General features: G+C 47.8%; 121 protein-coding genes, 1 riboswitch and 2 other annotated features (3 of these 124 running past the window's edge). Of the genes, 35 read left to right on the top strand and 86 right to left on the bottom strand.

The window, feature by feature from the left end; genetic code table 11:
• From deoB to Q9R23_RS01755, 4 genes are all read right to left on the bottom strand, one after another.
• Positions 1-917: the 5' portion of a phosphopentomutase gene (gene deoB / locus Q9R23_RS01770; RefSeq protein ID WP_311246312.1), read on the bottom strand. Its footprint begins 256 nt before the window's first position; only the first 917 of its 1,173 coding nucleotides appear in the window; it begins with the start codon at positions 915-917; its stop codon lies off the left edge, out of view.
• Positions 918-1,035: 118 nt separating this feature from the next.
• Positions 1,036-1,920 (bottom strand): site-specific tyrosine recombinase XerD, encoded by an 885-nt coding sequence (gene xerD, locus Q9R23_RS01765; protein WP_311246311.1) that lies wholly within the window; start codon positions 1,918-1,920, stop codon positions 1,036-1,038.
• A gap of 125 nt (positions 1,921-2,045) precedes the next feature.
• On the bottom strand, positions 2,046-2,528 hold the full coding sequence (gene fur, locus Q9R23_RS01760; protein WP_023467675.1) for a ferric iron uptake transcriptional regulator: 483 nt from the start codon (positions 2,526-2,528) through the stop codon (positions 2,046-2,048).
• 101 nt (positions 2,529-2,629) lie between these two features.
• Positions 2,630-3,160, bottom strand: a complete 531-nt coding sequence (locus Q9R23_RS01755; RefSeq protein ID WP_035408909.1) for an NUDIX domain-containing protein — start codon at positions 3,158-3,160, stop codon at positions 2,630-2,632.
• 167 nt (positions 3,161-3,327) lie between these two features.
• On the opposite strand from Q9R23_RS01755, the gene Q9R23_RS01750 reads away from it, so the two are divergent.
• Positions 3,328-4,182, top strand: a complete 855-nt coding sequence (locus tag Q9R23_RS01750; protein WP_290783954.1) for an aldo/keto reductase — start codon at positions 3,328-3,330, stop codon at positions 4,180-4,182.
• A 67-nt stretch (positions 4,183-4,249) separates the two neighbouring features.
• On the top strand, positions 4,250-4,909 hold the full coding sequence (locus Q9R23_RS01745) for a type 1 glutamine amidotransferase domain-containing protein (RefSeq protein WP_023467672.1): 660 nt from the start codon (positions 4,250-4,252) through the stop codon (positions 4,907-4,909).
• Positions 4,910-4,975: 66 nt separating this feature from the next.
• On the opposite strand, the gene Q9R23_RS01740 is transcribed toward Q9R23_RS01745, so the two are convergent.
• From Q9R23_RS01740 to Q9R23_RS01690, 11 genes are all read right to left on the bottom strand, one after another.
• A complete protein-coding gene (locus Q9R23_RS01740) occupies positions 4,976-5,593 on the bottom strand; it encodes a hypothetical protein (RefSeq protein WP_311246310.1) in 618 nt (205 codons plus the stop codon).
• Positions 5,594-5,673: 80 nt separating this feature from the next.
• Complete coding sequence (locus Q9R23_RS01735) at positions 5,674-6,210, bottom strand: PadR family transcriptional regulator (protein WP_311246309.1); 537 nt, start codon at positions 6,208-6,210, stop codon at positions 5,674-5,676.
• 162 nt (positions 6,211-6,372) lie between these two features.
• A complete protein-coding gene (locus tag Q9R23_RS01730) occupies positions 6,373-6,957 on the bottom strand; it encodes an NUDIX hydrolase (protein ID WP_311246308.1) in 585 nt (194 codons plus the stop codon).
• Complete coding sequence (locus Q9R23_RS01725; protein ID WP_023467668.1) at positions 6,954-7,535, bottom strand: CDP-alcohol phosphatidyltransferase family protein; 582 nt, start codon at positions 7,533-7,535, stop codon at positions 6,954-6,956. Before Q9R23_RS01725 ends, Q9R23_RS01730 begins: the two co-directional genes overlap by 4 nt.
• A 1-nt stretch (position 7,536) precedes the next feature.
• Positions 7,537-8,424 (bottom strand): ABC transporter ATP-binding protein, encoded by an 888-nt coding sequence (locus Q9R23_RS01720; RefSeq protein WP_064300242.1) that lies wholly within the window; start codon positions 8,422-8,424, stop codon positions 7,537-7,539.
• Positions 8,396-9,145: an ABC transporter permease subunit gene (locus tag Q9R23_RS01715; protein ID WP_311246307.1), complete on the bottom strand. Its 750-nt coding sequence runs from the start codon at positions 9,143-9,145 to the stop codon at positions 8,396-8,398. Before Q9R23_RS01715 ends, Q9R23_RS01720 begins: the two co-directional genes overlap by 29 nt.
• Complete coding sequence (locus Q9R23_RS01710) at positions 9,142-9,900, bottom strand: ABC transporter permease (protein ID WP_311246306.1); 759 nt, start codon at positions 9,898-9,900, stop codon at positions 9,142-9,144. Before Q9R23_RS01710 ends, Q9R23_RS01715 begins: the two co-directional genes overlap by 4 nt.
• Positions 9,887-11,083: an ABC transporter substrate-binding protein gene (locus Q9R23_RS01705; protein WP_214855213.1), complete on the bottom strand. Its 1,197-nt coding sequence runs from the start codon at positions 11,081-11,083 to the stop codon at positions 9,887-9,889. Before Q9R23_RS01705 ends, Q9R23_RS01710 begins: the two co-directional genes overlap by 14 nt.
• 19 nt (positions 11,084-11,102) lie before the next feature.
• Positions 11,103-11,861 (bottom strand): SDR family NAD(P)-dependent oxidoreductase, encoded by a 759-nt coding sequence (locus tag Q9R23_RS01700; RefSeq protein ID WP_214855210.1) that lies wholly within the window; start codon positions 11,859-11,861, stop codon positions 11,103-11,105.
• On the bottom strand, positions 11,861-12,832 hold the full coding sequence (locus Q9R23_RS01695) for an MBL fold metallo-hydrolase (RefSeq protein WP_035408946.1): 972 nt from the start codon (positions 12,830-12,832) through the stop codon (positions 11,861-11,863). The genes Q9R23_RS01700 and Q9R23_RS01695 overlap by 1 nt, the downstream gene beginning before the upstream one ends.
• A 173-nt stretch (positions 12,833-13,005) precedes the next feature.
• Positions 13,006-14,445 carry an NADP-dependent glyceraldehyde-3-phosphate dehydrogenase gene (locus Q9R23_RS01690; protein WP_311246305.1) on the bottom strand — a complete coding sequence of 480 codons (1,440 nt, stop codon included), beginning with the start codon at positions 14,443-14,445 and terminating at the stop codon, positions 13,006-13,008.
• Positions 14,446-14,663: 218 nt separating this feature from the next.
• Between Q9R23_RS01690 and Q9R23_RS01685 the strand changes: the two genes are divergently transcribed.
• On the top strand, positions 14,664-15,542 hold the full coding sequence (locus tag Q9R23_RS01685) for a chemotaxis protein CheV (RefSeq protein ID WP_035408954.1): 879 nt from the start codon (positions 14,664-14,666) through the stop codon (positions 15,540-15,542).
• A gap of 53 nt (positions 15,543-15,595) precedes the next feature.
• Here the strand turns inward: Q9R23_RS01685 and Q9R23_RS01680 are convergent, their stop codons facing one another.
• Positions 15,596-15,964: an Hpt domain-containing protein gene (locus Q9R23_RS01680; RefSeq protein WP_035408957.1), complete on the bottom strand. Its 369-nt coding sequence runs from the start codon at positions 15,962-15,964 to the stop codon at positions 15,596-15,598.
• Positions 15,965-16,086: 122 nt separating this feature from the next.
• Between Q9R23_RS01680 and Q9R23_RS01675 the strand changes: the two genes are divergently transcribed.
• Positions 16,087-17,022 carry a magnesium transporter CorA family protein gene (locus tag Q9R23_RS01675; RefSeq protein ID WP_023467658.1) on the top strand — a complete coding sequence of 312 codons (936 nt, stop codon included), beginning with the start codon at positions 16,087-16,089 and terminating at the stop codon, positions 17,020-17,022.
• A gap of 81 nt (positions 17,023-17,103) precedes the next feature.
• On the opposite strand, the gene Q9R23_RS01670 is transcribed toward Q9R23_RS01675, so the two are convergent.
• Complete coding sequence (locus Q9R23_RS01670) at positions 17,104-18,207, bottom strand: PP2C family protein-serine/threonine phosphatase (RefSeq protein WP_311246304.1); 1,104 nt, start codon at positions 18,205-18,207, stop codon at positions 17,104-17,106.
• 126 nt (positions 18,208-18,333) lie between these two features.
• Here Q9R23_RS01670 and ytzI point away from each other — a divergent pair, with 126 nt between their 5' ends.
• Both ytzI and Q9R23_RS01660 read left to right on the top strand, forming a co-directional pair.
• Positions 18,334-18,507: a YtzI protein gene (gene ytzI, locus Q9R23_RS01665; protein WP_023467656.1), complete on the top strand. Its 174-nt coding sequence runs from the start codon at positions 18,334-18,336 to the stop codon at positions 18,505-18,507.
• A gap of 134 nt (positions 18,508-18,641) precedes the next feature.
• Positions 18,642-19,193, top strand: coding sequence for a hypothetical protein (locus Q9R23_RS01660; RefSeq protein ID WP_214855198.1), 552 nt, complete (start codon positions 18,642-18,644; stop codon positions 19,191-19,193).
• A 49-nt stretch (positions 19,194-19,242) separates the two neighbouring features.
• On the opposite strand, the gene Q9R23_RS01655 is transcribed toward Q9R23_RS01660, so the two are convergent.
• Entirely contained in the window at positions 19,243-19,827 is a 585-nt protein-coding gene (locus Q9R23_RS01655; RefSeq protein ID WP_311246303.1) for a YdcF family protein, read from the bottom strand.
• 360 nt (positions 19,828-20,187) lie between these two features.
• A complete protein-coding gene (locus Q9R23_RS01650; RefSeq protein WP_311246302.1) occupies positions 20,188-21,012 on the bottom strand; it encodes an endonuclease I family protein in 825 nt (274 codons plus the stop codon).
• Positions 21,013-21,349: 337 nt separating this feature from the next.
• Between Q9R23_RS01650 and amyS the strand changes: the two genes are divergently transcribed.
• Positions 21,350-22,891: an alpha-amylase gene (gene amyS / locus Q9R23_RS01645; protein WP_290755385.1), complete on the top strand. Its 1,542-nt coding sequence runs from the start codon at positions 21,350-21,352 to the stop codon at positions 22,889-22,891.
• A gap of 261 nt (positions 22,892-23,152) precedes the next feature.
• Here the strand turns inward: amyS and Q9R23_RS01640 are convergent, their stop codons facing one another.
• Complete coding sequence (locus Q9R23_RS01640; RefSeq protein ID WP_311246301.1) at positions 23,153-23,767, bottom strand: NAD(P)-dependent oxidoreductase; 615 nt, start codon at positions 23,765-23,767, stop codon at positions 23,153-23,155.
• 181 nt (positions 23,768-23,948) lie between these two features.
• Here Q9R23_RS01640 and Q9R23_RS01635 point away from each other — a divergent pair, with 181 nt between their 5' ends.
• The 7 genes from Q9R23_RS01635 to Q9R23_RS01605 all read left to right on the top strand — a co-directional run bounded on the left by Q9R23_RS01635 (position 23,949) and on the right by Q9R23_RS01605 (position 29,857).
• A complete protein-coding gene (locus Q9R23_RS01635) occupies positions 23,949-24,266 on the top strand; it encodes a hypothetical protein (RefSeq protein WP_311246300.1) in 318 nt (105 codons plus the stop codon).
• Positions 24,267-24,270: 4 nt separating this feature from the next.
• Positions 24,271-24,639 (top strand): hypothetical protein, encoded by a 369-nt coding sequence (locus tag Q9R23_RS01630; RefSeq protein WP_311246299.1) that lies wholly within the window; start codon positions 24,271-24,273, stop codon positions 24,637-24,639.
• Positions 24,640-24,656: 17 nt separating this feature from the next.
• Positions 24,657-25,580 carry an AAA family ATPase gene (locus tag Q9R23_RS01625; protein WP_290755715.1) on the top strand — a complete coding sequence of 308 codons (924 nt, stop codon included), beginning with the start codon at positions 24,657-24,659 and terminating at the stop codon, positions 25,578-25,580.
• A 6-nt stretch (positions 25,581-25,586) separates the two neighbouring features.
• The gene (locus Q9R23_RS01620; RefSeq protein WP_214855180.1) at positions 25,587-26,654 is read left to right on the top strand and encodes a DUF58 domain-containing protein; all 1,068 of its coding nucleotides are present in this window, start codon (positions 25,587-25,589) and stop codon (positions 26,652-26,654) included.
• A 28-nt stretch (positions 26,655-26,682) separates the two neighbouring features.
• Positions 26,683-27,543 (top strand): ABC transporter permease subunit, encoded by an 861-nt coding sequence (locus tag Q9R23_RS01615; RefSeq protein ID WP_023467647.1) that lies wholly within the window; start codon positions 26,683-26,685, stop codon positions 27,541-27,543.
• A complete protein-coding gene (locus Q9R23_RS01610; RefSeq protein ID WP_311246298.1) occupies positions 27,540-28,571 on the top strand; it encodes an ABC transporter permease subunit in 1,032 nt (343 codons plus the stop codon). Before Q9R23_RS01615 ends, Q9R23_RS01610 begins: the two co-directional genes overlap by 4 nt.
• 113 nt (positions 28,572-28,684) lie before the next feature.
• Entirely contained in the window at positions 28,685-29,857 is a 1,173-nt protein-coding gene (locus tag Q9R23_RS01605) for an MFS transporter (RefSeq protein WP_311246297.1), read from the top strand.
• A 55-nt stretch (positions 29,858-29,912) separates the two neighbouring features.
• On the opposite strand, the gene Q9R23_RS01600 is transcribed toward Q9R23_RS01605, so the two are convergent.
• The 5 genes from Q9R23_RS01600 to Q9R23_RS01580 all read right to left on the bottom strand — a co-directional run bounded on the left by Q9R23_RS01600 (position 29,913) and on the right by Q9R23_RS01580 (position 36,985).
• Positions 29,913-30,986, bottom strand: coding sequence for an MFS transporter (locus Q9R23_RS01600; RefSeq protein ID WP_311246375.1), 1,074 nt, complete (start codon positions 30,984-30,986; stop codon positions 29,913-29,915).
• Between the two features lie 181 nt (positions 30,987-31,167).
• Complete coding sequence (locus tag Q9R23_RS01595; RefSeq protein WP_311246296.1) at positions 31,168-33,723, bottom strand: ATP-binding protein; 2,556 nt, start codon at positions 33,721-33,723, stop codon at positions 31,168-31,170.
• A gap of 207 nt (positions 33,724-33,930) precedes the next feature.
• Positions 33,931-34,377, bottom strand: coding sequence for a hypothetical protein (locus Q9R23_RS01590; protein WP_311246295.1), 447 nt, complete (start codon positions 34,375-34,377; stop codon positions 33,931-33,933).
• 71 nt (positions 34,378-34,448) lie between these two features.
• Positions 34,449-34,868, bottom strand: coding sequence for a hypothetical protein (locus tag Q9R23_RS01585; RefSeq protein WP_035408994.1), 420 nt, complete (start codon positions 34,866-34,868; stop codon positions 34,449-34,451).
• A complete protein-coding gene (locus Q9R23_RS01580; protein ID WP_311246294.1) occupies positions 34,868-36,985 on the bottom strand; it encodes a DNA topoisomerase III in 2,118 nt (705 codons plus the stop codon). The genes Q9R23_RS01585 and Q9R23_RS01580 overlap by 1 nt, the downstream gene beginning before the upstream one ends.
• 44 nt (positions 36,986-37,029) lie before the next feature.
• Here Q9R23_RS01580 and Q9R23_RS01575 point away from each other — a divergent pair, with 44 nt between their 5' ends.
• Positions 37,030-37,926 carry a DMT family transporter gene (locus Q9R23_RS01575; RefSeq protein ID WP_311246293.1) on the top strand — a complete coding sequence of 299 codons (897 nt, stop codon included), beginning with the start codon at positions 37,030-37,032 and terminating at the stop codon, positions 37,924-37,926.
• A 259-nt stretch (positions 37,927-38,185) separates the two neighbouring features.
• Here the strand turns inward: Q9R23_RS01575 and Q9R23_RS01570 are convergent, their stop codons facing one another.
• Positions 38,186-39,640, bottom strand: coding sequence for an MDR family MFS transporter (locus tag Q9R23_RS01570; RefSeq protein WP_311246292.1), 1,455 nt, complete (start codon positions 39,638-39,640; stop codon positions 38,186-38,188).
• A 145-nt stretch (positions 39,641-39,785) separates the two neighbouring features.
• On the opposite strand from Q9R23_RS01570, the gene Q9R23_RS01565 reads away from it, so the two are divergent.
• Positions 39,786-40,601: an SDR family NAD(P)-dependent oxidoreductase gene (locus Q9R23_RS01565; RefSeq protein WP_023467637.1), complete on the top strand. Its 816-nt coding sequence runs from the start codon at positions 39,786-39,788 to the stop codon at positions 40,599-40,601.
• Positions 40,602-40,854: 253 nt separating this feature from the next.
• On the opposite strand, the gene Q9R23_RS01560 is transcribed toward Q9R23_RS01565, so the two are convergent.
• From Q9R23_RS01560 to rnz, 7 genes are read right to left on the bottom strand one after another with little or no spacing between them, the layout of a single operon-like run.
• Positions 40,855-41,226 carry a hypothetical protein gene (locus tag Q9R23_RS01560; RefSeq protein WP_214855157.1) on the bottom strand — a complete coding sequence of 124 codons (372 nt, stop codon included), beginning with the start codon at positions 41,224-41,226 and terminating at the stop codon, positions 40,855-40,857.
• 27 nt (positions 41,227-41,253) lie between these two features.
• Positions 41,254-41,817 (bottom strand): ECF transporter S component, encoded by a 564-nt coding sequence (locus Q9R23_RS01555; protein ID WP_311246291.1) that lies wholly within the window; start codon positions 41,815-41,817, stop codon positions 41,254-41,256.
• Positions 41,814-42,767 (bottom strand): ATP-binding cassette domain-containing protein, encoded by a 954-nt coding sequence (locus tag Q9R23_RS01550; protein ID WP_311246290.1) that lies wholly within the window; start codon positions 42,765-42,767, stop codon positions 41,814-41,816. Before Q9R23_RS01550 ends, Q9R23_RS01555 begins: the two co-directional genes overlap by 4 nt.
• Positions 42,703-43,422, bottom strand: a complete 720-nt coding sequence (locus Q9R23_RS01545) for a hypothetical protein (protein WP_311246289.1) — start codon at positions 43,420-43,422, stop codon at positions 42,703-42,705. Before Q9R23_RS01545 ends, Q9R23_RS01550 begins: the two co-directional genes overlap by 65 nt.
• Positions 43,400-43,804: a DUF4430 domain-containing protein gene (locus Q9R23_RS01540; protein ID WP_311246288.1), complete on the bottom strand. Its 405-nt coding sequence runs from the start codon at positions 43,802-43,804 to the stop codon at positions 43,400-43,402. Before Q9R23_RS01540 ends, Q9R23_RS01545 begins: the two co-directional genes overlap by 23 nt.
• Positions 43,801-44,697 (bottom strand): hypothetical protein, encoded by an 897-nt coding sequence (locus tag Q9R23_RS01535; RefSeq protein WP_214855152.1) that lies wholly within the window; start codon positions 44,695-44,697, stop codon positions 43,801-43,803. The genes Q9R23_RS01540 and Q9R23_RS01535 overlap by 4 nt, the downstream gene beginning before the upstream one ends.
• Before the next feature lie 3 nt (positions 44,698-44,700).
• Positions 44,701-45,606, bottom strand: coding sequence for a ribonuclease Z (gene rnz, locus Q9R23_RS01530; protein ID WP_311246287.1), 906 nt, complete (start codon positions 45,604-45,606; stop codon positions 44,701-44,703).
• 107 nt (positions 45,607-45,713) lie between these two features.
• On the opposite strand from rnz, the gene Q9R23_RS01525 reads away from it, so the two are divergent.
• On the top strand, positions 45,714-45,893 hold the full coding sequence (locus Q9R23_RS01525) for a hypothetical protein (RefSeq protein WP_023467629.1): 180 nt from the start codon (positions 45,714-45,716) through the stop codon (positions 45,891-45,893).
• Positions 45,894-45,954: 61 nt separating this feature from the next.
• Here Q9R23_RS01525 and Q9R23_RS01520 read toward each other — a convergent pair whose 3' ends face one another.
• Positions 45,955-47,079, bottom strand: coding sequence for a M20/M25/M40 family metallo-hydrolase (locus Q9R23_RS01520; protein WP_050678519.1), 1,125 nt, complete (start codon positions 47,077-47,079; stop codon positions 45,955-45,957).
• Between the two features lie 231 nt (positions 47,080-47,310).
• Positions 47,311-48,264: an aromatic acid exporter family protein gene (locus Q9R23_RS01515; RefSeq protein ID WP_035409021.1), complete on the bottom strand. Its 954-nt coding sequence runs from the start codon at positions 48,262-48,264 to the stop codon at positions 47,311-47,313.
• An 86-nt stretch (positions 48,265-48,350) separates the two neighbouring features.
• Here Q9R23_RS01515 and Q9R23_RS01510 point away from each other — a divergent pair, with 86 nt between their 5' ends.
• From Q9R23_RS01510 to Q9R23_RS01495, 4 genes are all read left to right on the top strand, one after another.
• The gene (locus Q9R23_RS01510; protein ID WP_311246286.1) at positions 48,351-49,427 is read left to right on the top strand and encodes an N-acetylglucosaminidase; all 1,077 of its coding nucleotides are present in this window, start codon (positions 48,351-48,353) and stop codon (positions 49,425-49,427) included.
• 57 nt (positions 49,428-49,484) lie between these two features.
• Complete coding sequence (locus Q9R23_RS01505; protein ID WP_087679899.1) at positions 49,485-50,420, top strand: manganese-dependent inorganic pyrophosphatase; 936 nt, start codon at positions 49,485-49,487, stop codon at positions 50,418-50,420.
• Positions 50,421-50,504: 84 nt separating this feature from the next.
• Positions 50,505-51,269: a 2,4-dienoyl-CoA reductase gene (gene fadH / locus Q9R23_RS01500; protein WP_290782654.1), complete on the top strand. Its 765-nt coding sequence runs from the start codon at positions 50,505-50,507 to the stop codon at positions 51,267-51,269.
• A 298-nt stretch (positions 51,270-51,567) separates the two neighbouring features.
• A complete protein-coding gene (locus Q9R23_RS01495) occupies positions 51,568-52,281 on the top strand; it encodes a ZIP family metal transporter (protein WP_035409029.1) in 714 nt (237 codons plus the stop codon).
• 63 nt (positions 52,282-52,344) lie between these two features.
• Here Q9R23_RS01495 and Q9R23_RS01490 read toward each other — a convergent pair whose 3' ends face one another.
• From Q9R23_RS01490 to Q9R23_RS01460, 7 genes are all read right to left on the bottom strand, one after another.
• Positions 52,345-52,983: an HD domain-containing protein gene (locus Q9R23_RS01490; RefSeq protein ID WP_396136337.1), complete on the bottom strand. Its 639-nt coding sequence runs from the start codon at positions 52,981-52,983 to the stop codon at positions 52,345-52,347.
• On the bottom strand, positions 52,965-53,501 hold the full coding sequence (locus Q9R23_RS01485) for a GNAT family N-acetyltransferase (RefSeq protein WP_311246284.1): 537 nt from the start codon (positions 53,499-53,501) through the stop codon (positions 52,965-52,967). The genes Q9R23_RS01490 and Q9R23_RS01485 overlap by 19 nt, the downstream gene beginning before the upstream one ends.
• A gap of 65 nt (positions 53,502-53,566) precedes the next feature.
• Positions 53,567-54,289, bottom strand: coding sequence for an amino acid ABC transporter ATP-binding protein (locus Q9R23_RS01480; RefSeq protein WP_035409728.1), 723 nt, complete (start codon positions 54,287-54,289; stop codon positions 53,567-53,569).
• A 13-nt stretch (positions 54,290-54,302) separates the two neighbouring features.
• Positions 54,303-54,962, bottom strand: coding sequence for an amino acid ABC transporter permease (locus Q9R23_RS01475; protein WP_035398698.1), 660 nt, complete (start codon positions 54,960-54,962; stop codon positions 54,303-54,305).
• Between the two features lie 57 nt (positions 54,963-55,019).
• On the bottom strand, positions 55,020-55,793 hold the full coding sequence (locus Q9R23_RS01470; protein WP_311246283.1) for a transporter substrate-binding domain-containing protein: 774 nt from the start codon (positions 55,791-55,793) through the stop codon (positions 55,020-55,022).
• A 287-nt stretch (positions 55,794-56,080) separates the two neighbouring features.
• Positions 56,081-56,506 (bottom strand): BrxA/BrxB family bacilliredoxin, encoded by a 426-nt coding sequence (locus Q9R23_RS01465; RefSeq protein ID WP_023467616.1) that lies wholly within the window; start codon positions 56,504-56,506, stop codon positions 56,081-56,083.
• A gap of 30 nt (positions 56,507-56,536) precedes the next feature.
• Positions 56,537-57,721, bottom strand: a complete 1,185-nt coding sequence (locus Q9R23_RS01460; RefSeq protein ID WP_290756905.1) for a class I SAM-dependent methyltransferase — start codon at positions 57,719-57,721, stop codon at positions 56,537-56,539.
• Positions 57,722-57,831: 110 nt separating this feature from the next.
• Here Q9R23_RS01460 and Q9R23_RS01455 point away from each other — a divergent pair, with 110 nt between their 5' ends.
• Both Q9R23_RS01455 and Q9R23_RS01450 read left to right on the top strand, forming a co-directional pair.
• Entirely contained in the window at positions 57,832-58,605 is a 774-nt protein-coding gene (locus Q9R23_RS01455) for a sporulation protein (RefSeq protein WP_035409037.1), read from the top strand.
• 201 nt (positions 58,606-58,806) lie between these two features.
• Complete coding sequence (locus tag Q9R23_RS01450; RefSeq protein WP_214855140.1) at positions 58,807-60,723, top strand: glycoside hydrolase family 3 protein; 1,917 nt, start codon at positions 58,807-58,809, stop codon at positions 60,721-60,723.
• A 30-nt stretch (positions 60,724-60,753) separates the two neighbouring features.
• Here Q9R23_RS01450 and Q9R23_RS01445 read toward each other — a convergent pair whose 3' ends face one another.
• A complete protein-coding gene (locus Q9R23_RS01445) occupies positions 60,754-61,062 on the bottom strand; it encodes a hypothetical protein (protein ID WP_214855138.1) in 309 nt (102 codons plus the stop codon).
• Positions 61,063-61,113: 51 nt separating this feature from the next.
• Positions 61,114-61,809 (bottom strand): thiaminase II, encoded by a 696-nt coding sequence (gene tenA, locus Q9R23_RS01440; protein ID WP_214855136.1) that lies wholly within the window; start codon positions 61,807-61,809, stop codon positions 61,114-61,116.
• A gap of 73 nt (positions 61,810-61,882) precedes the next feature.
• Positions 61,883-61,989: riboswitch (TPP riboswitch) on the bottom strand.
• A 193-nt stretch (positions 61,990-62,182) separates the two neighbouring features.
• Here tenA and Q9R23_RS01435 point away from each other — a divergent pair.
• The 7 genes from Q9R23_RS01435 to Q9R23_RS01405 all read left to right on the top strand — a co-directional run bounded on the left by Q9R23_RS01435 (position 62,183) and on the right by Q9R23_RS01405 (position 71,372).
• The gene (locus Q9R23_RS01435; protein ID WP_311246282.1) at positions 62,183-63,064 is read left to right on the top strand and encodes a DUF1002 domain-containing protein; all 882 of its coding nucleotides are present in this window, start codon (positions 62,183-62,185) and stop codon (positions 63,062-63,064) included.
• 275 nt (positions 63,065-63,339) lie between these two features.
• Complete coding sequence (gene abc-f / locus Q9R23_RS01430) at positions 63,340-65,139, top strand: ribosomal protection-like ABC-F family protein (RefSeq protein WP_214855130.1); 1,800 nt, start codon at positions 63,340-63,342, stop codon at positions 65,137-65,139.
• A gap of 196 nt (positions 65,140-65,335) precedes the next feature.
• Positions 65,336-66,799 carry an alanine/glycine:cation symporter family protein gene (locus Q9R23_RS01425; protein WP_214855128.1) on the top strand — a complete coding sequence of 488 codons (1,464 nt, stop codon included), beginning with the start codon at positions 65,336-65,338 and terminating at the stop codon, positions 66,797-66,799.
• A gap of 137 nt (positions 66,800-66,936) precedes the next feature.
• A complete protein-coding gene (locus tag Q9R23_RS01420; RefSeq protein ID WP_035409044.1) occupies positions 66,937-67,830 on the top strand; it encodes a diacylglycerol/lipid kinase family protein in 894 nt (297 codons plus the stop codon).
• Positions 67,831-68,075: 245 nt separating this feature from the next.
• Positions 68,076-68,792, top strand: coding sequence for a peptidoglycan DD-metalloendopeptidase family protein (locus Q9R23_RS01415; RefSeq protein ID WP_214855126.1), 717 nt, complete (start codon positions 68,076-68,078; stop codon positions 68,790-68,792).
• A gap of 116 nt (positions 68,793-68,908) precedes the next feature.
• Positions 68,909-70,882: a penicillin-binding transpeptidase domain-containing protein gene (locus tag Q9R23_RS01410; protein ID WP_214855124.1), complete on the top strand. Its 1,974-nt coding sequence runs from the start codon at positions 68,909-68,911 to the stop codon at positions 70,880-70,882.
• 19 nt (positions 70,883-70,901) lie between these two features.
• Positions 70,902-71,372, top strand: a complete 471-nt coding sequence (locus tag Q9R23_RS01405; protein ID WP_311246374.1) for a GNAT family N-acetyltransferase — start codon at positions 70,902-70,904, stop codon at positions 71,370-71,372.
• Positions 71,373-71,632: 260 nt separating this feature from the next.
• On the opposite strand, the gene trpA is transcribed toward Q9R23_RS01405, so the two are convergent.
• From trpA to Q9R23_RS01330, 15 genes are all read right to left on the bottom strand, one after another.
• Positions 71,633-72,415 (bottom strand): tryptophan synthase subunit alpha, encoded by a 783-nt coding sequence (gene trpA / locus Q9R23_RS01400; RefSeq protein ID WP_290754847.1) that lies wholly within the window; start codon positions 72,413-72,415, stop codon positions 71,633-71,635.
• Complete coding sequence (gene trpB, locus Q9R23_RS01395) at positions 72,415-73,611, bottom strand: tryptophan synthase subunit beta (RefSeq protein ID WP_290754845.1); 1,197 nt, start codon at positions 73,609-73,611, stop codon at positions 72,415-72,417. The genes trpA and trpB overlap by 1 nt, the downstream gene beginning before the upstream one ends.
• Positions 73,608-74,177, bottom strand: a complete 570-nt coding sequence (locus Q9R23_RS01390) for a phosphoribosylanthranilate isomerase (protein WP_311246281.1) — start codon at positions 74,175-74,177, stop codon at positions 73,608-73,610. Before Q9R23_RS01390 ends, trpB begins: the two co-directional genes overlap by 4 nt.
• On the bottom strand, positions 74,174-74,941 hold the full coding sequence (gene trpC, locus Q9R23_RS01385; protein ID WP_214855113.1) for an indole-3-glycerol phosphate synthase TrpC: 768 nt from the start codon (positions 74,939-74,941) through the stop codon (positions 74,174-74,176). Before trpC ends, Q9R23_RS01390 begins: the two co-directional genes overlap by 4 nt.
• Positions 74,938-75,954, bottom strand: coding sequence for an anthranilate phosphoribosyltransferase (gene trpD / locus Q9R23_RS01380; protein WP_214855111.1), 1,017 nt, complete (start codon positions 75,952-75,954; stop codon positions 74,938-74,940). The genes trpC and trpD overlap by 4 nt, the downstream gene beginning before the upstream one ends.
• 6 nt (positions 75,955-75,960) lie before the next feature.
• A complete protein-coding gene (locus Q9R23_RS01375) occupies positions 75,961-76,527 on the bottom strand; it encodes an anthranilate synthase component II (protein ID WP_214855109.1) in 567 nt (188 codons plus the stop codon).
• The gene (trpE, locus tag Q9R23_RS01370; RefSeq protein WP_311246280.1) at positions 76,524-77,918 is read right to left on the bottom strand and encodes an anthranilate synthase component I; all 1,395 of its coding nucleotides are present in this window, start codon (positions 77,916-77,918) and stop codon (positions 76,524-76,526) included. The genes Q9R23_RS01375 and trpE overlap by 4 nt, the downstream gene beginning before the upstream one ends.
• Positions 77,919-77,968: 50 nt before the next feature.
• Positions 77,969-78,218, bottom strand: a binding site (T-box leader).
• 48 nt (positions 78,219-78,266) lie between these two features.
• Positions 78,267-78,518 (bottom strand) — a binding site (T-box leader).
• 56 nt (positions 78,519-78,574) lie between these two features.
• Positions 78,575-79,843 carry a dihydrolipoamide acetyltransferase family protein gene (locus Q9R23_RS01365; RefSeq protein ID WP_311246279.1) on the bottom strand — a complete coding sequence of 423 codons (1,269 nt, stop codon included), beginning with the start codon at positions 79,841-79,843 and terminating at the stop codon, positions 78,575-78,577.
• A gap of 14 nt (positions 79,844-79,857) precedes the next feature.
• Positions 79,858-80,841, bottom strand: a complete 984-nt coding sequence (locus Q9R23_RS01360) for an alpha-ketoacid dehydrogenase subunit beta (protein WP_035409067.1) — start codon at positions 80,839-80,841, stop codon at positions 79,858-79,860.
• Positions 80,838-81,851: a thiamine pyrophosphate-dependent dehydrogenase E1 component subunit alpha gene (locus Q9R23_RS01355; protein WP_311246278.1), complete on the bottom strand. Its 1,014-nt coding sequence runs from the start codon at positions 81,849-81,851 to the stop codon at positions 80,838-80,840. Before Q9R23_RS01355 ends, Q9R23_RS01360 begins: the two co-directional genes overlap by 4 nt.
• 13 nt (positions 81,852-81,864) lie before the next feature.
• Positions 81,865-83,286, bottom strand: a complete 1,422-nt coding sequence (gene lpdA, locus Q9R23_RS01350; RefSeq protein ID WP_311246277.1) for a dihydrolipoyl dehydrogenase — start codon at positions 83,284-83,286, stop codon at positions 81,865-81,867.
• Positions 83,256-84,359 (bottom strand): butyrate kinase, encoded by a 1,104-nt coding sequence (gene buk, locus Q9R23_RS01345; protein WP_311246276.1) that lies wholly within the window; start codon positions 84,357-84,359, stop codon positions 83,256-83,258. The genes lpdA and buk overlap by 31 nt, the downstream gene beginning before the upstream one ends.
• A 16-nt stretch (positions 84,360-84,375) precedes the next feature.
• On the bottom strand, positions 84,376-85,500 hold the full coding sequence (locus Q9R23_RS01340; RefSeq protein ID WP_023467593.1) for a Leu/Phe/Val dehydrogenase: 1,125 nt from the start codon (positions 85,498-85,500) through the stop codon (positions 84,376-84,378).
• Between the two features lie 13 nt (positions 85,501-85,513).
• Positions 85,514-86,434 (bottom strand): phosphate butyryltransferase, encoded by a 921-nt coding sequence (yqiS, locus tag Q9R23_RS01335; protein ID WP_311246275.1) that lies wholly within the window; start codon positions 86,432-86,434, stop codon positions 85,514-85,516.
• A gap of 145 nt (positions 86,435-86,579) precedes the next feature.
• A complete protein-coding gene (locus Q9R23_RS01330) occupies positions 86,580-88,235 on the bottom strand; it encodes a sigma-54-dependent Fis family transcriptional regulator (protein WP_035409079.1) in 1,656 nt (551 codons plus the stop codon).
• A 122-nt stretch (positions 88,236-88,357) separates the two neighbouring features.
• Between Q9R23_RS01330 and Q9R23_RS01325 the strand changes: the two genes are divergently transcribed.
• Entirely contained in the window at positions 88,358-88,612 is a 255-nt protein-coding gene (locus Q9R23_RS01325) for a DUF2627 family protein (protein ID WP_023467590.1), read from the top strand.
• 675 nt (positions 88,613-89,287) lie between these two features.
• Positions 89,288-89,872 (top strand): dihydrofolate reductase family protein, encoded by a 585-nt coding sequence (locus tag Q9R23_RS01320; protein ID WP_290773347.1) that lies wholly within the window; start codon positions 89,288-89,290, stop codon positions 89,870-89,872.
• A 156-nt stretch (positions 89,873-90,028) separates the two neighbouring features.
• Here Q9R23_RS01320 and spo0A read toward each other — a convergent pair whose 3' ends face one another.
• From spo0A to aroQ, 15 genes are all read right to left on the bottom strand, one after another.
• Positions 90,029-90,751: a sporulation transcription factor Spo0A gene (gene spo0A, locus Q9R23_RS01315; protein ID WP_035409083.1), complete on the bottom strand. Its 723-nt coding sequence runs from the start codon at positions 90,749-90,751 to the stop codon at positions 90,029-90,031.
• A gap of 3 nt (positions 90,752-90,754) precedes the next feature.
• Positions 90,755-92,461: a DNA repair protein RecN gene (gene recN, locus Q9R23_RS01310; protein WP_035409085.1), complete on the bottom strand. Its 1,707-nt coding sequence runs from the start codon at positions 92,459-92,461 to the stop codon at positions 90,755-90,757.
• A 12-nt stretch (positions 92,462-92,473) separates the two neighbouring features.
• Positions 92,474-92,923: a transcriptional regulator AhrC/ArgR gene (gene ahrC, locus Q9R23_RS01305; protein ID WP_214855085.1), complete on the bottom strand. Its 450-nt coding sequence runs from the start codon at positions 92,921-92,923 to the stop codon at positions 92,474-92,476.
• A gap of 154 nt (positions 92,924-93,077) precedes the next feature.
• A complete protein-coding gene (locus Q9R23_RS01300) occupies positions 93,078-93,884 on the bottom strand; it encodes a TlyA family RNA methyltransferase (RefSeq protein WP_311246274.1) in 807 nt (268 codons plus the stop codon).
• A gap of 6 nt (positions 93,885-93,890) precedes the next feature.
• Entirely contained in the window at positions 93,891-95,777 is a 1,887-nt protein-coding gene (gene dxs / locus Q9R23_RS01295; protein WP_056060225.1) for a 1-deoxy-D-xylulose-5-phosphate synthase, read from the bottom strand.
• 118 nt (positions 95,778-95,895) lie between these two features.
• Complete coding sequence (locus Q9R23_RS01290) at positions 95,896-96,765, bottom strand: polyprenyl synthetase family protein (protein ID WP_214855080.1); 870 nt, start codon at positions 96,763-96,765, stop codon at positions 95,896-95,898.
• The gene (gene xseB, locus Q9R23_RS01285; protein ID WP_023467583.1) at positions 96,762-96,983 is read right to left on the bottom strand and encodes an exodeoxyribonuclease VII small subunit; all 222 of its coding nucleotides are present in this window, start codon (positions 96,981-96,983) and stop codon (positions 96,762-96,764) included. Before xseB ends, Q9R23_RS01290 begins: the two co-directional genes overlap by 4 nt.
• A 2-nt stretch (positions 96,984-96,985) precedes the next feature.
• Positions 96,986-98,308, bottom strand: coding sequence for an exodeoxyribonuclease VII large subunit (gene xseA, locus Q9R23_RS01280; protein ID WP_311246273.1), 1,323 nt, complete (start codon positions 98,306-98,308; stop codon positions 96,986-96,988).
• Entirely contained in the window at positions 98,305-99,138 is an 834-nt protein-coding gene (gene folD / locus Q9R23_RS01275) for a bifunctional methylenetetrahydrofolate dehydrogenase/methenyltetrahydrofolate cyclohydrolase FolD (protein ID WP_081780391.1), read from the bottom strand. Before folD ends, xseA begins: the two co-directional genes overlap by 4 nt.
• Positions 99,139-99,209: 71 nt before the next feature.
• Positions 99,210-99,611: a transcription antitermination factor NusB gene (nusB, locus tag Q9R23_RS01270; protein WP_035409747.1), complete on the bottom strand. Its 402-nt coding sequence runs from the start codon at positions 99,609-99,611 to the stop codon at positions 99,210-99,212.
• Between the two features lie 124 nt (positions 99,612-99,735).
• On the bottom strand, positions 99,736-101,088 hold the full coding sequence (gene accC, locus Q9R23_RS01265; RefSeq protein ID WP_311246272.1) for an acetyl-CoA carboxylase biotin carboxylase subunit: 1,353 nt from the start codon (positions 101,086-101,088) through the stop codon (positions 99,736-99,738).
• A 15-nt stretch (positions 101,089-101,103) separates the two neighbouring features.
• Positions 101,104-101,553 carry an acetyl-CoA carboxylase biotin carboxyl carrier protein gene (accB, locus tag Q9R23_RS01260; protein ID WP_311246271.1) on the bottom strand — a complete coding sequence of 150 codons (450 nt, stop codon included), beginning with the start codon at positions 101,551-101,553 and terminating at the stop codon, positions 101,104-101,106.
• A 168-nt stretch (positions 101,554-101,721) separates the two neighbouring features.
• Positions 101,722-102,288, bottom strand: coding sequence for an elongation factor P (gene efp, locus Q9R23_RS01255; RefSeq protein WP_023467577.1), 567 nt, complete (start codon positions 102,286-102,288; stop codon positions 101,722-101,724).
• 35 nt (positions 102,289-102,323) lie between these two features.
• Positions 102,324-103,388, bottom strand: a complete 1,065-nt coding sequence (locus Q9R23_RS01250; RefSeq protein ID WP_023467576.1) for a M24 family metallopeptidase — start codon at positions 103,386-103,388, stop codon at positions 102,324-102,326.
• Positions 103,385-103,831 carry a type II 3-dehydroquinate dehydratase gene (gene aroQ, locus Q9R23_RS01245; RefSeq protein WP_290782290.1) on the bottom strand — a complete coding sequence of 149 codons (447 nt, stop codon included), beginning with the start codon at positions 103,829-103,831 and terminating at the stop codon, positions 103,385-103,387. Before aroQ ends, Q9R23_RS01250 begins: the two co-directional genes overlap by 4 nt.
• Positions 103,832-103,987: 156 nt before the next feature.
• Here aroQ and Q9R23_RS01240 point away from each other — a divergent pair, with 156 nt between their 5' ends.
• Both Q9R23_RS01240 and Q9R23_RS01235 read left to right on the top strand, forming a co-directional pair.
• Positions 103,988-104,920: a DUF1385 domain-containing protein gene (locus tag Q9R23_RS01240; protein ID WP_311246270.1), complete on the top strand. Its 933-nt coding sequence runs from the start codon at positions 103,988-103,990 to the stop codon at positions 104,918-104,920.
• A gap of 20 nt (positions 104,921-104,940) precedes the next feature.
• Positions 104,941-105,342, top strand: coding sequence for an SA1362 family protein (locus tag Q9R23_RS01235; RefSeq protein ID WP_023467573.1), 402 nt, complete (start codon positions 104,941-104,943; stop codon positions 105,340-105,342).
• Positions 105,343-105,399: 57 nt separating this feature from the next.
• Here the strand turns inward: Q9R23_RS01235 and hpt are convergent, their stop codons facing one another.
• The 3 genes from hpt to Q9R23_RS01220 all read right to left on the bottom strand — a co-directional run bounded on the left by hpt (position 105,400) and on the right by Q9R23_RS01220 (position 107,353).
• Entirely contained in the window at positions 105,400-105,927 is a 528-nt protein-coding gene (gene hpt, locus Q9R23_RS01230) for a hypoxanthine phosphoribosyltransferase (protein ID WP_035398306.1), read from the bottom strand.
• 148 nt (positions 105,928-106,075) lie between these two features.
• The gene (gene mntR / locus Q9R23_RS01225) at positions 106,076-106,498 is read right to left on the bottom strand and encodes a transcriptional regulator MntR (protein ID WP_035398709.1); all 423 of its coding nucleotides are present in this window, start codon (positions 106,496-106,498) and stop codon (positions 106,076-106,078) included.
• Between the two features lie 24 nt (positions 106,499-106,522).
• Positions 106,523-107,353 (bottom strand): lipoate--protein ligase family protein, encoded by an 831-nt coding sequence (locus Q9R23_RS01220; protein WP_214855069.1) that lies wholly within the window; start codon positions 107,351-107,353, stop codon positions 106,523-106,525.
• 138 nt (positions 107,354-107,491) lie between these two features.
• Here Q9R23_RS01220 and Q9R23_RS01215 point away from each other — a divergent pair, with 138 nt between their 5' ends.
• A complete protein-coding gene (locus Q9R23_RS01215; RefSeq protein ID WP_023467569.1) occupies positions 107,492-107,872 on the top strand; it encodes a rhodanese-like domain-containing protein in 381 nt (126 codons plus the stop codon).
• A gap of 66 nt (positions 107,873-107,938) precedes the next feature.
• Here Q9R23_RS01215 and gcvPB read toward each other — a convergent pair whose 3' ends face one another.
• Positions 107,939-109,408, bottom strand: coding sequence for an aminomethyl-transferring glycine dehydrogenase subunit GcvPB (gcvPB, locus tag Q9R23_RS01210; protein ID WP_290782294.1), 1,470 nt, complete (start codon positions 109,406-109,408; stop codon positions 107,939-107,941).
• Positions 109,401-110,747, bottom strand: a complete 1,347-nt coding sequence (gcvPA, locus tag Q9R23_RS01205) for an aminomethyl-transferring glycine dehydrogenase subunit GcvPA (protein ID WP_290754808.1) — start codon at positions 110,745-110,747, stop codon at positions 109,401-109,403. The genes gcvPB and gcvPA overlap by 8 nt, the downstream gene beginning before the upstream one ends.
• Positions 110,748-110,760: 13 nt before the next feature.
• Positions 110,761-111,843: a glycine cleavage system aminomethyltransferase GcvT gene (gene gcvT / locus Q9R23_RS01200; protein ID WP_214855059.1), complete on the bottom strand. Its 1,083-nt coding sequence runs from the start codon at positions 111,841-111,843 to the stop codon at positions 110,761-110,763.
• 184 nt (positions 111,844-112,027) lie between these two features.
• Entirely contained in the window at positions 112,028-112,342 is a 315-nt protein-coding gene (locus Q9R23_RS01195) for a hypothetical protein (protein WP_214855057.1), read from the bottom strand.
• Positions 112,339-112,824, bottom strand: a complete 486-nt coding sequence (locus Q9R23_RS01190) for a shikimate kinase (RefSeq protein ID WP_214855055.1) — start codon at positions 112,822-112,824, stop codon at positions 112,339-112,341. The genes Q9R23_RS01195 and Q9R23_RS01190 overlap by 4 nt, the downstream gene beginning before the upstream one ends.
• Positions 112,817-113,089: a hypothetical protein gene (locus Q9R23_RS01185; RefSeq protein ID WP_251137904.1), complete on the bottom strand. Its 273-nt coding sequence runs from the start codon at positions 113,087-113,089 to the stop codon at positions 112,817-112,819. Before Q9R23_RS01185 ends, Q9R23_RS01190 begins: the two co-directional genes overlap by 8 nt.
• A gap of 282 nt (positions 113,090-113,371) precedes the next feature.
• Positions 113,372-113,731, bottom strand: a complete 360-nt coding sequence (locus Q9R23_RS01180) for a type II secretion system protein (protein WP_311246269.1) — start codon at positions 113,729-113,731, stop codon at positions 113,372-113,374.
• A gap of 5 nt (positions 113,732-113,736) precedes the next feature.
• Positions 113,737-114,175, bottom strand: partial view of a prepilin-type N-terminal cleavage/methylation domain-containing protein gene (locus Q9R23_RS01175; RefSeq protein WP_035409128.1) — the 3' portion only. The gene runs 23 nt beyond the window's last position; the window shows 439 of its 462 coding nt (coding positions 24-462); its start codon lies beyond the right edge, outside the window; its stop codon occupies positions 113,737-113,739.
• Positions 114,167-114,175, bottom strand: partial view of a competence type IV pilus major pilin ComGC gene (locus Q9R23_RS01170; RefSeq protein WP_023467559.1) — the 3' portion only. The gene runs 303 nt beyond the window's last position; only the last 9 of its 312 coding nucleotides appear in the window; its start codon lies beyond the right edge, outside the window; its stop codon occupies positions 114,167-114,169. The genes Q9R23_RS01175 and Q9R23_RS01170 overlap by 32 nt, the downstream gene beginning before the upstream one ends.

Here is a 114,175-nt window from a genome sequence, read left to right as displayed (position 1 = left end):
TCGAACTCTTCGAGTGCTTGTCCGTAGCCTTGCGGATCACGACGGTGTCCGAACAACGCATCGAAATCGACAAGGTTTAAGAAGCAAAGTCCGTTGAAATCACGATCAAGTTGATTCACGAGCTGATCCATCCCGTCCATGTTCGACTTCGTCCGGATTGCATCCGTGACGCCTTCTCCATCGTAGATATCAGCAATCTTACCGAGCGAGATGACATCAAGTCCTGCCGTCTCGAGTTCGTTCATGACCGTCCGGTCGAATGGTTTAAGTGCATAGTCGTGACGGTTCGCTGTCCGGACCCACGCTCCTGCTTCACCAAGGAATGGACGTGCGATGATACGACCGAGCATGTACGGGTCATCCCGTGTGATATCGCGTGCATATTCACAAATCCGGTACAATTCTTCTAATGGCACGACTTCTTCGTGTGCTGCGATTTGAAGGACAGAGTCTGCCGACGTATAGACGATCAGGGCGCCTGTCTCGACATGTTCTTGTCCGAGTTCGTCGAGAATTTCCGTACCAGAAGCCGGTTTATTCCCGATGATCTTCCGCCCTGAGAACTCTTCTAAGCGATGAATCAAATCATCCGGGAATTTTTCGAAGACACGGAATGGTGTATCGATCCGGAGTCCCATGATCTCCCAATGCCCTGTCATCGTATCTTTCCCTGCAGATACTTCCTGCATTTTTCCGTATGCCGCAAGCGGTGCTTCTTCAGCTGAGATACCTTCGATCGGTTCGATATGCGAGAGACCGAGTTTTGCCATGTTCGGCATGTTGAGTCCGTTGCGTTCACGCGCGATGTGACCGAGCGTATGCGAACCAAGATCTCCGAACTGTTCAGCGTCCGGTGCTTCTCCGATTCCTACGGAGTCCATGACGATCAAAAATACACGTTTAAATGATTGAGCCATTTGCTGTTCCTCCTATATACGAGCTGTAGTTGTGCGATTCCCGTTACGATTTTTCCCGGAAAGGGACTAGACAAAACGCATCATTTGTCTGAAGTCAGACCTTTAAAAGATAGAATCATCATGCCCGTGGATGATGTTTCTTATACACGTCGTGGAGTCGTGCTTTGTTGACGTGTGTATACATTTGTGTCGTCGACAAATCAGCGTGTCCTAGCATCTCTTGCACGACGCGTAGATCAGCACCATTTTCAAGAAGATGGGTCGCGAACGAATGACGCAAGACATGCGGCGTGATTTCTTTTTCGATACCGGCTTCCTTTGCCCGTCGTTTGATCATCTTCCAAAAACCTTGTCGTGACAAACGATCACCGCGACTGTTCAAGAAGACATCGTCCGTCTGTTGACCTCCGAGACTATTACGCGCGAGGTCAAGATATGTCCTGACGCTTTCAATCGACGTCGAACTCATCGGGATGATACGGGACTTGTTCCCTTTCCCGATACACGACAGATACCCTAGTTCGAGTTGCAAATCGTTCAACTTCAGTTGTAGCAGTTCGCTGACGCGCATCCCTGTTCCATAGAGAAGCTCAAGCATTGCTGCATCTCGTCGTGTAAGCGGATCGACACCGACGACCGAATCAAGCAAACGTTCGACGTCGGTTTGACTCCAGACGACGGGAAGCTTCTTCTCCGGTTTCGGTAAATCAAGATGACGGGACGGATCATGCGTCGTTAGTTCCTCTTCGACCAGATATTGATGGAACGAACGGATTGAGCTCGTCGCCCGGCGGACCGTCGATCGTGACTTGCGTGCTTCAAGCAATCGTTCAATGTGGTCGACGATATGATGTCGGTGAACCTGTTCAAACGAAGAAACTTCCGCTGTTTCGAGCGTCTGTAAGTATTGATTCAAATCATTTCGATACGCAGCTGCCGTATTCGCGGACATTTGCCGTTCAATCACTAAATAGTTGATAAATGCTTCCAGTTGTTCACGCACTGAACTCATCCTCTTCGTTTACGAAATCGCTTACTTCCCCATCATATCAAAGGTGTAAACCGTTGTGAAGAGGTCTGACCTATAAAAATTGAAAAAGAAAAACCATCCGAAATTTCCTCGGACGGTCAGACTGTTTGTGTTTGCGATTGTTCCAACGCTTCCCGAGCGTGACGCTCTTGGCAGACACGGCAGACGCCATGGAATGTCAGGCGGTGATCCTTGATTTTGAAGTGGAATCGGGACACGATTTCTTTCTCTACTTCTTCCAGCATATCGTCTAAAATCTCTTCGACGGATCCGCATTCGATACAGACGAGATGGTGATGCGAATGACTCGCACCTTCTTGTCGTAAATCAAACCGGGATACGCCATCTCCGAAGTTGACCTTATCGACGACTTCGAGCTCCGTCAATAATTCGAGCGTCCGGTAAACCGTCGCAAGTCCGATGTCGGAGTTCTTTTCTTTTACAAGGAGAAAGACATTTTCGGCACTGAGGTGATCCGACTCATGTTCGAGCAGGACACGCACAGTCGCTTCACGTTGGGGAGTCAGCTTATATCCTTTACCGCTTAGCTGTTTTTTGATGCGTTCTACACGACTTTCCATCATAGCGCCCCCTTTGTTCGAACTGATGCTATTATCATAGCTGATAATCAGTCTTTTTTCAAATTAAAATGATTATCAACTGAAAATCATTTAAATGAGAATCATTTTAAAGTACGGATCTGCCAATGCTGGATCGCCATGATCGTCTTCGCGTCGACAATCGTTCCGTTTGCAACAAGTTCGAGCGCTTGTTCAAGCTTCAATGTTTTGTTCTCAAGGAACTCATCTTCATCGAGCTGACGATCACCGGCAGTCAGACCAATCGCTTCATAGATATGTACACGTTCGCTACAGAAACCAGGCGCACCGTAGAAATCAAAGACATGTCGTAACTCTTTCGCGACGTAACCTGTTTCTTCCTTTAATTCACGTCCTGCACAATCGAGTGGATCTTCACCTTTCTCGAGTTTGCCCGCTGGTATCTCGATTGATAGACTCTCGAACGCCTTCCGATATTGTTCAACGACAATCAGATCCCCTTGTTCATCAAAAGCGATGATGGCGACGGCACCATTATGATAGACCAGTTCACGAACCGAGGTATTACCGTTCGGTAACGTGACGACATGTTTCTCGACATCAAAAACTTTTCCTTCATAGATCACTTCACGTTCAATCGTTTTTTCTTCCATCGGTAGTGTTCCCCTCTTCTATCCTAGTTTACGTTCTCTGTCATGATTAGTATGCCGTTTCCGACGTATTGCCGCAAGACTTCAAGCCGTCTTTTTCATAAGATATGATACACTAGAATGCAGAAGTTCCAAACTTACAGTTCATTTAAGAAAAGAGGGAATTGAACATGTCATTAGGATTAGGTACGATGACGATCTTAAAACGCGGACAGGAAGAAGCGGCAGCAATCCTGCGGACGGCACTCGACGCGGGTATCACCCATTTCGACACAGCGGATGTCTATGCAAACGGAGCCGTCGAATCGATTATCGGCCAAACCTTCGCGCAAGAGGATCGTAGTCGATTGTTTCTTGCCTCAAAAGGTGGCAATCGAATGAATGCGACCGGAACCGGTTGGACATGGGATCCGAGTTATGACTATCTAAAGCAAGCTTGTCTTGAAAGTTTGAATCGTCTTGAAACTCCTTATCTCGATCTGTATTACGTCCATGGCGGTACGATTGATGATGATATCGATGCGTCGATCCGCGCAATGGAAGATTTAAAAGTAGAGGGGAAGATCAAGGAATATGGTCTGTCGTCACTGCGCCCGAATGTCATCGAATATTGGCTCGAGCACAGTAATTTCTCTTACTTGATGACGCCTTATTCGTTGCTCGATCGCCGCATCGAAGAGTTGTTGCCACGCTTAAAAGAGAAAAACATCCAAGTCGTTGCCCGTGGTCCACTGGCAAAAGGACTCTTGACACATGAAAGTGCTTCACGCCTGCAGTCGGTTGATCGGTTCGAACAATTCGATAAGGAAACGCTTGAGGCGAGTCTACAAAAACTTCAAGATTTCCCGCTTCCGGCGCTTGCATTGCAAGCCATCGATCAACAGGTCGATATCGTCCTTCCTGGCGCGTCAAGCGTGTCACAGCTTCAGGCAAACGTCCAAGCGATGAAAGAGTCGATCTCGCAAGCTCAAATCGACCAGGCATTTGCTACACTGCCGGTTCATCACTATACGGAACACCGTTGAGGTTTAACTCTTCATATCTCCGGGAAACTCCTTTTTTGTAACGTTCATACAGAGGAGGAGTTTTATTATGGCTCGTATTTTAATCGTATCAACAAGTGCAGATGACATGAATGGTCACAAAACAGGATTATGGTTCGAAGAGTTCGCAGCACCATACAACCTGTTCAAAGACGCAGGACATGACGTGACGGTCACTTCGATCAAAGGTGGCGACGTCCCGATCGATAAAGCATCGATTGTCAAAGAAATCTTGCCGAAATTCCAAGATGCACGTCGTGCGTTGCACGACACGAAAGCACTCTCAGAAGTCGATCCAGCATCATTTGATGCTGTTTACTTCCCAGGTGGTCACGGTGCGGTCGTCGACTTCCCGAATAACCCACAAGTGGCAGGTGCCATTGAAGCTGTCATCAAAAAAGATGGCGTCGTCGCATCGGTCTGTCACGGTCCAGCGGCCTTCGCACACGTCATGATCGATGGCAAACCTTTCGTATCAGGTCGTCAAATCAACGGCTTCACAGACGAAGAAGAAAAATCGACAGGTCTCGAAGATAAAGTACCATTCTTGCTTGAGACGACACTTCGTGGTGAAGGCGCTACTTTCCTGACATCAGATGCTGGTAAGGAATTCGCAGTCATCGACGGCAACGTCGTCACAGGACAAAACCCGGCTTCAAGTGAAGCGGTCGCGAAACTTGTCCTTGCGAAACTTGCGACACAAGCTTAATACGATACCTTTATACAAAATGGAGCAAACGACATAACGTCGTCTGCTCCATTTTTTTGGCGTGAATTACAATCGGTGAAGTGAATCCAATCGTTCGAGATCAGCTTCAGTCTCACGTTTTTTTTGTTCGAGTCGCTTTAACTCGTCCTCGAGTTGTTGCTGTTGTGCCTGTAGCGCAGATCGTTCTTCCTCTGTAAAGGAACGAGCTACTTCTTTTTCTTTGAAATACCACCACTTTTTAATTTTCTCAGGTGGCGGTCCGAGTTCAATCTGTTGCTCGTGTTGTTTGACCTCATCTATTTGTTCAGCATGCGCCAATTGAAGCTGCTTCAATTCCGCCTCATAAGTGGCTTGTCTCGCTTCAAGAATTGGTGTGAGGTACGCGAGGATATGCGCAGTAAAGTCTCGCTTGACGACCCGTCGTAACACATCTCGCCGAAGGGAAGCTTCCGAATGACCTGAGGCATTCTCCCAAACGATTGAATCCGCTCGTTCTAGAATCTCCTCTTCTTCTGCTTCTCCGAGCCAACGTAATTTCAGCAATAATGGTTCAAGGAGTGCCTCTTCTACATACGCCGTAAATTGCGAATACGAGATCGCTTCTCGTATCAGCGGTTCTTCATGTAAGCGAAATAATGCTTCCGCCTCTTCCTCAATCCAGTCTTCATAGTCATTAAAGTACATCGATTCTCTCCTTACTAAATCCTATTACAAAATAAAACTGGCTCGAATCCGCCATCTACATGACAGTCGAGCCAGTTTTGTTAGACGTTCGCTCCGTTTTTTTTGATTTCCGCAATTGCCCAATCACACCAGTCCAAGTAATTCAACATCATACGCAAGCCGTATTCACTCGTCAAGGTCTCCCCTAGTGTCGCACCGTTCTCGAGATGATCGTGACGCCAAGTTTGCATCATCTCGACGGCAAATTGATGGTGTCGCTTCGATTCTTCTAGATAAGCGACAGCTTCCTCTGGTGGGAGAAGATGCAGGAGCGAGACCCGCATCAAGTTCTCATCCTTCATCTTCGGTTTGAATTCATTTGGTGTCCGTAACCATTCAACGAGCTCCGTACGCCCTTTATCGGTAATCGAATAGACTTTCTTGTCCGGCAAGTCTTCTTGGACGATATGAACACTCGTCACGAGCTCTGCCTCTTCCATTTTCAACAACTCTCGGTATATTTGAGTATGGTGTGCGGTCCAGAAGTGGATCATCTGTTTTTTAAAAGTCGCGCTTAAATCGTAACCGGTCGCTTCCCCTTGGGTCAGCAGCCCGAGTAGTGCAAATCGTAATGCCACTGGCTGCACCTTCTTTCCTTCTTTTGTATATATACTTAATTATCTCAAATATATCTTAATTTCGCTACTCTTGCGTCGAACGAATGTACGATTAAAAAAAGACCTACGAGCGAAATCACATTCGATCGTAGGTCTTCATGCGTTATTTCTTTCCCATTCTTTCTATTTACGTAATTGCTCGATTCCCTGTCGTACATGTCTCCAGTAAGAAGAAGGATGCGGAACGAATTGACGACGATCGAACCACTCGCCTGTCGTGTCCTGAATACGCTCGATGGACATGTCAGCGATTCGCTCAAACTGCTCGATCGAAAAAGCAATCAATCGCTTCACTTCTGTTTCCTGGAGGACGTATGCGTCTATCGCTTGATCACTTCGAGCAAGAAAGACATGGCATCGCTCACAGTCCCAGAGCGACGCATCCCGAAACTCCTCTTCCTGGATGCCAAGCGGCATCAATTGATCAAACGTACACGTCAAACCAATCTCTTCCTCGAGTTCCCGGACACCATCCTCGACTGTCTCATTCGCAAGCAAGTGACCCGCTGCCGTGATATCAAGCATTCCTGGAAAGTCCTTCTTTTGTTCAGACCGTTGCTGGAGCAGCACGACGTCCCGCTTTGGATCGTAAACGAAACAATGAAACGTTTCGTGCCACAAGCCGTTTGCGTGGACTTCTGATCGTGGATGAGGTCCGAGCAGGTTGCCCGCTCGATCCACAGTCATGATCATCTCTTGTTCACTCATCGTAACACCTTCGAAGCTTGATGGAATCGCTCCCCGACCGTATAGAGTTCAGCAATCAAAAAGACAATTGCGATCCAAATGATGGCGCTTGGGAACAGGATCATCGCTGTTAGGAATAAGAACCCTTCCGTTCGCTCGACCAGTCCCGGTTGATATTGAAACGACTTGTAGCCGTAATTTTCACTGACCGCTCCGATTGCAAGGAACATCGTCATCCCAATGACGAATGATGCGACGAGCAACAGAATAACGACCTGCGTTTCCGGAAATCGGAGTGCAAGACCAATCAGCACTGACAGCTCGACGATCCGGTCGAGAACAAGGTCGAGAATCGTGCCGATTGGAGTCGTCTTTTCTTTTCGTGCCATCGTTCCATCGATGACATCAAGCATGCCCGAGATCCACAATAAGACAATCGCCGTTCCCATCATATCGTTATAGACGAAAAAGCCCGTCGCACCACCGATGATGCCGGAGATGATCGTCACCTGTGTCGCCGATAATCCAATTTTCTTAAATAAGGTCGCCCCTTGATCAAATAGGGGTTGAACGATTTTACGCGCACGCGTATCTAACATGTCACCCCTCCTTTCTAACGATATAGCCTTCTTTCTCATGAATCGTCTCGTCTGAAGAGAGCACGAGTCGTTCTCCGGATGCTCGTTCGACTTCGTAGAATCGAACACCGTATTGAATGAGTTCTTTCGTAATCGTAACACGTTCATCCGTCTCCTTCGTCGGTCTTGAGACCAAGTTGACTGCCGTCAACGGATGCCATGTTTCTTCAATTTGAATGCCTTCGCCAAAAAACGGGCTGGTCTGGCTCAGCGTAATCGGTGTACCATGATCGACGATTCGCCCCTGTTCTAAGACATAGACGATATCCGCCATCGCCATTGCCTCTTCCCGATCGTGTGTGACAAGGAGTGTCGTGACACCTTGTTCCTCGGTCAACTTCCGAATCAATGTCCGTAGTTCCCGTCGTCTCGGTACATCTAGACTCGAGAACGGTTCATCGAGCAACAAGAAGTCCGGTTGACTCGCCAGCGCACGAGCTAAACTCGCCCGCTGCTGTTCGCCCCCTGACAATTCGTGAACAGCACTTTTTCCTCTTCCCTCGAGTCCGACGCGATGTAACCAGGATTCGAGCTCGATCGGTGTTAATTGTTTGGCACCGAGACGGATGTTCTGTTCGACGTTCAAATGTGGGAACAACAGCGACCGTTGAAACATCATCGTCACACCTCGCTGATTCGGTGAAAGAACAGTCACATCTCGGTCACCGAACTGAATCACTCCACTCGTCACACGTTCGAGACCCGCAATCAGGCGGAGAAGCGTCGTTTTCCCACTACCACTCGGTCCGACTAAAGCCACACATTGTCCAGATGCGATATTTAAATCGATATCAGACAACACATGCTTCGTTCCAAATCGTTTATTGACTTGTTGTATCGTGACTTCCATTTAAACGCCTCCGTACGATTCGTATCCAACTAGAAAAAATAACGGCTTGTCCAGCATAAAAGAGAATGGGCACCCCGATCAACCTGAGTGTCGCTAGACGCGCCGCCCCTTGCGAATTACCAGAATACGCCGGGAATACTTCGAGTGATATCATGCGGACGATCCCACCACCAATCAACGCAACTAGTGCATACTGACTGATCGTGATCACCGTGACGAGTAGCGTCACGGATTGTAACGTCGACCGAAGCATCGGTCCCGTCAAATAGAACCAACGCTTGAACCGGTTCCCCTCAATCAAGACCATCTGTTCAAGCATCCGTTCTCCGAGCGCCTGAAATCCGTTCGTGTACAAGCGAACTGTATACGGCAAGGTCGGCAGAAGCAACACGAGCAGGACACCAAAAAATCGATCTGCCAAACCAAGACGGATCCATGTCAAATAGAGACCGAATGATAGCAATAACACGGGAACGAACAGCGGCAAACTAATCAAGAACTCTGCTATACGAATCCGTTTCCCCGTTTGAAAGGCAATCGCTTTTCCTGCCATGTACCCGAAGAGATGATTCAACAATACGACGGCACAAATCATCGCGACGGTCGTGCCGAGCGTCGCTTCTAGGCGCGGATTCCAATTCCACTCTCCTGGAATCAAACCAATTAAAGGAACGATGAACAGGATTACAACGAATACAGTCACACTGATTTTTTTTATCATTCGCTTCGCCCCCTACTGATCTTCGTTGCCAGTGGGCGTGTCAAACCAGTCATAAGCAATAGCAGGAGGAAGAGTCCTCCCGTCAAGACGACACTCATTGCAAAAGCGAGTGGTTGCTCCGATAAATCGCCTTGTGTATACAAATCGAATGCATAGACGCCAAGTAATTTTGGATAGGTCACGCCGAGCAGTGCTGGAATCTCATATGCGAACAGGATAAAGGCAAGCAAGATAAATGCTGCCTCAAGCATCGGAACGAGTAGGAAAACACCCCGCGCATGCCAGAATCGGCGCACTGGTGATAAACCGAGCATCATACCGAGTTCTTGATAACGCGAATCAAGGCGCCGGACCACCGGTAAGAGATAAAAAAACACGAACGGAATTTCTTTATACAGATACGTCAAGATGACATTAAAATAATTCCCTTCATGCGGTCCGATGACAGGCACATCACTCAAATAGAGAATCGCGAGGTATGCTGCTCCTAGATGAGGGATGAATAAAGGAATCGCAAGTAACGCAGCTAGTCTTGTTCTGCTCAAGAGCCTTGCGAGCACCACACCAATGATCAGCGCGAGCACCGTACTGACGATGGCCACGTAACTACTGACGGTTAGACTCTCTAAAAAGACGTCATCCGTCAGTAGCTCATGATAGTCGGCGGGTGACGTCATTGAAACACTGACCCACAGCCCGTATAAGACCATCCCTGCCATCAGAATTGCAGCAGGATATACGTTACCGCGCCACACGAGACGGCCATTCCTTACGGATCATCTCGAAGACCGATGGATCTAGTTCCGTCCGGACTTTCCCTTCAAAGACACTCGGCTTCGGTGTCGACGGTGCGGCCGGTACATCAGCGAACTGCTTTTGTTCTGCCTGATCAAGTGTCGACAAATCGAGACTCGTTCCGTCTCCCCAATACGTCGCATCGTATTTTTTCAACTGTGCTTCTGGTGATAACAACGTATTGATCGTAACGAGTGCACCTCTCGGGTTCGGTGCATTGAATGGTACGGAAAGGAAATGGGTCGATGCGATTGAGCCATCCTTCAAAACAATCGGACGCGTTTGTTTCGGAAACGTTCCTGACTTCACTTCTTGTTCTGCCCGTCGTTCGTTGAAGCCCATCGTGAAGTCGACGTCTCCCTTCGCGTATAACTGATCGAGTTGCGCAAGCGTCTTCGGATACGTCTTCCCCTTTTTCCAGAGGTACGGTTTGATTTCGTTCAGGTAAGCCCATGTCTTCTTGAAGTCTGCTTTTGGGTCTTTTAGGGTCGCGTTCGATTCGACACCATACATGACGTGACGGACGAAGGCGTTTCCTGTAAAATCCGTCACTTCTGGATACGTGAAGCGTCCTGGATTTTCCTTGACCCAAGACTTCAACGCTTGTAAGTCCTTTGGTGGCGACTTTACATCAGCTGCGTCATAGTGCAACGTATATTGGACTTTTCCCCATGCGGCTTCGAGCCCGTCTGTTTTCGTACCGCTATCTGAACTTTGGGCGGCAGCATCAACGTATTTCATGTTTGGAAGAACTTTTGTAATTTCCCCATAAAGTAACTCATCTTTTTTAGCATTCAAGAAGTTATCGCCATTAATCCAGACGACATCGATGACGCCTTTTTCCTTACCTGCCTTTTTCTCAGCACGTAATTTTTGAATAATGTCTGCCGTCTCGATCGGAACGCGTTCGAGTGTAATATTATGTTCCTTCTTCAGACGGGGCGTCACATATTCATCGATATAGGCGTTGATTCCGTCATCGCCCCCCCACATGTACATCCGAACCGTTGATTTTTCTGCTTCTTTCTCAATCGTCTGATAAGCGGTTCCTAAAACGGTTTTCGGTTCCGGTGTCGCATCCGGCGTCCCGCACCCGGCAAGCAAGGTACCTAAGGCAAGAAAGCTCATTACTTTTGTTTTCATTCGTTGTTCTCCTCCGTCATCACTTTTTGTCAAAACCTGATTTTCCTAACCATTCAATCAGCCGCGGCATGACGCCGTACCCTTTTGCGGAAAGCTCCATCCACCACGGCGCATTGACCTCTCGCTTTCGGCGACGCATCGCCCGAACGACGGTCAGTGCGAGTTGTTCTTTCGATAAGACGATCGAAGCCACGTTTTTTTCATATTTTCGGCTGATGTCAGCTCGAACAAAAAATTCCGTCGCAATCGGTCCTGGGTTGACCGTCATGACGTGGATGCCTTTTGGACGTAACTCCAGACGTAACGCATTCGAAAACTGCAACATAGCAGCTTTTGTCATGCAATAGATCGTCGACTTCGGTGTCGGCAACTTTCCTGCCTGACTCGCGATATTGACGATCATGCCGCCTTCTCGAAGTAACGGAAGGCACGCTTTCGTTAGACGAACAGGACTTAAGACATTGATTCGGTGCATTGATTCAATCGTTTCAATCGAGGTATCGTCTAGGAAGCTGAATTCCCCGAAACCTGCGTTATTAATCAAAATATCAATCCGTCCATAACGATTTGCGAGTGTTTTCGCAAGCATTTCGGGCGCCTCTTCCAAATCGTAGACCAGGTAGTCTGCCTGGAGTTCAGACGCTAACGTTTGTAATCGATCCTCGCGTCGTGCGATTAAAATCAAGTTTGCCCCTTCTTTATGCAGAGTGCGCGCCAGTGCTTCCCCGAGTCCACTTGAAGCACCGGTGATGACGATCGTCCGGTTGATGAGTTGCATTAAACTTCCTCCATTTTCGAATAGTAGAGGATACCAGATCGTTTCTCAACCGTAATCGCACCACGTGCGACAAGCGTATCAAGACGTGCCTTCATTTCACTCATGACGAGCGGGAATGATTTTTTTAATCGATTCCCATACGTCACTTGTGCTAATTCAAATAACGTATGCTCTTCTGAAAAATACTTTAACAGTTGATCGCCGCGTGCCTTGCGTTGCATCAATCGTTCTTCAACGAGTGCCGCGACATCGCGAATTGGATCACCATGACCGGTATACGCAATTCGGATCTGTTCTCCTTGTAGTTTTTCCAAGGAGTCGAGATACGCAAGAACGGGTCGTTTCACGAGCACGTCATCACCCGGTTGCGGTTGTTCAAGCAACGGGTTCGGTTCGACCCGGTCCAGCAAATGGTCCGCCGCGAACAATATACCATCGTCGCTTAAAATTCCGATTTGGTCACTCGCATGACCTGGCAGTTCGATGACACGATATCGCCCAGAAGGTGTAATTGCGTCGCCTTCCTTTAATATGAAATCAAGCTGACCTTTTCCAAGCCATTTTAAGGCAGATTGATAGCTCGGTAACATCTCTTGAATCGCTGACGGAACACCAAATGAAGTCGCCAGTCGACGTAAGAACACGTCCCCATTGTTTAGGAACGTCTCGTCCTGTTCCAAATACGGGCGCAACCGCGCATGTCCATAGACAGGAATGCCTTTCTCTGAAAATCGATGTGCCATCCCAGCATGATCCGCATGGTGATGCGTCACGATGACACGATCTAAATCCTCAACCCGCAAATCGTGTCGCGCAAGCGTCTGTTGCATCATTTGCCACGCCTCGAGTGTATCGGGTCCACAATCAATGAGGATGTTTTCCCCTTCCGTTCGTAACACATAACAGTTCACGTCCCCTACAGGAAATGGTGTGGGAATCGGAATCGGGATGATTTCGTCTGATACAGTCATGCCTACACGCCTCTTTTCTCTCGTCCATTTTCTTTCATTATAGAGAGAATGAAGCTATAGCGCCAAACTTTGTGCGTCAACGGATGATATTTGTTGTCTAGCTTACGCTAGAGTATAAGAAATGGATGCACAAAAAACCGACCTTTCCGCAGATTGAAAGGTCGGTCAAAAACTTATTTTAAGTTGAGGACTGTTAATTTGTCGCGTGTCATCGAAGCTAAGCTACGTCCGACACCTTGAACACCAAGACCCGATGATTTAACACCGATGAATGGGAAGTGGTCAGGACCACGTTCCGTACGTCCATTGATTTGAACAGAACCTGTTTCAAGCGCGTCCGCTACCGCAAACGCAGCATCGATGTTTTCCGTGAAGACACTTGCTTGAAGACCGTATTCTGATTCGTTCGAGTATGCGATCATTTCGTCGACCGAGTTAACACGAATAATTGGAAGAACTGGTCCGAACGGCTCTTCCCAAGCGACGCGCATGTCACGTGTCACGTTGTCAAGAAGTGTTGGTTCGATCAAGTTCGCTGTACGTCCGCCACCTGTGACGAGCGTTGCGCCCTTGTCTGTTGCGTCCGTGATCAAGCCTTCGACGAAGTCCGCTGATTTCGTATCGATGAGTGGTACGACGACACTTTCTTGTTCAGGTGAACCGACTGTCAATTTTGCAATTCGAGTCTTAAGTTCTTCAATGAGCGCATCCGCTTGGTGATCGAGAACGAAGACACGTTTGATTGCTGTACAACGTTGACCTGAGTAAGAGAATGCACCACTGATGATGTGATCTGCTGCAAGTGACAGGTTCGCATCCTCAAGAACGAGTGCTGGGTCTTTTCCACCGAGTTCAAGGACAAGTGGAATCATTGCCGATTGACGTGATAAATGTTGTCCTGTTCCTGTACCACCTGTGAATGTGATCATGTTGATTCCCGGATGAGCTGTCAAGTAATCACCGATGACTGATCCACGACCTGTGACGATGTTGACGAGTCCAGCTGGAAGGCCGGCTGCGACGAGCGCCTCAACCATTAAGATACCGCTGATTGAACCTTGTGTTGCCGGTTTAAAGACGACGGCGTTCCCTGTCATGAGTGCAGGTGCGAGTTTCGCTGCTGCCAAGTTAACTGGGTAGTTGAACGGTGAGATGGCAAGCACGACACCGAGTGGCGCTTTTTTGATGATCGCGATTTTTTTCGCGCTACCGCCTGGGAACGAATCCCCTTGCATCATCTGACCGTCGAAACGGAGACCTTCTTCCGCAGTGTAGCGAATGATTTCAGCTGTCCGTTTGACTTCTTTGACGCCATCTGCACGTCCTTTACCGACTTCGCGCATGATGACTTCACCGATTTCGTCCGCACGTTTCTCGAGTTCCGTTGCCCAAGCGTGAAGCAGTTCAGCCCGTTTGTTCGCTGGTTGTTTTGCCCACTCTGCTTGTGCCGATTTCGCTGAAGCGATGGCACGATCGACTTCTGGTTTTGTCATCGCTTGAACACGACCGACAAGATCCTCTTTATATGGTGAAGAGATTTCAATCGTCTCTTTTGATTCACTTTCATGCCATTTTCCATCTAGTAAAAACGTGTAGGTTGTTGCTGTAGTCATTCCACTCTACCTCCATTTATTTTTATCTCTCTCATTTCAGTGTGTGGCTGCATAGCTTATTGTAATCAATTGGTCTGACAAATGCCAAACTTTTTGCTTAACATATTATGAAAGCGATTACAACAATTTTTTTGTCGATTCAGAACTAGAATTTTTAACGTAGCATGCCGATAACTAGTCAGAAGTGAAGTGAAGGTAATGGAAAGGGGCACAACCATATGTACAATCAGCACGATATTTTATTAGAAGCCGGCACGAACGAACTCGAGATCGTCATCTTCCATTGTGGTCCGTATACGTTCGGTATCAACGTCATGAAGGTTCGGGAAATCATCGTTCCGCTCCCGATGACACCACTTCCGGGTACACCGGATGCTGTCAAAGGATTGATCGAACTCCGCGGCGAAGTCATGACGGTGATCGATTTGCCTACAGTCATCGGTGTTCCCCACGACGAAGCAACCGAGGATCGACTGATCATCTGTGAATTCAATGGAGAAAAGAGTGTCCTACGCGTTGATTCCGTGACGGAAATCCGCCGTATCTCATGGGAACAGATCGATACACCAAACGAACTCGCTCGTGGCATCGAAGGGTTAACGAACGGTGTCGTCAAAACGGGAGACAAGATGATCATCCTGCTCGACTATGAAAAAATTGCCCTTGAGCTCTCACGCAAGGATATCTTCGCCCGCGAAGAAGGACGTCGCGTCCAGTCCCGTGACCGGTCCGATAAAATCATCTGGATTGCCGAAGACTCGGAAATGCTCCGGACGTTGATCATCGAAACACTCGAGGAAGCCGGTTACCACGGACTGAAGTGGTTCATCAATGGTAAGGAAGCTTTTGATGCGTTTGAGAACGGAAGCAACTGTGATCTCCTGATCACCGATATCGAGATGCCGAAGATGGATGGACTTCATTTAACGAAACGACTCCGTGAAGATGATCGTTATGCAGAACTGCCGATCATCGTCTTCTCCTCCTTGATTTCCGACGATTTACGCCATAAAGGCGAGTCCGTTGGTGTCAATGCACAAATCACGAAACCGGAAATCGGTCGATTGATCGAAACGGTTGATTCATACGTCTTATAAGAAAAAAGAAAAAAAGCCGACGAGATGTCGGCTTTTTTAATCTATTCGATTCCTCAACGCAGTACGTCAAGATTTTTTCCAGTAAACACATCGAGCCAGATGACCCGGAATTCAACCATGCTGTCTTCAATCCGATCGACGATTTCTTGCGTCCCGGTCATGGAACCGGATTCTGCTTCTTTTTCAAGCAGTTCGAAATCATCGGCTAAATCATCAGCGGCAACGGAATAGGAAGCACCTTTTAGCAAGTGAGCGAGCTTCTCAGTTTGCTCAGCATCTTGTTTAGCGACGGCATCTTTCAGTTCAGGAAACTTTCGATCGAACTGCGCGATATACGTCTCTCCAATTTTTTGAAGGAACGCGTGATCCCCACCCGCGATCGATTGAAGTTCTTCGAGCTTCTTAGCATTAAAAAAAGGCATGTCTTCCCCTCCTCTGTTTTCATCTTATCACTAATCTTCGTAAAAAAAAATCGGAGAATCATTTACACGCCATCGTTTCTATTTCTATAATGAGACAGTGAAGAGCAGGAGGGATAGACAATATGTTGACGATTTATCGAAGCGATGTCACTGGGGCAGTCAACGAGATACAGGAGTTTACGAAAGGTTCCTGGATCCATCTTGTCAATCCGACCAAGGATGAAGCCGACCAAGTCATCGCTGCTACGAATATTCCAGAGGATTTCATTTATGACCCTTTGGACGTGGAAGAAAAACCACGTTTTGAAAAAGATGAAGAAGGTCTACTGATGATCGTCGACGTTCCCTACATCGAAGAAGAATCATCAGGACGCCGTTATAATACGATTCCGCTCGGTATCATCGTGACATCCCGTCATTTCATCACCGTTTGTTCGCAACAGCTCGATGTCCTGACGTTATTCTCGAGTGGTAAGTTGCGAGGATTCCGGACGAATTATCGATCGCGCTTCGTATTTCAGATTCTCTATAAAGTCAGTTCCTCGTATCTCCGTTTCCTACGCCAAATCGATCGACGGATGGATGAACTCGAGGAAGAATTACAACGTTCGATGCGAAATCAAGAAATCTTTCAACTCATGAACCTTCAGAAATCATTGGTCTATTTCATGACATCCTTGAAATCGAACGATGGTGTCCTCGACCGAATCATCAAGACACCGAGTCTTGAGAAACACGAAGACGATGAAGACTTACTCGAAGATGTCTTCGTCGAACACCGGCAAGCAATGGAAATGGCACAAATCTATAAAGACATCATCAGTTCGACGATGGATACATTTGGTTCCGTCATCTCGAACAATGTCAACTTCGTCATGAAGTTCCTCGCCTCGATTACGATCGTCATCTCGATTCCGACGATGATATCAGGGATGTTCGGAATGAACGTCCATGTCCCTTGGGAAGGAGAAGTCATCGGTTTTTGGATCGTCTTCGGCATGATGATCTTCTTCTCTGGTCTTGCCGCATTCATCTTATGGCGGAGAAGGTTCTTCTAGTTCAAGTAAGCGTAAGACTTGTATGACCCAAAAAAGACTCAGTGACGGTGTTTCTGTCGCTGAGTCTTCTTCATTTACATGTTAATTGATTTCGACTGTCACGAGACAAAGATCATCCGCTTCATCGCTCTGATCCGGTTGAATCAGCTGATGGATGTTCGGTCCTTGTTGTTCAATCAGATTTTGGATGGCGTGAATTCCTTCATCAATACCTTTACTGTACAATTCCATGAAACCATCCGTATACAGATAGACACATCCTGGTGAGACGATGTCGATCGTCTTGCTCGAATACGTCGAGTCTTCGAACATACCAACAGGAAGTCCCGTATTCTCAAGCGGAATGATTTGATCGTTCATCCGCAACAAACCAGGTGGATGCCCCGCGTTCGCATAGCTGAGTTTCATTTCATCTAAGTCGATATAAAGGTAGACAGCCGTGAAATAGATTTCTGTCTCATCTCCCGGAAACAGTCGACTCATCTGTTGATTCAACTCTTCAAGCACTTGAGCCGGATCACCAATCCGGTGCACGAGTTCAAACAAGATTGAACTCATCCCCATCGTAATCAATGCAGAGGAGACACCGTGTCCCATGACGTCAAATAAGATGATGCCGTATTTATTCTGAGAGATGCGATACCAGGCATACATGTCTCCCGCTAGTTTCTTAGACGGGATATAGGTCGCCATGATGCGGATCTCATCGTCTTCGATATTGGCACTCAGCACACTCTGTTGCAGTTTTTGCGCCAAATCAAAGTCTTCTTGTAATACTTTTTCATATCGCTTTCGTGCATCGATTGCTTGTTTCAGACCAATCGCGTTACGAACTCGCGCGAGCAATTCCGTTTTACGGATCGGTTTCGTCGTATAATCGGATGCCCCTGCATTCAGTCCATCAACAATATCTTCTTCGTTGGATCGCCCGGAAACGATCAGAATCGGTAATTCATCAAGACCAAATCGTTTTCGAATCAAACGTGTCGCCTCGATTCCGCTGATCCCTGGCATCTCGACATCGAGGAGAACGACGTCCAACTGTTCGATGAATAACGGATCCTCCATCAATTCAATTGCTTCTTCTCCACTCATGGCTTTGACGACGTCATAGCCTTCATTTTCTAACAATCGCTCTAAGAGCAATAAATTCGTTAACTCATCATCTACGACCAAAATACTCATCCGCCGTCACCTCGTTCCGTTTAACATGTTTATCCGACATCAGTTTAGCACACAACCTACAATTTCGTTTAGACGGAAGCTGCGTTTTCCGTCATACTAGTAAGTGAACGAAAGGAGGAGTGGACTATGTGGTTATATGTCGTCTCCATTCTCATCATCGTATTCGTCTTGGTCGCCTCGATCATCGTCATTTCGAAAGGATATGGCTACAAGGGCAACAAGGATGATATCGAAATCGATTATGATGAAATCAACCGAAAACTTCGTCACGAAAATGATGATGATTCATCCAACAAATGAACCTCTTAGACCATCATAACACGATGGTCTTTTTTATATTCATTTCAAATACATGTTATTTTTAGATGTTTTTGATTCACTCACAAGGGTATATCCATATCATGGTTAAATATTATCTCAAGGGAGTGTTCATCATGGAACCGAAGCTTCAACATGATCCACACGCAGCACACGCAGAACATCCGAATCGCCAGTTCGATCAGGAAGAATCATCAGGTCGTCAAATCAATCTCGTCACAGGGATGTTGCTCGGTGCCCTTGTCGGCGGACTATTGACGCTACTTAGTTCTTCGTCCCGTCAAAACACGAAACAAAGCTTACGTGGTGCGAAGGATTCCGTCTCGACACTCGCGTCTTCCATCAAGGAAGATCCGTCGGGCAAAGCGTCACAAGTTATCAATCAGGTAAAGAGTGCTTCAAGTATCATCCAAGAAGTGGCGTCTGACGTTCAAAACGTTTATGACAAAGTGAACACAGAACTTGAAACAGTAAAGTCTGATGCTTCGACTGTGAAGGATACAGTCAACGAGACAAAAGGTGACCTGAGTTCTATCAGCAATAAAGTCGTCGAAGCGAAAGATGTCGCACTTGGCAAAGAAGAACCACCTGCTGAGCATGATGCTTCCAACAAACAAGCAAATGATTCTCAATCTTCTGAGGAAAAGCATAAAGGTGAAGGCATCTAATCACTCAATGCACTTCTTTCTCCCCGACATGTTCACCTTGTCGGGGATTTTAGCGTAGGAATTGAACAACGATCGCAACGCGTTCACGCATTCCGAATCGAAGGACTCCTGAAAGTGGCGTCTCAGCCGGAATCGCATCCGTCTGTAAACCAAGTTGCCGTGCTTCTTTTCGAGCACGATATAAGTGAAAATCCGACGTGACGATCGAGACGCGACGAACGTCCTTTGGCAACAACGCTTTTGAAAATTGTAGATTTTCCGTCGTTGATGTCGAGTCGGCTTCAAGGATCAACCGCTCTTCAGCAATCCCAGATGCCACCATCCCGCGACGCATCGCCTCTGCTTCTGAAATATCTTCATCTGGACCTTGTCCACCACTCAAGATGAAGCGAACTTCTGAATGTTGTTCCCCATATGCCGCAGCTGCCTGAATCCGGTTATGTAGGATTTGCGACGGTTTTTCTCCTTTGACACCCGCACCGAGGACGATGACATACGGTGACGTCCCATCAGCGAGTGGCCGTTCCCCTTTATTGACGAAAATACCGACACTGTACCAGAAGGCGACACAAGCGACTAGTCCCCCACCGACCATCCATTTGATGTTTCGTTTGTTAAACGTGCGTTTAATCATACCGTACGACCTCTCTACTAAAAAAATGGCTTACAGTAGGCAATACGAATGGTTCTCCAAAAAAGTTTCAGCATAACAGGTTCGGACTCCATGAAAAAAGGCTGACTCAAAAAAGAATGACGCGTCTTTTCACGCCCTTTCCTCAGGCGAGACACAAGCCAGTTTTCCTGCTTTTTCAAGCAGGAAAGCGGGTCTTATTTGTCTCTGTCAGCGCAAAGATGCGCTTTTCCCTGTAGGAGTTGCGTGAAACGCGTCATTCTTTTTGTTACAAGATAGGGGTGGCAGATCATCATTCTGCCACCCCTATCTTTGTAGAGACTGACTGTTGAGTCAGCCCCTTTCCTATTCACTGACTCGTCATCAATTTCCCCAAATTGATGTTACGTATTCCGGATGATCGATGAATGGATTCCGGTTTTTTTGCCACTTCTCGAAGATGACATCGTTGCGACGTTTCTCGAAGCTATCAACTGGGTCAAGCTTATTCCATGCTTTCAGCGTCGACAATTTGCCGTGTAACGGGTTCGTACCATTATTGACGTTTTCTGAAGCTTCGAGATCGATTTCTCCGCCACCTTCATAACGAACCGCCATGTAGAAGATCATCCGCGCGATGTCACCTTTGACACGGTTCGGTGGTTCCCACGAATCACCATCGCGGTAGCAATCGCAACCACTGTATTTCGTACCGCCATTGTCGAAATCAAGATTGCCACGTGCACTGTTGACGACGACGTCTTCCGGACGCAAGTGATGCAAGTCAGTTCCTGGTCCTTTAGCTGTTCCAAAGTCACCGTGCGACTTTGCCCAGACGTGCTCCCGGTTCCATTGACCGACACTCCCACCGTTGTTACTTTTCGCAATCGATTTCCCCGTGTATAACTCGATGACGTTATTCGCATTATTTGGATCTTGATCCGTTTCTTTTAGTGCTGTCCATACCGTATCGTATGACACTTGTGTATGGTTGTCGATGATATCGTGCAGCGATGCCTTCAACGCTGCCCCTGTCTTGCCCGCTGCTGGTAAATAGTATGCATCGATCGTCGATTGTGATGTAACCATCTGCGGACCTGCTGAAACTTGTTTTGGATCAACTGTTTTTGCTGTGACCGGTGTAAAGACGATTGACCCGAGTGCAAGTGTTGCGGCAAGCGCACCTGTGACCTTTGACTTCCAGTTCATGTGTGTTCCCCCTTAAATGGTATGTATGAGAGCGGGTGTTACACGCTCATTTTCACACCGAATCCATTCCTGGTGGAAGATGGACGATAGACCTGCTTTTTTGTAGATGAGTCGTCGTTCAGAATATTCATTGAAAGGCAACGGTTAGATGGTCCTGATTTTTTTCATTCATGACGTCAATCCCATCGAAATAGTACTTCAGAAGAAATATTCTAGGGTCAAAAGTCACGAACAAAAGAGACTTACAAATAAGAATCCGGGATGATATTCCTCCTGTCTGAAGCTTTCCTATAATAAATAATGCAAGCGATTTCACAAATCATAAGGAGGTCTTTACGTGAAACAAAAAAGATGGATTTTAGCAACCGTCGCATCCGCTGCTTTTTTAGCGCCACTTGCGCAACCGATTGCAGTCGGTGCAACAGCTGACAATGGTACGATGATGCAGTATTTCGAATGGTATGTGCCAAATGACGGTAACCACTGGAACCGTCTCGGGAGTGATGCAACAAAGCTCGATCAGCTCGGAATCACATCGGTCTGGATTCCCCCTGCTTACAAAGGTACCTCGCAAAATGATGTCGGATACGGCGCCTATGATTTGTACGATTTAGGTGAGTTCAACCAAAAAGGAACGGTCCGTACGAAATACGGCACAAAGGCGCAATTAAAAACGGCGATCGGACAATTGCATACCGCCGGAATCGATGTCTATGGCGATGTCGTCATGAACCATAAAGGTGGCGCCGATTTCACGGAAGCCGTCACGGCAGTCGAAGTCAATCCGGGTAACCGTAATCAAGAAGTCTCTGGCGATTATCAAATCCAGGCATGGACGGGCTTCAATTTTGCAGCGCGAAATAACCTCTACTCGAACTTCAAGTGGAAATGGTACCACTTCGACGGCACGGACTGGGATCAATCGCGTTCAAAAAGCGCCATCTACAAGTTCCGCGGTACTGGTAAAGCGTGGGATACGGATGTCTCAGGTGAAAATGGCAACTACGATTACTTGATGTATGCGGATCTCGACTTCGATCATCCAGAAGTCCAGCAAGAAATGAAGAACTGGGGTAAATGGTACGTCAACGAACTTGGTCTTGATGGGTTCCGTCTCGATGCCGTCAAGCATATCAAACACGGTTACTTAGCGGACTGGCTCGCGAACGTTCGTCAGACGACGGGCAAACCATTGTTTACAGTCGCAGAGTACTGGCAGAACGATCTCGGCACGTTGCAAAACTACTTAAGTCGGACGAATTATCAACAATCCGTCTTTGATGCACCGCTTCATTATAAGTTCGAACAGGCAAGTAAAGGCGGCGGGTACTATGACATGCGGACGATCTTTGACGGTACTCTCGTCAAGAGCAATCCAGCCCAAGCCGTCACACTCGTAGAGAACCATGATTCGCAGCCTGGACAATCGCTTGAATCAACGGTTCAGTCATGGTTCAAACCACTTGCTTACGCGATGATTCTGACACGTGAACAAGGCTATCCGTCGGTCTTCTATGGTGACTACTATGGTACAAAGGGTACGTCGAATCGCGAAATTCCAGCACTCGCTTCGAAAATTGATCCGTTACTTAAAGCACGGAAGGACTTCGCATTCGGGAAACAAAATGATTACCTCGATAACCAAGACATCATCGGTTGGACACGTGAAGGTGTCTCAGACCGTGCGAAATCAGGTCTTGCGACGATTCTGTCAGATGGTCCTGGCGGTAGCAAGTGGATGTACGTCGGGCTTCAGAACAAAGGAGAAGTTTGGACAGACATCACTGGAAACAACACGAAGTCGGTCACGATCAATCAAGATGGCTACGGTCAATTCTTCGTCAATGGTGGTTCAGTCTCCGTCTATCGTCAACAATAAGCAATCAAAAGAGGCTGACTCAAAAAAAGAATGACGCGTCTTTTCACGCCCTTTCCTCAGGCGAGACACAAGACCCGCTTTCCTGCTTCGTTGAAGCAGGAAAGCGGGTCTTGTTCGTCTCTGACAGCGCATAAATGCGCTTGTTCCTGTAGGAGTGGCGTGTGACGCGTCATTCTTTTTGTTACGAGATAAGGATGGCAGATCATCATTCTGCCATCCTTATCTTTGTAGAGACTGACTTTTGAGTCAGCCCCTTCTTCATCATTCAGCGAGACCGACACTCGACTTGATGTGATCTTCTGTTTCGATCGCCTGTAAGAGGAAATGCGCCACGTCTGCACGATTGATTTGTTTCGCATCTTCCGGTACACCTGTATCCGCTTGACGATAAAGTCCCGTCAACGGACCGTTCAGTAAGCGAAGTGGTCGTGCTACCGTATAGTCAAGATCCGCCTGTTGCAGGAGTGCAATCGCTTGACGGTGATCTTTTAATGGGTTCTTCAGAATGCGTTGGGCAAGCATCCCTTGCACGCCAGGCAACTCATCATCGACACCGGCAGAGGCGACATAACCAATCCGCTCTACTCCTTGTTTTTTCATCGCTGTCACGATTCGAACGAGACTTCGTTCTAAAAAGCCACTGTAAGCAAGACTCTCCGTACCGAGTGCTGTCAGGACAGCCTCTTGCCCGACAATTGCAGCCGTCACCGCTTCTTGATCGAGCACGTCGCCCTTAACGACATGTAACCTTTCGTCACGTAGTGTCAGTTTTTCCGGACTACGGACGAATGCCGTGACCTCATGGCCGTGATCAATCGCCTGCTTGACCAGTTCTTGCCCCGTTTGACCCGTCGCTCCAAAAATAATCAGTTTCATACAAAACATCCTTTCTCTTTCAAGATCCACTGATTCCATCATACCCTTACCACTTGAAAGTGAATCGTCTCACCTTGTCTTTATTTTCAGAAAATTGTTTTTATTTGTTAAGCGTGTATGCTAAAATCTTCCTAAGTACATATGGATATTTTTTCCTTAAAAACAGGAAGGAGGATCGCTTGTGTTACGGCAACGCTTTATCATGTCGCTCGGTGTCATTTTGATTGGTCTGTTCTTGTTTCAAACTACCGCGACGTATATTTACACGCATTACATCATGCCGGATCCTTTTAAAAAGCCTTCGATTGCAGAAACTGAAGCGAATGGCGAAATTAGTTTTAAAAACGGTCACTCACCTACTAACACAAAAGGCAAGATGCCTTTTGAACCGATCGATCCACGACCTGGTCCGAAAGAGCTCTGGAAATCCCTTAAAGCGGATGCCTCTGACTCTCCCTTTTTCTTATCTACAATATGTCATTTTAATCAGCTTATTTAGTTTCATGGTCTGGAAACTCGTTCAGTCGCGTCGCGTGAAAAAACGGCGCAGGTCTACAGGAGACGTAACGGATGACGTTCCATTCGCTCAATCAATCTTTCATCCTGCTTCTTTAAGAAAATCATCTTATCTGTATGCATCGTATTCGTCTTCACGTGTCCGTGATCTCGTCATCCGTTTTGAGCAACACTTACCGCGCAGTCAGCAACGTCGTCCGAACGAAACGCTTGAAGACTGGTTACGTCGGATTGAGGTCCCTGTCGATTTTCAGTTGTATCGGAATATCCGCTACGGTGACATGTCGGAAACGATCATCACGGACGATGAGATTCTACGCTTCGAACAACAACTAGCACGCTACTCAACCATTTGACCTTGGAGGGATTTCCTATGAAACTACAACAATTAAAAGACCAACTCAATTCCATCTATCTCGGTAAACCAGACGTCATCGACCTCTGTCTGACGGCACTCACCGCAGAAGGACATATTCTACTAGAAGACGTACCGGGAACAGGGAAAACGATGCTCGCCAAGGCGCTCGCTCAGAGCTTTGAGAGTGCCTTCTCGCGGATCCAGTTCACAGCGGATTTGCTTCCGTCCGATGTCATCGGTTCAGACTTCTTCAATTTAAAGACACAGGAGTTCGAGAATAAACGCGGTCCACTGTTCGCGAACGTCGTCTTGATCGATGAGATTAACCGTGCCGTTCCACGGACACAATCGGCATTACTTGAAGCAATGGAAGAGCGTCAGGTCTCGATTGGTGGAACGACCTATCAGATGCCAGCCCCATTCTTCGTCATCGCGACACAAAACCCGATTGAATCGGCAGGAACCTTCCCACTACCGGACGCCCAACTCGACCGGTTCATGGTCGCGATCGAAGTCGGTTACCCGGATTTCGAGAACGAACGTCGCTTATTATCTGAGATTCTGACTAACGTCCGTCGGTCAGCCGTCGGCATCGCGTCAGGTGGCGACTTGATTTCCTGGCAGGAAGAGGCGCGCCGCGTCCATGCATCGCAAGACGTGCTTGATTATCTATTACACATCGTTCAAGCGACACGAAACCATGAACTCATTGAAGTCGGGGTCAGTCCGCGTGGAGCGATTGCATTACTTCGCGCTTCACAAAGCTATGCGTTTTTGAATCAGCGCGACTTCATCATTCCGGAAGACATTAAATATCTTGCAAAACACGTCTTGTCGCACCGCCTGACATTGACACTCGAAGGTGGAATCAAGACGACGAAAGCGGCTGTCTTGACGCATATTCTGGACGACGTGCCGGTTCCGGTCGAAATGGGGTGACGAATCATGCAGATTGAACGTTCCGTCCCGTTTTGGCTTGAACGCCGACTTTTTCCACTGTACGTCACGATGACGTTCATCTTCCTCTTCATTCCGCGCCTTTCCGTCCTCGGTTTTCTGTTCGCAGCTTTGGCGACAATTCATTTTGTAGTCGGTCGAACAGAAAAGCAGCTCCGACGGGACGTCGCCATCGAATGGAAACACTATGAATCATTGATGTTCAACCAGGAGAAGACGTCGCTCCATTTGCAAGTCTTCGGCGTCGAATCCTTGAGTCAGCTTGGGCTCGAAGCGACACTTCGTTTGCACACGGATGGCGGAGTCATCTTCCCGGAGATGGATCCACTACATCCGGCGACGTTTCATGCAGTGATTGACTCTGAAGACGCAGTGACGATCCCGATTCAGACGGTTCGCCGCGGACCAGCCGAGTTCGATGAGATCATCTTAACGATTCGCCTGCCTTGGAAGATGGGCGTCTATCTCTTTACGTTCGATACGTATCCGTCGTTTACAGTCTTGCCGTCCTTGACAGCGCAAGCGACGCCGCTTCTTTTACAACGTTTACGGATTGGCGACCGACCAGACCGCTACTCACCGCTCAAGAACAAACTGGTTCAGCTTGGTGCAAAACCTTATACGGCGGAACCGTCAAAAGAGATCGATTGGTATGCGACGGCGAAGACCGGTCGCTTGCAGGCAAAAGTATTCGAAACGAGCAATCAAGATACGTTTACGATTGCCTTGAACTTATCTGCCCCGAGCGGTTACGGACTCCACCAACAATTTGAGACGTTCATCGAACAATCGGCATTCCTGATCAGTGAATTAATCAAGGAGGGCTGTAAGATTGAACTGTTCTTGAATCGACTCGACGGAGCAAACCGAATGACGCATCTTTCGCTACAAGAAGGCCAACCACAATTAAAGCATGTCTTGATGACCCTTTCGACGGTCTCGACGCGTGATTCGTTCATCGCGACACAACAGTTCGAACGCTATGTACTGCGCCGGAAACATATGAACAGTCAGTTGATCCAAATTGGCAATGACCGGATCCTCGCCATCGGCTGAGGATCCAAAGAAAGGAGTTTTTCGCCTCATGGTGTTTATCGCCCGAAAATCAATTCAGCTTATCGTGGCATTTTTTGTCTTGATTGCGATCAGCGCCCTTCCGGCGCTTGTCGCGCAAATGAAATTCAACCCAGCAAGCTACTGGGAAGGTCTGAAGCAACAATTTGCTCAATTAACGAAACTTGATGAGATTACCTATTTCAACGTAACCGCTCAAAAGGAATTCTTGTTGCTTCCTACCATCAGTCCATTCATTAAAGAGACGTTGATCATCTTTACGACAGCTATGCTGGTCTCCGCTGTGTGTGCGATTTTTTATGCTTATTTGTTTTATCGGAGTGGTCGCAAAACACGCATGATGCTGAAACAAACGACTCGGACGCTTGAGATGGTTCCGGATCTGTTCTGGATCATTCTTTCGCAATTCCTTGTCCTCTATCTGTTTAAAACGACCGGGTATGACAAAATCGAAATTGCGGGATCCTATGCTGAGTACATTCGTTTTTTACCGATTCTTACGCTAACGTTGACAACACTATTCTTCTTCATCAAATGGTTAACGACGCAAGTACTCGAACAGGAAGCTGCTCCTTTCCTTGAACTCGCACGGGCTAAAGGCATTCGTCCTGCGGCTCTTTTCTGGAAACATTTGATTCCGACAATGATCTATCGGTTTTATCTGTTTTTCCGAGCGAACATCATTACGGTCTTATCGAGTCTCGTGATCATTGAATACACGTTCGAAGTGCAAGGTATGTTCCGGTTCGTCTTTTATAATGGACAAATGCCGATTTTGATGGTCATCTTGTTCTTAATCTATCTGCCGATTTTCATCATTGATTTGTTGGCAGAATGGCTTATTCCTAACGCCTGGAAAGGGGGGATTTGATACGTCGTACTTTGATGCGAGATCCTGTCTTCTGGTTATGTTTATTTTTACTCACTGGTTTACTGCTCCTTAGTTTTGGAAATACGATCTTCCGTGATGGTCAAGTCGATCAAATCTCGAACCGGTATGCTGAAGACGGTACGTTCCTTGCGACGTCACCACTAAAACCGTCAAGTGATCAATGGCTCGGTACAGACCGCTCTGGCTATGACCTCTTTCAATTGATGATTGAAGGATTTAAATGGACAGCCGGTATTTGTATGATTGTTGCGCTCGGTCGAATGTTTCTTTCGCTAGTGATTGCGATTCCGCTAGCTTTTAGAAGTGCTCGCGTCAATCGATACTTAAAACTTATTCTTGATGGATTTTTAGTTTTACCGCTCTCTCTTGTCGCGTTGCTCATTTTGCTTCCATCACTTACGTTCTTTGATTCGACTGCTATCCCACCGTTGTTCGACCGTGTATCGTTCGAGTTGATCGTCTTGATTTTGCTTGGTCTCCCCTCTTTATCGCTTTATCTGATTGCTGAGACTCGTCAGTTGCTTAGTCAAGAGTTCATGATAGTCGCCCAGACGCTTGGTGGTAGTCCATGGCATCGTTTCAGACGCCATATTTTGCCACATCTCATTCCGACGTTGACGATCGTCTTCATGCAACAATTCATCCAAACGCTAATGTTGCTGATCCATTTATCGCTCTTAGGTATTTTCTTCGCCGGAACAGTCAATTTATATGAGGGTGTCATGCCAACGATCTTTGAGTGGTCCTCGATGTTCGGCTATTACTACAACCAGTTTTCAGCGACGTCTTGGCTCAACCATATGTTCCTCGTTCCCCTGATTGGACTAGCATTGATTGTCTTTTTCAGCAATCTATTCATGAGTCGACTCGAACGGGCTTTCCGCTTCCGCCAGCAACTAAAACCAATCAAGGGGTCGGCATCTCGTGCTCAAGACGAAGCAGCCGCGACGTCGATAGTTGATCCCTTTACACCCGTTGCACTGAAGTCCCATCACGATTCTGATTGACAATCCATTTTTTTCCTCTTACACTAAAAAAAACATGAAATGAGGGCGTCCAATGTAAATCATTCTGAATTCTCACTCCTAACTAAATACGTACGATATGGAGGTCATTCAGAATGAACCGGTTTACGCTTTTATTGGTCAGTCAATGGATTGCGAATGCGGGAGATGCGCTCTATATCGTCTCTCTGATCGCGATGATTTATCAAACGACAGGGCAAGCGAGTCTCGCTGCCCTATTTCCCGTTCTCGTCACAGCAGGCATGACAGGAAGCGGCTTCTTATTCGCCCAAGTCGCTCAACGTGTTCCCCATGCCTCTTTGTTGTTCGGCAGTCAACTCCTCAAAACGATTCTATTAGGCGTCATCTGGGGATTTGATTTACCACTGCCACTTATCCTCGCACTCGTTGGGTGTATCGCTTTCTTCGACGGATTTGCTCGTCCAATCGAAAGTGCCTTCATCCCTCGACTGTGTCAGGATGTCCAGAAAGCTAACAGTCTCGTACAAGGTTCGAATCAAGTGATTCAGCTCATCATGTGGCCGCTCGGCGCCATCCTGGTCAGCTGGTTATCCCCTCTTTCCGTCTTGTCCGTCTCGGCTGGTCTGTTTTTAGGTGCTAGTCTCATCAGCTATCTGTTCTATCGAAGCGTCCGTTCTCTACCCGACCCTTCGATGGAAGGGGAAGACGTCTCCTTCCGATCGAGTATTCGCTACACGCGAACGCATTCTTTCGCGAAAGCCAACACGTATCTCGTCGGAATCGATGCGTTCGTCAGTACGGCTTGGATTTCTGCTCTGTTCCTCGTCTACATCGACAATCATTTTCAGCTATCGGAACGCTGGTGGGGTATTTTGAACGCCTTCTATCTGCTGAGCATGATTGCCGGTAGTTACATGATGTTACGTCGTCATGGTACGCGTTCGTTGCTTTATCGCAGTATCGGTCTATCGATTGCTGCGACCTTCTTATTCGCCTTCGCGCCACTGGTAACACTTGCTGTGATCGCCTGTCTAGTCCAAGGCTTCGCCAGTCAAGTCCGGGCGATTGAGCTGAATACGTTGTTGCAAACGACGACGCCACTCGAACGGTTACCATATGTCTACAGCGTGCAACAAACCGTTTATGCACTCTGCTTCTGTCTCGGTAGTCTGCTGTTCGGATGGCTTGCCGATGTGTTTGCGATCGAAATTGTCTATGCGCTCGCAGGAGTCCTCTCCTTGTTCATGTGGCGACCGGCTCGCCAGGTATTGGCACGTTCCTCTACAGAACAACGACACGTGTCGTAATGAATGAAATCATGTCAAAAGGACAAAGGTCAACGCACCTTTGTCCTTTTTTGATTCAGTTTTGATGCGTTCGCGTCACGCCATACAATAGAAGTAGGATAAGTGAGACGAGACCGAGCGCAGCATAGGTCATCTGAAGCGAAAAGACACGTTCGACGAAGACGAACAGCATACCGGTTCCAAGCAGAGCCAAACGTTCAATGACCGAAATCAGCGATGTAAACGTCGCGCGTCCGTTTTCTGGTGCTACTTCTTGAATGATTGTCGTCACATACGGCTCTGCCCATCCGTAACACAAGTACAACAGACCAAGTAATCCGATACTGACGAGCGGAGAGGCAACCGACAATCCGGCAAGACACACGCTATAGATCATCGCCCATCCGACGGGCGATCGGAACCGCGATAAGGACGCACCGATCGCCTGCATGATTTGGAATAATACGAAGACGAATCCTAAATGGACTATCGGTATCTTTTGATCCCGTAGATAGAGTTGCCAAAACTCATCAACGAAATCAATCGTCGCCTCGTATAACAAGACAAGACAAAGAATCCGGACGTAGACGCGTCGAAACGACAGTCCTTTTAGCAATACCTTCAACGAACCAGACACTGCGTCTTGTTTACGCGGTGCTTCCTTTAAGAAAAATGTCAGCAGTAATGTTCCGAGCAAAACCCACCAGGACACGTGATAGTGCCAGATCAAGTCTACCGATCGCACGGCGTAACTTCCGACGAGTGCTGCGAGTCCTGATGTCAACAAACCACCGATTGCAATCAGTCGCCAGACCTTCTCGTATCGTGTCTCCAACTTGTGTCCATGTAACGTTTCATAGACGTGGGCTTCAAGCGCTCCACTAAGTGCTGCGCCACCGATGCCGGCAAGCACCATCGCCAATAGGAAGGCAGACAGTGAGTAGGCTTCAAGCAACACCGTAAACGATAACCACTCGCATACGAAACCAGCCAGAATGAACGGCTTTCTGCCCCACCGGTCGGATAATAGACCAAACGGGACCTCACCAATCAACATGACCCAAGCAAAGACGATCTCAGCAATGACGACGTCGGCAATACTCATACCGCGTGCTTCCCAGTAAAAGCGTTCAATCACATAGGCTGGGATGAACGAACTACTGGCTTCGATCAGGATCCAAAGTATGAATGATCGCCGGACTTAACAAGGCCACCTACTACGTCGCATCTCCTCACTTCCTTTCTGTTTGATAGTAGTTAATTCCCGTTTTGTAGATGAAACCAACAAAAAAAACGTTCTTTGATTTTTCAATCAAAGAACGTTTTTGATATTAACAGTCCTCTGCCGGTTCCGTGACCGGTACGACGGACTGGACGATCGGTAGTTCGACGATGAACGCGGACCCGACACCTTCCGTTGATTCAACATGAATCATTCCTTCGTGCGAGCGAACGATTTCCTGACAAATCGCAAGACCGAGACCCGTACCGCCGATTTTTCGACTATCCGAATTATCGACTCGATAAAACTTACTAAACAGCTGTGGTAGCGCGTGACGCGGAATACCGATTCCTTCGTCTTCGATCTTTAGCTGAACACGATCATCGACTTGACGCATCGTAATCGTGATTTGACCACCGTCCGGTGAATACTTAATTGCATTGTTGATCAGATTCGTGAACAACTGACGCATCTTTTGTTCGTCGGCATGAATCCGTCCCGTCGTCGTTTCTTCAAAATCGAGCACAAGCTCATGATTTTTTGCCGAAGCCGTATGGAACTCGACCGTTTCCTGAATGACTTTCTTCAAATCAAGCGGTTTAAAGTCATATTGTTGCTGACTCGACTCCATCCGCTGTACGTCCAAGAAGTCATTGACGAGATTCGTCAGCCGTTCAGTTTCAGCATGAATCGTCTCGAGATACCGTTGACGTTTTGATTCCTGGACGTCGCGCGCAAGCATAAGTTCCGTATAACCGTAAATCGAGGCAAGCGGTGTCCGTAACTCATGCGATACGGTCGAGACGAATTCCGATTTCATCCGGTCGATTGCTGTCTCTGCTGTCACGTCACGTAAGACGAGCATCGTGCCACGGAAACAGCCACCATAATGAATTTCTTCTGCATATAACGTGATGAATCGTTCTTCTTTATTCAAGGACAACGCCAAGCTTTCTGTCGGAATTTCCTGGTTGCAGACATGATCCATGTACGTTAGAAACGCCTCGTGTTGATCAACTTGCACTGCCAACTCTTCGATTTTGACATCGAGCGTCATCAATCCGTCTTCCGCCACCTGATCGTGTGCCGGATGATGGAACAAAGCAAGTAACGGTTTATTAGCAAAGATCGTCTCCCCTTCGATATAGATGACCGCTTCCCGAATCGAGTGGAGAAGTTTTGACGTCTTTTCCCGTTCTCGTTCAACTTCTTCAAAGACACGCATCCGAAGTAAGGAGAGTGCCAACTGACGGGAGAACGACCAGATTTCGTTCGTCTGGTCTTCTGTAAAAGCATCCCGGTAACGAACGAGATAAATGCTTGCAATCATCGTATTCGACGCTGGATCCATCACTGGTACGACGATCTCGTACATCGTATACGGATACGGGAGCGGATGATGACTCGCGACTTGTTTCGTCGAGCGAACGGCGCGTTTGTTTAGGCGTGCGCGTTCAAGCAATGACGTCGAGGCATGTAATAACTGGTGTTCCTGAACTGGCGTCATCCCGTACGAGACGACATCCGTGTAACGGTCCTGCTCGAGGAAGACGATTGCTCCGAGCTCTGCATCGGTAATCGTGATCAATTTTTCGATGATTGCTGGATATGCCGTCAACGTTTCGCGAGAAGCAAGTGTCTCAGTCAACTCATTGCGATAACGCAAATGGGTCTCATTGCGTAACGTGATGTCAAGTGCCTCTTCGAGTTCTTCCTGTTGACTTTGTAGTTCTTCTTGCTGGGCAATTAATTCTTCCTGTTGACTTTGTAGTTCATCGTTGCTTGCGACAAGTTGATGTTTTTGCCCCGAAATGGCGGCTGCCATCTGATTGAACGTCGTCGTCAACTCACCGATCTCATCTTGATGATTCGTGATGACGATCGGCGTCGCATCCTCACCTTTAGCGAGTCGTCCACTTTCCCGGTTCAACTGACGCAACTGACGCGTCAAGCGGCGGACGAATGGTCGGACGAAAACGAGAGTGATCAATAAGAGAATTGCGATATTGACAGCTCCGAGAATTTGCGACGAGTTCACTTGTTTACCGAGTCGCTCTTGCGCTGCCATCTCTTGATCGTTTAAAGAATTACGATATTTCGTGAAGACCGTCTCCATATCAACGATACTTGAACTCATATCAGCTGCACTCTTCGTCTTGATGTTGAACTTCCGTTGCGGATCGAGTGGTTTTGATTTCGTCACTTTTCCGAGCGTCGGCATCTTCAAGAACGGCTCCGTCACTTTGCCGTCTTTTTTCGCCGCAACATAATTGATGAGACTCGGCATGACGCGTTGTGTATATGCCGTGTAGAGTTCCCGCGCATCCGTTGCATACTGTCGTTCTTCTTTAAAGCGTGCATTACGCTCGAACCAAGTCGTTTGTCGATTGATGCCATTTTTCTTTGCTTCGATTTCCTTCAGCATCTCTTCATCACCAAGCAGGACGAAGCCACGCACCTCGTACTGCATGCTTTGCCACGACTCATATAAATCCGTCGCCCGTGTCCGGTGCTCGTTTAGCATTTTCAACTCTTGACGTGATTCATCCACCTGTTGTTTCGTATATAGGTAGACACCACCAGTCGTTAACAGTAGTGTCAGAAAAATCACATAAAACGCAGACATGATTTGCCGTCCAATCGTTCGATTCAGCCATGTTTTCATTGGAGGAATTCAACTCCTTCCCCTTTATCCTTCTCTAGCAATAAAGGTATTCCCGTCCATTCATTGTAAACTTTTTTCAATCGATACACAGTATTCTGCTCAAAAAGATTTCAATTTCATACAACTTTAATCTAAATCGTTGTATATGACAATTAGATGTCACGATTCAATCGTTTCCACCAAAAAAAGAGCCCTGCAGGACTCTTTTCAATGATGATGGTGGTGACTATGGCTCCGAACTGGCTGTTCATCCGCTAAATGATCCGCATCTAAAATGCCAAGTCGTAAATACTGGGCAACGACTTGTTTTTTAGTCGTTTCAGAAATCTGATCTGCTCCTTGAATGAGCCTTAAAATACCCGTCGCAATCCGTAACGGTTCAAGGTTCGTCTTTTCGACCGGAAAACTTGTTAGCGTTTCTAAGTAAGCGATGTAGTTTAGCGCATCTGATTCCACTGGACTGACAAGACGCGCTGCATGCTCGCGCAGTTGTTGCGTCAATGAATTTGTTGAGATTCCTTTTGAGGCTGCAGAGATGACTCCAAACAGAATGAACCCGATGATGAGAACGAAAAATCCGACCATGAAAATCGGCATACCCGAGAAGAAACCGTCGCCTCCCAGTTCGCTTTCCATGAATGCTACTGTGAACATGATGAGCCCTCCAAATGAATAGAATAATAACGATCACTTATCCTACGTCATCCTCTTCAAGAAAGTTTCACCTAGTTAGGTAGTTTTTGTAATTCGGCTTGGAACCAGTCTTCAACGAAGAAACGTTCCGTCTCCGTCTCGATTTGATACGAATACAACACCTCGAAGTCACCCTCTGTCAACATCGGTAACGTCAATTCGCGTACGAGTTGACGTAACTCCTCCGTCAATTCAGCTTCATAGCGGATGAATCCATCTTCCCGGTGCTCGACTTCCGTCAAGTATGGGAGGAGGATATGCTTGCCGAATGATTGTGGATCATCGATGACTTCTGCTGTCACACCGAATAGTTCTTCTGCTTCTTCGACGAGTCCTTCTGCTGACTGCACCTCGATATGATCCGGAAACCAGACCGTTAAGCGGTGCCCTTCCTGTAAAAGTCGTTCAAAGACAGGACGAAACGTTTGATTTTGAATCAGTTCGTATTGCATCAGTCTTCCCCTTTCGTGAATTCAAATTTTAATTGATCGCGTTCGAGATAAAGCATCGCCTTAAACTGGCGGGCATTCTTCTTCATCTCGAGTGGCTTCGTTTTTTGTCCAGCGAGTACCTTTTTGACTTCCGTTTGTGTCAATCGAGCACCAAGGATCGTTTTAGGTAACGTAAAGCCGCAGTTGTTTTTTTGATACCCACTACAACCATAGAACTTCCCACGATCAAGAACCGCTGATTGGCACAGTGGGCATGGCCCGACCGGACGATTCGTCGCTCCCCGCGGAGACTTGCTTTTGACTTGCGTCGGATCAACGGCGAGTTGTTCGATTCGTTGTTTAGCATCTATGACAAGATGCTCTGACAATTTTTTCGCCTGTTCGATGAACTGGGCGGCCGACGCTTCCCCTTTCCCGATTTGCTCTAATCGGCTCTCCCACTTCGCTGTCATCTCTGGCGAAGCAAGAATACTTCCTGTCACAGCATCGATCAATATTCGACCTTTCGGCGTCGGATGAATTTCCTTTTTGACAAGTTTGATGTATTCCCGCCGTTTCAGTCCGTCGATGATCCCGGCACGAGTTGCTTCCGTCCCGAGCCCCTCGACTTCTTTCATGATCGCTTGCAGCTCATCTTCAAGTAATTTACCCGCTGTTTTCATGCCAAGGATGAGCGTCCCTTCTGTATAGCGTTTCGGTGGCTCCGTTTGCTTCTCGAGCAGACGACATCCTTTGATCGGCATCTCTTGACCTTGTTCGACGGCTGGCAATTCGACTTCCTTTGATTCGATTTGCAGGACTTGTTTAAAGCCCGGATCAATCGTCCGACTACCGCGTGTCAAAAAGCGGTCCATCTCACGCGACGTCACGATTTCCGTCTTCTCCGAGACAGCGTCCGGTGCAAATGCGGCAAGAAAACGGCGAACGATCAAATCATAGACTTGCGCATCTCGTCCGGAGAGCTTCGCGACGGCACCCGCTTCTTCTGTGGGAATGATCGCATAGTGGTCGCTGACCTTCGCCGGATTGACGTAGCGTTTATCGTTTGCCGGATTGTTCGTCAGGACATCCTTGATTGGGCTATATTCCGCTTGTTTTAATAACCGATCAAGAATGACCGGGAACTGTCCCGCTTCCTCTTTGGTCACAAAGGACGAGTCTGTTCGCGGATAACTGATCCAACCACGAATATACAGTTTTTGCGCAATATCGAGTGTTTCTTTCGCACCGAGACCAAACCGTCGGCTCGCTTCGGTTTGTAAGAGCGATAAACTGAACCAAAATGGCGGTCGTTCCGTCTGCCTTTTTTTCTCGATCGAGGTGACGATTCCGACTCCTTTCGTCCGATCAACGATTGCTTGTGCCTGTTCCCGATCACTCAGCTTCGTCTGTTTCTTCGCGTTGATATATTTTCCTTTGTATCGCGTAAAATCCGCCTCGACTTCATAATATGTCTCCGGTCGGAAATTCTCGATCTGTTTTTCCCGTTCAACGATCAGTGCGAGCGTTGGTGTCTGGACCCGTCCGAGGGAAAAGACATCGGCGATTCCCTTCTTTTTCAGTAACGTCGTATAGGCACGAGACGCATTCATCCCGATCAACCAATCGGCACAAGCGCGACTCATCGCCTCATGAAAAATGTTCTCCGTTTCCTTACCATCGAGCAGGTTCGCAAACCCATGGTCAACGGCTTGAGGCGTCAGACTCGAGATCCAGAGTCGTTGCAGTGGTTTTGCGTTGTTCGCGAGACGTAAGATCAATCGGACGATTGCCTCTCCCTCTCGCTCCGCATCCGATGCTATAATGATGGAAGTCGTCGTCCGCTCATTCAGTAATTTTTTGATGACTTGGTACGGTTTGCTTTTACCTTTTGCCAGTCGGTAATCAAATCGTTCCGGGATAATTGGCAAATGGTCATAGTTCCATCGTTTCCACTTGGCGTCATAATGCGCCGGCTCCTGCAGTTCGCATAAATGTCCGACCGCGTAGGCGAGTTTTGCCCCTTGTGGAAACCGATCACACGGTTTGATTTCGATGTAGCCGTCCCGCTTCACAGACGGATACGGAGCTGCCAGTTTTTCAGCTTGTTTTGGTTTTTCAGCAATGATCAATTGCACACGCTTCACCCTCATTTCCTTACTTCAGACATGTGGAGGTACCCATGCCCTATTTTACGTTATTCATGGCTTTATTCTTTATTTCAACATCGGCAATCTTCGTCAAATGGGCGGAGACCCCGATCGAGGCTGTTGCCTTTTACCGCATGTTGTTCTCGACCTTGTTGTTGCTCCCACTCATTCGCTTGAAGGAACTTTTGCAACTCAGTTCGTCGACGATTCGGCATATGCTATTAAGTGGCATTTTGCTCGCCGGGCATTTTTGGCTGTGGTTTCTCTCTCTTGATTATACGACAGTTGCGAGCTCGACGCTCTTCGTGACCGCAAGTCCGATTTTTGTCCTTGCCGGTAACGCATTATTTTTCAAACAACACCCGTCGCGCAAGGCACTCCTGTTCGTCGCTGTCGCCTTATTTGGTGGCGGTCTCGTCGCTTACGGAGATATCGCTGTCGGCATGCGCGCCTTGATCGGAGACGGTCTTGCCTTACTCGCAACGATTTTAGTCGCCGGTTACTGGTTGCTTGGTCAACATGTTCGAACAAGCGTCTCGACGAACCTCTATTCGTTCGGCGTCTATGCCGTCGCGTCGATCGTTTTGCTTTTGTTATCGTTGATTCAATCAACGAATCTCGTCGCTGCGTTTCAACAGGATTGGTGGCTGTACATTCTTCTTGCCGTCTTCCCAACGTTACTCGGTCACAATTTATTCAACTGGGCGCTCGCTCGTGTCAGCGCCAGCATCGTCAGCATCACGATCCTTGGCGAAGCGGTTTGGGGCATGATCTTTGGGTATTATCTGTTTAATGAGAAGTTAACATGGATTCAAATCACCGGTGCTGCTTTACTCTTGATTGGAATCGGATTGTTCCTCCGACGTAATGAACGTGATATTCGTGAACAACTTGCCCAGCGTGAAAGTGCCACTAGTCAATCTTCCTAATGACAAGGGGCTGACTCAAAAGTCAGTCTCTACAAAGATAAGGATGGCAGAATGATGATCTTCCATCCTTATCTCGTAACAAAAAGAATGACGCGTTTCGCGCCACTCCTACAGGAACAAGCGCATTTATGCGCTGTCAGAGACGAACAAGACCCGCTTTCCTGCTTCAACGAAGCAGGAAAACTGGCTTGGGTCTCGCCTGAGGAAAGGGCGTGAAAAGACGCGTCATTCTTTTTTTGAGTCAGCTCCTTCATTACGATCATGGATCGTCAGGTCGAACTTTCGGTAAACGCCATGTCATCGCGAACGCAAGAATCGCACAAAGGACGCCACCGATGAAGACGTAACGTAATCCATGTGATAACGCGATTTCTGCCGCATACTGCACATCCTGTCCGAACGTTTTTGCCGTACTCGATTGGAAAAATGGATCAATCGCGTACCCTGAGAGCGTGTCCGACGCTGAAAACGAACGAAGGATGGATAAGTTGAAGATCGTACCGAAGATCGCAACACCGAGCGTCTGTCCCGTCGTACTCAAGAACGAGTTGACGGCCGTCGCTGAGCCACGAAGTGACCAATCGACGGAAGTCTGCAGGACGACCATAAAGACGGGTTGTGAGAGACCAAAACCAATTCCGATCAGCGAAACGGCAAGATAGATGAAAACATCACTTGATTCGCGCGTGATCAACGATAAAATCACTGTACCGACGATCAGCAGTCCCATTCCTGTCATCGTCCGATACCGGGGTGAGGCGACACCAATCGTCCGTCCACCGATGATGGCGGTCAGCGTCCAAAAAAGCGACAGTGGCATCAACATGAAACCAGCTTCGGTCGGACTCTTCCCGAGTACCCCTTGGGCAAAAATCGGAATATACGCTGACATCGAAACGAGCACCCAGGCGGAAAAGAAGACCGCTAAGTTGATTACGAGAATGACCGGATGGCGAATGACTGCTGGTGGTAAGAGTGGATCGCTCGCCTTTTTCTCGACCCGATGGAACGTGAACAATAACACGAAACTGATGAAAAAGCTCGCTAGAATGATCGGACGCAAGAACGTCTCCGACTCACTCCCCGACAATAAACCGTACAGAAACGCACTCATCCCGAGCGCAAACAATAACGCGCCCCGGTAATCGATTTTCCGCTCTGTTTCACGGACCGTCTCTTTGTAGTAAACGACGATCATAAAGAACGACAATAAGGCAAACGGTACGTTTAGTAAGAAAATATACCGCCACGAAAGCGATTCGACGAGGAACCCACCGACGAGTGGTCCAGCGACACCCGAAATCCCCCACACGGCACTGAGCACTCCTTGGATTTTCCCTCGTTCCTCATATGTATACAAATCTCCGATGATCGTCATCGCGATCGGTAATACAGCTCCTGCCCCGATACCTTGGACGGCGCGGAAAACGATCAACATCTCCATCGATTGAGCGAGTCCACAGGCTAACGAAGCGACGGTGAAGACGCCGATCCCGAATAACAGAACCCGTTTTCGACCATATAAATCTGCCATCTTTCCGTAAATCGGTGTTGATACCGCCATGAACAATAAGAACCCAGCAAAGATCCAACTGACTAATTTCGCCCCGTTCAATTCACTCGCCATGACAGGTGTTGCTGTTGCGACGATCGTCCCCTCGATCGCGGCTAAAAACGTCGCGAGCAACAAGGCGACGGTTACTTTTTTCCTCATCTGTTCCACTTCCCCTCTACTGTTCTATCATACTGGTTGGACCAGTGATAAGAAAAGTAAATGCTTATGAAACAGGATTCGCGGGAACGGTATGGAATGGTATACACTAGACTCAGATTCACGATTTTGAATGGAGGAATGTCCTATGTTACGAAAAACGGCACTGATTACCGGTGCATCGGGTGGAATCGGACTGGATCTCGCTGTTCTCGCGGCGCGAGATGGCTTCGATTGTGTCCTCGTTGCCCGCAATGAGAAAAAATTGAAGGAGCTTCAACAGGTCCTTGAAAAACGCTATCAGATCAAGGTCTATGTATTCGCTGCTGATTTATCACTGAGCGACAGCGTTGATCGTCTCGTGCAGTACTTAGAGGAACAAGAATTGACGGTCGATCTATTGTTCAATAACGCTGGCTTCGCTACATCAGGACGCTTTGCGGAAATCGATCCAACAGAAGACATTAACTCAATTCAGGTCAACGTCGTCGCCTTGACGGATTTGACGAAACGTCTCTTACCGGGAATGGTCGAACGTGGCTTTGGACGCATCTTGAATGTCGCGTCGGTCGCTGCCTTCATGCCAGGACCATACATGAGTGTTTACTATGCAACGAAAGCCTACGTCCTGTCGTTCTCGGAAGCACTTGCGACAGAAGTCGACGGCTCGGGTGTCAGTGTGACTTGTCTCTGCCCGGGACCGACCGATACGAACTTCTTCGATCGAGCGAACATCACGCTACCATTTAAGAGTATGCCGTCGCACCTCGTCGCCTTCGCCGGGTACCGTGGGATGCTCAAAGGACGCCGCGTCGTCGTTCCAGGCGCAAGCAACCGCGCCATGGTTTCCTTGTCCCGTCTCTTGCCACGCCGTCTCCTGACCGAAGTGACAGGTCGAATTCAAGATCCTGCTCGCCAGCAAGAATCGTCGACAGAAGAAGAACTCCTGTACGCCAATTCCTAAAAAATGAGACTGATTCAAAAGTCAGTCTCTACAAAGATAAGGGTGGCAGAATGATGATCTGCCACCCTTATCTCGTAACAAAAGAATGATGCGTCACACGCCACTCCTACAGGAAAAAGCGCATTATGCGCTGTCAGAGACAAGCAAGACCCTCTTTCCTGCTTGAATAAAGCAGGAAAACTGGCTTGTGTCTCGCCTGAGGAAAGGGCGTGAAAAGACGCATCATTCTTTTTTGAGTCAGCCCCATTTGTATTTACGCTTCATGATGACGAAAACGCCGCGTCACATAACGTTTGAAGCGATCAAATGCCATCGTATAATGATACAGATAACGAACAACGAGCGCACCCGTGATTGAGACGAGGTACCCCGTCGATAAGACGAGTAACCAGGAAACAATCGCGAGGAACCATGAACTCTCGAATCGTAAATATTGCCATTGTAATCCTTCTGATGAGGTAATCAACATGGCGCCCGGGAAAACGGAGGCAGCGAGTAAGTAACACGCAGCGTAGCGTCCTCTAATCGTACCTTTCATCAACAGAATACTGCCAAACACTAAGCCCACACTCGAGACGATGAGCAACATGACGACATAAGCAAGCGAAATCGATGATCCCAGCATATGCCTTCCCTCCTGTTCGGTATGTTACTATTCTGTACCCCTCTTTTCATCGAATGAATGCATAATTCGTAAAAAAATCGGAAACAATATCCAAATGAAGATCGCGTTACTGAATCCGTGAAGCATATCAAACGTTCCTCCGGCTACAAGCAGTGTCAAAAAAGCTTGCCACGAGAATCCGGTCAATACCAAGAAACCGAGATTGCTCACCCATCCGTATAAGAAACCAGCGAGAAATCCATATCCAGTCAAGACGATCCGGTACCGAAGAAACGGAACGAATCCTAGACTGGCAATCGTTGCATACGCCAGCGCTTGAAAGAGTACGAACGGACCGCTTCCGAGAAACAAGCTCGTTAACACGACGACGAGGATCCCAGAAATGGCACCGACGATTGGATGGATGAAGACGGCTACTAACAAGACGAGTGCCGTCGCCGGCTGGACGTTCGGTAAACTGGAGAACAACAATCGTCCGACGATTGCCGCTGCCGTGATGATGGCGATGAACCGTAATCGTTGATCCGTCATCTGAAGTCTCTCGAACATGACTAAAAACAGACAGACGATTAGAACCGTTGCGATGATCATACGAATAACCGACTTTCTTGTAAAAACTCCTTCGTCGGTCCATCAAAAGCAACTTCTCCGTGTACGAGATATATGATCCGCTGTGCTGCCCGAATGAGAACCGGATCATGCGTCGCCATGACGATCAGATTCGTCGTATTCTGCTTCCATGATGCGACAAAAGCCATTCGTGCGCTGTCATCAAGACCGGCCGTCGGTTCATCAAAGTAATAGCTGTCTTTACTCCAATCGATACCGTCCAAGAGACGTTTTTTTTGCGTCGTAAAACTACCGCTTCGATCGTCTAATGGCGCAAGCATCGGATGTGCTGGTATATAATGTGTCTCCCCCGACCGCCGGACTTTTCCGTATAGCGGTCGCTCAACACCGAGCGCGAGTCGTAGTAACGTCGATTTTCCACTACCATTCGCACCGATGATCGCAATGCGTTCACCTTGATGAAACGACAATTTTTCTGTCACGAGTGCATAGCGTGTCTGTAACGGATAACGGTGTTGGACGTTTTCGATCCGATTCAGGACACGACCTGGCAGTTCAGTGGCGCGACTCGTAATCGCCAAGTCGGATTGTATCGTCATCGAGCAATGGATCTGACAATCAAACCGTCGTTCGATTTCTTCAAGCAATCCCATCAATCGCTTTCGCCTGACATGATCAAGAAAGAGAAACGGTTCCGACAAGAACAAGACCTTCGGTGACGAAGACAACGCATGACCGAGTCCGACGAGCTGTTGTTCTCCAGATGAGAGTTCACTCGACTCCGCTTCGAAAAAAGCTTCTAGTCCAAGCAAGGTCGCGAGTTCTCCTGCTCGGAACAAGGAATCCGTCGCCAGAAGATCTCGAACACGTCCATGAAGCAAACGCTCCGGTGTTACTACCGGTTGTTCATGTTCGCTCGCCTGTTGACGTAGCCGCGCTTCGCGATTTGTGTCGGTATACATGATAGGCATCCCGGATTCCTCCTTTTGTAAATAATAGCGATATAGGCAAAATCAGCGCAGGAATGATCGTCCATGGTGTCAGACAAAGAGCCAGTCCTGCCGCAAGTAATAAGCCTGTCTGAACATCACGTCGCGTGACCGGTCTTAAGTGAGACGGCACCGCTTCGATCGGTACGATATGATAGGCGGTCATCCGCTCCAGTCGAACAGCAAGCGACGCTTTCGGATGACTCATCTTGACTTCCGGCCAAGTCCGTAAGAAAGACGGAATCAGCGCCAGCACCATCCCCGTCAATCGTGTCAGTCGAGGTAAGAAACGAAACAACGGTCCCATCTGGTCGAGTCGAACCAACGTAAAAATCCATTGACTCGACGTGATGAATAACGTCACTTGGACTGTCGTTTCATAAATCGCTACTGTGTCGATACTTGCACCATAAAGAAGCGGGACGCACATCATGATTGCATAAAGAGCCGGGAGAACTAAATAGCGAAACACAGTCAGTTCTTGAACGAATAAGAACAAGAGTAGATGATAGACGACGATCACTGATTGATCATGTGTGAGGACGAACGGGATCGTAATCATTCCGATGAAAAAGAGAGCGACGTTCACTGGGTGAAGTCGCTCCCGTTCTGGTTTACTCAAAATAAGCCATTGCATCTTTTTCAAACCGCCATTCGAGACGGTCTCCTTTTTTCAGTTCATAACTCCCGGCACCGACTTCCGCGGGTTTTCCGTTGACACCGAATACCCAGCCACTCCCTGCTCCAGCTGACTTTTCACGAATCCCATCGACTGCCGTTACATATGCCATCTCACCTTTACCTGTTTTAACGACATCAAGCGTTGTATCTTCAAGCGCATCCAGTGCTGTATCTTTTTTATTCAAACACACGTCTTTATCGAATAATGTCTTATCCTTGACGTGATCCACGACCGACACCTTGACTTCGGTCTCACAAGACGCTGTTTGTTGTTCCTCTTTTGCTTCTGCGCAACCGGCAAGTAACACGATACTTGCAACAAATAACCATTTTTTCATCGTACGACTCCTTTTCGCCTTGAGGTCTCAAAGCTGTAATTGTATAACAGAATGGTCTTGTCTCGTAATGATTGACCGTCAGACCGCAGATAGGTCAGGCGAATCGCATTCGCTAAGACATCGTCCCCTGTATTAACATACGGAATAAGTTTTCCTTTGTCATCAATCAAAAATACTGTCGCATCCTGCAGACTAAACGTTTCGTAGAGCCCATCGAGATCCATCTCGACATAGGGGGTTTTGGAATCATGTAAAATCTCATGCATCGAGAGTTTTCGTAACGTCTCAAACGATTGGTTCGCATCAATCAGTTTTTGATAATACGATATCAATGATTTCGTTGCCAACTCTTCACGTGGTCGATAGGAAATCGTTCCGGTCAACTCTTGATAACTGACATCATAACGAATGAACCGTTTCGGAGTTTGGACGAGCATCTCAAACGAAGCATTCCGTAGATTCCCGCCTCGATCGAACATTAGCTGGCTTTGTTCCAACCGTAATCCGTCTTCTCCTACACGGCGTTCGACTTGTGCGAGAAAGCTATCGAACGAATCATCCGTGATGGTCACGCGACCAATCTGTTGAGTTTCTTCCCGCAATGTTCCGGCATCAAACGGTCCGAGGAACAGTTGAAACAGGAAGAACAAGAACCCGAATAATGCCATGTATCGTTTATAACGTGAATTCTTTTTCGGATGCAACACGATCAAAAAGATGATGATGCCGAGCGGTAATTGAATATCATAGACTGGAAACGACACGGCGCCGAGACACGCATAAAAAATGAACTTCATATACAAGTATGTTTCTTTTTCCGTTCGCCGTTCAAGTAAAAACGCTAAGCCACTAGCAGCCAGTAAAAAGAGTGCCCATAAAATGAGAAAGTCCATCTTTTACCCTTTGACCGGGACGACCCGGTGATCAAACATGAGATGGCTGTTTGCAAATACTTCTCGTGCCTCTTGTTCCAGTACTTCTTCTTGATCGACATAACGCGCAGAAACGTGCGTCAAGAGGAGCTTTTTTACCCGCGCCGTATCCGCGATGACAGCTGCCTGTCGAGCGGTCGAGTGACCGAAGCGTCCCGCATGTTCGACTTCTCGATCGGCAAACGTCGCTTCATGGACTAATACATCGACATCTCGCGCGAGCTCTATCGACGCCGCGCACGGCATCGTATCGCCAAGAATCGCTAGCTTGACACCTGGTTTGGGAGATTCTAAAAAGTCAGACGATGCGTAGACCGTGCCATCGAATTCAAAGGTTTCTTCCAGTGTGATTCGGCGATAGAGTGGACCGGAAGGAACTCCAAGTGCCTTCAGTGCATCGACACGCAATGCCCCACGCTCTTCTGGTCCTTCTAGGCGGTACCCGAACGCCGGAAAACGGTGTTCAAGTGACCGCACCGTCACGCGGAAACCATCTTGTTCGTATGTTTGACCATCTTCGACTTCAACGATCTGGAGTGGATAACGTAAATATGTTCCTGTAATCCTTAATGTCGCATCCATCCATTCCTTAATCCCTGTCGGTCCATAGATCGTTAGCGGTGTCGTTCCTTCTAAGGCAGCTCGCGTACTGATAAATCCTGGTAATCCAAAAATATGATCCCCATGTAAATGGGTGATGAAGATTGCGTTGACTTTTCGTGGTTTAATCGGACTGTGTAAGATTTGATGTTGCGTCGCCTCTCCACAATCGAACAACCAGGTCATTTTGGGGTGTAACAAGGCAATCGAAGTAACGTTCCGTTGTTTTGACGGCATACCGGCTCCTGTCCCTAAAAAATAAAATTCCATCTTTTTCCCCTTTTCGTAAAATTAGCATTTTTTATACACAAAATACACCTTTCGTCTGTTGAAGCATGGTAAACTGTACCTATTCAGATTTGGAAGGTGGTTTTTCCATGACTAAGATTGAACGGACATATGCCCGGATCGTCCGGGAAGCCCGTAAACTAAACGAGAGTTATCGGCAAAAATACGGAAAGTCGATTCAAATCGATGAAATCGCTTCGACCTTATTATGTACAGAAGAACTCGTTTTAGAGTCTATGGAATATGTGGATCGTCCTCAAGTAGTTTAATCGTACAATGATAAAGAGTGTATCGCAATGTCGCGATACACTCTTTTTGTGTTCCATCAGCTTATTTGTTCGTGATGTAATCGACTAACGTCACACAAAGTTCCGCTGTTTTGACGAGTTCTTCGATTGGCATCTTCTCATTCGTCGTATGGATATCTTCATATCCGACCGCCAAGTTGACCGTTGGAATACCGAAACCAGCGATGACATTGGCATCTGATCCGCCACCAGAATGCAAGAGACGTGGTGTACGTCCAAGTTGTGTGATGGCTGCTTTTGCGACTTCGACAACTTGATCTCCATCTTCGAACTTGAAGCCTGGGTACATGACTTTGACTTCCACTTCGGCACGACCACCGAGTTCTGCCGCTGCTTCTTCAAACGCCGCTTTCATCTTCTCAGTCTGCGCTTCCATCTTCGGAGCAACAAGTGAACGTGCTTCCGCGAAAATTTCTACATAATCACAAACGATGTTCGTTGATGGACCACCACCGCTGAACCGTCCGATGTTAGCTGTCGTCTCTTCATCAATCCGACCGAGTGGCATCTTCGCGATGGCTTTTGAAGCAATCGTAATCGCCGAGACCCCTTTTTCTGGTGCGACACCAGCGTGAGCTGTTTTTCCAAAAATCTTCGCATTGACTTTTGCTTGGGTTGGAGCAGCGGTGATGATGTCCCCCACTTTTCCGTCTGAATCGAGTGCGAAACCGTAATCCGCATCAATTTTCGATGGATCAAGGACCATCGCCCCAACAAGTCCAGATTCTTCACCAACTGTAATGACGAACTGGATTTTTCCGTGTGGTTGTTTCGTCTCATTGAGTACATGAACGAGTTCAATTAGTGAAGCAAGTCCCGTTTTATCATCTGCTCCAAGAATCGTCGTGCCGTCCGTCTTGACATAACCGTCCTCGATGATTGGTTTGATTCCTTGACCCGGGAATACTGTATCCATATGGGAAGTGAAATAAATTTTATCGACCCCGTCTTTTGTTGCCGGAAGCGTGACGATCAAGTTATTTCCTTTGTGTTCCGTCTTAGACGAAGCGTCATCCTCAAAAACGTCACATCCGAGATCCTCAAACGTTTTTTTCAAGTGAGCACAAATCCGTGCTTCCTCTTTTGATTCCGAATCGATCTGGACAAGCTCTAAAAACGTATCCAATACGCGTTGTTCATTGACCATGACAAAAACCTCCTCTAATATAATTCAATCCAATAGCGCTTTATTAGTATACCATCCTGACAGCCATTTGCACTTCTGAAAGGTTGTTTGTACAATGGCAGTAATCAGTCGATATGAGAGAGGAGGACATGACGATATGGCAAGACCATCGAAACAACAACGGATCATTAAATGGACGACGATCGGAATCTTAGCGATTTTCCTACTCGGAACATTCGCTTCAACGATGTTCTATTTCTTTTGATTGACGTAGCGTTGTTTGAGACGCAAATATTGCTCTGCTTCCTGCAGCATATGCAACAAGGCAGATCGAACCTCGAACTCCTCCCGCGTGACGGGTAAGGCAGAGGCACGAAAACGCGTCAATAGCGCTTCTAGTTCTAAAATGTATACCATTGCGTCGGCTTCAGGTCGGACATTGTCGCCAATCGTCCGAAAGAAGGCGGCGACTTTTTTTCCTTCTTCGACGACGAGAACAAGTTCCTCCGCATGATGGACGATACCGCGCAGTAACTCGAATTGTTGTTCGCGCATCCGGAAATAGGCATAGTCCTCATCGTCATTACGTCGACCGATCGCATTCCCCATCCGTTTTAAGGCAGCATCTTTTCCCTCATGTAACAGACGTTCCGTCTCGTCAAGCGTCAACGCATGATGATTGACTCGCCCTGTCTCGATCGCGGCCGCGACTTCATAGAATAAGGACGCGATCCGTTGATCAATTTTTTCCCGTCGGTCGTCGATCAATAGATCGAGACTTGGCATGTACATGTTGACAAGCATTCCGACACCAACACCAATTCCGAGCAATAAGGATTCATTCAACAGGATGTGTGCGTTGAGCTGACGTTCCGTATACAAATGTGTCAGTATGACGACACTCGTGATGAAACCGTCCTGAAGTCGGAGGCGTTGAACGGATGGAAGGAATAAAATGAAATAGATCAATAACGTAACCGGACGATAACCGATGACTTCGAACAGAATGAATCCAAGTACGATGGCAAGTAATGACGCCATGATCCGTTCGTAAGACGACCGAAACGTCTTCTTTCGTGTCGATTGGATACTCAAGATCGCAATGATCGCAGCGAAGACGTAATAATCGAGCTTGAGTCGCTCCGCGATCCACATCGCGAGCGCGGCAGCGACTGCCGTCTTCAGCGTTCGATAACCGATTTGCATCAGGTTCACCTCCCTTTTGTTTTTCTTTGTTAGACTACCTACGTTGGACACGAATGTCCATTGCTTTTTAAAGGACGTGATTTTCTTTGACGACACGCACTATCCGTCCTGGTCGCCCCGTGCGCCGGACTAGCTCACTGAAAGGGTTACTCTTCTTTTTCCTCATCGGCATTCTCTTGTTCTTTTGGCTTCGTGAGGAACCGAAGACAGTTTTATCCCCACCGGCTCCTTATACAGCTGAGCGCTATGAGAAAGGTACAATCAACGAACAAGACTTCCAAACGTTCGCCGAGGCAAAGGAGTATGCGGGTCAGCGTGGTGCGGTAAAACGTTCATCGGACGACCGCTACGTCTATCTCGGTGGACAAGGTACCGGGATCGTCGATGATCGTGGTATTCTGTCGATTCATCATGACGCCGATTTAAAGAAACGGCTTACCTATGTCGCTTCCGGCACACGCGTCCAATTGCTTCAGTTCGGTGAACAGACGAGTCGCGTCAGCGTCGCAGGCGCAACTGGTTATGTTCCAACGGATCGCTTACGTCCGTTCCCGGAAGAACGTGTCTCGAATCCGTCGTACTATCAGACGAAGGGAAATCGACTCCTTCACTACATCGTTGCTGACGGTGGACTTGGTGGATTGATTGTCGCTGGTGAAGCGACGAACGCGACGTCTCGGACGAGCAAATACGTCGAATCGAAGACACTGACACGTGATTTGACGAAACCGACGCGCCTGAGTGCCAATCAACTCGATGCGTTCATCAAGGAGCAAGCGCCGGACAGCCCTTTGGTCGGGAAAGGAAAAGTCTTTAAGTCCGTTGAAAAGAAATACCGGGTCAACGCAGCCTACCTGCTTGCACACGCCATCCACGAATCCGACTATGGACGGTCTGAGATTGCCCGCGAAAAAAATAATCTATTCGGCGTCAATGCGACGGATTCTGCCCCGGGAGAAGATGCGACTGCTTATAAATCCTTGACGGATTCAATCGAGCAGACCGGCCGATTCATCGCAAAGGACTATCTTGATCGGGATGGACGTTATTTCCGCGGGGCTTACCTCGGGAACAAACAAAAAGGAATGAATGTCTTTTACGCGTCAGACCCCTTCTGGAGCGAAAAAATCGCTGGTATCCTAGTGAAAATGAACGCTTTCTAAATCCGAGATATGATACACTATAGGGCGAGACAACAATCATTGAGGAGTGAACACGTCATGGAAAAAGTTTTAGTATTTGGTCATAAAAATCCTGATACCGATACGATCACATCGGCAATCGCTTATGCAGAATTAAAGAAAGCGCTCGGTGTCAATGCCGAAGCAATCCGCCTCGGTGAGATGAATGATGAAACGTTATTCGCGCTCGATACGTTCAAAGTTTCAGCACCACGTCTAGTGACAGAGGTCGCGACAGAAGCGTCACACGTCATCTTAGTCGACCACAACGAACGTCAACAAAGTGCGAACGATATCGACGCTGTTACGGTAACAGAAGTCATCGACCATCACCGAATCGCAAACTTCGAGACATCGGATCCTGTCTATTACCGGGCAGAACCAGTCGGTTGTACAGCAACGATCCTGAACAAGCTCTACAAAGAGCATGGTGTTGCAATCAAACCAGAAATCGCTGGTCTGATGCTATCAGCGATCATTTCTGACTCGCTTCTGTTCAAATCACCGACTTGCACAGAGCAAGATATCATCGCAGCGCGTGAACTCGCAGAAATCGCCGGTGTTGATGCGAACGTCTACGGTCTTGAGATGCTCAAAGCTGGAGCTGATCTCTCGAAGAAAACTGTTCCTGAATTGATCGCACTTGACGCAAAAGAATTCACGATGGGAACACTCAAAGTCGAAATCGCTCAAGTCAACACGGTCGATACAGCTGAAGTTTTGCTTCGCCAAGAAGAACTCGAAACAGCGATCAACGAAGTCATCCTTGCAAAAGGTCTTGATTTGTTCGTCTTCATCGTCACGGATATCTTGACGAACAACTCAGTCGGACTCGTCCTCGGGAAAGAAGCGAATCTCGTCGAACGTGCTTATGGTCTTGAAGCGACGAACAACCTCGTCTACCTCGAAGGTGTCGTTTCACGTAAGAAACAAGTCGTTCCTGTTTTAACAGATACAGCTCTTGCAACACAATAAGTCAAAAAAGAAGGAGTTCGCTCCTTCTTTTTTGAATAAAGAATATGAATGGTCGTTCATTCATTACATAAAGGAGGAATCAATATGACACAAACAATCATGGTGACGGGTGGAACGAACGGTATGGGAAAAGCGATGGCGCTCGCCTTAAAGGAAGCTGGCTGGAATGTCGTCGTCACAGGACGTGACGCAGAACGCTTGCGACTGATGGATGAAGCATTGGAACAGATTCAAGGCGAGCATCTGACGATTCAGATGGATGTCCGTGACGCGGACGCTTGTCTTGCTGCTGTCAAGCAAGCACGCGAACGGTTCGGTCGTCTCGAGGCATTGATCAACAATGCTGCCGGGAACTTCATCTGTCCGACCGACGAATTATCGCCGAATGGATGGAAGACGGTCATCGATATCGTCCTTAACGGGACATTTAACTGCTGTCACGCTCTTGTCAAGGGTTGGCAGGAAGATCAAGTCGCTGGCGGTCAAATCGTCAATATCGTCGCTTCTTATGCATGGCAGGCCGGCGCTGGTGTCGCTCCGAGTGCTGCTGCAAAAGCCGGCGTGCTGAACTTGACGCGGACGCTTGCCGTCGAATGGGGCTATAAATATCAAGCCCGTGTCAACGCGATCAGTCCGGGACCGATCGAACGAACGGGTGGTGCCGATAAACTCGCTTTATCACCAGAACACGCGGAACGAATTCGCCGCAACGTCCCACTCGGTCGATTCGGAACACCGGAAGAGATCGCGACGCTCGCAAGCTGGATGGTATCAGATCAAGCCCGCTACTTGAACGGAGAATGCATCGCTCTTGACGGTGGTCATTGGTTAAATAAACAACCATTCTGATGATTGAGATTTAATTACTTAAGAAGTCGTTCTCCACAAAGATAAGAATGACGCGTTTCACGCCACTCCTACAGGAAAAAGCGCATTTTTGCGCTGTCAGAGACGAACAAGATCTGCTTTCCTGCTTGAATGAAGCAGGAAAACTAGCTTGTGTCTCGCCTGAGGAAAGAGCGTGAAAAGACGCGGCATTCTTTTTTGGAGTCAGCCCCTTACATTCGTCTCGAACTATTTTTCTTTCTTTTCGCTATGTTTATGAATTATATAGAACAGGTAGAAAGTACAAGAAGGAGGCGATCATATGTGGGGTGCGTTCGGTTGGGGTGCGTTAGCAGGTGGCGCCGTTGTCATTGGCGCCTTGTTTGGACTGTACTTACCCTTAAAACAACGACTGATCGGTTACATCATGTCGTTTGGAACAGGAATCTTGATTGGAGCAGCGACATTTGAGTTGCTCGATGAGGCATTAAAGAAATCAACAACGTTCGTCGTCGCGATTTCCTTTATCGTCGGGGCACTTGTCTTTACGGGCTTTGACTTGTTCGTCTCGTCACGCGGCGCGAGTAAACGGAAACGCTCGTCTGGTGGGAATGAAGGCACGGGGACGGCGATTTTCTTTGGGACGATTCTTGATGCCATCCCAGAATCAATCATGATCGGTGCCAGTCTGTTATCTGGAAATGTCAGCGCGGCACTCGTCGCGGCAATTTTCGTCAGTAACATCCCGGAAGGTTTATCGAGTACGACGGGGTTACGAAAAGATGGCTTTTCGAAGAAAAAAGTCTTGCTGATGTGGGGAGTCGTCTGGTTGATCTCCGCCCTCGCCTCACTCGCCGGCTATACGGTTCTCGCAGAACTACCAGACATGCAGTTCGCCATGATCGGTGGCTTCGCAAGTGGTGGGATCATCGCGATGCTCGCTTCGACGATGATGCCGGAAGCTCACGAGGAAGGCGGCGCGATCGTTGGTCTGTTCGCAGCACTTGGGTTAATTACTGCCATCATCCTTAGTTAAATACAACATAAGGCGTGTTGTCTGGAAAACGAACCGGACAACACGCCTTATGTGTTAAACAATTTAAAACTCACCTGTTCCTCCCGTAACCCCCTCCCATTCCTCCTTAAAACGAGCCACGAACTCTTCCATGTAGCGATGCCGTTCCTCCGCTAAATGATGGGCCGTCTTCGTATTCATTAAATCTTTTAGTCGGAATAACTTTTCTTCAAAATGATTCAGGGCACTTGTCTCGCCTGTTCGATCACCCGGCTTTCGTGCTGTTAGTCCTGGCACATGCATTGGCTCCCCGAACCGACCAGCGAACTGAAACGTTCGCGCAATCCCGATTGCGCCGATCGCATCGAGACGGTCGGCGTCTTGGACGACTTGTCCTTCGATCGTTCGCATTGGTGGACGTGTGCCATCTTTATAGGACAGGCTCGTGATAATGTTTAAAATCTGTTCCTGTTCCTCCTCTGTCACCTTTCCTTGCAAAAAGGTGGCGACCGTCTCTGCCGTTCCCCCGAGTTTGCTATCTGCTACGTCATGAAGTAAGGCAGATAGTTCGATGATTTTAACGTTCCCGCCTTCTTGTTTGGCAATATGTAACGCTAAACGGCGAACCCGTTCGATATGGGCATAATCATGACCTGAAAAGTCCGTCGCATGAAACGACCGGACGAACGCTTCCGTTTCTTGAATCATTGTCGACCCCTCCATTCCGGTTCAAGTAATCCATACAGTAACATGTCATGCCGCTCTCCGTCTCGTCGTAAAAAAGCACGGTATCTTCCTTCCTGCACGAACCCGAGTCGTTCGTACAGCTGAACCGCACGTGTATTATACTCAAAGACCGTCAATTGAATCCGGTACAAGTTCAACTCTAAGAAGGCGTACTCTAGTATCGTCTGTAGCGCATCCGTCGCATACCCTTGTCCTTCACAATCCGGATCGATGCCAATCATCAGCCATGCCGTTCCATGTGTCGGTAAAATATCTTCTAATGCGACCACCCCAATCATCCGTTCATCTTCAAAGTTCCGGATCGCAAATCGAAACGTCTCCGGTGCATCCGTCGCCATCATCTTTTCAATCTTATCCATGGATAAATGACGATATGGCGTTGCACTAAAATGACGGGCGAATGTCGCATCGTCAAGCAATCGTTGCATCACTTCGGTATCTTCCGGTTGAAAACGTGTCAGACGAGTATGATGACCTTCCAGTAGTTTTTTCATTCTTATCCCCCTCTATATTAAAAATCGAAAAACGCTAACCCCTTTTCAGAGTTAGCGTACGGTGATCATAAAACTTTTTCGAGGAATTTTTTTGCCCGGTCCGTCTTCGGATTGTCGAAGAGTTCGACTGGTGAACCTTCTTCCATTAAAATTCCTTCATCGAGGAACAAGACACGATCGGCGACTTCTTTTGCGAAGCCCATCTCGTGCGTCACGATGACCATCGTCATTCCACTCTCAGCAAGCTGCTTCATGACGTCTAGCACTTCGTTGACCATCTCTGGGTCAAGGGCTGATGTCGGTTCATCGAACAGCATGACGTTCGGTTCCATCGCAAGTGCGCGGGCGATCGCGACCCGTTGTTTTTGTCCACCTGACAACTGATTCGGGTAATTATCGCGTTTTTCCGCTAAACCGACACGTTCCAGTAACGTCTCCGCTCGTTTAATCGCCTCGTCCTTTGAAATCCCGAGGACGTTGATTGGTGCGTACGTCAGATTATCAAGGACAGACTTATGCGGGAACAAGTTAAATTGTTGGAACACCATTCCGATGTTCTGACGTGCTTTCGAGATGTTCGCTTTTGGTTTCGTCAGTTCAAAACCATCGACGATGATCGTTCCACTCGTTGGTTGTTCAAGTAAGTTAATACAACGTAGAAATGTTGATTTACCGGATCCCGACGGTCCAATGACAGCGACGACTTCACCGCGTGTAACTGTCGTCGAGATACCTTTTAATACTTCTAATTTTCCGAATTGCTTATGCAAATCGGTGACTTGGATCATAGGTTCCATCTGATTACCCACTCTTTCTCATAGCTTTTTCGACTTGTTGGCCTATCAAGCTCAATCCCATGACGAGAACAAAATATACGAATCCGGCAAACAACAACGGTTCGAAATAAATCGCCTTTTCTCCTCCAACGATTTGTGCACGACGCATGACATCGAGCACGCCGACCGTCGAGACGAGTGCCGATTCCTTCGTCAACGTGATCAATTCGTTCATGATCGCTGGAAGGATGTTTTTAAAGGCTTGTGGCAAAATGATCGAACGGAGTTGTTTGAAATACGAAATACCGAGCGCATCTGCAGCTTCCCACTGCCCACGATCAACGGCTTGAATCCCGGCCCGAATGATTTCCGAGATGTACGCTCCGGAGTTCAAGGAGAAGGCGATGATTGCCGATTGGTATCCTGTCGTGACATATCCAGTTAGTTGCGGTAATCCGAAGTGGACGATCGCCAGTTGCAAGATCAATGGGGTTCCCCGGAAAATCGCCGTATACGTATGACCAATGAAACGGATGAAACGGCTCTTCGTGATTTTCAGTGCCGCGACGACGATTCCGATCAGCATCCCGGCAATGGCTGCTACGATGACGACTTGGAAGAGGACCGGAATGCCCTCGAGAATATATGGAATTGAATCTTGAATCTTTGTAAAGTCTATCATAATCAATCTCCTAACGTCGCACAAAAGGGATGAGGTTACCCCCACCCCCATGCACTTGACTTATTTTGCTTCTTTTTGGAACCACTCTTCTGCTAATTTATCGATTTCACCACTGTCGATCATTTTCTTCAGCTCTTTGTTGAAATCGTCACGCATCTTATCCCCTTTTTTGAAGGCGATTGCTGAACCAGCTGGACCATCTTCTTTAATCTGGTACGTTTTCAGGGAGGCATCTTGATCCATGTATTTGACGGCGACTGCATCCTCGATAATGAGGGCGTCGATCCGACCTGTATTCAATTCTTGAATGATTTCTGGAATTTTGTTCAATGGAACCGTTTCGCTGTCTTTAAAGCGGTCTTTCGCGAGTCCCTCTTGAATCGAACCAAGCTGGACACCGATTTTTTTACCTTTGAGTTCATCTTCTGAACTGATCGCTTTATCCTTCGTCATGACTAAGTTTTTCGATTCGAAGTAAATGTCCGTGAAGTCAGCATTTTTCTTCCGTTCTTCCGTTGGTGTCATGCCCGCCATGACGAAATCCACACGACCTGAGCTAAGCGCACCAAGTAGACTACCGAATTCCATATCTTCGATTTTTAATTTATATCCAAGATTTTTCGTAACTTCTTTGGCGATCGCAACGTCGAAGCCGACGATGTCTTCTCCTTTTTTCGTATCGATGTATTCAAATGGGAAGTAATCCGCTGATGTTCCCATCGTCAATACTTTATCACCCTTACTTGATCCACCTGTTGATTCTTCCGACGCGCCACATGCTGCCATTGTGACTGCCAGAATGCCTGCCATTGCCGTTGCTAATAATTTTTTCATTCGAGTTTTCCCCTTCCAACGCTCAATTGTCAGAACTTTAACAATAGTATGACTTATGTGTATGTCCAATTCAATACCGAAAAGCCTGACCTGTTCTATTGCTTTTAGAATATACGAATATTTATTCACTGTAAAGCATAAATATATAAATTTTTTTGACTTTCTATTCATAAATCATGCATAAATGACTATTTATACAATTTTGCAAACGTTTTCAAATTTAAAATTTATTATTTTAGTCTTATGAATACACAAAAAAAGACTCCTTTTTCAGGAGTCTTCTTCGCTTAGGCGTAGATTTCAATTAATGATTCAAGTTTCTCGACGACTTCTTCCGCCGTGAACGATTCGATGTCGAAGCGCTCGACCATCGAGAGGATGTTTCCATCTTGCATTAACGCAAAGGATGGAGATGAAGGTGGATAACCTTCGAAATATTCACGCGCACGGTCTGTCGCTTCGCGATCTTGTCCAGCGAATACCGTGACGAAATGATCGGGCTTGATGCCCTCTTTCCGATTGACGTACGCTGCCGCAGGACGGGCGATCCCGCCAGCACATCCACAAACAGAATTGACAAGGACAAGTGTCAGACCTTCCCGTTTCATTGCTTCATCCACGCTCTCTGGCGTCGTTAATTCTTCAAATCCAGCAGCTTGCGCTTCTTTGCGGGCTGTTTGGACGACATCTTCAAAATACATTTGGAAATCCATCGTATTGCCTCCTTTGATTCGTTCTCCTTCTTATTGTACGAGTTTCGGTGAAATCTGTCCAAGTCTGCCGCTTAATTCATTTTCTAAAAATGGTCGTGCCTGCAACAGATCACGGAATGCGATGTACCGGTCGATTTTTTCTTCCGTTGGTCGCTTGTTTTGTTTGTACGCACGGATCAAGATGTTCTTCGGTGTGTGCTCAAGATCGATGAATTCAAGCAATTGCGCTTCATATCCTACAAGCGTCAATAACTCGGCACGAATCGAGTCCGTCGCAAGTGATGCGAATTTTTCTTTGATCAGTCCGTGCTGGAGCATGACATCAAGCGGAGCGCAGTCCAATTGACGGTTCAGTTCCTTTTGACAACACGGTACACTTAGGATGACTGATGCATTCCAGTCGACAGCTCGCGCGAGTGCGACGTCCGTCGCAACATCACAAGCGTGAAGCGTCACCATCAGGTCGACTTCCGTCTCCCCTGTATAATCATGAACGTCTCCGACGCGGAATGTCAGATCGGTATAATCCAGATCACGTGCAATTTGCGTACATTCTTCGATAACTTCTTTCTTTAAATCAAGACCTGTCACTTCAAGGTCGAATCCTTTGACGACTTTTAAATAATGGTAGAGAGCGAACGTCAAATACGATTTCCCGCAACCAAAGTCTAAAATCCGCAGTTTTTTTCTTGTTGGTAAGGCGGCGATGCTATCCTCGACGAATTCAAGGAAGCGATTGATTTGCTTGAACTTATCGTACTTCTGTTTTTTGACTTGCCCCGCTTCCGTCATCACACCTAGACGAATCAGAAACGGAACCGGTACACCGTCTTCTAATAGATAGGTTTTTTTTCGATCATGCGACAAGAGTGCTTTCATTGGTTCCTTTTGGGATGTCTTGATCGCGACTTTCATCTTTTTCGAGAGCTGGAACTGCCATTCTTCTTCTTCAAAACGGAAGAGGAATTGCCGGAATTCCGTGAACCAGTCATCGAGTCGACCGATGAAATCCTCCACTAAAATATTTTCATGCTTCATGACGCGTTCAAATTGAAACTCAACCTGCATCATCACCGTATCTCTTAATAGAATCGGTTTTACCTTGATTCGTCGGAGATCATTGGATTTTTGACGCGGATTGCTCATCGTTGCATGGATCAGTACTCCTTGCGTGATTTTCGAAGCAAGGTTCGCTTTTAATTCATGTAGTTCCACTAGTCGTCCCGTCCTTTTCTAATGTTCTTTCGAAACTGTAGCAAATTCGTACCTGTTCGACAAGTTTACACGCTTCATCATTCGTACGTAATCAAAAGGAGGAGTGCATCATGTTCAAAAAAATTCTCTCACAAATCGGAATCGGTGCTGCAACGGTCGACACACGGTTGACGGATGATCGCTGTGAACCAGGCGGTCAAATCCACGGTGTCGTCCATATCAAAGGTGGAAACGTCGATCAAGAAATTGACCGGATTTATCTTGAATTCAACACGCAGTACAAACAAGAAGTCAATGATAGTACGACGTTTACGACCTTTACGCTCGACCGGTTTGCCTTAAATGAAGCGAAGTTCACGATCGAAGCGGGTGTCGAGCGGGAAATTCCATTCACATTACGTGTGCCACTAAATACGCCACTCTCCGTCAGCCAATCGAAATCATGGATCGAGACCGGACTTGACATCGCACAATCCGTTGATCCGTCGGACCGTGACGCTGTCATCGTCGAAGCAAACCGTTACCAAACGACGGTCTTAGATGCCATGGAGTCACTTGGCTTCCGGTTAAAGAAAGCCGATACAGAAAAATTACCTGGACGATTCCGTAAAGATTTACCGATTGCTCAGGAACTTGAATACTCAGCACGCAATACACACTACGCTCATAAACTGGATGAGATCGAAATCATCATGCTCCAAGACAGCTCAGGGATTGATTTAATCGTCCAAGTCGATCGTCGTGCGCATAGTCTCGGATCATTGTTCAGTGAAATGGCTGGAGCGGATGAGTCGATGATCAAACTACGCCTATCCAATAGTGAACTGCAGGATCAGTCATTTGTCGAACGCCAGCTGACAAACATCGTGGAGCGCTATAGCTGATCGATCGAATGACTAAAAAGTGATTCCTCTTCAAGGGGAGTCATTTTTTTGTTCAAATCGGAATGCACAAAAACATTATTAAAACTTATTTGCTAATGTAATCGTTTTCAAATAAAATATTGTTTTAAAACAAGCACCTTGCTATACTGTCCGTATTGAAAAGAATTCCAGTCGTGGTTTGACTAGAGGAGGATGTACATCATGAAAAGGATTGGGCAATTCACGTTAACAGCAGGACTCGCAGCAGTACTCGTTTCAAGTAGTTTGCCTGTCATGGCAGAGGCAGGATCTTCAGCAGATCGGATCAGTCAAAAAATCGACATGATGACACTCGAACAAAAAATCGGACAGATGATCATGCCGGACTTCCGGCAGTGGAATGGCAGTAACCATACGTCGCTTGCTCCGGAAGTCGCGAACATCATCGACCGTTATGATTTAGGTGGCGTCATCTTGTTTGCTGAGAACGTCAGTGAAACCGAACAGACGACAAAACTCGTTCATGATCTGCAAGAAGTCGTCAAACAAGATGACAGCAACGATATTCCGCTCTTTGTCACGATCGACCAAGAAGGTGGCATCGTCACTCGGCTCGGAACAGGAACGAACTTACCCGGCAATATGGCGTTAGGTGCGACCCGTAGTAGCGCGTATGCCAATGATGCCGGTCATATCATCGGTTCCGAACTGCATGCGCTTGGCATCAATGTCAACTTCGGTCCGGTTCTTGACGTCAACAGTAACCCTGGAAATCCCGTCATCGGTGTTCGCTCGTTCTCAAGTGACCCGGAGCTCGTCGGAACGCTCGGTTCCGCTTTGATGAAGGGTATTCAAACTGAAGGCGTCGCAGCGACCGCGAAACACTTCCCGGGTCACGGCGATACTGCGATCGATTCCCATTATGGCTTGCCGGTTGTCGACCGGTCCCTGGAGGAGCTGGAACAAGTCGAGCTCGTCCCGTTCAAGCGAGCCATCGCCGAAGACATCGATATGATCATGACAGGACACATCGGAATGCCGCAAATCGAGTCTGAAGTCGTCACGTCAAAAAACGGCACTTTCCCTTTACCTGCGACATTGTCGGATGACGTCATCACGGGCGTACTGCGCGAAAAACTCGGCTACGATGGCATCGTCATCACGGATGCTTTGAATATGCAGGCGATCGCCGACAATTTTACGGAATCAGAAGCCGTTCTGAAAACATTTGACGCCGGTGTCGACATCGCGCTCATGCCGACGATTCTTCGTTCCGAGCAGGATGTCACAAAACTCGACCAGATTTTTAAGGACGTGATTGCGGCAGTCAAAGACGGACGTCTGTCAGAGGAACGGATTGATCAATCGGTCGAGCGGATCCTGACGCTGAAGGCAGAACGCGGAATATGGAATGGCACGACGGATACGACATCCTTAGCTGATAAACTCGCGCAAGCGAACCAAATCGTCGGTAGTCCCGAACATAAAGCAAAAGAACGCGCGATGACGGAAGCCGCGGTCACACTCCTGAAAAATGATCAGCGGACGTTACCCTTCAAGCCGAAAAAGAATGCAAACGTTCTTGTGATCGCCCCTGCGACGGATCAAACGGACAGCATGAAAAAGACGATTGCTTCCCTGCCTAAGAACCGGAACTGGCACGTAACGACAGCGAATTACTCGGCTACTACGCTACCGCTCGACCAAAACCCGACACTACGGGCACAACTCGATGCAGCAGATTACATCATCGTTGGTTCAAACGTCAATACGAGTGCCAAACTACTGCCTACTGCACCAGAGCAAGCGATTCCAGCTTCAATCTTCCGGTATGCGAAACAAACAAATACACCATCCGCCTTGCTCAGTCTCCGTAATCCATACGATGTCGCCGTTCAACCGGACGCACCGGCACACGTCCTCGTCTATGGTTTTAAAGGGGATCCGAACGGACCGGACTCTGAAGCAGGCAATCTGAAATCAGCGGGACCGAACCTCCCTGCTGGTATTCGAGCAATTTTCGGAACGTTCAAACCGCAAGGCACTTTACCGGTTGATGTGCCGGTCTTTCAGAACGGTGTCTTTACCGATCAACTGCATCTCGAATTCGGTGATGGCTTTAAAAACTGGAAAAAATGAGAACATGATACACAAAAGACCGAGCCCCCTTTAAAGGATGCCTCGGTCTTTTAATGCTTGATACGGATATTCCGCTTCTTCTTTCGCACGATGGTAGACGCGGTAAAGTGAGTAGATCAGCAGTCCATAAATGACAATCATTATGACAGTCGAAATGAAGCTACCGACGCTAAATTCAAACTTGAACGTCACCTTCAAATTCCAGATGGTAGCATATGTGCCATACATCGTCACTAAAAGGGGGATGATATATCCAGCAAATCTAACGTTCGCTTTTCCAAGCATACGTTGTACAACGTAGGCAACGATAATGATCAGCAAAATGATAAAGATTTCCATTTTGATCCCTACTCTCACTATGATATATACCTAATTCTACCATCTATTCGTTTAAGAAGATACCGTCCGTGCTGGAATCGTCTCGTAAATCGACGTAAACGTTTCTTCCGTCCATCCCATATGCCAAAACAGCAACTCATAATAACAGCTCGTCACGAAATGCCGTTTCATCCGCTCTCGTTCAGCCGAGCTTGCTTGTTCCGCCAACGCATCAAGCCGTGCAATCTGTTCAAAGACGACCTTTTTGAACCATTCCGAACTATATGTGTCGATCCATTGCTGATAGATTTTTTCATCCGGTGTACACGTCAATAATTGTTGTCCAACTTCATAATACAACCAGTAACATGGCAAGATGGCAGCAATCGTCTCACCAAGCGTCCCTTCACTCGCATGATGCATGTGGGAGACGTAAGCATATGCTGTCGGTGCCGGTTCAAATGCTTCAAGATCTGCTTCCGTAATACCGAGCGGCTCAAAAAATGATTGATGTAAGCTCAACTCTGCCTCGTAAGTCGAAGTAGCATGCTCGGCAAGTGTCGCGATCGTCGCGAAGTCGTCTGCTTTTGACGCTGCCTTCGCTTGAATCTTCGCAAAGTGTTTTAAATAATAGGCATCCTGCATGACGTAATGCCGAAATTTCGAGAGCGGTAACGTTCCCTCGCCGATTCCTTGTACGAATGGGTGGGTAAAACTACTATCCCAATACGCTTGTGCCGCTTGTTTGATTTCTTGTGTGAATGTCATGATCTCATCCTCCTCGTTTAGTATGATACGAAAAAACACCACCCCGAAACACACGGGCATGGCGCAAGAAGAACAAGACTTGACGCCACTTCCCTCCGTAAGTACGAACTTAATCAGGTTCAAAGGGTCCGAACGTCTTCGTTCGTCTCAGTCGGTCTACCGACTCCCCTAGTGGTCATTATTCGATTCAAATTCACTATAGCATGCTGAAAATGGAAGTCAAGTTGTCCTCTTTTCGCTATACTATGGAGTGTCAGAAGACGGATGCCGTCTCCATCTACAGACCGATTCCGAACTTCTTTCGTTCTCGTACACTAATTTTAGTACCTGATACTATAGTTCATTCTGTTACTTACAATTGGAGGAATTCATTATGCATACACCAACAAAAATCATGGCGTCAGCCGTTATCGCTTCTGCTTTATTACTTCCGACAGCCGCATCCGCTGAGCAAGTCGTTGATAAAACAATCGTCACTCTCGGGGAGTCGCTCGGCGCAAAGGATAAGGCTTGGGTGCTTTCCCGTCTCAATGCACCGGAAGGCATCACGCCGATCATCGCCACTTCTGCTGACGAAGAAAAATATCTCGGGAAAAACATTCCCCAGTCGCAAAAAGGTGGCAACATGTATTCATCCGCTAAAATCGAATTGATGGAAAAAGGTGACGGACTTTCCGTTGCGACGGAAAACATTACGTGGGTGACGAAGGATATGTACTTGAACGCTCTCGTCACGGCAGGTGTCAAAGATGCCGACATCACGATCACTTCTCCTTATAAAGTGACTGGAACATCGGCACTGACAGGAATCATGAAAGCCTATGATCAAACTTCGGCTGAGACCGGAATCAAGCTGAGTGACGAACGGAAAGATTTAGCACAGCAAGAATTATCGGTCACTTCAGACGTCGGGAAGACAGTCGGGACAGATAAAGTCGCTGATTTGATGAATGAGATCAAGGCCGAAATCGCCAATCAAAAACCGGAAACAAAAGTCGAGATCGAAAACCTGATCGTCCAAGTCATTCAAAACAACAACATCCAACTGTCTGATGCACAGATGGATCGGTTGACGAATCTATTCAATCAAATGGAGCAAGCGAACATCAACTGGGGGCAAATCGAGAGTGGACTAAAAAATGCTGGTCAAGACATCCATGCGTTTGCAACGTCCGAGGAGACAAAAGGATTCTTCGCTAAATTATTTGATGGTCTGAGTGACTTCTTCAGCTCGATTGCTGGTGTGTTCAAATAATTCAGACTTCCGCAATTAACAAGATAATGGTAAACTGATTGTATCTGAAACGAAAGGTGGTGTGAAATGATGGACTTTGCTGCGTGCAAACATTGGTTAATGGAACAATTGTATCTGTTGCGCGCGATTTTTCATGGAATGGCGTTCTAAGGCACCCGTCTGCCCTTTTTAGAACTTCATGATTGAAAAATACAGCAAAGCGCATCTTTCACACACTAGGGAGAGTGCTATTTGCGCTCTCCTTTTTTTAATGCGCGCGAAAGGATCAACTCATTATGATGATTTGCGACATTCAACATCTGACAAAACAATTCGGAGGCGAAACGATCTTAACGGACGTTTCCCTCTTCTTAAACGAACACGATCGTGTCGGTCTGATTGGACGAAACGGGAGTGGTAAAACGACATTACTCCGCTTACTTGCTCGCCTTGACCAACCGGACGGTGGCGTCATCTATCAAAAGAACGGTTTGACGATTGGCTACTTGGAACAACTTCCCACTTATACCGAAACGATGACCGGACTCGACGTCCTTTGGGCGGCGTTTGAAGAGATCCTCGCAATCCGTTCTCGGATGCAACAGTTGGAGCTTTTGATGGCGACAGCGCCAGATGATCTGGATGCACTACTCGTTCGATATGCGGAAGCGACAAATGCATTCGAACAAAAAGATGGCTATCTACTCGACTCGAAGATCGAGCGCATGGTGAACGGATTACATTTACGTCCGTTACTCACTCGCCCTTTCCATCAGTTGAGCGGCGGTGAGCAAACTAAGATTTGCCTCGGTCGCATGTTGCTGATGGAACCACACCTCCTAATCCTTGATGAGCCGACGAACCATCTTGATTTAGCTGCCGTTGAATGGTTAGAACAATTCTTACGGGACTACACTGGAACTATCCTGCTCGTCTCTCACGACCGGGTCTTCTTAGACGCCGTCGTCACCTCGATCGTCGAGCTTGAAGATGGTGAACTGACCTCCTATCTAGGGAACTACAGTGCGTTCGTCGTCGAACGAGAACGTCGCTTGATGGAACAGTTCCACGCCTATCAGGAACAACAGAAAAAAATCAAGAAGATGAAGGAAGCGATTCGTCGACTACGGCAGTGGGCAAACGAAGCATCTCCACCGAGTGAGAAATTATTCCGTAAAGCAAAATCGATGGAGCGGGCACTCGAGCGAATCGAACGGATCAAACGACCGCAACTCGAAGCCAAAACCGCTGATGTCTCTTTTTCTTCTACCGATCATACGAGTCAAGTCGTCTTTCGCGCTGAAGAACTCTCGTTTGCTTACGGAATCCGCCACATTTTTGATGACGTCTCGTTCGAGATCATGGCACAGGATCGGGTCGCGATCGTCGGAACGAATGGGAGTGGGAAATCGACATTGCTCTCACTGCTGCTTGACGAATTATCACCAGAGGCAGGCACACTCACGCGTGGACCATCGAATCATGTCGGTTACTTGTCCCAGCATGCCCATTTCGAGGAGGACGCGCGGTTAATTGACTGGTTTAGAGACCGGATTGCCGTTCCAGAAGCGGAAGCCCGCCATATCCTAGCCCGGTTCCTGTTCTTTGGACCAACTGTCTTTCGGTCCATTTTGTCACTAAGCGGAGGAGAACGTGTGCGATTGCAACTCGCCGTCCTCGTTCATTCGTCGATCAATGTATTAATTCTCGACGAGCCGACGAACCATCTCGATATTGAATCAAGAGAGACACTCGAAGAAGCACTCGAGAATTTTTCTGGTACATTGATTGCCGTCTCACACGACCGCTATTTCTTGAATCGGCTTTTTCCGCAGATCCTGTGGCTCGAAAATGGTCTGACGCGTTATCATGGTACGTATACGTATGCTCAACAGAAGCGTACTGAGTTCGCTACGTCTTCCTCACTCCACGTAACCCCTCAAAAACCAAAACGCTTGTCACAATACGAGTTAGAAGTGCAGATCGAGCGGCTTGAACAGAAATTAACAAAACGTGAAAAACCGACCGATACCGTTTCTAAAAGCATCCAACAGCAACTCGATGACCTATACGAACAGTTGCTACAGTATGGATGATTTAGCTTTACTTGCCTGTCACTCTCGATACCGAGAGTGGCAGTTTTTTCGTTCATTCACAAGATTTCAGCATACGGTTTTTTAGCTAACCTTATTAAGTTTTAAAATTTTATTTTATTTTGTTGTTGATTATTTTCAGAAAATTCGTATAATTTAGCGTATAGTTTTTATTATTCTTTGGGAGGAATACACCATCATGAACGCCATTCAGCAAGTCATTCAAGGAAGTGTCGATTACGCTAACAACATTTTATGGTCGTATGTATTAATCGCTGTATTGATCGGCGGCGGGATCTACTTCACCATCCGAACTGGCTTCATCCAATTCACTTACTTAAAAGAGATGTTCCGCGTCACGCTCGATAAAAGTGAACAAACAACAGACGATAAAGGAGAAAGCATCACTTCTCTCCAGTCATTCTTCATCGGTGCTGCGACACGGATCGGTACGGGTAACCTTGCCGGTGTCACGATTGCCGTCACACTCGGCGGACCAGGTGCCGTCTTCTGGATGTGGATGGTCGCTCTCTTAGGGGGCGCGACGGCTCTCATCGAAAGTACACTGGCTCAAGTCTATAAAGTACGCGATACGAAATCGAACGCATACCGTGGTGGTCCTGCCTACTACATCGAAAAAGGCTTGAAGAACCGAGCTCTCGGAATCGTCTTTGCAATCTTGATTGCTGTGACGTTCGGCCTTATCTTCAACTCCGTTCAATCAAACACGATTGCCGCTGCCTTTGACAATGCGTTCGGTATCAACACAGCTGTCGTCGGCGCAGCACTCGTCGTCTTGACGGGACTCGTCATCTTTGGTGGTGTCCACCGTGTCGCGAAGTTCTCTGCAATCATCGTTCCTATCATGGCAGGTCTCTACTTGATTGCTGCTCTTTATGTCGTCGTTACGAACCTGACGGAACTTCCTGGTGTGTTCGCAATGATTTTCAAAAGTGCCTTCGGAATCGAGCAAGCATTCGGTGGCTCGGTCGGTGCTGCAATCTCACTCGGTGTCAAACGCGGATTGTTCTCAAACGAAGCGGGAATGGGGTCTGCTCCAAACGCTGCGGCGGCGGCTGAAGTCTCTCACCCAGCAAAACAAGGTTTCTTACAAACACTTGGTGTATTCCTTGATACGTTGATCGTCTGTACAGCGACAGCAACGATTATTCTCCTCAGTGATAGTTATGCGGCTGGAAATGGCGAAGGAATCGGCATGTTGCAAAACGCGCTCTCCGAAGAATTTGGTGCAATTGCCCCACCATTCATCGCACTCAGCGTCTTCTTATTTGCTTTTAGTTCGATCGTTGGTAGTTACTACTACGGTGAGACGAACATCGAGTTCATCAAACAAAGTCCAGCAGCCGTCTTCGGTTTCCGGATTGCGACAATGGGCTTCGTCTTCATCGGATCTATTCTCAGCCTCGGTATGGTATGGAGTTTTGCCGATCTCTTCATGGCAGGCATGACATTAATCAATATGACAGCGATCCTCCTCTTGAGCGGCATCGCTCTCAAAGTCATCAAAGATTATCAGGAACAACGGAAACAGGGACTCGATCCTGTCTTCTCAGCAAAAGCACTCGGGATTGAAAATACGGAGTGTTGGGACGTTGAAGAAGAAGCTCGTCCTGCTGCTGGTGAAGTGCCGCCATCACAATGATTTAACTCTGAGTTCAAACTTCAACACCGAGGAAGCCATGCGCCTACTCGGTGTTTTTATTTGTAAAAAAGAATTTGGATTATGTTTTCATCGGACAGGGAAAAAGTCAACAGATTGCCCCGAAGGAGGAATTCATCTTGTCTCAAGCTATGTTGATCATCAACCCGTCTTCTGGTAAAGAACTCGGAAAAAAACACGCGACGCTCGCTGAAGAGACGCTTGCTACTCGCTTTCAAACCGTCGACGTTCGATTCACGGAAAAAGAACACGATGCAACGGAATTCGCACGTCATGCCGCCCAGTCTAATTACGACGCCGTCATCGCCATGGGTGGTGATGGAACGGTCAATGAAGTCATTACTGGAATTGCCGAGCAACCACATCGTCCAACACTCGGGATCGTACCGCTTGGGACGGTCAATGATTTATCACGCGCGTTACACATCCCGACGGACCCCGAAGAGGCGATTCAGATATTAGCTGATGCCCCTGCCCGCCCGCTTGATATCGGTAAATATGATGATCATTACTTCATGAACGTCATTGCGGTTGGTCTGATTGCGGAAGCCGTCGAAGAAGTGAGCATCGAACAGAAAACGTCACTTGGATCGGTCGCTTATTTCATTGAAGGTCTGAAAGCCTTTAAGGATCATAGTCCTTATCCAATCGAAATCAACTCTGCCGAAAAACAATTTGATGGAGAAGCCCACTTGTTAATCATCGCCTTGACGAATTCCGTTGGTGGATTCGAATCGTTTGCGGAAGAAGCAAAAGTCGACGATGGATTACTGCATGGATTCATCATTACGAAGCTCGGATTCTTTGATGCGCTTCAAGCATTACCTAAACTCATCACGGGTGGGTTATCAAAGGCGGATCAAATCGAACACTTCACGACGACACGTGTCGAGATTCGTTCGAAAGAAGAGTTACCAATCAATGCCGATGGTGATACGGCAGGTCATGTTCCTGTGACTGTCGAGGTACTTCCTCAACATCTCACTGTATATTCACCATTCTCTGCTGACTAACGTTATACGAGTAAAAAAAGAAATCGACGATTTGTCGGTTTCTTTTTTTACTTTAAAATCCATTACAATATATGTTAACAAAGCGTAATTTTGAAACATATTTGAAATATTTTTGTGTTATTGACGATGCTATAATCATCTCAGGCGAAAAATCATTCTTTAAAATAAATAAATATGCATAAAATCTTACAATTTTGTAATGATCAGTTCTGGCGCTTCAGATTTTTAAGGAGGAAATACACTTAATGAAACGTTTGCTTACAACAATGACAATGACAGCTTTGGTAGTTTCAGGTTTTGCTACAACGAGTGCTTCGAAAGTTGAGGCCGCAACGACATATAAAGTAAAAGTCATGGCAGACGGACTACGCGTCCGGACAGGTCCATCAACGGCTTATAAAATCGTCGGTAGCGTCAATACAGGACAGACATTCAATTATCTCGGTGTTTCTGGTTCATGGACAAAAATTTCATACGGCGGCGCATCACGCTACGTTTCTTCTACATATGTTAAAAAGTACAGTACGACGACTTCAACAAAAGCAACGACTGGTTTTTCGCGTCCAGCAAGCGGTCCGATCACACAAGGATACGGTGCGGCAAGCGGTGTTTATGGTTACACGTTCCACAATGGTATTGATATCGGTGCTCCGACGGGTACACCCATCTATGCTTCAGCTGCTGGAAAGGTCATCACGTCTCGTTACTACGGTGCATACGGTAATCATGTCATGATGACGCATACGGTTAACGGCATCCAGTACACGACAGTTTACGCACATATGAACAGCCGTGCTGTTTCTGTTGGACAAACGATTGCTAAAGGAACAAAAATCGGGACAGTCGGCTCGACAGGAAATGCCTTTGGTGCTCACTTGCATTTTGAAATGCACCGCGGCTCTTACGTTTACAGTGGAACGTCTGCAGCAAACAGCGTTAATCCACTCAATTACTTCAACTGAATCAGATTCGCCGGACTTCTCATCTTGAGAAGTCCGGTTTTTTGTTTCAGATGAAATCTTCTGACAGGAGTGGTACGGTATATGCATGGCTCTCATGCATATAGGAGGCGAATCATATGAAACGAACCATTCCCTTGATTCTATCGGCATCTTTCGGCGTGACTCTGCTTGCCGGTTGCCAAGATCAACCGACACCTGAAGAACGTCTTGATGCCTATATCAAACTTTGGGAGAAACAGGACTACGATAAAATGTATACGTACGCGAGTACAGCTACTAAAAAAGAATACGGTAAAAAAGAATTCATCGAGCGAACGAAACAATTGTCGAAATCACTTGATATTCAAAAGTTATCCGTCGAACGAAAGAAAGCGGAGGAAGCAACGGATGACGAAAAAGCGTCCCTTCCCGTGCGGATTTCCTTTGATACAGTTGCAGGAACCGTTGCCTACGATAAACAAGTTCCACTGACATTCGAGAAACAAGGTGAGACCGAAAACTGGTTCATCGACTGGGATACTTCTTTTGTCCTAAAGGATTTTAAAAAGGACGACAAAGTCCAGCTACAAACCGTTGAAGGCAAACGTGGTGATTTACTCGATTCGAATGAGAAACCGCTCGCAACCTCTGGAAAAGGATTTGCTGTCGGCGCGACAGCCGGACAATTAAAAGACGTCGAGAAAGTTGCCGAATTGCTCGACCGCCCGACCTCTTCAGTCGAAGATTCCTTAAAGGCAAGTTGGGTCAAAGATGGACAGTTCGTTCCGCTCAAAACGATGACCGACGAAGCAATGGTTGAAAAATTGCGTGACATTCCTGGAATCAGTGTCCAAGAAACGGAAGTCCGAACGTATCCACTTGGTAAAGCAGCCTCTCATTTGATTGGATATATCGGTTCAGCGACAGCAGACGAGATTAAACAATCAAAAAATCAAATCCAAGCTGGCGAGCAAGTCGGGAAACGTGGACTTGAACAAGTACTCGATGAGCGCTTACGTGGTAAAGCCGGTGCGACAATCACTTTACAGAAAATAGACGGCTCAAACGTTACTGTTGCCGAAACGAAACCGACAGATGGCGAAGATATTGCGTTGACAATTGATGCCACTCTTCAAAAAAAGACTTATGAAACGATGCAGGATGATCCCGGAACAGCATCAGCGATTGATCCGCAGACCGGCGAGACCCGTGTCTTACTCAGCTCTCCTGGCTTTGATCCTTCTGAATTCATGTCAGGAATCTCACAGGCACGACTCGATGAACTGACGCAGGACCCGGACCAGCCATTATTGAACCGATTCACAAGTGCCTTCGCACCCGGTTCGACTCAAAAACCATTGACGGCTGCTGTCGGATTAAAGAGCGGAACGCTCGACCCGGAAAAAGCCTACACAATCAATGGGCTGAAAAATAAGATCGATGGTTTTAACGTCACCCGCATTCATGAGACACCGGCCCCGGTCAATCTGCATAATGCGCTCGTCTATTCCGACAACATCTATTTCGCCCGTTCGACACTCGAACAAGTCGGAACGAAAGCATTTACGTCTGGTCTTGAAGCGCTCGGATACGGTGAAAAGCTACCGTTCACGTACCCCTTACGTGCCTCACAGATCTCAAACGACGGGACGATTTCTTCTGATGGACAGCTGATGGACACGTCTTACGGACAAGGTCAGATGTTGACGAACATTCTACACTTAGCATCGATGTATGAAATTTTCCTGACGGATGGAACAATCTATCGTCCGACACTCTTACAAGAGGAAAAAACGAAGCAAGTCTTTAAGAAGGATTTACTCGACGCAGACGACGCGAAGATGATCCGCGATGATTTGTATGATGTCGTTCATAACGGTTATACGCTTCCGGCTGATATCAAAGAAGTCGATGTTGCCGGTAAGACAGGTACGGCAGAATTGAAAAAGGCAGGCGAAACCGACGGCAAAGAGAATGGCTTCTTCGTTGGATACGACAACGACAAAAAAGATCTTCTCGTTGCCATCATGATCGAGTCAGTCGAAAAAGAAGATCGTGGCAGTCCGTACGTGTCGGGACTTGTCGCCGAAGTACTCAAACAAAATCGATGATCGGAGTGATCGCTTCTTGATGATCCGCACTAGCTGTACTTCAGACCTCCCTGCCCTGCTTACACTGACGGCAGAAACATTCGCGCATCACAAGCGGTTGTCGCCTCACTTTCACCCAGATGTAACGACACCATACACGCTAGAGTCTTTAAGTCAGATGATAGAAGCAGAACAACACCTCTGTCTGACAGCGCTCGATGGAGAAACACTCATTGGTTACTTGTTTGGCAAGTGGACGGCGCCAGCATCCGATCGATTTACGCCCATTCGTATCTTGAACATCACTGACGTCGGTGTCACCTTTTCCCATCGTTCATCAGGAATCGGTCGCCAGTTGATGCAGGTGGCAGAAGAACTCGCACTCGAACGAAAGGTCGATGCTGTTCGCTTAAACGTTTGGACGGTCAACGACCGGGCCGCAACGTTTTATGAAGAACTCGGATTTGAACCGCTGTATACGAACTCGCAGAAGTCACTCGTTCAAAAGTGACATCTATACGAAAAAGGGGCTGACTCAAAAAAGAATGACGCGTCTTTTCACGCCCTTTCATCAGACGAGACACAAGCCAGTTTTCCTGCTTCATTCAAGCAGGAAAGCGGGTCTTGTTTGTCTCTGACAGCGCATAATGCGCTTTTTCCTGTAGGAGTGGCGTGTGACGCGTCATTCTTTTTTTAGAGATACGGGTGGCAGATCATCATTCTGCCACCCTTATGTTTGTAGAAACTGACTTTTGAGACAGCCCCTTTTTATTAATGTGACGGCGTCGCCGCAAGACGTGCTGCCATCAACTGTTGAATCGTTTCTCGATCGTTCTGATGGAGTAAGTCGACGATCTTACTGCCGACGATGACCCCCGAGACTGGGCGGCTTAATTGTTTGACGTGTTCCGGTGTACTGATTCCGAAACCGGCAAGTACCGGTACCGGACTATGGGCTGCGACATTTGCTAAATGTTCTTCAAGTGTCTTATCAAACGTCGTCTGTCCGCCTGTTGTCCCATTGACCGTAACCGCATAAAGGAATCCTTCGCTTTTATCGGCAATCTTTTGAATCCGTTCCATTGGACTCGTCAAGGAGACGAGTTGAACGAGCGCGATATCCGACTTGTCCTCTTGTTCGAAGAACTGTTCGCTCTGTTCAAGTGGTAAATCAGGAATGATCAATCCGTCAACCCCGACTTCGCGACATGTAGCAAGAAACGCCGTTAATCCGTAGCGGAAAATCGGATTCAAGTACGTCATCAAAACGACAGGAACATCGACGGTCTGATGGGCAACGCGAACCGCCTCAAGAACATCCTTCAGTCCGACGTTCGCTTCTAGCGCTCGGAGTCCCGCTTCTTGAATGACTGGACCGTCAGCAACGGGATCCGAAAACGGTACGCCGACTTCAATCGCTGTCGCTCCGGATTCAGCGAGAAACGCTAAGATTTCCGGAAGGCGATCAATCCCTCCATCTCCCCCCATGACGTACGGGATGAAGGCTTTTTCGCCCTTACTTGTAACGCTACGAATCGCTGTTTCTAATCGCATCATGCTTCCCCCTTTAGTGCGTTTCTGACAGTAACGACATCTTTATCGCCACGTCCTGATAAGCAGATAACGAGAATCTCTTCCTTGTCCATCTCTGCAGCGAGTTGTGTCGCATAGGCAATCGCGTGTGCCGACTCGAGTGCCGGGATGATTCCCTCCTTGCGGCTCAACAGCTGTAGTGCTTCGAGTGCTTGTTCGTCGGTCACCGCTTCATACTGAACACGACCGATATCTTTGAGCAAACTATGCTCGGGTCCGACGCCCGGATAGTCAAGTCCTGCTGAGATCGAGTGCGCTTCTTGTACTTGACCATGGGCATCCTGTAAGAGATACATCATCGAGCCGTGCAAGACACCGACCTCTCCTTTTGTCATCGTCGCTGCGTGTTGATCCGTCTCAACACCACTTCCCGCTGCTTCAATGCCGTACAATTTTACGTCCGTATCATCGATGAACGGATGGAACATGCCGATCGCATTACTGCCGCCGCCGACACAAGCGACGATCGCTTTCGGCAGACGCCCCTCTTTTTCGATGATTTGACGTCGTGTCTCTTTTCCGATGACTGCTTGGAAATCACGGACGAGTTGCGGGAATGGGTGTGGTCCGAGAACAGAACCCATCAAGTAATGCGTGTCTTCGACATGTTTGACCCAGTAACGGAGTGCTTCATTGACGGCATCTTTGAGTGTCCGACTCCCTTGTGTGACCGGGATGACGGTTGCTCCAAGTAACTCCATCCGAAAGACGTTCAACTCTTGACGACGGACGTCCTCTTCGCCCATGAAGATGACACACTCGAGGTCGAGCAAGGCACAGACCGTTGCTGTTGCGACACCGTGTTGCCCTGCCCCTGTCTCAGCAACGATTTTTCGTTTCCCCATCCGTTCAGCCAGTAACGCCTGACCAATCGTATTGTTGATTTTGTGGGCACCGGTATGGTTCAAGTCTTCTCGTTTCAAGTAGATCTTTGCGCCACCGATCGTTTGCGTCAAATGTTCAGCAAAATAAAGTGGTGTCTCACGTCCGACGTATTCTTTCAGCAATTCGTCCATCCGCGCTTGAAATGTTGGATCCTCTTTTACTATTGCATAAGCTTCTTCGAGTTCAATCACCGCGTGCATCAATGTTTCCGGGATGTAGCGTCCTCCGTATTTACCATATTGCCCTAATGTATCCGGTTGTGCGTAGCTCATGCTTCTCTCTCCTTTACGGCATCTGCGAATGCCTGCATTTTGATGGAATCTTTCTGTCCATCCGTTTCGATGCCACTTGAGACATCGACGGCGAACGGGTGATATCGTTTGATTGCTTCTCCTACATTTTCAGCTGTCAAGCCACCGGCAATGAACAATGGACGATCGGCTTGAATGTCTCGTGACCAGTCGAATGCCTCGCCACTTCCAGCAACCGGTGCGTCGACGAGCACGTACTCCGTCTGTTGCTCTACTTCCGTGATGTCCGTCACGGGAATCGCTTGAATGACGGGAACCGGTAGCTTGCCATCCGGGATGATCCCGTGAATTTGAACGAGATCTAGCGCGACTTGCTCGACCGCGTCGACGACCTGTTGATTAGTCGGGGAGACGAAGACACCGACGACCTGGACCGTACTCGGAATGTCGCGTCTAAGACGCGCCGCCTCTTCTAGCGTGACCTGTCGTTTGCTTTTAGCAAAGACGAAGCCGATGTAGTCCGCTAAGCGAACTGCCGCTTCGACATGTTCTCCTTCCCGGAGACCACAGAACTTAATCCGTGTCATACGCGAACGCCACTCACTTCTCGGATGAAGACTTGTGGATCGTCTGCTCGCATCAATGTCTCACCGACGAGGATCCCGTCTGCACCGGCAGCGTGTAATCGCTGTGCTTCCTCGACCGTCTTGATACCACTCTCACTGATATACCGGACGTCCGGTTGTTTCTGTTCTAGTAATCCGACCGATGTCTGTAAATCGACTTCGAACTTCTTCAAGTTCCGGTTATTGATGCCAATGATTTGTGCACCGATCGCCTCTGCCCGGCGTAATTCCTCTTCGTCATGGACTTCGACTAAGACCTCAAGTCCTTCTGCGTAAGCATACGCATACAAGTCAGCAAGCGTCTCCTGCTCGAGGGCCGCAACGATCAAGAGAATCAACTGTGCGCCATGTGATTTTGCCTGGTCAATCTGAATCCGGTCAATCATGAAATCCTTACAGAGGACAGGGATGTTGACTGCTGCAGCGACTGCCGCTAAATCGTCCATCGATCCTTTGAAGTACGTCTCGTCCGTCAAGACAGAGATGACGGTCGCCCCACTCGCTTCATATTGTTTGGCCTGAGCGATGACGTCGACGTCGAGTGCGATGGCACCTTTTGATGGCGAAGCTCGTTTGATTTCCGCGATGACGGATAAATCCGCTCCGGCTAGTCGTTGCTTGATCGACGGCTTCAATGCCTCCCGATCAATCCGTTCGACACCAGTTAATTTTAATTGCAGGACTTCTGCTCGTTTCGTTTCGATGATGCGATCTAAGATATTCATCCGATTGCTTCCTCCCGTGTCATTTGTCGTAATTGGTTCAATCGTTCCATCGCCCGTCCTGAATCGATGCTATCTGCTGCTAAGGCGATCCCTTCTTCGATCGTCTTCACCCGATTTGCTGCAAAGAGAGCGATCCCAGCGTTCAGTAGAACGGTGTCGCGATAAGCACCATTCTCTCCACTCAGGACTTGCAGTAAAATCGCCGCATTCTCTTGTGCACTTCCACCGCGGATCGCTTCAAGCGGTGCGGTCTTCAGTCCGACTTCCTCCGGATGAAGACTGAAGCGGATCAGTTCACCTTCGTCGAGTAAGACGAGTTGGTTCGTTCCGGCAAGAGACGCTTCATCCATTCCATTCGCACCGTGCAAGACGATCGCCCGCTTTCGTCCGAGTCGGTGCAGTGTCAACGCCATCGTCTCGAGCATATCCTCCCGGTAAATTCCTAATAGTTGTGTCTTGAGCGGGACCGGATTCGTCAACGGACCAATCAAGTTAAAGATCGTCGGAATCCGTAAATCACGTCGGACCTTCATGATTTGCTTGACACGCGGATGCATCCGTTGTGCAAACAAGAAGGCGATTCCGTTCGTCTCGAGTTGCTCTACTAAGTGTTCCGGTGTTGCATCGAGTGAAACCCCGAGTGCTTCAAGTACATCAGCGCTACCCGTCTTACTTGAGACACTCCGGTTCCCGTGCTTCGCGACTTTCATGCCGGCACCGGCTAGAACGAAAGCGGCTGTCGTACTGATGTTGAACGATTGCGAGCCGTCGCCTCCTGTACCGCAGTTATCCATGAAATCACCGGTGACTGGAATGTCGAGCGCGACTTCGCGCATGATCGAAGCGAGACCGGCTAGCTCTTCTGCTGTCTCTCCTTTTGCTTTCAGAGCAACGAGAAAGGCGGCAATTTCGCTATCAGTAACATCTTCGGCAAACAGTTCGCGTGCTGCCTGTTGCATCTCTTCATATCGTAAATGTTTCGCTTCTGCTAATTTCAATAACGTCTCTTTCATCGTTCGTCACTCCTTCGTCAATTCAATGAATCGTTTAATCATCTGCTGTCCTTGTGGTGTTCCGACGGATTCAGGATGGAACTGGATTCCGAATGTCGGATGTGTCTTGTGCTCGAGCGCCATGATCGTCCGGTCATCCGTTTCTGCTGTGATGACGAGCTTCGTCGGTAAGTCGTTTCGAGCGACGATCAGCGAATGATAGCGCATGACCTCTAACGTTTCCGTCATGTCGTCGAAGAGTTGTCCCGATTGTCGAATCATCGATGTCTTCCCGTGCATGATGACTGGTGCTTCGACGACGCGTCCCCCGAATGCTTCTCCGATTGCCTGATGTCCGAGACAGACACCGAGAATCGGTACTTGCCCCGAGAATTGACGAATCAGATCGATGCAGATGCCAGCGTCAGCCGGACGGCCAGGACCGGGTGAGAGGATGATACCGTCCGGTTTCATCTCGCGTAGTTCTTCGATGCTGACCGCATCGTTTCGAATGACGTGAACGTCCGTATAAACGGATGCGTATTGGTATAGGTTATAGGTAAAGGAATCATAATTATCAATTAGGACGATCATTTCCAAACCTCCAGTAGTGATTTCGCTTTGTGTAACGTCTCCTGGTACTCAAGTCGTGGAATCGAGTCGTAGACGATACCAGCCCCTGCTTGAACAGAAGCGACACCATCCTTGATCACCATCGTCCGGATAGCGAGAGCAAAATCCATATTCCCCCGAATGTCGAAATAGCCAACAGCTCCAGCGTATACTTCTCGTTTGACCTGTTCGTACTGGTCAATCAACTGCATCGCTCGAATTTTCGGAGCTCCTGTGACCGTCCCAGCCGGTAGACAAGAGACAAGTGCGTCTGCTCCAGTCTTCCCGTCTGCTAACGTCCCTTCAACGACGGAGACGAGGTGCATGACGTTCTTGAATCGTTCGATTTGCATGAAGCGTGTCACTTCGACGGTACCAATCTGACAAATCCGTCCTAAGTCGTTGCGTCCAAGATCGACGAGCATCCGGTGCTCTGCCCGTTCCTTTTCATCGTGAAGCAACTCTTCTGCTAGCCGTTCATCTTCCTCTGTCGTCTTTCCCCGGCGACGTGTGCCGGCAATCGGATTCGTCGTCACTCGATCCCCTTTGACTTGGACCAAACTTTCCGGGGAGGCCCCAAGTATGATTGCTTCGCCTAAGTCGATATAAAAGAGATAGGGACTCGGATTATCCTTGCGGAGCTTCCGGTAAAACTGGAATGGGTCACCCGTAAACGTCGCATCGAGGCGTTGCGAAAGAACCAGTTGGAAGACGTCTCCTTGGCGAATATGTGTCTTCGCTTGCTCAACGAGTCCTTCAAACGTCTCTTGATCCATCAACGGTTCATAGACGACATCCCGGAGTGGACGCTCGATGTCTGTTCGCTCTCGCGATTGTTCGAGTTGCGCTTTTCGTTCTGCTAAACGTTGACGAAGGACGTCACGATCAGTGATGCCGCCAAGTGACGTTTGAATCAAATGAACACGATGTTCGAGATGATCAAACAGGATGATTTGGTCGTAGACGGCGAGTAGCGCGTCCGGTAGTTGGCGCGTTCGTTCCGGAATCGCTCCGAGTGTCTCATACGCCCGCATCATATCGTAACCGACATATCCGATTCCGCCTGATAAAAACGGAAGATCTTCTTTGACGCCCTCCCGGAGGATCAACTGTTGCATCAGTCGTACTGGATCACCTGTTTCTTGTGTCAATCGACCTGTCTTCAACTGTTCCCGTGTCACGGTTCGTCCTTCTGCGCGGATCATTTCCACCGGATCGACACCGATGATCGAATACCGTCCATGATCCGTATGCGCTGAACTTTCAAGTAAACATTTCTGTGTTCCACTCAGTTGTTGGAAAATCATGATCGGCGTCATCTCGTCGCCGTTTAGTTCAAGTTGTTCGATGATAAGTGTGTCTGTCTGAACCATCTCTGTTCGCCTCCTGGAATAAAAAAAGTCCTCCACACAGCATATGCTGTATGGAGGACGATGATCTCGCGGTGCCACCTCTCGATTGGAACGGTTCGACCGTTCCCACTCTGTCTGATGCGTCTAAATAAGAGACATCATAGCCTACGATAACGGGGGCATCCGTCGTGACCTACTTCTTCGTTCAGCCACGCTCTCATGAGACCATTCACGAAACCTCGCCGTACGGAAGTCGCACCATTCTTCCGCTCTCTGAAACGCCGATGTTGCCTCGCTACTTAACTCACTCTCCGATTTATTCGATTCGATTGTATACGAAAAGGGTCTTCTCGCCCATTCATGTAGAACATGAAGGACGGGAAGACCCGCGGTACCACCTTCGTTGACGATGCTGACATCGTCCCCTTTGAAACGAACCGGACCATTGTCCTGATTCGTCGACCCCAATAACGGGAGGAACCCGTCAGAGCCTACTACCCACTTAAAGGATTCGGTCTGAAGCTCAGAAGGCCATTCGCTTGTTACCCGATACTGATTCACACCACCCATCAGCTCTCTTGAATCGTTTCACAAGTTACTTCTCTTCGTCTTTGCTATCGTATGTTGAATTGTTTCTTATATTACGATGCTTCTACTTCCCTGTCAATTGAAAAATCTCAGTATAAGGAAAGTTGGTTTGGATCGATGGATTCGAGCGCTTGTTTGACAGTTTGTAGGAACTGTCCGGCGACGAGTCCGTCGAGTACCCGATGGTCAATCGACATACAGAGGTTGACCATGTCACGTGCTGCGAACATGCCGTTCACCCAAACTGGACGTTTGACGATTGATTCAACAGATAGAATCGCCGCTTGCGGGAAGTTAAGGATCGGTGCTGATTGGATTGAACCGAATGAGCCCGTATTGTTGACCGTAAACGTCCCGCCCTGCATCTCTGCAGACGACAACGTGCCGGCTTGTGCCCGTTTCCCGAAGTCATCAATCGCGCGTGCGGTCCCTTTGATGCTTAGTTCATCCGCATTCTTGACAACTGGTACGAACAGAGCGTCCTGTGTCGCGACAGCAAGTGATAGATTGATCGCTTTCTTTTGAATGATCTTATCTCCCGCCCATGTCGAGTTCATGATCGGATGTTTCTTCAATCCTTCGACCGTCGCCTTCATGAAGAACGGCAAGAACGTCAATTTGACCCCTTCTTGTTTGAAGAACGCATCTTTATGACGATTACGTGCTTCGACCAAGTTCGTGACATCGACTTCAATCATCAACCAGGCATGTGGCGCTTCGTGTTTCGCGCGAACCATGTTCGAAGCGATTGCTTGACGTACGCCGGCAGTTGGAATCTCGATGTCGCCTGTTTCCGTCGCTTGTGGTGCGCTGACCGGACGTTTTGGTGCGGATGGCGCTTCTGTTGGAGGCGCTACCGGAGCCATTTTCGCTTCCGGTTTTGGTTCAGTTGTTTGTGGTGTAGGAACAGCGCCGGACTCAATCAGTTTCAACAAATCTTTCCGAGTAATCCGCCCGCCGGCTCCTGTACCCGTCACTTGTTCGAGATCGATGCCATGCTCACCCGATAGTTTCAAGACTGCTGGTGAATAGCGCTTTTTCATCGAAGTATCAGCCGTCGTCGTCTCTTCGACAGCCGGTACTTCTTGTTCAGTCGCAGCGACTTCCGTTGATCCCCCGTTGACTTGCATCGTGACGATTGCGTCACCGACTTGCAACGTATCGCCTTCTTCTGCAAGAAGTTTTTCGATCACACCATCAAACGAAGATGGGACTTCTGCCGTTACTTTATCAGTAATGACTTCTGCAATCGGATCATATTTTTTGACAGTGTCACCTGGTTTGACCAGCCACATCGAAATCGTTCCTTCAGTAACGCTTTCCCCGAGTTGTGGCATCGTAAGTGTTTCAGTCTTCATCGGTCAGTTCCCCCTTAGTATGCGTGTAACGTCCGGATTTTATCTTCAATTTTCTCACTTGAGATGTTGAAGAACTTCTCCATCGTCGGAGCGTATGGCATCGCTGGTACGTCTGGACCACAGAGTCGTTCGATTGGTGCATCAAGATCGAACAAGGCTTCTTCTGCAATGATCGCCGATACTTCACTCATGACGCTACCTTCTTTATTATCTTCCGTGACGAGCAAGACTTTCCCCGTCTTTTTCGCTGCTTCGACGACTGCTTCGCGGTCGATTGGATAAACAGTACGCAAGTCAAGGATGTGAACATCGATTCCGTCTTTTTCAAGACGTATTGCCGCCTCGAGTGCCATATGGACACACAGTCCGTAGGTAATAATCGTCACGTCTTCGCCCTCACGCTTAACGTCTGCTTTACCGATTTCAACCGTATAATCGCCTTCAGGGACATCTCCCTTCAATAGACGATAGCCCCGTTTATGCTCGAAGAACAAGACCGGGTCATTCGAACGAATCGCTGCCTTTAGCAATCCTTTCGCATCGTATGGATTAGACGGGATGACGATCTTCAGACCTGGCGTCGAGTTGAACATCGCCTCGACAGATTGGGAATGATAGAGCGCCCCGTGAATACCACCACCGAACGGTGCGCGGATGACGATCGGACACGTCCAGTCATTGTTCGAACGGTATCGAATCTTTGCTGCTTCACTGACGATTTGGTTGACCGCTGGCATGATGAAATCAGCGAATTGCATTTCAGCAATTGGACGCATACCGTACATCGCAGCTCCGATTCCGACACCAGCAATCGCACTCTCAGCGAGTGGTGCATCGATGACACGTTCTTCTCCGAATTGTTCAAGCAACCCTTGTGTCGCCCGGAAAACACCACCACGGACACCGACATCTTCGCCGAGGATGAAGACGGACTCGTCGCGCTCCATCTCTTCTTTGATTGCACTATTGATCGCTTCGATTAAACTTAACGTCGTCATTTCGTTTCCTCCTCGTCGTACACGTAACGTAATGCATTTTCTGGTGCATCGTAAGCCGCTGCTTCAGCATACGCCGTTGCTTCATCGACTTCTTTCTCCATCGCTTGTTCGATTTCAGTCGCTGTTTCTTCCGTCAAGACACCCATTTCAATCAGACGCGCACGGAAGAGTTTGATTCCGTCACGTGCTTTTAAGGCATCGAGTTCTTCAGCAGAACGGTATGATTTATCGTCATCATCGGATGAGTGTGGCACGAGACGTTCGACTTCAACTTCGATTAAGGTTGGACCTTCTCCCCGTAATCCACGTTCGCGTGCTTCTTTGACGACTTTGAAGACAGCAAGTGGATCGATGCCGTCCACCGTATAACCAGGCATTCCGTAGCCGATCGCCCGGTCAGCGACGTGTTTCGCTGACAGCTGTTTCGAGAGAGGTGTCGAAATCGCGTATTTATTGTTTTCACAGAACAAGATGACAGGAAGCTTATGAATTCCGGCGAAGTTTGCTCCTTCATGGAAATCACCTTGGTTTGAAGAACCTTCACCGAACGAGACGTAAGCAACGAGTGGCTCTTTACGCATCTTCGCAGCCAGTGCGATTCCAACAGCATGTGGGACTTGCGTCGTAACCGGACTTGAACCTGTCACGATGTTCAAGGCACGTGAACCGTAGTGTCCTGGCATTTGGCGACCACCTGAGTTCGGATCTTCTGCTTTGGCGAATGCCGATAGCATGATATCGCGTGACGTTTGACCGAAGTGCAAGACGACACCTAAATCACGGTAATACGGCAAAATGTAATCTGTTCCTTTTTCGAGTGCGAACGCTGCACCGACTTGAGCCGCTTCTTGTCCTTGACACGAGACGAGGAAGGGAATTTTACCTGCTCGGTTCAACTTCCACATCCGTTCATCGATCTTCCGCGCACGGACCATCGTTTCGAACATCTGAATCGCGTCCTGTTCCGTTAATCCGAGTTCTACTAATTCTTTGAATTCTATCTTTTCCATCCGTAATTCCTCCTTAGGCGTGAACCGCGAGTCCGTCGACTGCAAGTGCTGCTTCTCCGAATGCTTCTGACAAGGCCGGGTGCGGATGCACGAGCTGTCCGACTTCCCATGCCGTTGCATTGAGTACGAGCGCTAATCCACCTTCACTGATCAGTTCCGTTGCTTTTGGTCCGACGATGTGAACGCCGACGAGATCATCTGTCTTCGCATCGGAGACGAGCTTGATGAAGCCTGCTGCTTCTCCTTCAATCCGCGCTTTCCCTAATCCATTGAACGAGAAACTTCCTACCTTGACGTCCATTCCGGTACGTTTTGCTTCGTCTTCCGTCAAACCGACCGATGCCGCTTCCGGTACGCTGTAGATACAACGTGGTACGAACGCATATTCAAGTGGTGCCGTCGTTCCGTTTACGATCGCCTCGACTGCTTTGACGCCTTCTGCTGACGCGACGTGCGCGAGTTGCAAGCGACCGATGACATCGCCGATCGCATAGATATGTTGATCCTTCGTCCGGAAATGGTCATCGACTTGGATGAAGCCATTTTCGACGACGATATTCGTGTTTTCAATCCCGATGCCTTCGACGTTCGCCATTCGACCGATGGCGACAAGCAACTTATCCGCTTCAAGCGTCGTTTGTTCTCCGTTACGGTCGATCGCGATCGAGACACCGTCTTCTGACATCCGGAACGTGTCACTTTGTGCAGCTGCGCTCGTATGAATCTTGACGCCTCGCTTTTTCAATTGACGAGCGACTTCCCGACTGACTGCCGCATCTTCCGTCGGTAAAATCCGGTCGCTGAATTCGACGACCGTTACTGCGACGTCAAAATCCGTCAACATCGATGCCCATTCGACACCGATGACGCCGCCACCGATGATGACGATTGATTTTGGCAAATCTGCCATATCGAGCGCATCATCCGAACTGAGGACATACTCTGAATCAAAAGCAAGTCCGTTCAATGGACGTGGACGTGACCCTGTCGCGACGATCAATTGACGCGGAAGGATCAACTCGCCTTCGCCTTCTTCCGGCTCGACGCTGATCGTTCCGGGCATCGGTGAAAAGATACTTGGTCCAAGAATCGAACCCCGACCATGAAAGACTTCAATCTTTCCTTTTTTCATCAGGTGCTGAATGCCTGCCTCTAATCCATCTACGATCTCTTGTTTCCGTTGTTTGACCTGTTCGAACCGTAAAAACGATTCCGGTACGTCCACGCCATATGTAGCAGCGTGTTTGACCGTCTGATAGACTGCTGCTGATTTCAAAAAGGCTTTAGAGGGGATGCAGCCACGATGTAAGCATGTCCCGCCTAATTTTCCTTGTTCTACGATTGCTACCGACTTCCCGGCTTGTGCTGCACGGATCGCGGCGACATATCCACCGGGTCCGCCACCTAGGACAACGACGTCGAATTCTCTAGCCATGTTGGTTCGCCTCCATATTCCTTAACTTCCTCTTCCCCACGTAAGACACGCAACACTCCTTCTGCGAGCGCCTGCAACTCATCTTCACCAGGACTACGCACGACTTGACCAAGGTGGGAGACGCGTTCTTCGATCACACGCGTCAACCGATCACTATAAGCAAGTCCGCCTGTTAGAATGATCGCGTCGATCTGACCGAACAAGACAGCACTTTGACCAGCGATTTCTTTCGCGATCCGGTACGCCATCGCGTCATATAACAATGCCGCTTTTTCATCGCCTTCTTCAATCCGGCGCTCGATCTCAACCGCGTCAAACGTACCTAAGTGCGCAACAAGTCCGCCTGATCCAACGACCAGACGCTTCATCTCTTCAAGTTTATACTTGGTACTATAACATAGTTCTACTAGTTGACCAACAGGTAGCGACCCGCTTCGTTCTGGCGAAAACGGTCCTTCTCCATCGAGGCCATTGTTGACATCGATGACACGCCCCTCATGGTGTACGCCGACTGTAATGCCGCCACCCATGTGTGCAATGATCAGGCGCAGTTTCTCATAGGGACGTCCGATTTCCTTCGCGTACCGTTTCGCAACAGCTTTTTGATTCAAGGCATGGAAAATACTTTTTCGTTCAAGTTCAGGTAAGCCTGTAATCCGCGCAATCGGTTCTAGTTCGTCAACGACGACCGGATCAACGATGAATGATGGGATGTCGAGTGTCCGAGCGATCTCATCCGCAATGAGTCCACCGAGGTTCGATGCATGAACGCCAAAAATACCGCTGAGTAAGTCTTCTCGCATTTCTCTATTGACCGCATACGTACCGCTGACAAGCGGTCGGAGTAACCCACCACGCCCAACGACTGCAGTAAGCGCTTTCAAATCAATCTGCTCTTCAGCTAACACTTCGAGTACTACGTGACGACGCATCTCCAGCTGCGCTGGAAGCGGTCCTCTGACCGCTTCCGCTGGATGGCGTAACGTCTTCGTGAACACCGGGTTCGCTCCTTCGAAGATACCGATCTTCGTCGAAGTCGAACCGGGATTGATCGTCAAAATACGTTCGCTCATGGATATCCTCCTCTGATCAGCCGCGTGATCCTAGAATGTTTTTATCACGACGTAAGAATTGGCTGCGGGCACTACGCATCGTTGCGATACGCTCTTCTGCCATTTTCTCAGCAGCACGATATGTCGGTAAATGATCGCGTTTTGCGATTTCGAATACTTTCGTGACCGCATCGTAGACGAGTTCGACTTTTTTCATGGCACGATCACGGTTGTATCCGTCGAGTTCATCGGCAACGTTGATGACACCACCCGCATTGATGACGAAGTCTGGTACGTATAAGATATCGCGTTCTTCGAGCATGTCACCGTGACGGTCTTCTTTAAGTTGGTTATTTGCCGCACCAGCGATGATTTTGACTTTCAATTGTGGAATTGTCTCGTCGTTTAATGTCGCACCGAGGGCACATGGCGCAAAGATGTCCGCTTCGACGCTATAAATGTCTTCTGGTGCGACGATCAAGGCACCGAATGCTTCTTCTGCACGTTGCAGTGCTTCTTGGTTGATATCCGTGACGATCAGTTTCGCCCCTTCTTCATGCAAATGACGGCATAGATTGAAGGCTACGTTACCGACACCTTGGATCGCAATCGTTTTTCCACCAAGTGAATCTGTTCCGTACACTTCTTTTGCCGCTGCTTTCATACCACGGTAGACACCGTATGCCGTAACTGGTGATGGGTTACCACTTGATCCGAATGCTGGGCTGACACCAGTGACGAAGTCCGTCTCCATATGGATGTAATCCATGTCTGCAACCGTCGTATTGACATCTTCTGCTGTAATATAACGACCGTTCAGTGACTGGACGTAACGTCCGAATGCTCGGAAAAGTGCTTCTGATTTTTGTGTCTTCGCATCGCCGATGATGACAGCTTTGCCACCACCAAGGTTCAAACCAGCGGCTGCATTCTTATACGTCATCCCTTTTGATAAACGAAGCGCATCAATCAATGCCTCTTCATCTGATGCATAATTCCACATACGAAGGCCACCGAGTGCCGGTCCGAGTGTCGTGTCATGAATCGCGATGATTGCTTTTAATCCAGATACTTTATCGTGGCAAAAAACAACTTGTTCATAATCTTCCATCTCCATTGTTTCAAAGATACTGAAGCGTGATTCTACATTTGTTTCGACCATTTTAAGTTCCTCCTCAGATTGTTTGTTTTACTTTTTTCGTCTGTTGAGCATTTAATAGCGCAAAGGCTAGTGAGTACATTTTTGCTTCTGCTGTATCGGCGCGGCTTGTCAATACAACTGGAGCCCGCGCTCCGACGAGAATCGCCGCCACCGAGGCATGTGCGAAATACATGAGCGATTTGTAGATGACGTTCCCAACTTCGATTTGCGGAACGACGAGTAAATCCGCCTGCCCTGCTACGTCTCCCGTCAAGCCTTTTTGCTGGGCAGCGGCGAGATTCACGGCATTGTCGAGCGCAAGTGGTCCGTCTACAAGGCAATCCTTGATTTGACCACGTCGGTTCATTTGCGTCAGTAGGGCAGCGTCTATCGTTGCCTGCATCGTCGGATTGACGACTTCGACGGCTGCTAAGACTGCGACTTTCGGTAATCCGTATCCAAGCGCTCGTAAGGCGGAGACACCGTTTTCGATAATTTTTACCTTATCTTCGAGTGACGGTTGGATATGAATCGCTGCATCGGTCAATCCGATCGCTGATTCACGCCCTGGCACTTCGAACAACGCGACATGCGACAGGACATTTCCAGAACGCAGACCTGTTTCTTTGTTCAAGACAGCTTTCATGAACATCGCTGTCGGAACAAGACCTTTCATCAAGACACTCGCATCCCCTTTGCGAACGGCATGAGCGGCACGCTCTGCCGCTTCTTGAGATGTAGAGGTGTGGGTGATCACGAACTGCGACTCTCGTAATGTCCGTTTTTGAATCATCTGCTGAATCCGTGTCGCATCCCCGAACAAATGAAAACGCGCTAAATCGTTTTCAATTGCTAATGCGACAGCATCCATCACTTCTTCGTCATCCGCAGCTGCAATCGCAACGACGGAATCTTCGAGTCGAGCTGCTTGCTCGACCATTTCACTGAATCTCACTGTATTCCCCCCCTTACCTGTCATACATAAATAGTAATAGCAATTTTCGTGCCAATTCAAAAGAGACGGTAGGATAAGCAAGAACGTCTTTAATTTTGCACGCTTTTGCATTTTTTGCAATATATTGCACGCAAAAATTTGCACTTCATGAATAAATGTTAAATCGTTCCACTTTGTAATAAAGTGCCCGGAGAGAAATCCCAAGTTGTTTTGCGGCTTCTGTTTTGTTGCCATTAAAAGCAGTAAGCGCTTCCCGGATCAATCGTTCTTCGACGTGAGACATCTCGTCGGATAAATGTTTGATTTCCTTTTTCTGTCTCGTCGTGACTTTTGTTGTTTGTGGCACGACAAGTTGAAGATGTCCTTTTCGTAAGACCGTTTCTGTTTTATCCGTAAAAATCAATGCGCGACCGATGACATTTTCAAGCTCGCGGACGTTTCCTTTCCACGGTTGCTTCTTCATTGCTTCGAGTACATCATCCGAGATCCGTCCGACCGATCGTCCATAACTTTGATTCAATTTGCGGAGTAGGTGTAAGGTTAACGGTGCGATATCATCCGGTCTCTCACGTAGTGCCGGTATGTGAATCGGTAAACGATTAATCCGGTAATAAAGATCTTCTCGGAACTCATTCATGATGATTTTTTGTTCGAGATTGGCATTCGTCGCCGCGATGATGCGGACATCAACCGGAATCGCCTTCGTGCCACCGACACGGACGACTTCATTTTCCTGTAGCACCCGTAACAGTTTGGCTTGGACGTCGAGTGGCAATTCGCCGATCTCATCTAAGAATAGCGAACCTCCGTGTGCTTCTTCGAAATATCCCCGTTTCCCGCCGCGCCGCGCTCCTGAGAACGCGCCTTCCTCGTACCCGAATAGTTCACTTTCGAGTAACGTCGGTGCAATCGCTGCACAGTTGACGCGGACGAATTGTTCATATTTGCGTTCGCTCGCTGCATGTATCGCATGTGCGAACAGTTCTTTACCGGTTCCGGATTCACCGCGAATCAAGACGTTGACTGGCATCGTTGCCGCAAGCTTCGCTTGATCGACGACGAAGCGCATTGCTTCACTCTCGGCGATGATATCATCGAATGTATATTTAGCTTCGAGTGTCCGGATTTTTTGTCGCGCTGCCTTTAATTCTTTTGCTAGAGCCTTCATTTCCGAAATATCTCGAATGACCCCAACGGAACCGCGGACTTGTCCATCGACGATGACAGGTGCTGCGTTGACGATGATATCGCGTTGATCTTGTCCGATCTTCATACGAACATCTCGCACGTTCTCGCCTGTGTTCAAGACTTTCAAATGAACGGATTCCTGCATCCCGATATCGGCGCTAGCCGGTTTTCCGACGACATCTCGTTCTGTGAAACCGGTCATTCGCGTATACGCCGGATTAATCAGCATCGTCTGTCCGTCTTGATCGGCGACGGAAATCGCTTCGCTCGTACAATGAATGATTGCTTCGAGCATTTTCTCTTTTTCAGTCAGACGCTCAAGTAACACTCTGACGAATTCACCCGGTAAGACCGCCGCTCCCGGAAAATCATGGATTAATTGTTCGAGTACGCCACTTTCTCCCGTAGCGTCAATGATGAAATCGACGTCTGCTCCTTCGAATGCTGACCAGTTCGTTTCGATCCGAATGTCCGCGCGCCGTGCAAGCGCTACCCCAGGCGCCTCCATGTTTGGATCAACAAGACCGATGACCGTTAATAGTGGTGAACGTTGAAATGCGTGCAAGACCTCTGTTCCCCCTTGACCTGCTCCGACGACGAGTAGATGATGCATATAAATTCCCCCTTTGAAACTGCTTACATTTCTATCCTACTCGGAATAAAAAAGGGAAGCAAACCCGATTCGCAGAACGGTCGATTTTTTGATACAATACGCTTGGAAAGGAGTGGCGTCCTATGCGTATCATTGGTTTGCTCTCATTATTAATCCCCGGCATCATCGGCGCGATTGGTATTAAGCTCATGCGCGACAGTGTCTTTCTAATTGCGCAAGTGCCGTTTAAATACTTAGGCGATGCGGCTTACGTATATGTATTGCAAGGTCTCGTTGGGTTGATTCTTGCGATGGGTGGTATTGGATTTGTCGCAGGATATGTCTTTTATCGCGATCGAAAACGTGGAAAAGTCTCCGACCGCTATCAAAAAAAATAAACACAGAAAAAGGTCCCCATCTCTTGAACTCATTTCAAGCGCGGGACCTTTTACTCGTATAAAATTGGTTTCACTTACGGATGAACTCCTCTCATAGTTAGAACTATTCGTGTACTCCAAAACCTTAGGTGTTCCTCTTAATGAAGAGGTGGAAAGAAATCAGATCTGGCTATCGAGCTAACGATAGAATGGTATTTCAGTTCCATCATCTGACTGTACTCGGGACCTAGGTGGAGCGTAATGTCATCCGCTTGAAGCAGTCAAACATTCGGTTGCTAACAATCACTGCTAGACAACACTCCTTTTCACGAACTGTACTTTTCATTTTAGACGATCCGTTACCTTCCACTTTTCCCTAGCTTCGAAATCATGGAAGCTCCCATTCATTCGAGATTTCCCATCTAGAATGAACAAGATACCTTGGTACGACTTCTACCAAGAGAATGTCGTCCGGCATTCTTGAGCCATTTACAGTTGGCGTTCTGAGATGATATTCATCAACGGGATTTCCGGAGTCCTCGCCGACTCGACGTTCATCTGACGTCTTGCCAAATCATTTGGTACCTTTATTATAACAAACATTTCAGTTTATGCAATATTTATTTGAAAACGCTTTTATTTTTTTTGACCTCTACCGTATGCTGTAGAAAGAGTGCATTCGAAAGGAGATCTTGTATGCGAAAAGTCATCGTATTCGAACATCTATCTTTAGATGGTGTCGTTCAAGCACCGAGTGGAAAGGAGGAGGATGTAAGCAACGATTTCGAACATGGTGGCTGGACCGTTCCTTTTCAACATCCTGAGATCGGTCAAGTCATTCGCGGATGGATGCATGAGGACTGCTCTCTGTTGCTCGGTCGTGCGACTTACGAACAATGGGCAAGTTATTGGCCACTCCACTCAGATGTCTGGCCGATTGCCGATCATGCCATGAAGTATGTCGCCACGCGTCATGCACTACCTGTCCTTTGGCAGCCGACAACTTGTTTGAAGCATCCGACTTCTGAACTAAAGCTTTTGAAACAACAGGATGGCCCACCGTTTCATATCTGGGGCAGTAGTGAACTCGTTCATACACTTTATCAAGCGGATTTGATCGATGAGCTTCGCTTGATCCATTATCCTGTCATCATCGGTTCCGGTAAGCGTCTCTTTCCCGATCAAAGAATGGTTCCCCTCACTTGGAACGTCATGGAACAACACACGTTTGATAACGGAGTGTCAATCATTCGCTATGAACGAAATAAGAATCAAATATAAACCGTTATCGTTTAGATTCTGCCTTTTACCAGAAAGAAAGAGGAAAGAAGCGTAGCGATTCGAGATGGACAAAAAAAGTGCAATCTTTCTCGTCAAGAGAAAAACTGCACTTTATCTTCAGTCTGGCGCCTTTTATGAATTAGACGGTATATGGCTTCAACCGGATTGTTCTTGATTCATATGACTCGATACATACGAGATGAATTCCGAGTTCTTTGGACTCTTCTCTTGTTCGATCCGACCGTTAAACAACTCGTGTTGCTGCATTCCTTCGTTCCAGGCGGACTTGATGGCATGACGCATCGCTCGTTCGACGCGAGAAGCTGTTGTTTGATGTTTTTTCGCAATCGTCGGATAGAGTTCCTTTGTGATCAATCCGAGTAGATCTTCCCGTTCAAGCACCATTAAGACAGCGTCTTTTAAATACGTAAACCCTTTGATATGCGGAGCGATCCCCACTTCTCGAAGCGTCGAGCCGACTTTTAGATCAATCGTTTCGATCGCCGGAGCTTGTCCTTGATTCGTCACGAGACGAATTTTTTGAACGAGCTGATCCATGCTGAACGGTTTAAGTAAGAAGTATGATGCTCCAAGGGTGACCGCCTGTTGTGAGACCTCGTCCTTACCGAAAGCACTCAACATGATGACAGCAGGATTCTTCTTTTTCTTCATCAATTCTTCGAGCACACCAAGCCCATCTAAATGAGGCATGATGATGTCGAGGAGCAATACATCCACCTCATGTTCTTTCATGCGTTCGAGACAACTCTCGCCATTGTAGGCGACGCAAACGACTTCCATGTCTTCTTGCGCAGAGATATGCTGGCGAATCAGTTCGACCATTTCGCGATTATCATCTGCTATCCCGACTTTAATCAATCCTTACACCCCATTTTTAAGCGATTCTTTCATCGTCTTCGCCTGATCCATCAATTCCTCGGCATGCCGTAATGTCAAATCTGTCATATGGGCACCGGAAATCATCCGTCCAAGTTCGTTCCCTCGATCTGCTTGAGACAAGACGTTGACTTGAGTCGTCGTACGATCCGTCTCCTCAATCTTTCGAATATAGAGGTGTTGATCCGCCATCGAAGCGACTTGTGGTAAGTGCGTAATACAAAGCACTTGTCCGTCTACCGACAAACGATAGATTTTTTCTGCCATCGCTTGTGCAACACGACCCGAAACACCCGTATCGACTTCATCGAATATGATTGAGGCGACTCCGACCGAGCGCGAGAAGATCGACTTCAGTCCAAGCATGATACGAGATAATTCCCCGCCCGATGCAACTTTTCCGAGCGACTTGAATGGCTCTCCCGCATTCGTCATGATGAAGAATTCCACATGGTCGATCCCGTTCTTGCGTAGCATCGGTGTCTTTCCGTCTTGAAGAAAACGAATTTCAAACCGCGCCTTCTCCATGTAAAGCTCACGCAACTCCAAATGAATCGCTTCACTTAATTGAACTGCCGCTTTGCGACGCTGTTGTGAGAGTCGACCACCAATTTCAAACAATTCGCTTTCAAGCTGTTCGACTTCGGTTTTTAAGCGTTCAATTCGTTCATCTCGATTTGTCATCGTATCAAGTTCAATCCGAATTTTCTCACCGTAAGCGATGACTTCCTCAATCGTCGCTCCGTATTTTCGTTTCAGCTGTTGGAAGACGGACAAACGTTGTTCGATCTCATCGAGTCGATTGGAATCGAACTCAAGTGTTTCGAGTTGATCTCGAATGGCGTAACCGACTTCTTCTAGTCCATAAAAGGCGCTTGCGATCGCGTCACTTTGCTGAGAAAACTGTTCGTCGATGCTTGATGCTTGTTGTAGTTCACGCATCGCGTCTCCAACGGAATCGATGCCGCGCATCTCATCGTGTAAGGCGTCATAGGCTGTCTTCAACGACGCATATAACTTCTCGAAGTTCGCAAGACGATTTCGCTCGACGAGTAACTCATCTTCCTCATGTGCTCGAAGTTTTGCGCCCTCGATCTCTTCGGTCTGAAACGATAACAAATCAATCCGTTGGGCGAGTTCTTGCTCGCTTTGTGCGAGCGATTGTAGCGCTGTCCGTTTTTCTTCATACGTTTGATAACCGGACTGATAGGCTTGAAGGAGTGGCGCGATCGCCTCTTGCGCGAAGTCATCGAGAATCGCTTGATGGTACGTACTGTCCATTAAATGCTGATGTTCATGTTGCCCGTGCATATCGACGAGGACACGTCCGAACTCACGTAAAATCGTCAGTGTGACCAGCTTATTGTTGACGCGACAGACACTTTTTCCTGTCGCGAAAAGATCACGTCGCAAGATGATCAATCCGTCTTCGATATCGATGCCATACTCTTCTGCAAGATCATAGACGAGATGATCGTCTTCAATCAGAAACAATCCTTCTAGTTCCGCCCGATCTTCCCCGTATCGAACGAATTCCGCGGATCCACGTCCACCAATTAATAATCCGATCGCATCGAGAACGATCGATTTACCGGCACCTGTTTCCCCAGTCAAGACGGTCATTCCTTTTTTAAAGTCGATCTGTAGCTCGTCAATGATCGCAAATTGTTTGATCGATAATTCAGCTAGCATCCTGTCAACTCCTTACAGCATTTCTAAAATTCGTTCCGTCACTTCTTTCGCTTGTTCCTCACTTCGTGCAATCAATAGGATCGTATCGTCCCCACACACCGTTCCAAGCAGTTCGCTCCAGCTCAAATGATCTAGTAAGACAGCGACTGCATTCGCATTTCCCGGCAGGACATGCATGACGATCAGATTTTGCGCAGAATCAATCGAGATGAAGCTATCTCCGAGCAGACGCCGCAATTTCCCGAGTGGGTTGAAGCGTTGGTCGGCGGGTAAGCTATATTTATAACGTCCATCATTCAACGGGACCTTCACGAGATGGAGTTCCTTGATATCTCGTGATACCGTTGCCTGTGTCACCTTATATCCTGCATTCCGTAATTCCTCTACCAATTCATCCTGGGTTTCTACTTCTGATTGGGTGATGATCTCCCGAATCTTAATCAACCGTTGCCCCTTTGTCATTCCTGCACCTCACAGTATTCTTCGATGTTACTATTGTAATCCAATAAATCATCAAAAGTCCACGTTTCCCATTTTATTATCCGGTTTTCATCTTGTCACACAACAAGGAAGACGGACCCATGAACCGGATCCGTCTTCCTTATCATCTGTTCGTTTAAAGACTAGCATGCGCTAGCTTGACCGTCTCCGCCGCATGAACGGACGGATCAAGCCCTGGTTGACCAAGGCGTGCATGCAACAAGAACTCAATGTTGCCCTCTCCACCGGTAATCGGAGAATAGTCGAGCTGCTTGACATAGAACCCTTGTTGAATGAAGAATTCGATCATCTCATCGAGAACTCGGACATGAATCCGCTCGTCACGCACGATGCCTTTTTTACCGATATCCTCACGACCTGCTTCGAATTGCGGTTTGACGAGCGCCATGACGTCTCCTCCTTCAACGAGGATCATCTTCAATGGCGGAAGCATCAAACGTAATGAAATGAACGAGACATCGATCGTCGCAAACTGCGGCGCGACAGGGAACATGTCTGGTGTCGCATGCCGGAAGTTCGTTTTTTCCATCACCGTCACGCGGTCATCCGAGCGAAGCTTCCAGTCCAGCTGATTGGAACCGACATCAAGTGCATACATATGTGCTGCTCCATTTTGTAAGGAGCAGTCGGTAAAACCACCTGTCGACGATCCGATATCAAGACCTGTTTTACCCGAGACATCAAAATCGAATACTTGAAGTGCCTTTTCCATCTTAAAGCCACCACGCCCCACATAAGGCATCAACTGACCTTTTACGTGCAAATCGATATCGGACTTAACCTTTTCACCGGCCTTCTCCAATCGTTCCGTGCCACTAAAGACGAGTCCAGCCATGATCGACCGTTTCGCTTTTTCACGCGTTTCAAACAAACCGCGCTCGACGAGAAGAACGTCGAGGCGGATTTTCTTTACATTTTCCATGAATCTTCACACACTCTGTTTCTTTCCTTGATTGACGAAAGCGCGTACTTCTTCTGCGATTTGTCCAGGTAATAGTCCAATTTCTTCCAGTAACTCATTCACACCGCCGTGCTCGATATACCAATCCGGAATACCGAAGCGTTTGACGCGTGGGAATGCTTCCTGCTCGTTCGCATGCTCAAGGACAGCTGATCCGAATCCACCTTTTAGGACGGCTTCTTCCAGTGTCACAAGCGGAATTCCCTCTGCGTAAAGAGCGTTCAGCATCTTCTCATCAAGCGGTTTGATCGTCCGGGCATTGATGACACGAACTGATAATTCGCCTGCTAAGAGATCCGCGATTTTGAGCGCGTCTTGCACTTGTGGTCCGAATGCAAGGATGGCGACATCTGTTCCTTCACGTTCAACTTCCCACGTATCGAGCGAAATTTCATGCAATGTCTCATCCATTGGTACACCAAGTCCTTCGCCACGCGGGAAACGAACGGCGATTGGTCCTTCGTATTTAACAGCTGAATAGAGCAAGTGCTGTAGTTCATTCTCATCCTTTGCCATGACGATTCGAATATTCGGCACGTGGCGCATGAAAGCAATATCGAAGACCCCTTGGTGTGTCTCTCCATCTGCTCCAACAAGACCTGATCGGTCAATCGTAAACGTTACGTCCAGATTTTGACGCGCCACGTCATGCACGAGTTGATCGTATGCGCGCTGGAAGAACGTCGAGTAGATTGATACAACGGGTTTCATGCCTTGCGTCGCTTGACCAGCTGCGAACGTAACAGCATGTTGTTCCGCGATCCCAACGTCAAACATCCGCTCTGGGAATTCTTTTTCAAAACAATCAAGTTTTGAGCCAACACTCATCGCTGGTGTGATCAACGTCAGCTTTTCATCGTCGCGTGCCATCTTCGTCAAGGTATCCGCTACCGTAAAGGAATAACTTGGTGCTTTTGATTTTCCTTTAATGACTTCGCCGGACTCCATCTTGTATGGTCCAAGACCGTGCCATGTACCGACCCCGTCAAACTCTGCCGGACGATAACCTTTCCCTTTTTTCGTGATGACATGAAGCAGGACAGGTCCTTCTTCTTTTTTCACGTAATTGAGCTGTTCGATCAAATCATTAAGATCGTGTCCATCGACCGGACCGTAATAGTTGAAACCAAGTTCTTCAAAGAACATCCCAGGAACGAGCGCTCCCTTGACGGCTTCTTTCAATTTCTCGCTTCCTTTTTCCAAACGTCCGCCAATGACCGGAATCTTTTTGATCAATGCTTCAAGCTCGTCTTGCGCAAAACGTACTTTTCGAGATGAACGAATCCGTCCTAGCATTTGATGCATCGCACCGACGTTTGGTGCAATCGACATCTCGTTATCATTTAAGATGACGATGACGTTTTGTTGCTCTGCTCCGATGTGATTCAATGCTTCGAGGGCCATACCGCCTGTTAATGCCCCGTCACCGATGATCGCGACTGCCCGGTCATCCTTACCGCTCAATTCGTTTGAAACAGCAATCCCCATTGCTGCTGACAAGGACGTCGAGCTATGCCCTGTCTCCCAGACGTCATGCACGCTTTCATTGCGTTTCGGAAATCCACAAAGTCCTTTATGCTGACGGAGCGTATCAAACTGGCTCGCGCGTCCTGTGAGAATCTTGTGCACGTAGGCTTGGTGTCCGACGTCCCAGACGAACTTGTCATTTGGACTGTCGAATTCACGATGCAGTGCAAGCGTTAACTCGACGACTCCAAGATTCGGTGCCAAGTGCCCACCTGTCGTCGCTAATTCTTCAATCAAAAAGCGCCGAATATCGCCTGCGAAAACTTCGAGTTCGGAGACCGACATACGCTTTAAAAATGACGGATCCTGTATTTCTGTCAATTTCATACCTTACCGCCTCTTTTCCTTACAATCTTATAGGGTTTGTACCCTACATTGTACTAGAACAATCTATCGAGCGCCATTGTCAGCATAGAAAAAGACGACGCACGATGCATCGTCCTGCTTAATGGTCACGCTTGACCACGAAGTCTAGCAGTTCCTTAAGTGTCGTCGCTTCGACCGATAGTGCTTCAATCGCCTGTTCTGCTGCTTCTACCTGAGCTGTCAGTGCACGTTTCGCACCTTCAAGACCGAGGAGTTTCGGATAAGTCGCTTTTTCATTTTCTTCATCGCTACCAACCGGCTTGCCGATTTTTTCAGCATCTCCTGTCACGTCTAAGATGTCATCTTGAATTTGAAAAGCAATGCCGAGATGGCGACCATATTGATGCAGGTGCTCAAGATCTCTCGGACTAACTGCGGCGAGCAACCCGCCTGCTTCGACCGCAAAGACGAGAAGTGCTCCTGTTTTTCGACGATGAATCGATTCTAGCTCCGCTACATCATTTATGCCACCACGCTCACCGAGCATATCATCGAGTTGTCCACCGACCATACCAGAAGCTCCTGCCGCCGCCGCTAATCGTTCGACGAGCGCAAGCTTCACTTCTGGCGAAGCTGGTGTCTCGAGGAGGCAGCTGAATGCGTTCGTGAGCAATGCGTCCCCTGCTAAAATCGCTGTTGCTTCATCAAAAGCGATATGATTCGTCGGACGACCTCTACGGAGATCATCATCGTCCATTGCCGGAAGGTCATCATGAATCAGCGAATATGTATGAATCATCTCAAGTGCCGCAGCAGTAGCATCTCCTTTTGAGCGGTCGATTGAGAAGGCATCGAGTACTGCATAAATCAAGGCCGGACGAATCCGTTTCCCACCGGCATCAAGTGAATACCGCATGGAGTCACGTAAACGGTCGGGTGCATCGAGTCGCTCCATGAACTCTGCCATTTTGTTTTCGACTTGTGTCTTCCATTCATGCAAGGCAATCATTGTGCTCCTCCTTTTTCCCGCAGCGTACCATCTTGCTCCAGGATCTGATCGAGTTTTTTCTCAGCAACGGATAACTTTCCTTGGCAAAGAGCTGTCAGTTTGACGCCCTCTTCATAAAGAGCCATCGCTTGTTCTAGCGGAGCTTCGCCCTCTTCGAGTAACGTGACGATCTCTTCTAGTCGTTCTAGTGCTTCTTCAAAAGATTGTTCCGTCTCCATCCTTACTCCCCATCCTCTCGTTTGGCACGAATCGTTCCATCATGGAATCGGATATCGAACGAAGACGCTGTTAATGCCTTCGCGGAACGAACAATTTGTCCATCCTGTTCGACATACGTATAGCCGCGCATCAGGACATGCGTCGGACTGACGGAGTCGAGTCGCGCGAGCACATGACGCACTTGTTGTTGTTTCGATTGCAAAAGCCGACGCACGATTTCGAGTCGACGACGCGACTGTTCAATCGTTGCTCGTTGTTGTACGAATCGATCACGTACTGGTATTCGCATTAAGCGTGTGTGAAGACGCTCCACCTGCTGTCGGTTTTGGGTCACGATATACTGCATCTCTTTTTGGAGCAACATTTCCGTCCGGTCCAGTTGTTCCTGCTTTAGTCCGAGTAAAACACGTGGCGATTTAAGACCGTAACTCGCAGCTAGACGTGTCACTTGCTCCTGTTTACTCTTAAGGAGTTGTGTATACGTTCGTTCCAAACGTCGCTCTACATCCTGGACACGACGGACGAGTGCCTCTGCTTCCGGAGTGACAAGTTCTGCCGCCGCTGTTGGTGTAGCAGCACGAACGTCGGCGACGAAATCACTGATCGTAAAATCAGTCTCATGTCCGACAGCAGAGACGATTGGGATACGTGATTCAAACACGGCTGTCACGACAGACATTTCATTGAATGCCCACAGCTCTTCGATCGAACCGCCACCACGACCAATGATCAACACATCACAGGCAGCATGCTCGTTCATCAGTTGAATAGCACGACTGATTTGGGGTGCCGCGTCTGCTCCTTGTACAAGAACTGGCGCGAAGACGATAGCTGCTTGCGGATAACGACGCCGGAGTGTCGTTGCGATGTCGTGAAGCGCCGCTCCTTTTGGCGATGTGATGATCCCGATCCGCTCCGGAAAAGCAGGCAACGGTTGTTTGATCGCAGGATCAAACCAGCCACGTTCCTCAAGATCTATTTTCAGGCGAGAAAACGCCTCGTATAATGCGCCCACACCATCTTCCGTCATCCGTTCGACATAGAGTTGCATTTCTCCAGAAGAGACGTAGACGGATAAGCGTGCTGTGACGACGACACGCATGCCGTCACGTATGTCTGTCTTGACCCGACTCGCATCCCGAGCAAACATGACGGCTTTCATCCGTGACTGTTCGTCCTTCAACGTAAAATAAAGGTGACCGGAAGAGTGTCGTTTAAAGTTTGACACTTCTCCCACCACCTGGACTTGTTGTAGAAGGGCGTCGCCTTCTAATTCACGTTTGACATAGTGGACTAAATCGGAAACGTGAAGAGGTTCACTCATTGCGCGGCCTCGATCGTGTTATGCAGTAACATCGTGATTGTCATTGGACCAACGCCACCCGGAACAGGTGTAATCATCGACGCAACATCTTGTACCGTATCAAAATCAACATCACCGACGAGTTTACCATCGACACGGTTGACACCGACGTCAATGACGACAGCATCCGGTTTCACCATATCTGCAGTAATCAGCTTCGGTACACCGACTGCGACGATCAAGATATCCGCTTGGCGTGTCATCGCACCGAGGTCTGCAGTTTTTGAATGACAGTATGAAACGGTAGCCGATTCATTCAAGAACAACATACCGACGGGTTTTCCGACGATTTGACTCCGTCCGACGACAACGACGTGCTGACCCGCGATCGGTACATTCATCTCTTTTACGAGATGGAGAATACCGTTTGGTGTACATGGTAAAAATGTCGGTTCACCAATCATCATCTTCCCGACAGAGACAGGATGGAAGCCATCGACGTCCTTTTCAGGAGAAATCGCAAAAATGACCTTGCTCTCATCAATATGGTCTGGCAACGGCAATTGAACGAGAATCCCGTGGACACTCGCATCTACGTTCAGGCGTTCAATCAAATGAAGGAGTTCTGATTCCGTTGTTTCTGCCGGAAGTCGGATCAACTCTGAATCCATTCCGATTTCCTTTGCTGCCTTCTCTTTTCCGCGTACATAAGATTGACTAGCTGGATCTTCACCAATCAAGATGACAGTCAATTGCGGTTGAATCCGCTGTTCTTTCAGACGTGCGACTTCTTCTTTCAGCTTCATACGATATGAATGGGCTACCTGTTTTCCATCGATTACTACTGCCATGATTTGTCCACTCCCCCAAAAAGTTCGATTCACTCTTCTGTCTGTTTGTCTCTATTCGGTTTTAAATCGGTTTATGAATTTTCTTTGACGACGCCTTGTGCCACTTTACCAAGAACACCGTTCACAATTTTCGTCGCTTCTTCATCTGCGAACGCCTTCGTCAATTCGATGGCTTCGTTGATCGTTACTCGAACCGGAATGTTCGTTTCGAACAACAATTCGTAGACGGCCAAGCGAAGAATCGTCCGCTCGATGTTTCCAAGTCGCTCGAACGACCAGTTGACGAGTGCTTCTCGAATATGCTGATCAATTGTTTCTTTGTTCGTTTCGACACCGTTCACCAATTGCTCGACGAATGTATCGTATTCCTTACCTTCTACCGCGAATTCAATGGCCTCTTGTGCAGTCAGATCCGAAAGTTCCATTTGGAACAAAGATTGGACTGCGAGTTCGCGTGCCATGTGTCGTTTCATCATGATTTTGCGTGCTCCTTTTTTTGTCGTTCTCAATCAGTTAGTTTAGCACATTCCTCTTTTAAAAAACATAGAGAACGCCAAAAAAAAGACGGGAGTTCGTCGCACAAACTCCCGTCCTGATTCAGTTTACGATCGTACCTTTTAACTCACGCTCTGCAAATTTCGTCGTAAATGTACCACGACGGAATACCGGGTGACTGAGAACCCGTTCGTGGAACGGGATCGTCGTTTTAACACCTTCGATCCAAAATTCAGCTAGCGCACGTTCCATTTTCGCGCATGCTTCTTCCCGTGTTTCTGCATGAACGATCAACTTCGCAACCATCGAGTCATAATATGGTGGAATCATGTACCCTGGATAGACCGCGCTATCGATGCGCACGCCCATTCCGCCCGGTGTCACATATTGTGTGACACGTCCAGCAGACGGACGGAAATCATGGTCTGGATCTTCGGCATTGATTCGGCACTCAATCGAATGACCATGGAACTTGATATCCTTTTGTTTAACGGCAAGTGGATGATCGAGCGCGACTTGGAGTTGTGCTTGAACGAGATCGAATCCTGTGATCATCTCCGTTACTGGATGTTCCACTTGAATGCGCGTGTTCATCTCCATGAAGAAGAATTCTTCTGTCTCTTCGACGAAAATGAATTCAATCGTTCCAGCTCCAGTGTACTGAATCGCTTTTGCTGCTTTTACAGCAGCCTCGCCCATCTTCAACCGTGTCGTTTCACTGACCGCAGGAGATGGTGCTTCCTCAATCAGTTTCTGCATCCGGCGCTGAACGGTACAATCTCGTTCACCGAGGTGAATGACATTGCCATGCCGGTCAGCAAGTACCTGTACTTCAACATGGCGGAATTCTTCGATGAAGCGCTCTAAGTATACGTCTCCATTTCCGAAAGCTTGTTTCGCTTCACGGCGCGTCTCACTTAGACCATTAATCAACTCTTCTTCCGAACGAGCGACCCGAATCCCTTTACCACCGCCACCTGCTGTCGCTTTGATGATGACCGGATAACCGATTTCTTGCGCTAGCGCGACCGCTTCTTCGTCTGTGACCGTTCCATCTGAACCAGGCACGACGGGTACTCCGCACTCGATCATCGTCTTTTTCGCAACGTCCTTGATTCCCATCTGACGAATCGCATCCGACGTCGGACCAACGAACTTAATCCCACACGCTTCACACATCTCGGCAAAATCGACGTTCTCAGCTAAGAAACCATAACCCGGGTGGATCATCGTGACTTGACGATTTGTTGCGATCGCAAGGATGTTCGTAACGTTTAAGTAGGATGAAGCAGAACTTGCTTCACCGATGCAATATGCCTCATCTGCTAAGCGGACGTGTAACGCTTCCTTATCCGCCGTCGAGTAGACAGCAACGGTCTGTATTCCAAGTTCCTTTGCCGCTCGAATGATACGGACGGCGATTTCTCCACGGTTGGCAATCAATAATTTTTCCATGCTGTTCACCCCCGTTTACGGACGGATCCGGAAGAGTGGTTGACCGAATTCAACGAGATCTCCATCGGCGACAAGAATCTCGACGACCGTTCCAGATACTTCCGAGTTTAAGTTATTGAAGAGTTTCATTGCCTCAAGGACACAAACGACTTGACCGACTTCGATCTGATCCCCGACTTTGACGTATGCCGGTTTATCCGGATTCGGACGAGAATAGAACGTTCCGACCATCAAGGCATTGATCGTGACCGTATCGTCAGCGACTGCTTCTTCTTCAACAGGTTCCGCTGTTTGTTTCACAGGAGCAGGTGCCGCCACTGGAGCAGCGGGTGCTTGGTGCGAGACTGTCACTGTTTCTCCTTGTTTCTTCAACTTTAATTTATACGTATCCGTTTCGAGTGAGAGTTCATTTACACTCGACTGATCGAGCATTTCGAGTACTTGTTTCAACTGATCGATTTTCATCTGTCATTCTTCCCCCATCTATGCTGTATTCACAATTATTATACCAGGTGCTAATGCCTACTCAAATACTTATATTAACTGGTCATACCATTGGATGCAAGTCACGCCGGATGAAAAAAGACGTCTCTCGACCTGATAAAAGGTGAGAGACGTCTTGTCGTTTCAATATTATCCGTTGTAACGACCTGTGAAATCACCTGTACGTGTATCAACCGTTACTTTTTCGCCTGCTTCGATGAAGAGTGGAACTTGAATGATATGACCTGTCTCCACTGTCGCATTTTTCTTGACGTTCGAAGCTGTATCACCCTTAACGCCAGGCTCTGCTTCAACGATCGTCATGACGACTGTGTTCGGCAATTCAAGACCGAGGATTTCGCCGTTGTAAACCGCGATTTGAACTTCCATGTTTTCAAGCAAGTATGGAAGAGCTGCTTCGACTTGTGCCGTCGTCAATTCCAATTGCTCATACGATTCTGTGTCCATGAAGACGTAAGTCTCGCCCATTGGGTAAAGGTATTGCATCTTGTTACGCTCGATGTGTGCACGCTCGACACGCTCACCACCACGGAATGTCATCTCTTGGATGTTTCCGTTACGGATGTTACGCATTTTCGTCCGAACGAACGCTGCCCCTTTACCTGGTTTAACATGTTGGAATTCAAGTACTTGCCAAATCATACCGTCTGAAGTCTTAATCGTTAATCCTGTTTTTAAATCGTTTACTGATACCATGAATGGTTCCTCCTAAAATGTCCCGTCACTCTGAATTAGAGAGTGATCAGTTCTTTTGGTGAAGACGAAAGAATTTCTCGACCTGTTTCCGTGATCAAGACGTCATCTTCAATCCGGCATCCGCCAACTTGCGGCACGTAGATACCTGGTTCGACCGTAACGATCATGCCCGGTTCAAGTTTTGTCTCAGAGCGGAACGACAAGCCAGGTCCTTCATGTACTTCTAGACCAATACCGTGTCCCGTCGAGTGACCGAAGTACTCGCCGTATCCCGCTTCTTTGATGATATCACGCGTCAATGCGTCTGCTTCGATCCCAGTGATGCCTGGTTTTAAGCCATCGACACCCGCTAGTTGCGCTTGCAAGACTGTATCGTAGATTTTCTGCAATTCAGCATTGATCGGACCGACTGCGACAGTCCGTGTGATATCTGAAACATAACCGTTCAAGAGTGCTCCGAAATCAAGCGTGACGAGTTCGCCTGTCGCAATGACCTTCGAACTGGCAACACCGTGCGGCAAGGCAGAACGATAGCCCGATGCCACGATCGTATCGAAAGAAGAAGACGTCGCTCCATGCTTACGCATGAAGAATTCTAGTTCATTTGATACTTCAAGTTCCGTTCGTCCTGGTTGAATGTACGTCAAGATGTGTTGGAAGGTCGCGTCTGCGAGCTCCACCGCTTCCTTAATCATCTTAATCTCTGACGAATCCTTAATCAAGCGTAGGTTTTCAATGATTCCTGTCGTCGGAACAAGCTCGATTGCCGAAGCTTGATCGTATGCTTCAAAAGCACCGAGTGTCATCGCATCCTTTTCGACACCAACCGCGCGAACACGCGCTCCTGCCATCAATTCGCCCATCGTCTCTGGAATCGAACGTTCGATTTGAACGATCTCCATTCCTTTGACTTGGTCTGCCGCTTGCTCCGTGTAACGGAAATCCGTCACGAAGTACGCTTGCTCTTCTGTTACGAGACATGCACCGCTTGAGCCTGTGAAGCCGGAAATGTATCGAATGTTCTCTGCCTTCGTGACGAGTAATCCTGGAAGGTCCCGTTCCTTTAAAGCTGCTTGTAACGCCTCGATCCGTTGTTTCATGATTGATTTCCCCCTTGTTCCGATTGTTGTAAAGCTTGGAGTGCTTCCGTTGCCAGACGATATCCCGTCATGCCAAGTCCAGCGATGACTCCTTGGCAGACAGGTGCGATCATCGAATGATGCCGGAAGGATTCACGCGCATGGACATTCGATAGATGGACCTCGATGACGGGTGCTTCGATCGCAGCAATCGCGTCACGTAACGCGATACTCGTATGCGTGTAGGCAGCCGCATTGAAGACGATACCGTCCGCTCCCCGTTCCTCGTGAAGAACATCAATCAATCGTCCTTCATGGTTCGATTGCTCGAACCGAAACTGAATGTTCGGAAAATAAGCGCGAAGCTCGTGTTCTAAGTCAGCTAACGTTGCCGTTCCGTATGTATCCGGTTCGCGTGTTCCGAGTAAATTCAAGTTTGGTCCGTTTAATATCAAGACACGCAAAAAAACACCTCCTCGAATTCTTTTTCATTGTATCATAACCCGATTTCCGACTCCTAAAGATTACCTCGTTTTGACGAGTCGAACATAGTTTTTTTGTCGTAAATCAAGTACACTGACGATACACCTAATTTTAATGAAGACGGGATGCGTTCTATTATGAAAACGACTAATCCGCCGGTCGGTGGTCAAGCCATCGTCGAAGGCGTCATGTTCCAAAATGCGACCCATGCGGTCTCTGCGATTCGTCGAAATGATGAATCGATCGAGACGTTCGCCCAACAAAAACCGATTCGACCACGAATCGCCAAAGGAAAACGAATTCCACTCCTGCGCGGTCTCTTTGCATTAATGGAGTCTTCAGCGAATGGTGCCAGTCACATGAATTTCGCAAGTGATCGCTACGGCGTTAAACCCGGTGAAGAACAACCAGAAGAGTCAACGGCTAGTCCATTGACGAAATGGCTCGGCGTAGCTGTCGTCGGAGTCCTATCATTCTTCTTCGGTAAATTACTTTTTACATTACTACCTGCTTTCCTTGCGTCACTATTCGATGTGTTCCCTGCTTTATCAGGACATGTCATTCAAAATGTCATCGAAGCAACAATCAAATTAACGCTTTTGTTCAGTTACCTCTACGTGATTTCATTGACTCCGCTCGTCAAACGACTCTTTCAATATCACGGTGCAGAGCATAAGGTCATCAACTGCGTCGAATCAGGACGCCCACTCACGGTCGAAAACGTTCGCGTCAGCAGTCGTCTTCATTACCGTTGCGGCTCGAGTTTCTTGATCTTCACCGTCATCGTCGGATTTTTCGTCTATCTGATCGTGCCAACGGATCCGCTCTGGTTGCGTCTCGTCTGCCGGATCGCTTTATTACCGGTCGTCATCGGTCTTTCATTTGAAGTGTTGCAGCTGACGAACAAAGCACAGCACATCAAAGGACTTCGCGTCATCGCCTTGCCTGGCCTATGGTTACAATACTTGACGACGAAAGAACCGGACGATGCACAGATCGAGGTTGCGATTTATGCGTTTGAAGCATTGGAAAAACAGGAACATAACCTACATGAGAATGCACTGGGTTAATCGATAACAGGGGTGATATTATGATCAGACAACGCATTGGTTCTACATTTGCACTCGTCGTGTTACTGTTCGCTTTTGTCGGCTTCGGATATAAACTCGTCAATAATCCAAGTAGTCTGTTTTCACAATTGCTGTTCTTCGGGATTACCGCCGGGATCATCTTCTTGCTCTTTAAGTTCCTGACTCGTAATCGAAGCGTCGGAACGGGCGCAAATGCTCAGTACCGAAAATCCGTGGCTCAATCAAAAAAGATGCATGGCTCTTCGAATTCTGTTCGCCGGACAGACTTTAAGAAAAAACCGGTCAAGTCTTCAAAAGCGCCGGCATCGAATAAAGTCAGACCGTTGCGGGATCGTTCAAAAGCGCCTCATCTGACAGTTATCGAAGGAAAAAAAGGCAAAAAGAAAAAACGTGCTTTCTAATTTCAGAAGTACATTAAAAAGGAGATTCGTCATGCGACGAACCTCCTTTTTTCGTGTTCAATCCGTTTCAACCCAACCGATATACGGTAGATTGCGGTATTCCTCCGCACAATCGATTCCGTACCCAACAACGAAGTAATCCGGAATCTCGAAACCGACATAGTCTGCGTCGAGTTCTACTTCACGACGTGCCGGTTTATCAAGCAATGTACATACTTTGAGAACTCCAGGTTGATGTAATTTCATGTGATCACATAAGAAATGGAGCGTCCGCCCTGTGTCGATGATATCTTCGATGACGACGACATATTTCCCTTGCACATCGAGATCGAGATCTTTCTTCAACTGAACACGCCCGGAAGAGACGGTCTTTGTTCCGTAAGAAGAGCACGCGACTGTATCAATTTGAACGCTTCCTTTGATTTCGCGCATCAAATCCGCAGCAAAGACCATCGACCCTTTTAACACGACGACGAGAACGATTTGACGCCCAGCCGCATCCACTTCGATCTGTTGTGCTAATTCACGAACCTTTTCTTTCAGTTGTGACTCCGACACTAATTTTTCTTTAATCGTGATTTCCATGACAAGGTGCGAACACCCGCCACCCCCTTCGTCCATTTTCAGGCTCAGTATAGCATATCTAACTTAAAATGCGCACTTTATCATAAAAATGTAACGGATCGTTCGTGTTTGAGAACTTTTTTTAGCAAGGAACTATAAAAAACAAGCCTCAATCCTCTGGATGGGCTTGTTGATAGCGATGCAGTTCCTCTTTCAAACCAGGACGTTCCGCAAAGAACTGAATCATTCCGTTAATCTTATCCAACGCTTCGATACTAATATGATGCTCGATTCCTTCGACATCCTTATAAATCAGTTCTTCATCCACACCAACGAGACGAAGAAAATCTTCAAGTAAGGCGTGTCGTTCCACGAGACGCTTTCCGATTTTGCGTCCTTTAGGTGTCAGCATGAGACCCCGATACTTTTCATAAACAAGGTACGTCTCCCGGTCGAGCTTTTGAACCATCTTCGTTACCGAGGACGGGTGAACTCCTAACGACTCCGCTATATCCGATACGCGAGCGTATCCTTTATCTTCAATCAGTTTATAAATTTGTTCCAAATAATCTTCCATACTCGGAGTTGGCACGACATCACCTTCCCATTTCATTCATTAGCGTTTCCAGTTCCACTCATCACTACGGTATTTCTCGGCAAGACGCTCAATCTCCTGCCACTGCTCACTCGTGAATGTCAACGGAACGAACGACAAATCAAGCGCGTCTTCGAAGCCTTTCGTGAACGCTTCTCGTACCTCGTCAAATGCGACAGCGCGACCTGCTAGCTCGTTCAAAGCGACAGCTTTTCCTGAAAAACGCGCTTTCATCCGCTCGCGCGTCGACTCATCATCATACAAGAAACAATCAAACAATTCACCTTCATCGACAGAGAGTGGGACCGAACCGTGCTGTAAGACAACGCCTTGATGGCGAACTTGTGCACTTCCTGCGACTTTCCGTTTTCCGACAGCAAGTTCATAATACGATGCTGCATCAAAACAGACGGCTGATTTCGGCTTCCGTAATTCTTCTTTCTCCTCTTCCGTCAACGGTACGGAAAACTCGACCGGAATGCCGAGGTGATGGTATCCTTTGCGAATCCCTTCCGTCAACATCCGATAACTTTCGATGACCGTGCGTGGTAAACCTTCTGTATCTTCCGGGATGACGACACTGTATGTCAACTCGTCCGCATGCAAAACAGCGCGTCCTCCTGTCATCCGACGCACGATCGGAATCCCGAGCTCTGCAATCCGCTTTCGATCGATATCACGGGTTGCCCGTTGAAAATGACCAACACTTAATCCACGTGGTTCCCATGAGTAAAAACGAAGCGTCGGCGCGATCTCCCCCCGCCCGACGAACTGAATCAATGCTTCATCGATTGCCATGTTCATTGCCGGCTCCATCGCCGGCGTCGTCAACACTTGCCACTCTCTGTTCACTTGAGCACCCCCAAAACGTTTCCGTCTTAGTGTATCAAACCCATTCTCGGTCGCGCAATCACGAGTCGATTGCCGAAATCGATTTCGTTGACTATAATGAAACAGAGGTTAAACGAACGAAGGGGTTGGAAGTCGAATATGGAAACTGGAACTATCATTACGATCGTATTATGGGTCGCGCTGATCGCCTACATCGCTTGGCGTTTCATGCCGGTCAAAGGCATCACGAAATTGTCGCAAGAAGAATTCCGTGCGAACTACCGTAAAGCACAAATCGTCGATGTTCGCGAGACACAGGAATTCAAAGGTGGACACATCGTAGGTGCCCGTAACATCCCGGTCAGCCAAATGAAGATGCGCTCGAAGGAATTACGAAAAGACATGCCGATTTACTTGTATTGTCAAGGTAGCATGCGTTCTTCACAGGCTGCAAAAGTCTTGAAAAAAGCAGGCTATACGAATCTGTATCAGTTAAAAGGCGGATTCAAGCAGTGGTCAGGAAAAATCAAACGGAGCTAATGCTTCGTTCATCGCAAAAAGAGGATCTCTCCTTCGTCGGAGAGGTCCTCTTTTTTATGAAACAGCTTATGCGTGTACTTCTTGTTTTGGTTCATAGCGTAAGACGGGTTTTCGAGCAGCAAGTGTCTCGTCCATCCGTTTGACGACCGTCGTGTGTGGTGCGTTCAAGACGACATCCGGTGTCTCTTCGACCTCTTTTGCAATCTGGAGCATCGCATCACAGAAGGCATCGAGTGTTTCTTTCGACTCTGTTTCCGTCGGTTCGATCATGATACACTCCTCGACGTTCAACGGGAAGTAGATCGTTGGTGGATGGTATCCAAAGTCAAGCAGACGTTTAGCGATGTCAAGCGTCCGGACACCTAGTGCTTTTTGACGTTTACCCGACAAGACGAATTCGTGCTTGCAATAGACGTCGTATGGCGCGTCATACGCACCTTTGAGACGAGCCAACATATAGTTCGCATTCAAGACCGCTTCTTTTGAAACGCGAGCAAGTCCTGCGCCACCCATTGTCCGAATATAACTATACGCACGAACGTTGATGCCGAAGTTACCGTAGAATGGTTTGACGCGACCGATTGCTTCCGGGCGATCGTAGTCGAGGACATAACGCTCTTCTTCTTTTCGGACGATTGGTTTTGGCAAGTATGGAATCAAATCTTGTTTGACACCTACTGGACCCGATCCTGGTCCGCCACCACCGTGTGGTCCTGTGAACGTCTTATGCAAGTTCAAGTGGACGACATCAAAGCCCATGTCCCCTGGACGAGCGATGCCCATGATCGCATTCGAGTTCGCACCATCATAGTACAGCTTTCCGCCTGCTTCATGAACCGCTTGTGCGATTTCGACGATATCCGACTCGAATAAACCAAGCGTGTTCGGATTCGTCAACATGAGTGCCGCTGTATCGTCACCGACTTTTTTCTTTAAGTCCGCTAAATCAACAAGACCACGTTCATCCGATAAGACCGTCACGGTATCGAAACCAGCGACAGATGCCGATGCCGGATTCGTTCCGTGCGCGGAGTCTGGAACGAGAACCTTCGTCCGCTTGAAATCACCACGCGCATGATGATATGCCTTAATCAGCATCAAACCTGTCCATTCACCATGTGCCCCCGCAGCTGGCTGAAGCGTCACTTCATCCATTCCTGTGATGACCGCAAGTTTTTCTTGCAGATCATACATCAAACCGAGTGCACCTTGAACACTTTCGACTGGTTGAAGAGGATGAATGTGTGCAAACCCAGGAAGGCGCGCCATATCTTCATTGATTTTTGGATTGTATTTCATTGTACATGAACCAAGTGGATAGAATCCAGAATCCACACCATGATTACGGTTCGAAAGCGCCGTGTAGTGACGAACGAGATCAAGTTCAGACACTTCCGGTAGCGCCACGTCTCCCTTCCGTAACATCGACTCTGGTAACAATTCTTCTACTGCCACCTCATCGACAGTCGGAAGCGGCAAGCTATAGGCGATACGACCCGGTTTGGAAATTTCAAAGATCAATGTTTGCTCATTCATGTGTGAGTCCCCCTAATGCTGTCACGAATTGATCCAACTCTTCATTCGTCCGTAATTCCGTTGCACAGACGAGCATCTCATTTTGACGCGCCGCGTCATAAGCACCTAACGGTAAACCCCCGATGATTCCGTGCTCGAGCAATTGTTGACTCGCTTGTGTCGCGTCGATTGGTAATGTAACAACGAATTCATTGAAACTCGGTCCATCGTCAACGATCGTCAAGCCAGCTTGTTTCAGCTTTTGCTTTAATGCATACGCCGTTTGCAAGTTGCGTGTCGCGAGTTCTCGGATTCCCCGTTTTCCGAGTGCGCTCATCGCGATCGAAGCAGCGAGTGCATTCAACGCTTGGTTCGAACAGATGTTAGATGTCGCTTTGTCACGGCGAATGTGTTGTTCACGTGCTTGTAACGTCAGAACGAAACCGCGTTTCCCATTCTCATCGACGGTCTGCCCAACGAGACGTCCCGGAATCTTACGCATTAATGCTTTTGTCGTCGTAAAATAACCACATGTCGGTCCTCCAAAACTTTGTGGAATTCCGAACGGTTGGCAGTCTCCGATCGTAATGTCGGCGCCAAGTTTACCTGGTGCTTCTAAGATACCGAGTGCCAGTGGGTTCGCAGAAACGATGAAGAGCGCACCACGTGCATGTGTCGCATCGGCCAATGCTTGTAGTTCTTCGACACGACCGTAGAAGTTCGGATACTGCACGATGACACAGGCAACGTCTTCGATGGCATCGAGTTGATCAATTCGCGTGACACCATGCTCAAGCGACAACGTCTCGACGTTTAATCCTGGACCATTCGCATACGTCTGGACGACATCGTGTGCTTCCGGGTGAACGCCATCTGAAAGAACGATCGTCTTTTTCTTCGTATGGGAACACGCAAGCATGGCCGCTTCCGCTAACGCCGTAATACCGTCATACATTGACGAGTTCGCGACGTCCATCCCTGTCAATTCACAAATCATCGATTGGAATTCAAAAATCGCTTGTAGTTCACCTTGCGAAATTTCTGGCTGATACGGTGTATAGGCAGTATAAAACTCTGAGCGCAGCAACATATGGTTGACGACAGCAGGTGCATAATGATCATAGATGCCAGCGCCAAGGAACGATGGATATTGTTTCGTATTCATGTTTTGGTCGGCAAGCTTCGAGAGTGTCCGAATCAAATCCGTTTCCGGAAGTGGTACACCGACTTTTTCCAATGTACCGTTATCACGGACGGATGCCGGGATATCAGCGAGTAAATCTTCAATCGATGCTGCACCGATTGTCTGTAACATCGCCTGCTCATCTTCTGTTGTCATTGGTAAATAACGAAAATCCATAGAAATATCCCCCTTATTTCGTGCGACGATAAAACGGTGTCGCTGTTCGTTTCGCTGCTAGACGTTTTCCGCGTACTTCTACTTCAAATTCTTCTTTCTCCGCCACTTCAGAAGGAACGAGCGCCCAAGCGATTGCTTTTCCGACTGTCGGCGGTAACGTACCCGTCGTCACGACACCTACGACTTCTCCGTCATGCCAAACCGGTGCATCTTGACGCGCAATCCCTTTATCAAGTAGTTCAAGACCAATCAATCGTCTCGGTGCACCTTGTTCTTTCTGTTGTAACAAGACTTCCGAACCAACGAACGATTTGACTTGTGGTTTGACCGCAAAACCCATTCCGGCTTCGATGGGTGAAATCGTTGCTGATAATTCATGTCCATACAGCGGAAGACATGCCTCAAAACGTAATGTGTCACGTGCCCCAAGCCCGCATGGTACGACACCTTGATCAAGCAATGCTTGCCAGACAGCAGGTGCGTCACCAGCTGCCATGTAGAGTTCGAATCCATCTTCCCCTGTGTACCCACTACGTGAGACGATCATTTCCACTCCTGCAATCGTCCCTCGTTGGAACTTGAAAAATCCGATCTCCGATAAAGCAAGTGGTGTCATACCGGAAAGGATGGCTTCCGCCCGTGGTCCTTGGACCGCAATTTGACCATATTGTTCCGATTGATTCTCAAGCGTGACGTCCCCTGTTAGATAGTGGCGTAAATGTTGTTCGTCTTTTTCAATGTTCGAAGCATTGACAACGAGAAGATAATCCGTTTCTGCTAAACGATAGACGAGTAAATCATCCACTGTTCCACCGTCTTCTTGGCATAAGACGTTATATTGCGCTTGCCCCACCGCAATCTTTGAAATATCATTTGATAACGTGGCTTGTAAAAATGTCAGAGCATCCGGTCCGCTGACGAACAGTTCACCCATGTGCGAGACATCGAACATGCCGACGTTCTCTCTTACTGCAACGTGTTCTTCTTTAATCGAGGAAAACAAAACTGGCATTTCAAACCCCGCAAAATCCACCATCTTACCGGTTTTCGAAACCGTTTCGAATAATGGTGTTCTTTTCAATGTCGTCTGACTCATACAAATCCCCCTATTAACGAACGTTTTCACTCTCTCTTCTCATTAATGTTCCATTTTCAAATTTATCTTACCAATTTAAATCATAATTATCTAGTATTATTCGGAAAAAGGAACATACGAAAAAGAGAGAAAGGACCCTGTCCCTTCTCTCCTATTGTTTCATATTCTTCCCATGAAAGCCATTTCAAAATTGTTTGATTCCGGCAGTTCGTTTGATTTCCTCCTGGAGTCGACGACCTTCCGTCACCAATTGGCTTGTTCCTTGCTTCACACGATTTCCTTCTTCAGTGATTCGATTGATATTTCCTTTGATTTGATCGATTCGCTGCGTCGTATGATCAATGTTCGTCTGCAAGGTTTGCTGACGAATCGTAAAGCGCTCCATCAATTGCTTTAATTGTTGAATATCCTGAGATAGCTTCTTCTTGTAAAGAATGAATCCGAACAACACAAGTCCTACGATGGACAATAAAATAATACCTAACGTAATCCAAATCATGACTTTTCCTCCAATACAGTTTCAATCGCATGAACCAACTCTTCGATTGATGTCGTTCCTTCAATGCGAACAGTGGCAACTCCAGCATACAAAGAATAGCGACGATCGAATAAATGCTTCACCTGTTCCCGTTCTGTCACGAGTGGACGATTCGAGTCAGAAGCAATCCGTTTCCAGATGACATCAAATGGCGTATCAATCCAAATGACTGTCCCTGCCTTTTTCATGAACAGTCGGTTCTCTTCTCGTTCGACGATTCCACCACCTGTGACGACTACCTCCGCTTTGCTGTTCCTCAACAATTCGCTCTCGTGTGTACGAAATCCTGCTTCGCCATGCTCAGCAAAAAAAGAAGGAATCGTTTGTCCATGTTTCTGTTCGAAGTGTTCATCCAATTCGTCGACCGTGTATCGTCCACGTAATCGATGTCCGACGGCTGATTTACCAGTTCCCATAAAGCCAATCAAATAAACCTTACTCATGTGTAACGACCGCCTCGATTCTTTGACCATTCTCTAATCTCGCTTCCATTTTAAAGCCTTTATCGGTCACTGTACAGCTGACTTGCCCGATTGGATAGCGGAGGGTCTCATCCTTCGTACAATCTGCTTTTGCCGCGCGGATGAGAGATTCGAGTTGTAGTGCTTCTTGTTCCAACTGATGATGGCGCATTTCTTCGTCAATTTGCTGACAAGAAATCAAGAGCACGACTCCCATTCCTAGAAGTAACAGTAACGTTTGAATCAAGATGAATCCGTCTTGACGCATCGGAAGGAACGTTTGCTGTCGTTCAACTGAATTGAAAGGATCTCGGCAGCGCTTGTCACAGTGTAATGTTTGACATCGCGAGCGTATGTCAGTTCACCTCCTTGTTCTTTCTTGAGGCGTAGTTGATCTTGCACACGGACGAGACGCCATTTTTCAGCCGTCTCTCCCGGATTAACGTCCATTCCGCGAATCTCATCTCCAACGCGTTCACACATCGTACTCCGCCACATGAGCCGTTCTACGGTATGAAAGAACAGTTCTTCATTCATTCGATTGACTTCTGGTGGGCGAACGAGTGGTGTCAGCGTCAAAATCGCCAACAGGAGCAACGGACTGACCCACAGGACGAACGATAGTTCGAGGAGGGTCATTCCGGATTCCGCTCGCAAGACATGTCGTTTCATTGCACCACGCTCCTTGCTTCAGAACATAGGACACTGTTCGGTTTTCAACTTGATCCGTCGCCATCTGCTCAAGCTGTTTCGTCTCTTGTTCCCAGTTGATTTGTTTCGTTCGTAAATCGAGATAAGGATCGATCGCTAGCATTATGAAGACACCCATCGCAACGATAGAGAGAATCACTTCGAGCAAAGAGAAACCCGCTTGTCGTTTGTCCTGCATACTTCTCACCTCACTTTACGGATTGCCATTTGATAGTTCCCAAGTAAGAATTTAATTTCATACTCGGCTGTTGCCGAACGGCAAGACCACGTCGCTGCATAAATCGAGTGATAGCTCTTAAAGTAGATGATGCGGTTTGACGGGGGAACGGCACATGTATGCCCATTCTGGAACGTTCGTTGCCATAACAGCCGGTCATCCGCAAGAACAAGGTATCCTGTCCCGTCTCCACGAAATCGAAACTGCATCAATGCTTGATCTTGTTTCGAGTACTGCATAAGCCGAAGCGTCTGAATATCTTGTTCCATTAGACGAACCTCTTGTTCAAGCGGAATCCAGTCCGGTCGTTTTTCAAATAGTGCCGGCAACAACAAAACAAGTAAACAAGCAATGATTGTCAGTACCGCCGTCATCTCAAATAAGGTAAATCCTTGTTCACTTCGT

Source organism: Exiguobacterium sp. BRG2, assembly GCF_031844245.1.
GTDB lineage: Bacteria > Bacillota > Bacilli > Exiguobacteriales > Exiguobacteriaceae > Exiguobacterium_A.
The sequence above is the reverse complement of the archived record's forward strand: the minus strand, read 5'-3'. Positions and strand labels throughout refer to the sequence as shown.

Bases quoted from the DNA above. Each gene is read 5' to 3' on its own strand.
- fur (WP_023467675.1), bottom strand. From the start codon at position 2,528: ATGGAAAGTCGTGTAGAACGCATCAAAAAACAGCTAAGCGGTAAAGGA.
- Q9R23_RS01755 (WP_035408909.1), bottom strand. From the start codon at position 3,160: ATGGAAGAAAAAACGATTGAACGTGAAGTGATCTATGAAGGAAAAGTT.
- Q9R23_RS01750 (WP_290783954.1), top strand. From the start codon at position 3,328: ATGTCATTAGGATTAGGTACGATGACGATCTTAAAACGCGGACAGGAA.
- Q9R23_RS01745 (WP_023467672.1), top strand. From the start codon at position 4,250: ATGGCTCGTATTTTAATCGTATCAACAAGTGCAGATGACATGAATGGT.
- Q9R23_RS01740 (WP_311246310.1), bottom strand. From the start codon at position 5,593: ATGTACTTTAATGACTATGAAGACTGGATTGAGGAAGAGGCGGAAGCA.
- Q9R23_RS01730 (WP_311246308.1), bottom strand. From the start codon at position 6,957: ATGAGTGAACAAGAGATGATCATGACTGTGGATCGAGCGGGCAACCTG.
- Q9R23_RS01725 (WP_023467668.1), bottom strand. From the start codon at position 7,535: ATGTTAGATACGCGTGCGCGTAAAATCGTTCAACCCCTATTTGATCAA.
- Q9R23_RS01720 (WP_064300242.1), bottom strand. From the start codon at position 8,424: ATGGAAGTCACGATACAACAAGTCAATAAACGATTTGGAACGAAGCAT.
- Q9R23_RS01715 (WP_311246307.1), bottom strand. From the start codon at position 9,145: ATGATAAAAAAAATCAGTGTGACTGTATTCGTTGTAATCCTGTTCATC.
- Q9R23_RS01705 (WP_214855213.1), bottom strand. From the start codon at position 11,083: ATGAAAACAAAAGTAATGAGCTTTCTTGCCTTAGGTACCTTGCTTGCC.
- Q9R23_RS01700 (WP_214855210.1), bottom strand. From the start codon at position 11,861: ATGCAACTCATCAACCGGACGATCGTCATCACCGGTGCTTCAAGTGGA.
- Q9R23_RS01695 (WP_035408946.1), bottom strand. From the start codon at position 12,832: ATGACTGTATCAGACGAAATCATCCCGATTCCGATTCCCACACCATTT.
- Q9R23_RS01690 (WP_311246305.1), bottom strand. From the start codon at position 14,445: ATGACTACAGCAACAACCTACACGTTTTTACTAGATGGAAAATGGCAT.
- Q9R23_RS01685 (WP_035408954.1), top strand. From the start codon at position 14,664: ATGTACAATCAGCACGATATTTTATTAGAAGCCGGCACGAACGAACTC.
- Q9R23_RS01680 (WP_035408957.1), bottom strand. From the start codon at position 15,964: ATGCCTTTTTTTAATGCTAAGAAGCTCGAAGAACTTCAATCGATCGCG.
- Q9R23_RS01675 (WP_023467658.1), top strand. From the start codon at position 16,087: ATGTTGACGATTTATCGAAGCGATGTCACTGGGGCAGTCAACGAGATA.
- Q9R23_RS01670 (WP_311246304.1), bottom strand. From the start codon at position 18,207: ATGAGTATTTTGGTCGTAGATGATGAGTTAACGAATTTATTGCTCTTA.
- ytzI (WP_023467656.1), top strand. From the start codon at position 18,334: ATGTGGTTATATGTCGTCTCCATTCTCATCATCGTATTCGTCTTGGTC.
- Q9R23_RS01660 (WP_214855198.1), top strand. From the start codon at position 18,642: ATGGAACCGAAGCTTCAACATGATCCACACGCAGCACACGCAGAACAT.
- Q9R23_RS01655 (WP_311246303.1), bottom strand. From the start codon at position 19,827: ATGATTAAACGCACGTTTAACAAACGAAACATCAAATGGATGGTCGGT.
- Q9R23_RS01650 (WP_311246302.1), bottom strand. From the start codon at position 21,012: ATGAACTGGAAGTCAAAGGTCACAGGTGCGCTTGCCGCAACACTTGCA.
- Q9R23_RS01640 (WP_311246301.1), bottom strand. From the start codon at position 23,767: ATGAAACTGATTATTTTTGGAGCGACGGGTCAAACGGGGCAAGAACTG.
- Q9R23_RS01630 (WP_311246299.1), top strand. From the start codon at position 24,271: ATGGTCTGGAAACTCGTTCAGTCGCGTCGCGTGAAAAAACGGCGCAGG.
- Q9R23_RS01625 (WP_290755715.1), top strand. From the start codon at position 24,657: ATGAAACTACAACAATTAAAAGACCAACTCAATTCCATCTATCTCGGT.
- Q9R23_RS01620 (WP_214855180.1), top strand. From the start codon at position 25,587: ATGCAGATTGAACGTTCCGTCCCGTTTTGGCTTGAACGCCGACTTTTT.
- Q9R23_RS01615 (WP_023467647.1), top strand. From the start codon at position 26,683: ATGGTGTTTATCGCCCGAAAATCAATTCAGCTTATCGTGGCATTTTTT.
- Q9R23_RS01605 (WP_311246297.1), top strand. From the start codon at position 28,685: ATGAACCGGTTTACGCTTTTATTGGTCAGTCAATGGATTGCGAATGCG.
- Q9R23_RS01595 (WP_311246296.1), bottom strand. From the start codon at position 33,723: ATGAAAACATGGCTGAATCGAACGATTGGACGGCAAATCATGTCTGCG.
- Q9R23_RS01590 (WP_311246295.1), bottom strand. From the start codon at position 34,377: ATGTTCACAGTAGCATTCATGGAAAGCGAACTGGGAGGCGACGGTTTC.
- Q9R23_RS01585 (WP_035408994.1), bottom strand. From the start codon at position 34,868: ATGCAATACGAACTGATTCAAAATCAAACGTTTCGTCCTGTCTTTGAA.
- Q9R23_RS01575 (WP_311246293.1), top strand. From the start codon at position 37,030: ATGCCCTATTTTACGTTATTCATGGCTTTATTCTTTATTTCAACATCG.
- Q9R23_RS01570 (WP_311246292.1), bottom strand. From the start codon at position 39,640: ATGAGGAAAAAAGTAACCGTCGCCTTGTTGCTCGCGACGTTTTTAGCC.
- Q9R23_RS01565 (WP_023467637.1), top strand. From the start codon at position 39,786: ATGTTACGAAAAACGGCACTGATTACCGGTGCATCGGGTGGAATCGGA.
- Q9R23_RS01560 (WP_214855157.1), bottom strand. From the start codon at position 41,226: ATGCTGGGATCATCGATTTCGCTTGCTTATGTCGTCATGTTGCTCATC.
- Q9R23_RS01555 (WP_311246291.1), bottom strand. From the start codon at position 41,817: ATGATCATCGCAACGGTTCTAATCGTCTGTCTGTTTTTAGTCATGTTC.
- Q9R23_RS01550 (WP_311246290.1), bottom strand. From the start codon at position 42,767: ATGCCTATCATGTATACCGACACAAATCGCGAAGCGCGGCTACGTCAA.
- Q9R23_RS01545 (WP_311246289.1), bottom strand. From the start codon at position 43,422: ATGCAATGGCTTATTTTGAGTAAACCAGAACGGGAGCGACTTCACCCA.
- Q9R23_RS01540 (WP_311246288.1), bottom strand. From the start codon at position 43,804: ATGAAAAAATGGTTATTTGTTGCAAGTATCGTGTTACTTGCCGGTTGC.
- Q9R23_RS01535 (WP_214855152.1), bottom strand. From the start codon at position 44,697: ATGGACTTTCTCATTTTATGGGCACTCTTTTTACTGGCTGCTAGTGGC.
- rnz (WP_311246287.1), bottom strand. From the start codon at position 45,606: ATGGAATTTTATTTTTTAGGGACAGGAGCCGGTATGCCGTCAAAACAA.
- Q9R23_RS01525 (WP_023467629.1), top strand. From the start codon at position 45,714: ATGACTAAGATTGAACGGACATATGCCCGGATCGTCCGGGAAGCCCGT.
- Q9R23_RS01520 (WP_050678519.1), bottom strand. From the start codon at position 47,079: ATGGTCAATGAACAACGCGTATTGGATACGTTTTTAGAGCTTGTCCAG.
- Q9R23_RS01515 (WP_035409021.1), bottom strand. From the start codon at position 48,264: ATGCAAATCGGTTATCGAACGCTGAAGACGGCAGTCGCTGCCGCGCTC.
- Q9R23_RS01505 (WP_087679899.1), top strand. From the start codon at position 49,485: ATGGAAAAAGTTTTAGTATTTGGTCATAAAAATCCTGATACCGATACG.
- fadH (WP_290782654.1), top strand. From the start codon at position 50,505: ATGACACAAACAATCATGGTGACGGGTGGAACGAACGGTATGGGAAAA.
- Q9R23_RS01495 (WP_035409029.1), top strand. From the start codon at position 51,568: ATGTGGGGTGCGTTCGGTTGGGGTGCGTTAGCAGGTGGCGCCGTTGTC.
- Q9R23_RS01490 (WP_396136337.1), bottom strand. From the start codon at position 52,983: ATGGAGGGGTCGACAATGATTCAAGAAACGGAAGCGTTCGTCCGGTCG.
- Q9R23_RS01485 (WP_311246284.1), bottom strand. From the start codon at position 53,501: ATGAAAAAACTACTGGAAGGTCATCATACTCGTCTGACACGTTTTCAA.
- Q9R23_RS01480 (WP_035409728.1), bottom strand. From the start codon at position 54,289: ATGATCCAAGTCACCGATTTGCATAAGCAATTCGGAAAATTAGAAGTA.
- Q9R23_RS01470 (WP_311246283.1), bottom strand. From the start codon at position 55,793: ATGAAAAAATTATTAGCAACGGCAATGGCAGGCATTCTGGCAGTCACA.
- Q9R23_RS01465 (WP_023467616.1), bottom strand. From the start codon at position 56,506: ATGGATTTCCAAATGTATTTTGAAGATGTCGTCCAAACAGCCCGCAAA.
- Q9R23_RS01455 (WP_035409037.1), top strand. From the start codon at position 57,832: ATGTTCAAAAAAATTCTCTCACAAATCGGAATCGGTGCTGCAACGGTC.
- Q9R23_RS01450 (WP_214855140.1), top strand. From the start codon at position 58,807: ATGAAAAGGATTGGGCAATTCACGTTAACAGCAGGACTCGCAGCAGTA.
- Q9R23_RS01445 (WP_214855138.1), bottom strand. From the start codon at position 61,062: ATGGAAATCTTTATCATTTTGCTGATCATTATCGTTGCCTACGTTGTA.
- tenA (WP_214855136.1), bottom strand. From the start codon at position 61,809: ATGACATTCACACAAGAAATCAAACAAGCGGCACAAGCGTATTGGGAT.
- Q9R23_RS01435 (WP_311246282.1), top strand. From the start codon at position 62,183: ATGCATACACCAACAAAAATCATGGCGTCAGCCGTTATCGCTTCTGCT.
- abc-f (WP_214855130.1), top strand. From the start codon at position 63,340: ATGATGATTTGCGACATTCAACATCTGACAAAACAATTCGGAGGCGAA.
- Q9R23_RS01425 (WP_214855128.1), top strand. From the start codon at position 65,336: ATGAACGCCATTCAGCAAGTCATTCAAGGAAGTGTCGATTACGCTAAC.
- Q9R23_RS01415 (WP_214855126.1), top strand. From the start codon at position 68,076: ATGAAACGTTTGCTTACAACAATGACAATGACAGCTTTGGTAGTTTCA.
- Q9R23_RS01410 (WP_214855124.1), top strand. From the start codon at position 68,909: ATGAAACGAACCATTCCCTTGATTCTATCGGCATCTTTCGGCGTGACT.
- Q9R23_RS01405 (WP_311246374.1), top strand. From the start codon at position 70,902: ATGATCCGCACTAGCTGTACTTCAGACCTCCCTGCCCTGCTTACACTG.
- trpA (WP_290754847.1), bottom strand. From the start codon at position 72,415: ATGCGATTAGAAACAGCGATTCGTAGCGTTACAAGTAAGGGCGAAAAA.
- trpB (WP_290754845.1), bottom strand. From the start codon at position 73,611: ATGAGCTACGCACAACCGGATACATTAGGGCAATATGGTAAATACGGA.
- Q9R23_RS01390 (WP_311246281.1), bottom strand. From the start codon at position 74,177: ATGACACGGATTAAGTTCTGTGGTCTCCGGGAAGGAGAACATGTCGAA.
- trpC (WP_214855113.1), bottom strand. From the start codon at position 74,941: ATGAATATCTTAGATCGCATCATCGAAACGAAACGAGCAGAAGTCCTG.
- trpD (WP_214855111.1), bottom strand. From the start codon at position 75,954: ATGAAAGAGACGTTATTGAAATTAGCAGAAGCGAAACATTTACGATAT.
- Q9R23_RS01375 (WP_214855109.1), bottom strand. From the start codon at position 76,527: ATGATCGTCCTAATTGATAATTATGATTCCTTTACCTATAACCTATAC.
- trpE (WP_311246280.1), bottom strand. From the start codon at position 77,918: ATGGTTCAGACAGACACACTTATCATCGAACAACTTGAACTAAACGGC.
- Q9R23_RS01365 (WP_311246279.1), bottom strand. From the start codon at position 79,843: ATGAAGACTGAAACACTTACGATGCCACAACTCGGGGAAAGCGTTACT.
- Q9R23_RS01360 (WP_035409067.1), bottom strand. From the start codon at position 80,841: ATGACGACGTTAAGTTTAATCGAAGCGATCAATAGTGCAATCAAAGAA.
- Q9R23_RS01355 (WP_311246278.1), bottom strand. From the start codon at position 81,851: ATGGAAAAGATAGAATTCAAAGAATTAGTAGAACTCGGATTAACGGAA.
- lpdA (WP_311246277.1), bottom strand. From the start codon at position 83,286: ATGGCTAGAGAATTCGACGTCGTTGTCCTAGGTGGCGGACCCGGTGGA.
- buk (WP_311246276.1), bottom strand. From the start codon at position 84,359: ATGAGCGAACGTATTTTGACGATCAATCCCGGTTCGACTTCGACGAAG.
- Q9R23_RS01340 (WP_023467593.1), bottom strand. From the start codon at position 85,500: ATGGTCGAAACAAATGTAGAATCACGCTTCAGTATCTTTGAAACAATG.
- Q9R23_RS01330 (WP_035409079.1), bottom strand. From the start codon at position 88,235: ATGCATCATCTACTCGTCGTCGGAGCAGGTCAAGGGGGAACAGAGGTC.
- Q9R23_RS01325 (WP_023467590.1), top strand. From the start codon at position 88,358: ATGCGTATCATTGGTTTGCTCTCATTATTAATCCCCGGCATCATCGGC.
- Q9R23_RS01320 (WP_290773347.1), top strand. From the start codon at position 89,288: ATGCGAAAAGTCATCGTATTCGAACATCTATCTTTAGATGGTGTCGTT.
- recN (WP_035409085.1), bottom strand. From the start codon at position 92,461: ATGCTAGCTGAATTATCGATCAAACAATTTGCGATCATTGACGAGCTA.
- ahrC (WP_214855085.1), bottom strand. From the start codon at position 92,923: ATGACAAAGGGGCAACGGTTGATTAAGATTCGGGAGATCATCACCCAA.
- Q9R23_RS01300 (WP_311246274.1), bottom strand. From the start codon at position 93,884: ATGGAAAATGTAAAGAAAATCCGCCTCGACGTTCTTCTCGTCGAGCGC.
- dxs (WP_056060225.1), bottom strand. From the start codon at position 95,777: ATGAAATTGACAGAAATACAGGATCCGTCATTTTTAAAGCGTATGTCG.
- Q9R23_RS01290 (WP_214855080.1), bottom strand. From the start codon at position 96,765: ATGATTGCCTTGCATGAATGGAAGACACAAGTCGAAAACAAAATGGCA.
- xseB (WP_023467583.1), bottom strand. From the start codon at position 96,983: ATGGAGACGGAACAATCTTTTGAAGAAGCACTAGAACGACTAGAAGAG.
- xseA (WP_311246273.1), bottom strand. From the start codon at position 98,308: ATGAGTGAACCTCTTCACGTTTCCGATTTAGTCCACTATGTCAAACGT.
- folD (WP_081780391.1), bottom strand. From the start codon at position 99,138: ATGGCAGTAGTAATCGATGGAAAACAGGTAGCCCATTCATATCGTATG.
- nusB (WP_035409747.1), bottom strand. From the start codon at position 99,611: ATGAAACGACACATGGCACGCGAACTCGCAGTCCAATCTTTGTTCCAA.
- accC (WP_311246272.1), bottom strand. From the start codon at position 101,088: ATGGAAAAATTATTGATTGCCAACCGTGGAGAAATCGCCGTCCGTATC.
- accB (WP_311246271.1), bottom strand. From the start codon at position 101,553: ATGAAAATCGATCAGTTGAAACAAGTACTCGAAATGCTCGATCAGTCG.
- efp (WP_023467577.1), bottom strand. From the start codon at position 102,288: ATGGTATCAGTAAACGATTTAAAAACAGGATTAACGATTAAGACTTCA.
- Q9R23_RS01250 (WP_023467576.1), bottom strand. From the start codon at position 103,388: ATGAAACAACGGATCGAGGCGTTACAAGCAGCTTTAAAGGAACGGGAC.
- Q9R23_RS01240 (WP_311246270.1), top strand. From the start codon at position 103,988: ATGAAAACGACTAATCCGCCGGTCGGTGGTCAAGCCATCGTCGAAGGC.
- Q9R23_RS01235 (WP_023467573.1), top strand. From the start codon at position 104,941: ATGATCAGACAACGCATTGGTTCTACATTTGCACTCGTCGTGTTACTG.
- hpt (WP_035398306.1), bottom strand. From the start codon at position 105,927: ATGGAAATCACGATTAAAGAAAAATTAGTGTCGGAGTCACAACTGAAA.
- Q9R23_RS01215 (WP_023467569.1), top strand. From the start codon at position 107,492: ATGGAAACTGGAACTATCATTACGATCGTATTATGGGTCGCGCTGATC.
- gcvPB (WP_290782294.1), bottom strand. From the start codon at position 109,408: ATGAATGAGCAAACATTGATCTTTGAAATTTCCAAACCGGGTCGTATC.
- gcvPA (WP_290754808.1), bottom strand. From the start codon at position 110,747: ATGGATTTTCGTTATTTACCAATGACAACAGAAGATGAGCAGGCGATG.
- gcvT (WP_214855059.1), bottom strand. From the start codon at position 111,843: ATGAGTCAGACGACATTGAAAAGAACACCATTATTCGAAACGGTTTCG.
- Q9R23_RS01195 (WP_214855057.1), bottom strand. From the start codon at position 112,342: ATGATTTGGATTACGTTAGGTATTATTTTATTGTCCATCGTAGGACTT.
- Q9R23_RS01190 (WP_214855055.1), bottom strand. From the start codon at position 112,824: ATGAGTAAGGTTTATTTGATTGGCTTTATGGGAACTGGTAAATCAGCC.
- Q9R23_RS01180 (WP_311246269.1), bottom strand. From the start codon at position 113,731: ATGCAGGACAAACGACAAGCGGGTTTCTCTTTGCTCGAAGTGATTCTC.